General features: G+C 47.1%; 98 protein-coding genes and 2 tRNA genes (1 of these 100 running past the window's edge). 50 read left to right on the top strand and 50 right to left on the bottom strand.

What is annotated here, in order from left to right:
• The 7 genes from priA to LMJ53_RS13615 all read left to right on the top strand — a co-directional run.
• Nucleotides 1–665: the final stretch of a primosomal protein N' gene (priA, locus tag LMJ53_RS13645; protein WP_229587500.1), read on the top strand. Its footprint begins 1,510 nt before the window's first position; only the last 665 of its 2,175 coding nucleotides appear in the window; the start codon falls outside the window, past its left edge; it ends in the stop codon at nt 663–665.
• 91 nt (nt 666–756) lie between these two features.
• Nucleotides 757–1,326, top strand: coding sequence for an SPOR domain-containing protein (locus LMJ53_RS13640; protein ID WP_229587491.1), 570 nt, complete (start codon nt 757–759; stop codon nt 1,324–1,326).
• A gap of 57 nt (nt 1,327–1,383) precedes the next feature.
• Nucleotides 1,384–1,902 carry an ATP-dependent protease subunit HslV gene (hslV, locus tag LMJ53_RS13635; RefSeq protein ID WP_229587489.1) on the top strand — a complete coding sequence of 173 codons (519 nt, stop codon included), beginning with the start codon at nt 1,384–1,386 and terminating at the stop codon, nt 1,900–1,902.
• A gap of 11 nt (nt 1,903–1,913) precedes the next feature.
• On the top strand, nt 1,914–3,242 hold the full coding sequence (gene hslU / locus LMJ53_RS13630) for an HslU--HslV peptidase ATPase subunit (protein WP_229587487.1): 1,329 nt from the start codon (nt 1,914–1,916) through the stop codon (nt 3,240–3,242).
• Nucleotides 3,242–3,613 carry a gamma-butyrobetaine hydroxylase-like domain-containing protein gene (locus tag LMJ53_RS13625; protein ID WP_229587478.1) on the top strand — a complete coding sequence of 124 codons (372 nt, stop codon included), beginning with the start codon at nt 3,242–3,244 and terminating at the stop codon, nt 3,611–3,613. Before hslU ends, LMJ53_RS13625 begins: the two co-directional genes overlap by 1 nt.
• A 166-nt stretch (nt 3,614–3,779) precedes the next feature.
• A complete protein-coding gene (gene rraA / locus LMJ53_RS13620) occupies nt 3,780–4,265 on the top strand; it encodes a ribonuclease E activity regulator RraA (RefSeq protein WP_229587476.1) in 486 nt (161 codons plus the stop codon).
• A gap of 3 nt (nt 4,266–4,268) precedes the next feature.
• Nucleotides 4,269–5,336 (top strand): formimidoylglutamase, encoded by a 1,068-nt coding sequence (locus LMJ53_RS13615; RefSeq protein ID WP_229587467.1) that lies wholly within the window; start codon nt 4,269–4,271, stop codon nt 5,334–5,336.
• 11 nt (nt 5,337–5,347) lie between these two features.
• Here the strand turns inward: LMJ53_RS13615 and hutI are convergent, their stop codons facing one another.
• Entirely contained in the window at nt 5,348–6,580 is a 1,233-nt protein-coding gene (hutI, locus tag LMJ53_RS13610) for an imidazolonepropionase (RefSeq protein ID WP_229587465.1), read from the bottom strand.
• A gap of 181 nt (nt 6,581–6,761) precedes the next feature.
• Between hutI and hutC the strand changes: the two genes are divergently transcribed.
• The 4 genes from hutC to LMJ53_RS13590 all read left to right on the top strand — a co-directional run bounded on the left by hutC (nt 6,762) and on the right by LMJ53_RS13590 (nt 13,042).
• Nucleotides 6,762–7,469 (top strand): histidine utilization repressor, encoded by a 708-nt coding sequence (gene hutC, locus LMJ53_RS13605; RefSeq protein WP_226751039.1) that lies wholly within the window; start codon nt 6,762–6,764, stop codon nt 7,467–7,469.
• Between the two features lie 11 nt (nt 7,470–7,480).
• Nucleotides 7,481–9,157, top strand: a complete 1,677-nt coding sequence (gene hutU / locus LMJ53_RS13600; protein ID WP_229587463.1) for a urocanate hydratase — start codon at nt 7,481–7,483, stop codon at nt 9,155–9,157.
• Between the two features lie 2 nt (nt 9,158–9,159).
• Entirely contained in the window at nt 9,160–10,695 is a 1,536-nt protein-coding gene (gene hutH / locus LMJ53_RS13595) for a histidine ammonia-lyase (RefSeq protein WP_229587461.1), read from the top strand.
• A 325-nt stretch (nt 10,696–11,020) separates the two neighbouring features.
• Entirely contained in the window at nt 11,021–13,042 is a 2,022-nt protein-coding gene (locus LMJ53_RS13590) for a methyl-accepting chemotaxis protein (RefSeq protein ID WP_229587459.1), read from the top strand.
• Between the two features lie 10 nt (nt 13,043–13,052).
• Here the strand turns inward: LMJ53_RS13590 and LMJ53_RS13585 are convergent, their stop codons facing one another.
• The 5 genes from LMJ53_RS13585 to LMJ53_RS13565 form a co-directional block, all read right to left on the bottom strand.
• Complete coding sequence (locus LMJ53_RS13585) at nt 13,053–13,889, bottom strand: hypothetical protein (RefSeq protein ID WP_229587457.1); 837 nt, start codon at nt 13,887–13,889, stop codon at nt 13,053–13,055.
• The gene (locus LMJ53_RS13580; RefSeq protein WP_229587456.1) at nt 13,858–14,787 is read right to left on the bottom strand and encodes a bifunctional GNAT family N-acetyltransferase/thioesterase; all 930 of its coding nucleotides are present in this window, start codon (nt 14,785–14,787) and stop codon (nt 13,858–13,860) included. The genes LMJ53_RS13585 and LMJ53_RS13580 overlap by 32 nt, the downstream gene beginning before the upstream one ends.
• 4 nt (nt 14,788–14,791) lie before the next feature.
• Entirely contained in the window at nt 14,792–15,232 is a 441-nt protein-coding gene (dtd, locus tag LMJ53_RS13575; RefSeq protein WP_229587454.1) for a D-aminoacyl-tRNA deacylase, read from the bottom strand.
• On the bottom strand, nt 15,229–16,143 hold the full coding sequence (locus LMJ53_RS13570) for a virulence factor BrkB family protein (protein ID WP_229587452.1): 915 nt from the start codon (nt 16,141–16,143) through the stop codon (nt 15,229–15,231). Before LMJ53_RS13570 ends, dtd begins: the two co-directional genes overlap by 4 nt.
• 143 nt (nt 16,144–16,286) lie before the next feature.
• Nucleotides 16,287–17,144: a DMT family transporter gene (locus LMJ53_RS13565; RefSeq protein WP_229587450.1), complete on the bottom strand. Its 858-nt coding sequence runs from the start codon at nt 17,142–17,144 to the stop codon at nt 16,287–16,289.
• 130 nt (nt 17,145–17,274) lie between these two features.
• Here LMJ53_RS13565 and LMJ53_RS13560 point away from each other — a divergent pair, with 130 nt between their 5' ends.
• Complete coding sequence (locus tag LMJ53_RS13560) at nt 17,275–17,970, top strand: pirin family protein (RefSeq protein ID WP_229587448.1); 696 nt, start codon at nt 17,275–17,277, stop codon at nt 17,968–17,970.
• 18 nt (nt 17,971–17,988) lie between these two features.
• Nucleotides 17,989–18,723 (top strand): sulfite exporter TauE/SafE family protein, encoded by a 735-nt coding sequence (locus LMJ53_RS13555; protein ID WP_229587446.1) that lies wholly within the window; start codon nt 17,989–17,991, stop codon nt 18,721–18,723.
• A gap of 68 nt (nt 18,724–18,791) precedes the next feature.
• Here LMJ53_RS13555 and LMJ53_RS13550 read toward each other — a convergent pair whose 3' ends face one another.
• The 6 genes from LMJ53_RS13550 to LMJ53_RS13525 all read right to left on the bottom strand — a co-directional run bounded on the left by LMJ53_RS13550 (nt 18,792) and on the right by LMJ53_RS13525 (nt 24,878).
• The gene (locus tag LMJ53_RS13550; RefSeq protein ID WP_229587444.1) at nt 18,792–20,162 is read right to left on the bottom strand and encodes a GAF domain-containing sensor histidine kinase; all 1,371 of its coding nucleotides are present in this window, start codon (nt 20,160–20,162) and stop codon (nt 18,792–18,794) included.
• Nucleotides 20,163–20,249: 87 nt separating this feature from the next.
• Complete coding sequence (locus LMJ53_RS13545) at nt 20,250–20,669, bottom strand: hypothetical protein (protein ID WP_229587442.1); 420 nt, start codon at nt 20,667–20,669, stop codon at nt 20,250–20,252.
• The gene (locus LMJ53_RS13540) at nt 20,666–23,164 is read right to left on the bottom strand and encodes a tetratricopeptide repeat protein (RefSeq protein WP_229587435.1); all 2,499 of its coding nucleotides are present in this window, start codon (nt 23,162–23,164) and stop codon (nt 20,666–20,668) included. The genes LMJ53_RS13545 and LMJ53_RS13540 overlap by 4 nt, the downstream gene beginning before the upstream one ends.
• Before the next feature lie 76 nt (nt 23,165–23,240).
• The gene (locus LMJ53_RS13535) at nt 23,241–23,459 is read right to left on the bottom strand and encodes a TIGR02450 family Trp-rich protein (RefSeq protein WP_229587433.1); all 219 of its coding nucleotides are present in this window, start codon (nt 23,457–23,459) and stop codon (nt 23,241–23,243) included.
• Between the two features lie 41 nt (nt 23,460–23,500).
• Nucleotides 23,501–23,824, bottom strand: coding sequence for a hypothetical protein (locus LMJ53_RS13530; protein ID WP_229587431.1), 324 nt, complete (start codon nt 23,822–23,824; stop codon nt 23,501–23,503).
• Between the two features lie 67 nt (nt 23,825–23,891).
• Nucleotides 23,892–24,878 (bottom strand): alpha/beta fold hydrolase, encoded by a 987-nt coding sequence (locus LMJ53_RS13525; protein WP_229587422.1) that lies wholly within the window; start codon nt 24,876–24,878, stop codon nt 23,892–23,894.
• A gap of 269 nt (nt 24,879–25,147) precedes the next feature.
• Between LMJ53_RS13525 and LMJ53_RS13520 the strand changes: the two genes are divergently transcribed.
• From LMJ53_RS13520 to LMJ53_RS13510, 3 genes are all read left to right on the top strand, one after another.
• Nucleotides 25,148–25,396 (top strand): DUF3297 family protein, encoded by a 249-nt coding sequence (locus LMJ53_RS13520; protein ID WP_229587420.1) that lies wholly within the window; start codon nt 25,148–25,150, stop codon nt 25,394–25,396.
• Nucleotides 25,397–25,599: 203 nt separating this feature from the next.
• Nucleotides 25,600–26,382 carry a dihydromonapterin reductase gene (folM, locus tag LMJ53_RS13515; protein ID WP_229587418.1) on the top strand — a complete coding sequence of 261 codons (783 nt, stop codon included), beginning with the start codon at nt 25,600–25,602 and terminating at the stop codon, nt 26,380–26,382.
• A gap of 110 nt (nt 26,383–26,492) precedes the next feature.
• Nucleotides 26,493–27,128 (top strand): GNAT family N-acetyltransferase, encoded by a 636-nt coding sequence (locus LMJ53_RS13510; RefSeq protein WP_229587402.1) that lies wholly within the window; start codon nt 26,493–26,495, stop codon nt 27,126–27,128.
• Nucleotides 27,129–27,415: 287 nt separating this feature from the next.
• Here the strand turns inward: LMJ53_RS13510 and LMJ53_RS13505 are convergent, their stop codons facing one another.
• Nucleotides 27,416–28,570 (bottom strand): iron-containing alcohol dehydrogenase, encoded by a 1,155-nt coding sequence (locus LMJ53_RS13505; RefSeq protein ID WP_229587400.1) that lies wholly within the window; start codon nt 28,568–28,570, stop codon nt 27,416–27,418.
• A 52-nt stretch (nt 28,571–28,622) separates the two neighbouring features.
• A complete protein-coding gene (locus LMJ53_RS13500; RefSeq protein WP_229587398.1) occupies nt 28,623–29,462 on the bottom strand; it encodes a type 1 glutamine amidotransferase domain-containing protein in 840 nt (279 codons plus the stop codon).
• Between the two features lie 134 nt (nt 29,463–29,596).
• On the opposite strand from LMJ53_RS13500, the gene LMJ53_RS13495 reads away from it, so the two are divergent.
• The gene (locus tag LMJ53_RS13495) at nt 29,597–30,511 is read left to right on the top strand and encodes a LysR family transcriptional regulator (protein WP_229587396.1); all 915 of its coding nucleotides are present in this window, start codon (nt 29,597–29,599) and stop codon (nt 30,509–30,511) included.
• A gap of 46 nt (nt 30,512–30,557) precedes the next feature.
• On the opposite strand, the gene LMJ53_RS13490 is transcribed toward LMJ53_RS13495, so the two are convergent.
• Entirely contained in the window at nt 30,558–32,945 is a 2,388-nt protein-coding gene (locus LMJ53_RS13490) for a zinc-dependent metalloprotease (RefSeq protein WP_229587394.1), read from the bottom strand.
• 228 nt (nt 32,946–33,173) lie between these two features.
• Here LMJ53_RS13490 and LMJ53_RS13485 point away from each other — a divergent pair, with 228 nt between their 5' ends.
• On the top strand, nt 33,174–33,911 hold the full coding sequence (locus LMJ53_RS13485; RefSeq protein ID WP_229587392.1) for a substrate-binding periplasmic protein: 738 nt from the start codon (nt 33,174–33,176) through the stop codon (nt 33,909–33,911).
• A gap of 50 nt (nt 33,912–33,961) precedes the next feature.
• Here LMJ53_RS13485 and LMJ53_RS13480 read toward each other — a convergent pair whose 3' ends face one another.
• The 5 genes from LMJ53_RS13480 to LMJ53_RS13460 all read right to left on the bottom strand — a co-directional run bounded on the left by LMJ53_RS13480 (nt 33,962) and on the right by LMJ53_RS13460 (nt 38,091).
• On the bottom strand, nt 33,962–34,924 hold the full coding sequence (locus LMJ53_RS13480; RefSeq protein ID WP_229587390.1) for a GGDEF domain-containing protein: 963 nt from the start codon (nt 34,922–34,924) through the stop codon (nt 33,962–33,964).
• Nucleotides 34,925–35,066: 142 nt separating this feature from the next.
• Nucleotides 35,067–35,888: a hypothetical protein gene (locus LMJ53_RS13475; protein ID WP_229587389.1), complete on the bottom strand. Its 822-nt coding sequence runs from the start codon at nt 35,886–35,888 to the stop codon at nt 35,067–35,069.
• On the bottom strand, nt 35,870–36,463 hold the full coding sequence (locus tag LMJ53_RS13470) for an ATP-binding cassette domain-containing protein (protein ID WP_229587387.1): 594 nt from the start codon (nt 36,461–36,463) through the stop codon (nt 35,870–35,872). Before LMJ53_RS13470 ends, LMJ53_RS13475 begins: the two co-directional genes overlap by 19 nt.
• Nucleotides 36,464–36,628: 165 nt before the next feature.
• Entirely contained in the window at nt 36,629–37,006 is a 378-nt protein-coding gene (locus LMJ53_RS13465; RefSeq protein WP_229587378.1) for a hypothetical protein, read from the bottom strand.
• A gap of 86 nt (nt 37,007–37,092) precedes the next feature.
• Nucleotides 37,093–38,091, bottom strand: coding sequence for an SMP-30/gluconolactonase/LRE family protein (locus tag LMJ53_RS13460; RefSeq protein WP_229587376.1), 999 nt, complete (start codon nt 38,089–38,091; stop codon nt 37,093–37,095).
• Between the two features lie 331 nt (nt 38,092–38,422).
• Here LMJ53_RS13460 and LMJ53_RS13455 point away from each other — a divergent pair, with 331 nt between their 5' ends.
• Nucleotides 38,423–38,890, top strand: a complete 468-nt coding sequence (locus LMJ53_RS13455; RefSeq protein WP_229587525.1) for an Hsp20 family protein — start codon at nt 38,423–38,425, stop codon at nt 38,888–38,890.
• 117 nt (nt 38,891–39,007) lie between these two features.
• On the opposite strand, the gene LMJ53_RS13450 is transcribed toward LMJ53_RS13455, so the two are convergent.
• Nucleotides 39,008–39,094: transfer RNA gene (locus tag LMJ53_RS13450), tRNA-Leu, on the bottom strand.
• 446 nt (nt 39,095–39,540) lie between these two features.
• Between LMJ53_RS13450 and LMJ53_RS13445 the strand changes: the two genes are divergently transcribed.
• Nucleotides 39,541–40,044 carry an RDD family protein gene (locus LMJ53_RS13445; RefSeq protein ID WP_229587374.1) on the top strand — a complete coding sequence of 168 codons (504 nt, stop codon included), beginning with the start codon at nt 39,541–39,543 and terminating at the stop codon, nt 40,042–40,044.
• Here LMJ53_RS13445 and lptG read toward each other — a convergent pair.
• Together lptG and lptF are read right to left on the bottom strand one after the other, a co-directional pair.
• On the bottom strand, nt 40,041–41,108 hold the full coding sequence (lptG, locus tag LMJ53_RS13440; RefSeq protein ID WP_229587372.1) for an LPS export ABC transporter permease LptG: 1,068 nt from the start codon (nt 41,106–41,108) through the stop codon (nt 40,041–40,043). The genes LMJ53_RS13445 and lptG overlap by 4 nt on opposite strands.
• 1 nt (nt 41,109) lies before the next feature.
• Nucleotides 41,110–42,213, bottom strand: coding sequence for an LPS export ABC transporter permease LptF (lptF, locus tag LMJ53_RS13435; protein ID WP_229587370.1), 1,104 nt, complete (start codon nt 42,211–42,213; stop codon nt 41,110–41,112).
• Nucleotides 42,214–42,427: 214 nt separating this feature from the next.
• Here lptF and pepA point away from each other — a divergent pair, with 214 nt between their 5' ends.
• The 7 genes from pepA to LMJ53_RS13400 all read left to right on the top strand — a co-directional run bounded on the left by pepA (nt 42,428) and on the right by LMJ53_RS13400 (nt 52,156).
• Nucleotides 42,428–43,936 (top strand): leucyl aminopeptidase, encoded by a 1,509-nt coding sequence (pepA, locus tag LMJ53_RS13430; protein ID WP_226751765.1) that lies wholly within the window; start codon nt 42,428–42,430, stop codon nt 43,934–43,936.
• Entirely contained in the window at nt 43,936–44,400 is a 465-nt protein-coding gene (locus tag LMJ53_RS13425) for a DNA polymerase III subunit chi (RefSeq protein ID WP_229587369.1), read from the top strand. The genes pepA and LMJ53_RS13425 overlap by 1 nt, the downstream gene beginning before the upstream one ends.
• A gap of 17 nt (nt 44,401–44,417) precedes the next feature.
• Nucleotides 44,418–47,276 (top strand): valine--tRNA ligase, encoded by a 2,859-nt coding sequence (locus LMJ53_RS13420; protein ID WP_229587367.1) that lies wholly within the window; start codon nt 44,418–44,420, stop codon nt 47,274–47,276.
• 291 nt (nt 47,277–47,567) lie between these two features.
• Entirely contained in the window at nt 47,568–49,067 is a 1,500-nt protein-coding gene (locus tag LMJ53_RS13415) for a Na+/H+ antiporter NhaC family protein (protein ID WP_229587319.1), read from the top strand.
• 268 nt (nt 49,068–49,335) lie between these two features.
• Nucleotides 49,336–49,677 carry a PadR family transcriptional regulator gene (locus LMJ53_RS13410; RefSeq protein ID WP_226751761.1) on the top strand — a complete coding sequence of 114 codons (342 nt, stop codon included), beginning with the start codon at nt 49,336–49,338 and terminating at the stop codon, nt 49,675–49,677.
• Nucleotides 49,678–49,679: 2 nt separating this feature from the next.
• Nucleotides 49,680–50,627, top strand: a complete 948-nt coding sequence (locus LMJ53_RS13405; RefSeq protein WP_229587317.1) for an HAAS signaling domain-containing protein — start codon at nt 49,680–49,682, stop codon at nt 50,625–50,627.
• A 440-nt stretch (nt 50,628–51,067) separates the two neighbouring features.
• On the top strand, nt 51,068–52,156 hold the full coding sequence (locus LMJ53_RS13400; protein ID WP_229587315.1) for a DUF3083 family protein: 1,089 nt from the start codon (nt 51,068–51,070) through the stop codon (nt 52,154–52,156).
• Between the two features lie 195 nt (nt 52,157–52,351).
• On the opposite strand, the gene LMJ53_RS13395 is transcribed toward LMJ53_RS13400, so the two are convergent.
• Together LMJ53_RS13395 and LMJ53_RS13390 are read right to left on the bottom strand one after the other, a co-directional pair.
• Complete coding sequence (locus tag LMJ53_RS13395; protein WP_229587313.1) at nt 52,352–52,516, bottom strand: PEP-CTERM sorting domain-containing protein; 165 nt, start codon at nt 52,514–52,516, stop codon at nt 52,352–52,354.
• Between the two features lie 93 nt (nt 52,517–52,609).
• Nucleotides 52,610–54,973, bottom strand: a complete 2,364-nt coding sequence (locus tag LMJ53_RS13390) for a YfaP family protein (protein WP_229587304.1) — start codon at nt 54,971–54,973, stop codon at nt 52,610–52,612.
• A 288-nt stretch (nt 54,974–55,261) separates the two neighbouring features.
• Between LMJ53_RS13390 and LMJ53_RS13385 the strand changes: the two genes are divergently transcribed.
• Together LMJ53_RS13385 and LMJ53_RS13380 are read left to right on the top strand one after the other, a co-directional pair.
• Nucleotides 55,262–55,825: an ECF-type sigma factor gene (locus LMJ53_RS13385; RefSeq protein WP_229587295.1), complete on the top strand. Its 564-nt coding sequence runs from the start codon at nt 55,262–55,264 to the stop codon at nt 55,823–55,825.
• Entirely contained in the window at nt 55,818–58,625 is a 2,808-nt protein-coding gene (locus tag LMJ53_RS13380) for a serine/threonine protein kinase (protein WP_229587294.1), read from the top strand. Before LMJ53_RS13385 ends, LMJ53_RS13380 begins: the two co-directional genes overlap by 8 nt.
• A gap of 102 nt (nt 58,626–58,727) precedes the next feature.
• On the opposite strand, the gene LMJ53_RS13375 is transcribed toward LMJ53_RS13380, so the two are convergent.
• The 5 genes from LMJ53_RS13375 to LMJ53_RS13355 form a co-directional block, all read right to left on the bottom strand.
• Complete coding sequence (locus tag LMJ53_RS13375; RefSeq protein ID WP_229587292.1) at nt 58,728–62,525, bottom strand: efflux RND transporter permease subunit; 3,798 nt, start codon at nt 62,523–62,525, stop codon at nt 58,728–58,730.
• A 2-nt stretch (nt 62,526–62,527) separates the two neighbouring features.
• Nucleotides 62,528–64,414 carry an efflux RND transporter periplasmic adaptor subunit gene (locus LMJ53_RS13370; protein ID WP_229587290.1) on the bottom strand — a complete coding sequence of 629 codons (1,887 nt, stop codon included), beginning with the start codon at nt 64,412–64,414 and terminating at the stop codon, nt 62,528–62,530.
• A gap of 68 nt (nt 64,415–64,482) precedes the next feature.
• Nucleotides 64,483–64,896 (bottom strand): hypothetical protein, encoded by a 414-nt coding sequence (locus LMJ53_RS13365; RefSeq protein ID WP_229587288.1) that lies wholly within the window; start codon nt 64,894–64,896, stop codon nt 64,483–64,485.
• A gap of 74 nt (nt 64,897–64,970) precedes the next feature.
• A complete protein-coding gene (locus LMJ53_RS13360; protein WP_229587286.1) occupies nt 64,971–67,421 on the bottom strand; it encodes a heavy metal translocating P-type ATPase in 2,451 nt (816 codons plus the stop codon).
• A gap of 125 nt (nt 67,422–67,546) precedes the next feature.
• Entirely contained in the window at nt 67,547–69,121 is a 1,575-nt protein-coding gene (locus LMJ53_RS13355; RefSeq protein WP_229587279.1) for an amidase, read from the bottom strand.
• 198 nt (nt 69,122–69,319) lie between these two features.
• Here LMJ53_RS13355 and LMJ53_RS13350 point away from each other — a divergent pair, with 198 nt between their 5' ends.
• The 9 genes from LMJ53_RS13350 to LMJ53_RS13310 all read left to right on the top strand — a co-directional run bounded on the left by LMJ53_RS13350 (nt 69,320) and on the right by LMJ53_RS13310 (nt 78,857).
• The gene (locus LMJ53_RS13350; RefSeq protein WP_229587262.1) at nt 69,320–71,017 is read left to right on the top strand and encodes a TIGR03545 family protein; all 1,698 of its coding nucleotides are present in this window, start codon (nt 69,320–69,322) and stop codon (nt 71,015–71,017) included.
• A gap of 110 nt (nt 71,018–71,127) precedes the next feature.
• Nucleotides 71,128–72,762 carry a serine hydrolase domain-containing protein gene (locus tag LMJ53_RS13345; protein ID WP_229587260.1) on the top strand — a complete coding sequence of 545 codons (1,635 nt, stop codon included), beginning with the start codon at nt 71,128–71,130 and terminating at the stop codon, nt 72,760–72,762.
• Nucleotides 72,763–72,970: 208 nt separating this feature from the next.
• A complete protein-coding gene (locus tag LMJ53_RS13340) occupies nt 72,971–73,150 on the top strand; it encodes a hypothetical protein (RefSeq protein WP_229587258.1) in 180 nt (59 codons plus the stop codon).
• Nucleotides 73,151–73,276: 126 nt separating this feature from the next.
• Entirely contained in the window at nt 73,277–73,657 is a 381-nt protein-coding gene (locus LMJ53_RS13335; protein WP_229587250.1) for a VOC family protein, read from the top strand.
• Between the two features lie 415 nt (nt 73,658–74,072).
• A complete protein-coding gene (locus tag LMJ53_RS13330) occupies nt 74,073–74,543 on the top strand; it encodes a hypothetical protein (RefSeq protein WP_229587248.1) in 471 nt (156 codons plus the stop codon).
• A 47-nt stretch (nt 74,544–74,590) separates the two neighbouring features.
• A complete protein-coding gene (locus tag LMJ53_RS13325; RefSeq protein ID WP_229587246.1) occupies nt 74,591–75,277 on the top strand; it encodes an RDD family protein in 687 nt (228 codons plus the stop codon).
• Between the two features lie 28 nt (nt 75,278–75,305).
• Nucleotides 75,306–76,661, top strand: coding sequence for a M24 family metallopeptidase (locus LMJ53_RS13320; protein ID WP_229587245.1), 1,356 nt, complete (start codon nt 75,306–75,308; stop codon nt 76,659–76,661).
• A 61-nt stretch (nt 76,662–76,722) separates the two neighbouring features.
• Nucleotides 76,723–77,994 carry a DUF2254 domain-containing protein gene (locus LMJ53_RS13315; protein ID WP_229587221.1) on the top strand — a complete coding sequence of 424 codons (1,272 nt, stop codon included), beginning with the start codon at nt 76,723–76,725 and terminating at the stop codon, nt 77,992–77,994.
• 329 nt (nt 77,995–78,323) lie between these two features.
• The gene (locus tag LMJ53_RS13310; RefSeq protein ID WP_229587219.1) at nt 78,324–78,857 is read left to right on the top strand and encodes a hypothetical protein; all 534 of its coding nucleotides are present in this window, start codon (nt 78,324–78,326) and stop codon (nt 78,855–78,857) included.
• A 59-nt stretch (nt 78,858–78,916) separates the two neighbouring features.
• On the opposite strand, the gene rraB is transcribed toward LMJ53_RS13310, so the two are convergent.
• The 9 genes from rraB to LMJ53_RS13265 are packed head-to-tail and all read right to left on the bottom strand — an operon-like array spanning nt 78,917 to nt 88,123.
• The gene (gene rraB, locus LMJ53_RS13305) at nt 78,917–79,300 is read right to left on the bottom strand and encodes a ribonuclease E inhibitor RraB (protein ID WP_229587217.1); all 384 of its coding nucleotides are present in this window, start codon (nt 79,298–79,300) and stop codon (nt 78,917–78,919) included.
• Nucleotides 79,301–79,313: 13 nt separating this feature from the next.
• On the bottom strand, nt 79,314–80,048 hold the full coding sequence (locus tag LMJ53_RS13300; RefSeq protein WP_229587215.1) for a 1-acylglycerol-3-phosphate O-acyltransferase: 735 nt from the start codon (nt 80,046–80,048) through the stop codon (nt 79,314–79,316).
• A 52-nt stretch (nt 80,049–80,100) separates the two neighbouring features.
• Nucleotides 80,101–82,380, bottom strand: coding sequence for a DNA topoisomerase IV subunit A (parC, locus tag LMJ53_RS13295; protein WP_229587206.1), 2,280 nt, complete (start codon nt 82,378–82,380; stop codon nt 80,101–80,103).
• Complete coding sequence (locus tag LMJ53_RS13290; RefSeq protein WP_229587197.1) at nt 82,377–83,780, bottom strand: hypothetical protein; 1,404 nt, start codon at nt 83,778–83,780, stop codon at nt 82,377–82,379. Before LMJ53_RS13290 ends, parC begins: the two co-directional genes overlap by 4 nt.
• 34 nt (nt 83,781–83,814) lie before the next feature.
• Nucleotides 83,815–85,707, bottom strand: a complete 1,893-nt coding sequence (parE, locus tag LMJ53_RS13285) for a DNA topoisomerase IV subunit B (protein WP_229587189.1) — start codon at nt 85,705–85,707, stop codon at nt 83,815–83,817.
• A complete protein-coding gene (locus LMJ53_RS13280) occupies nt 85,704–86,294 on the bottom strand; it encodes a YqiA/YcfP family alpha/beta fold hydrolase (RefSeq protein ID WP_229587181.1) in 591 nt (196 codons plus the stop codon). The genes parE and LMJ53_RS13280 overlap by 4 nt, the downstream gene beginning before the upstream one ends.
• Nucleotides 86,294–87,052 (bottom strand): metallophosphoesterase family protein, encoded by a 759-nt coding sequence (locus LMJ53_RS13275; protein ID WP_229587179.1) that lies wholly within the window; start codon nt 87,050–87,052, stop codon nt 86,294–86,296. Before LMJ53_RS13275 ends, LMJ53_RS13280 begins: the two co-directional genes overlap by 1 nt.
• Entirely contained in the window at nt 87,052–87,486 is a 435-nt protein-coding gene (locus LMJ53_RS13270) for a DUF1249 domain-containing protein (RefSeq protein WP_229587177.1), read from the bottom strand. The genes LMJ53_RS13275 and LMJ53_RS13270 overlap by 1 nt, the downstream gene beginning before the upstream one ends.
• The gene (locus tag LMJ53_RS13265; RefSeq protein WP_229587147.1) at nt 87,479–88,123 is read right to left on the bottom strand and encodes an NUDIX domain-containing protein; all 645 of its coding nucleotides are present in this window, start codon (nt 88,121–88,123) and stop codon (nt 87,479–87,481) included. Before LMJ53_RS13265 ends, LMJ53_RS13270 begins: the two co-directional genes overlap by 8 nt.
• Before the next feature lie 116 nt (nt 88,124–88,239).
• Here LMJ53_RS13265 and tolC point away from each other — a divergent pair, with 116 nt between their 5' ends.
• From tolC to LMJ53_RS13250, 3 genes are all read left to right on the top strand, one after another.
• Entirely contained in the window at nt 88,240–89,535 is a 1,296-nt protein-coding gene (gene tolC / locus LMJ53_RS13260; RefSeq protein WP_229587145.1) for an outer membrane channel protein TolC, read from the top strand.
• A 123-nt stretch (nt 89,536–89,658) separates the two neighbouring features.
• The gene (lpxL, locus tag LMJ53_RS13255) at nt 89,659–90,585 is read left to right on the top strand and encodes an LpxL/LpxP family Kdo(2)-lipid IV(A) lauroyl/palmitoleoyl acyltransferase (protein WP_229587135.1); all 927 of its coding nucleotides are present in this window, start codon (nt 89,659–89,661) and stop codon (nt 90,583–90,585) included.
• 13 nt (nt 90,586–90,598) lie between these two features.
• Entirely contained in the window at nt 90,599–91,183 is a 585-nt protein-coding gene (locus LMJ53_RS13250; RefSeq protein ID WP_229587125.1) for a TcpQ domain-containing protein, read from the top strand.
• Here LMJ53_RS13250 and glnE read toward each other — a convergent pair.
• Both glnE and LMJ53_RS13240 read right to left on the bottom strand, forming a co-directional pair.
• A complete protein-coding gene (gene glnE / locus LMJ53_RS13245; protein WP_229587123.1) occupies nt 91,180–93,996 on the bottom strand; it encodes a bifunctional [glutamate--ammonia ligase]-adenylyl-L-tyrosine phosphorylase/[glutamate--ammonia-ligase] adenylyltransferase in 2,817 nt (938 codons plus the stop codon). The genes LMJ53_RS13250 and glnE overlap by 4 nt on opposite strands.
• A gap of 15 nt (nt 93,997–94,011) precedes the next feature.
• Complete coding sequence (locus LMJ53_RS13240; protein ID WP_229587121.1) at nt 94,012–94,926, bottom strand: inorganic triphosphatase; 915 nt, start codon at nt 94,924–94,926, stop codon at nt 94,012–94,014.
• Between the two features lie 121 nt (nt 94,927–95,047).
• Here LMJ53_RS13240 and LMJ53_RS13235 point away from each other — a divergent pair, with 121 nt between their 5' ends.
• The gene (locus LMJ53_RS13235; RefSeq protein WP_229587119.1) at nt 95,048–95,647 is read left to right on the top strand and encodes a TIGR04211 family SH3 domain-containing protein; all 600 of its coding nucleotides are present in this window, start codon (nt 95,048–95,050) and stop codon (nt 95,645–95,647) included.
• A 13-nt stretch (nt 95,648–95,660) separates the two neighbouring features.
• On the opposite strand, the gene LMJ53_RS13230 is transcribed toward LMJ53_RS13235, so the two are convergent.
• Nucleotides 95,661–96,170, bottom strand: coding sequence for an Lrp/AsnC ligand binding domain-containing protein (locus LMJ53_RS13230; protein ID WP_226751731.1), 510 nt, complete (start codon nt 96,168–96,170; stop codon nt 95,661–95,663).
• Between the two features lie 183 nt (nt 96,171–96,353).
• On the opposite strand from LMJ53_RS13230, the gene putA reads away from it, so the two are divergent.
• Both putA and LMJ53_RS13220 read left to right on the top strand, forming a co-directional pair.
• On the top strand, nt 96,354–100,130 hold the full coding sequence (gene putA / locus LMJ53_RS13225) for a bifunctional proline dehydrogenase/L-glutamate gamma-semialdehyde dehydrogenase PutA (protein WP_229587113.1): 3,777 nt from the start codon (nt 96,354–96,356) through the stop codon (nt 100,128–100,130).
• 118 nt (nt 100,131–100,248) lie between these two features.
• Nucleotides 100,249–101,373 carry an HD-GYP domain-containing protein gene (locus LMJ53_RS13220; RefSeq protein WP_229587111.1) on the top strand — a complete coding sequence of 375 codons (1,125 nt, stop codon included), beginning with the start codon at nt 100,249–100,251 and terminating at the stop codon, nt 101,371–101,373.
• A 1-nt stretch (nt 101,374) separates the two neighbouring features.
• On the opposite strand, the gene LMJ53_RS13215 is transcribed toward LMJ53_RS13220, so the two are convergent.
• Complete coding sequence (locus LMJ53_RS13215; protein WP_229587108.1) at nt 101,375–102,085, bottom strand: general secretion pathway protein GspB; 711 nt, start codon at nt 102,083–102,085, stop codon at nt 101,375–101,377.
• 5 nt (nt 102,086–102,090) lie between these two features.
• Nucleotides 102,091–103,020: an ExeA family protein gene (locus LMJ53_RS13210; protein ID WP_229587096.1), complete on the bottom strand. Its 930-nt coding sequence runs from the start codon at nt 103,018–103,020 to the stop codon at nt 102,091–102,093.
• A gap of 71 nt (nt 103,021–103,091) precedes the next feature.
• Between LMJ53_RS13210 and LMJ53_RS13205 the strand changes: the two genes are divergently transcribed.
• Nucleotides 103,092–104,324: a multifunctional CCA addition/repair protein gene (locus LMJ53_RS13205; RefSeq protein WP_229587094.1), complete on the top strand. Its 1,233-nt coding sequence runs from the start codon at nt 103,092–103,094 to the stop codon at nt 104,322–104,324.
• Here LMJ53_RS13205 and LMJ53_RS13200 read toward each other — a convergent pair.
• Genes LMJ53_RS13200 through folB form a run of 3 tightly spaced genes read right to left on the bottom strand, consistent with a single transcriptional unit; the run spans nt 104,321 to nt 105,983 of the window.
• On the bottom strand, nt 104,321–105,127 hold the full coding sequence (locus LMJ53_RS13200) for an undecaprenyl-diphosphate phosphatase (RefSeq protein WP_229587071.1): 807 nt from the start codon (nt 105,125–105,127) through the stop codon (nt 104,321–104,323). The genes LMJ53_RS13205 and LMJ53_RS13200 overlap by 4 nt on opposite strands.
• Nucleotides 105,124–105,618, bottom strand: coding sequence for a 2-amino-4-hydroxy-6-hydroxymethyldihydropteridine diphosphokinase (gene folK / locus LMJ53_RS13195; RefSeq protein WP_226751725.1), 495 nt, complete (start codon nt 105,616–105,618; stop codon nt 105,124–105,126). The genes LMJ53_RS13200 and folK overlap by 4 nt, the downstream gene beginning before the upstream one ends.
• A complete protein-coding gene (gene folB, locus LMJ53_RS13190) occupies nt 105,618–105,983 on the bottom strand; it encodes a dihydroneopterin aldolase (protein WP_226751724.1) in 366 nt (121 codons plus the stop codon). Before folB ends, folK begins: the two co-directional genes overlap by 1 nt.
• Nucleotides 105,984–106,120: 137 nt before the next feature.
• Here folB and plsY point away from each other — a divergent pair, with 137 nt between their 5' ends.
• Nucleotides 106,121–106,726, top strand: coding sequence for a glycerol-3-phosphate 1-O-acyltransferase PlsY (gene plsY, locus LMJ53_RS13185; RefSeq protein ID WP_229587069.1), 606 nt, complete (start codon nt 106,121–106,123; stop codon nt 106,724–106,726).
• A 13-nt stretch (nt 106,727–106,739) separates the two neighbouring features.
• On the opposite strand, the gene tsaD is transcribed toward plsY, so the two are convergent.
• Nucleotides 106,740–107,753, bottom strand: a complete 1,014-nt coding sequence (gene tsaD / locus LMJ53_RS13180; protein WP_229587026.1) for a tRNA (adenosine(37)-N6)-threonylcarbamoyltransferase complex transferase subunit TsaD — start codon at nt 107,751–107,753, stop codon at nt 106,740–106,742.
• A gap of 18 nt (nt 107,754–107,771) precedes the next feature.
• A complete protein-coding gene (locus LMJ53_RS13175; protein WP_229587024.1) occupies nt 107,772–107,981 on the bottom strand; it encodes a hypothetical protein in 210 nt (69 codons plus the stop codon).
• Between the two features lie 27 nt (nt 107,982–108,008).
• Here LMJ53_RS13175 and rpsU point away from each other — a divergent pair, with 27 nt between their 5' ends.
• From rpsU to LMJ53_RS13155, 4 genes are all read left to right on the top strand, one after another.
• The gene (gene rpsU / locus LMJ53_RS13170) at nt 108,009–108,224 is read left to right on the top strand and encodes a 30S ribosomal protein S21 (RefSeq protein WP_189430033.1); all 216 of its coding nucleotides are present in this window, start codon (nt 108,009–108,011) and stop codon (nt 108,222–108,224) included.
• Nucleotides 108,225–108,371: 147 nt separating this feature from the next.
• Nucleotides 108,372–110,132 (top strand): DNA primase, encoded by a 1,761-nt coding sequence (dnaG, locus tag LMJ53_RS13165; protein WP_229587016.1) that lies wholly within the window; start codon nt 108,372–108,374, stop codon nt 110,130–110,132.
• An 85-nt stretch (nt 110,133–110,217) separates the two neighbouring features.
• Complete coding sequence (gene rpoD / locus LMJ53_RS13160) at nt 110,218–112,068, top strand: RNA polymerase sigma factor RpoD (RefSeq protein WP_226751719.1); 1,851 nt, start codon at nt 110,218–110,220, stop codon at nt 112,066–112,068.
• Between the two features lie 459 nt (nt 112,069–112,527).
• Nucleotides 112,528–112,604 (top strand) — tRNA-Ile (locus tag LMJ53_RS13155).
• 481 nt (nt 112,605–113,085) lie between these two features.
• On the opposite strand, the gene LMJ53_RS13150 is transcribed toward LMJ53_RS13155, so the two are convergent.
• A partial coding sequence (locus LMJ53_RS13150) for a hypothetical protein (RefSeq protein ID WP_229587014.1) occupies nt 113,086–115,343 on the bottom strand: 2,258 nt, incomplete at its 5' end.

Genomic DNA, 115,343 nt, shown 5'->3' with positions numbered 1-115,343 from the left:
GTTTAGACCGCGATAGTACAAGGCGAAAAGGTGCTTTAGGGGAGTTGCTTAAGGATATTAATCAAGCTGGGCCACGCCTGATTTTAGGTACGCAAATGCTGGCGAAAGGCCATCACTTTCCTTTTGTGACCTTGGTGGTAATTGTTGATGTCGATGGCGCCTTATACAGTGCAGACTTTCGCGCGCCAGAACAATTAGCTCAACTGCTGACACAGGTCGCTGGCCGCGCAGGTCGAGGCAATGACAAAGGTAAGGTATTACTGCAAACACAGCATCCTGAACATGCTCTGCTGCAAGATATTATTCAAAACGGTTATGCGGCTTTTGCGCGCAGCGCCCTGCTCGAACGCCAACAAACCACCTTACCGCCCTATCAGCACTTGGCATTATTTCGTGCCGAAGCCCTACAAAGTGACTTATGCCAGCAGTGGTTACAACAGGTCGCAGAGCTTTGCCAAGCCTATAACGGTTTACAGCGGCTAGGGCCGTTATTATCGCCTTTAGAGCGCAAAGCGGGTAAGTATCGCTGGCAATTGCATTTGTACAGCCATAATAGACCGCTATTGCATCATGCCTTAGGGCACATCTTGCCAGAAATCACACGTTGGCCGCTGAGCCGTAAAGTAAAATGGCAGCTCGATGTGGATGCTCTTGATCTGAGCTAAACGTAAAGCCAGAGTGATAGCTCTATTTCATTTTTTACTATTCAAGGTAGAATAGCCGTTGTTGTAATGAGTAGGTAACCAAACAGTCACTATGCCACAAAAAGATTATGTGCGCGCCAGTCGCCCGAAACCGGCCAGCAAGAGCAAAGGCAAAGCCCGCCCAGCACGCGGCGCCAAAGCGCAAGCTGCCTCACAAAAACCTTGGATATTAATCGGCTTGGTGCTCTGTGTCTTATTGGCTTTTGTTTACGGTTTGTGGTTTTTACGCCAACAAGCTCCGGTGGTAACGCCGCCTGCAGCGCCCGCTACGGCTGTTACCGTGAAAAAAGATGAGTTGCCTCCCAAGCCCGTAGCTGAGCCTTATCAATATATTGAAGAGCTTAAAAATAAAGAAGTGACCGTCGAAGTGACGGAGCAGCGCCGCAGTGGTCCGGCGCAACTGCAATGTGGCTCTTTTAGACAGCAAACCCAAGCCGAAGCCATGAAGGCGCAAATCGCCTTTGCGGGCATTACTGCCGATGTGCGCCGCACCGAAGGGACCAACGGCGTGTGGTTTCGGGTTGTGCTGGGCCCTTATGAGTCTCGTCGTGCTGCCACGGTTGATATGAATCGGTTACGGCAAATGGGTATTAATACCTGTCAGGTGCGTAACTGGGCTTGAAAAGCTAACGCCTAAACCCTATCTATGCCCTAAGTTAATTCGCCATAGGGCATATTCATGACAACTATCGTATCTGTTCGACGCAATGGTCACGTCGCCATCGGCGGTGATGGCCAGGTGTCACTGGGCAACACCGTAATGAAAGGTAACGCCCGTAAAGTTCGCCGTCTTTACCATAATAAAGTCTTGGCAGGTTTTGCCGGCGGTACCGCTGACGCCTTCACCTTATTTGAACGCTTTGAAGCCAAACTTGACATGCACCAAGGCCATTTAATGCGCGCGGCCGTTGAGTTAGCAAAAGATTGGCGTACCGATCGCATGCTGCGCAAACTCGAAGCGTTACTGGCCGTAGCCGATGCCAACACCTCTTTAATCATTACGGGTAACGGCGACGTGATCCAGCCAGAACACGATCTCATCGCCATTGGCAGTGGCGGCCCTTTTGCGCAAGCGGCGGCGACAGCGCTGCTACAAAATTCTGAGTTAGGCGCGCGTGACATCGTTGAAAAAAGCCTAAAAATTGCCGGTGATATTTGTGTCTATACCAATCACCATCACACCATTGAAGAATTATAAGCGGAACAATTATGTCTGACATGACGCCTAGAGAAATCGTCCACGAGTTGGATCGACACATTATCGGTCAAAATAAAGCCAAACGTGCCGTTGCTATTGCCTTACGTAACCGTTGGCGCCGTATGCAGCTTGATGAAAGCTTGCGCCAAGAAGTCACCCCCAAAAATATTCTGATGATTGGCCCAACTGGTGTAGGTAAAACTGAAATTGCTCGTCGCTTAGCCAAATTGGCTAACGCGCCCTTTATTAAAGTTGAAGCCACCAAATTCACCGAAGTGGGTTATGTCGGTAAAGAAGTAGAAAGCATCATCCGTGATCTGGCAGACAGTGCCGTCAAAATGTTGCGTGAACAAGCGATTGCCAAAAATCGTTTTAGAGCAGAAGAAGCCGCAGAAGAGCGGATCCTCGATGCTTTACTGCCACCCGCCAAAGACGCTTGGGGTGAAACAGAAAAAAGTAGCGAATCGAATACACGGCAAATTTTCCGTAAAAAGCTGCGTGAAGGCCAATTAGACGATAAAGAAATCGAATTGGAATTGTCACAAGGCCCCATTGGCGTCGAAATTATGGCGCCACCGGGCATGGAAGAAATGACGTCGCAATTGCAAAGCATGTTTCAAAGCTTGGGCAATGACAAAAAGAAAAAACGTAAGCTGAAAATCAAAGAGGCTTTAAAGCAATTAATTGAAGAAGAAGCGGCACGTTTGGTTAATCCTGAAGAGCTTAAGCTAGAAGCCCTAGAAGCGGTTGAACAAAATGGCATCGTGTTTTTAGATGAAATCGATAAAATTTGTAAACGCGGCGAAACCAGCGGCCCCGATGTTTCACGCGAAGGCGTGCAACGTGACTTACTGCCGCTGATTGAAGGCTGCACCGTGAACACCAAGCACGGTATGGTAAAAACCGACCATATTTTGTTTATTGCGTCTGGCGCCTTTCAAATGAGTAAACCCTCCGATCTTGTGCCTGAATTACAAGGTCGCTTGCCGATCCGGGTTGAACTGGAAGCGTTAACCGCCGCTGATTTTGAACGCATCTTAACCGAACCTAAAGCGTCACTGACCGAACAAGCGCAAGCGATGCTCGCCACTGAAGGGGTGAACATCAGCTTTACCGCTGACGGCATTAAGCATATCGCGGCCGCGGCCTTTCAAGTGAATGAAACCACAGAAAACATCGGTGCTCGTCGTTTGTACACGGTAATGGAGCGTTTATTAGAGGAAATCTCTTATGATGCCGCCGATCATGCGGGGCAACAAATCAGTATCGATGCGGAGTATGTCGAAAAACATCTGGGCAACTTAGTCCAAAACGAAGATCTCAGTCGGTTTATTTTGTAATGACCAAAAAATTGGTTGGTCTTCATTACCATCAACGTCGCCGTTTGCTCGACTTACAGTTTAGCGACGGCAGCCTCAGCAGTTTGAGTGCCGAGTTTTTACGCGTGCACTCCCCCTCTGCTGAGGTGCGTGGTCATGGCCAACCTAAGTTGGTCAGCCATAAACGTGATGTTGCCATCAAGCAGATCCAAGCGGTGGGTCATTACGCAGTGAAACTGGTTTTTGATGATGGTCATGCCACCGGCTTGTACAGTTTTGCTTATCTTTGCCAGTTGGCTCAAGATGAAACAACCTTGTGGCAAGACTATTTGGCCAAGTTAAAACACGCTAATGCCAGCCGTGAACCGCTGATCAGTATTAAAACGCTGTAAGGGCCAGTGCACTCCCGTTAAGCATCCGCCTGTTACCACTTCCCTCTCAAGTAGAAAACCGCATTGCGTAAGCGACTTTGCCTGATTGTGCTCGAAGTTGTGCTTGAGCTTAGGTGGTAGCAGGTTATACTGTCTGCATACCTTTCTTGCAGTTTGGAGCCACCTTATGGAATATAACACCTCAGAGCTTTGCGATCTGTACGCGGATCAAGTTGATGTCGTTGAGCCAATTTTTGCTAACTATGGTGGTCGCCGTTCTTTTGGCGGAAAAATCCACACCGTAAAATGTTTTGAAGACAACGGTTTGGTGCGTCAAATGCTGACTGACAACGGCATTGGTAAGGTGTTACTGATTGACGGTGGTGGCTCAGCTCGTCGTGCTTTAATTGATGCGGATCTGGCCTCTTTAGCGGCAAGCAACGGCTGGGAAGGCATTGTCTGCTACGGTAGCGTGCGCGATCTTGATGCATTAGAAGATTTCGATATCGGTATTCAAGCCGTTAATGCGATCCCGATTGGCGCTGACGATGCAGGCTTTGGTGAAACCGAAGTGCCCGTTAATTTTGCCGGCGTAACCTTCCTACCTGGTGATCATCTGTATGCTGACAGTACCGGCATCATTTTATCGCCTGATGCACTCGACATCGAGTAACGCATGAACGCCCTGCACTATTTGACTCAAGCGCAACTTGCGCGTTGCTGTCAGCAGCGCAGCGGCGAGCAACGCTTATCTGCCCAGTTACGCTTTCCTGAAGCCACTTTATCGTTAGCAGAGAACCTTGCCTTACATGCCACTCACGGTGGCAAGTTTGTCATACTGGGGATCCCAGAAGATCTGGGCCCTAGAGCGAACGGTGGCTTTGCTGGGGCACAATTAGGCTTTCAAGCGTTTTTAAACAAATTTCTTAATCTGCAAGCTAATGCATTACTCGCCGGTGAATCTATTTTGATCCTCGGTGAGGTAGCCTGTGCCGATTTACAAGCACAAAGTACAGCATTAGATCATCAACAACCCGAGCATTTAAACCAATTACGCGCCCTTTGTGCGCAACTTGACGAACGAGTATTCAGTGCCGTTCAACCTATTTTTGCGCAGGGCTTAACGCCGATAGTGATTGGCGGTGGTCATAACAATGCCTTGCCACTGTTGCGGGCGTTAAGTGATTGTCAGCAGCAACAGGTTAATTGTATTAATTTGGATCCGCATGCCGATTTTCGTGCTTTAGAAGGGCGACATAGCGGCAATGCGTTTAGTTATGCGCAAGCTGAAGCGTTATTACAGCACTATTTTGTGCTGGGGCTACATGTGCAAAAAAATAATGCCGCCAGTTTGACGGCCTTACAGCAAGCGAATTTTGAATATCTCAGCTATCAACAGATCTTTGTAGAAGGCCAGTACAACTGGAGCCAAGCCATCGAACTGAGTTTGCAAAGAGTGTTATCCGCTAACACCAAGTTAGCACTTGAAGTGGATACCGACTGCATTACCAGCATGCCGGCCAGCGCGCTTAACTACAGTGGTATTAGCGTAGCTGAAGCAGAGCAAGCCGTGTTTCAATTCGCCAAATTACCGCAAACCGCTTATTTACACTTAGCCGAAGCCGCGCCTGCGCAACATCCAAGTGGTGAAGCTGCAGGGCTGAATCAATGCGGCCAAGTGTTAAGCCAACTGGTACAAGCCTTTTTAGCGGGTAAGCAACAACAGCCGCCAAGCATTGATTAAGGGGTGATCAGCTACACATTTTTGGCTAAGCGGCATAAGGTGCCACCAATGACCACTTGTTTAAGCGCACTGACGCCAAATTGATAACATAATTCTGCCGGTTGGCTAATCGCATAACAGGCAAAATCGGCACGCATTCCCACAGCCAAACTTCCCCGGTCAGTCAATCCCAGCGCCTTGGCAGCATGACGCGTCATGCCTAATAACGCTTCTTCTGGCGTTAAACGAAACAAGGTGCAGGCCATATTCAACATTAACAATAATGAACAAAATGGCGAGGTCCCCGGATTAAGATCGGTGGCAATCGCCATTGGCACCTGGTAGCGACGTAACAGCGCTATCGGTGGTAATTGGGTTTCCCGTAAAAAGTAATAGGCCCCCGGTAATAACACCGCAACGGTACCGGCTTTTGCCATAAGGGCAATCGCTGCCTCATCCAAATATTCCAGATGATCCGCGGATAACCCCGAAAACTCTGCCACTAAGGCGCTGCCGCCTAAGTTAGATAATTGTTCCGCATGCGCTTTAACCGGTAAGCCTAATGCCTTGGCCGTGTTAAATACTTGCCGACACTGCTCAACACTAAAGCCAATACCTTCACAAAACACATCAACCGCGTCCACCAACTGTTGCTCAGCAAGCAGCGGTAACATACGACACACTTCGTTGATATAACCCGCCGCATCCTCTTTAAATTCTGCTGGCAGTGCATGCGCACCTAAAAAGGTTTTTACAATATTCAGCGGATGATGCTCAGCTAACAACGCGGCGACTTCAAGCAGCTTTTGCTCATTGGCTAAATCGAGACCATAGCCTGATTTAATTTCTACAGTCGTCACGCCTTCGTGCAGTAAGCTATTGAGCCGATCTTTACCTAATACAAACAATTGTTCATGGCTGGCTGCCCGAGTGGCTTTTACGGTACTGGCAATACCACCACCTGCTGCCGCGATAGCTTGATAACTGGCCCCTTGTTGGCGCAGCTCAAATTCATTGGCGCGACTACCAGCAAACAGCAAATGGTTATGACAATCAATTAAACCGGGCAGGATCCATTGGCCTTTTGCATCGTACAGCGGCGTACTTAATGCATCAAATTGCGGCAAATCGGCTTGTGGCCCAACATAAGCAATCAAACCGTCTTTGATGGCCAATGCGCCGTGCGCGATAGCACCATAAGGCTGGCCATTTTCCGTCATGCTGGCGATCTGAGCATTCACCCACACGGCATCAAATTCTGTCACTGTTCCTCCTGAGCACGATTCTGCTAACACTTAATCGCGCAACGACCTCTAGAGCTAAAGCCCAAACTATTAAAAATAGTCTATACGAAAAACTTGTATATACAACTAAGATCCGCTATTTTTATTTGCAGCTAATTAGCGGATCCGTTCTGACCTGCTATCTGACTAACACGAGAATAACATGGCAAAATTTGCAGAAATAAAAGAGTTTATGCTGCGGCAAATTGAAAGCGGTGCCTGGCCTGAGCACAGCCGTGTGCCATCCGAAAATGAATTGGCCGAGCAATTCTCTGTTAGCCGCATGACCGCTCGCCGCGCTTTGCAAGAGCTAACCGAGCAAGGTATTTTGTATCGAACGCAAGGTGTTGGCAGCTTTGTTGCGGCACTTAAATCACAGTCGTCTTTATTGCAAATACATAATATCGCTGATGAAATTGCCGGCCGTGGCCATACCTATAGCGCAACCTTAGTACAGCTAACCGAATTACCTTGCCCCACCATTGTGGCAACAGCACTGGGGTTAAAACGCAATGACCCTGTGTTTTTTTCACTGATTGTGCACTTATCTGCCGGGCAACCACTGCAACTCGAAGCGCGCTATGTCAATCCGCTGCAAGTGCCACTGTATATCCAGCAAGATTTTCAAGAGCAAACACCGCATCACTATCTGAGTATGATTGCGCCACTTACCGAAGCTGAACATATCGTTGAAGCGATCTGGCCAGATAACTTTACTTGCCAGCATCTACAACTGAAAAAACCTGAACCCTGCCTGCGCTTGACCCGTCGCACCTTTAGCCGTGATGGTGCCGTCAGCCTGGCTTATCTCACCTCGCCTGGTAGCCGCTATCGGCTGGGCGGACACCTTAATTTTGCGTTACCCCGTTAACAGAGGTTGCTATGAACACGAACCGTATTGATAACAGCAGAGTGATCCGCGCCACGCGCGGCAAGCAGATCACCGCCAAAAGTTGGCAAACTGAAGCCGCTAAGCGCATGCTAATGAACAACCTGGATCCTGAGGTGGCTGAGCATCCGCAAGCCCTGGTGGTGTATGGTGGTATTGGCCGCGCTGCTCGTAACTGGGCTTGTTTTGATAAGATTGTCGAGGTGTTAGACCGGTTAGAGGATAACCAAACACTGTTAGTGCAAAGCGGTAAACCCGTTGGTGTTTTTCCAACCCACCCTGATGCACCGCGGGTGTTAATCGCCAACTCTAATTTGGTACCGGCGTGGGCGAACTGGCAGCATTTTAATGAATTAGATCGACAAGGGTTAATGATGTACGGCCAAATGACCGCTGGCTCATGGATCTATATCGGCACGCAAGGCATCGTACAAGGCACCTATGAAACCTTTGTGGCGATTGCTAAGCAGCATTTTGACGGTAACGCCGCCAATAAATGGATCTTAACCGGTGGTCTCGGTGGCATGGGCGGTGCACAGCCATTGGCCGCAACCATGGCCGGTTTTCATATGATCGCCTGTGAAGTGGATGAAAGTCGCATCGATTTTCGGTTAAAAACCGGCTACATCGACCAAAAAGCCTATGCTTTAGATGAAGCGTTGCAATTACTTGAGCAAGCAAAAGCGTCAGGCAAACCCACCTCTATTGGTTTATTGGCGAATGCCGCCGATGTGTTCAGCGAATTAGTTAAACGAAACATTACGCCCGATGTGGTGACCGATCAAACCTCCGCACATGATCCTTTAAACGGCTATTTACCCCAAAACTGGACCCTGCAAATTGCAGCAGAAATGCGCCAGCAAGACGAGGCCAAAGTGGTTAAGGCCGCGAAACATTCTATGGCCGTTCAAGTGCAAGCAATTTTAACTTTACAGCAACGCGGCGCAGTCGCTACCGACTATGGCAATAATATTCGGCAAATGGCCAAAGACGAAGGCATAGACAATGCTTTTGATTTCCCCGGGTTTGTTCCTGCCTATATTCGGCCACTGTTTTGCCAAGGCATTGGGCCATTTCGCTGGGTGGCCCTGTCTGGCGATCCTGAAGACATTTACAAAACCGATGCGAAAGTCAAAGAGCTGATCCCGGATGATACCCATTTGCATCATTGGTTGGATATGGCACGCGAGCGCATTCAGTTTCAAGGTTTACCGGCCCGTATCTGTTGGATTGGTTTAAAAGATCGCGCCCGTATCGCTTTAGCATTTAATGAGATGGTAAAAAATGGCGAACTCAGTGCCCCCGTTGTTATTGGTCGTGATCATCTTGATTCTGGCTCGGTTGCCAGCCCTAATCGTGAAACCGAAGCCATGCTAGACGGCTCAGATGCCGTTTCCGATTGGCCATTACTGAACGCCTTACTAAATACCGCTGGCGGCGCTACGTGGGTGTCGTTACATCATGGCGGTGGCGTGGGTATGGGTTACAGCCAACACAGTGGCGTGGTGATTGTCGCGGATGGCACGGAGCAAGCGGCAGCACGTTTAGGTCGAGTGCTGTGGAATGATCCGGGTACAGGGGTAATGCGTCATGCCGATGCAGGTTACGACATTGCCAAAAAATGTGCCCATGAACAGGGCCTAGATCTACCGATGATGACGGGAGAATAACCATGACCTTCGCCTTAAACTTGATCCCTGGCCAGCTTAGTTTGGCACAATTACGTGCTTTGCAACAAGGCGCAGTAACGCTCAGCCTAGATGCCAGTGCGCTCCCTGCTATTGCTAAATCAGCCGCTTGTGTCGCCGATATTATTAAACAAAATAAAGTGGTGTATGGCATCAATACCGGCTTTGGCTTACTGGCTAGCACACGGATTAAAAACGATGAATTAGAATTGTTACAACGGTCTATCGTGTTATCGCATGCCGCGGGCTTTGGCCAGTTTATGGCAGATAGCACCGTACGCTTAATGATGGTGCTAAAAATCAATTCGCTCAGCCGTGGCTTTTCGGGTATTCGCTTAAGCGTGATTGAAATGCTGATTGCTATGGTCAATGCCGAGTTATATCCCTGCATTCCAGAAAAAGGCTCGGTGGGCGCGTCTGGCGATTTGGCGCCTCTTGCTCATATGGTATTACCGTTAATCGGTGAAGGTGAGATTTGCTACAAAGGGCAAATTTATGATGCTAAAGAAGCACTCGAATTAGTCGGTTTAGCGCCGATTACTCTTGCCGCGAAAGAAGGCCTGGCCTTACTGAATGGCACACAAGCATCTACCGCCCTAGCCTTACAAGGCTTGTTTCATGCCGAAGATTTGTACGCTGCGGGTTGCGTTATTGGTGCAATGAGCGTGGAAGCGGCACTTGGCAGTCGCGCGCCATTTGATCCACGCATCCATCAAGCGCGTGGCCAAAAAGGCCAAATTGATACTGCCAGCATTTATCGGCACTTGCTGCAAACCGGCTCTGAAGTAGGCCATTCCCATGAAAACTGTGAAAAAGTACAAGATCCCTACTCGTTACGCTGCCAACCTCAGGTGATGGGTGCCTGTTTAACGCAAATCCGTCATGCGGCAGAAGTGCTGCAAGTTGAAGCCAATGGCGTTACAGATAACCCCTTAGTATTTGCTGATGATGGCGATATTTTATCCGGTGGTAACTTCCATGCCGAACCGGTTGCTATGGCCGCCGATAACTTGGCCTTAGCCATAGCCGAAATTGGCGCACTGTCGGAACGCCGTATGGCGTTATTAATTGATGCTAGTTTGAGTAAGTTACCGGCTTTCTTGGTGCCAAACGGTGGGGTCAACAGTGGTTTTATGATTGCACAGGTGACCGCTGCTGCGCTGGCCTCAGAAAATAAATCGTTAGCACATCCTGCTTCGGTCGACAGTTTACCGACTTCAGCCAATCAGGAAGATCATGTTTCCATGGCGACCTTTGCCGCTCGGCGCTTGGCTGATATGGCCGAGAACACTACCGGCGTGTTGGCGGTGGAATATCTTGCTGCGGCACAAGGCTTGGATTTTCGGGCGCCACTGAAAAGCACCCCGGTGTTAGAGCAAGCAAAAGCTGCTTTGCGCGACGAAGTCAGCTTTTATCAGCAAGATCGTTACTTTGGTCCCGATATAGAAAAAAGTGCCGCCTTGGTACGATCGGGTGTATTTAACCCCATGTTACCCAGCGGTATGTTATGTAGCTTTTAAACTCACACTACTAAACTCACACTCCCCATAATGCCAGTCGGTTAAGCATGACCTGTTTGCTCTAAATCAACCGTTGAAGGCCATGGATGGCCGGAATCGAGCCTCAGGGATGATTCATGGCGTGTTGATGTGAGCAAACCGCGTCATGCTAAACACTAAACTAATCGTTATTAACACTACCCAGTGCTTTCTCGTGCACTGGGTTTACCTTTTGCACAAGGTTAGGTCTAGCCAGACTGCGCTGCTGGCTAGACCAGTGTGCTAAAAACTGCTAAGTTGAAACGATAAGAAAGATAATAAGTTTCTTCAAGCAGAGTATCTCAGCATGAAATTAAAAGTTGCACATAAAGTGAGTATTGGTTTTGCCTTTATCACCTTGTTATTACTGTTTGCTAGCATCTCAGCGCTGGGCATTTTTCGTAGCATCACCAGTGCCAATACTCAGGTCAATGAACAAGCGTTGCCCGCACAACAACAAAGCAATTTAGCGCAAATTCAATTATTAAAACTGGCCCGCTTATCCGCTGCAGGGTTTAATGCGGAACAACAAAATGCCATTGAACGCCAACAGCAGCAGTTCCTACAAGCACAACGTGCTTTTGCTGAGCTAACAGAAGGCTTTACCCAGCTTAATGTAGACAGTGCGCTGCAACAAAACCTGCAACAAGCCACCGAGTTTGCCAAAGGTTACACGGATGCCGCCGCAAAAATGTTTCAAGCGCGTTTAAGTAGCCTGAGCTACCAGCAGCAACTCAACAGTGAATTAGCTGAGTTAGAAATCCTGTTAGATGAAGCCGGCGCTAGCTTAATTGAATTATCTGAATTAGAGCTGCCTCGCGATAAACAACTGGCCGCCATCGTTGCCGGCACGGCTGCGCGTTTAGACGGGCAACTGGTAGGGTTAATTAACACGCTGCGCGAAACCGCGGGTTACAGTGACTACGCACAATTTGCACCGAACGAGCAAAATATTGAATTTGCGGTCAGTGATATGCAGGTCAATGTCGATTATTTAGCGCAATTAGTACAAGGCATCAACAGCCAAGGTTTATGGCAGCAATTTGCTGAAAATTGGCAAAACTTAAATGCGGCCTTCGACAAAGAAACGAATTTAAGCCAACTGAAAAAACAGCATGTCACGGCCTTACAGCAGGCACGTTTACAACTGAATCAAGCAGAGCAACAAATTGAGCAAGCGCTGAATAGCTTAGATCAAGTGGTACAAGCCGCAGATCAGCAATTTACTGAGCTTCAACAGCAAGTTTCCAGCCAATTAAACTCTGGCAGCCAGCGCACCACTATTATTTTGGTCATTTTAGTCGTGCTGGCTTTTACTATCGCCTATTTCACTATTAATGCCATGATCAAACCGCTTAAAGGTATCAACCATATACTGGGCTATATCGCACAAGGCGATCTCACCCGGCAACTGATGATTAAACAACAAGATGAATTTGGCAGCCTCTCTGCTAAGGTTAACAGCCTCATCAGTGCCCTTAGCGGCTTAATTAATAATATCCAGCACAATGCCCGTGCGCTGAATAACACTGCCAGTCGCTCTACCCGTGCCGTCAGTGATATTAACCAATCGTTACAGCAACAACAGCAGCAAATTGGTGCGGTGAACAGTATTACCGAACAATTAGCCGATAATACGCAAGCGGTCGCAGAGCATGCGGCAGAAACTGGCCAAGCCATGCAATTGGCGCTGCAACAAAGCCAACAAATTAATACGCTGGCAGATGAAAACAGCGAACGTATCAGCAAATTGGCTGGGCAATTGGTGAATACCAGCAGCTTAATTAACAAAGTCAGTTCGGAGTCGACCAACATTGGGGGCATCTTAACCACCATTAGCAGCATTGCCGAACAGACCAACTTATTAGCGTTAAACGCCGCCATCGAAGCGGCCAGAGCCGGCGAACAAGGTCGCGGCTTTGCCGTAGTGGCCGATGAAGTTCGCTCTTTAGCAAGCCGCACGCAGCAAGCGACCAGTGAAATACGCCAGATGATTGAACATTTGCAGCAACAAACTAAACAAGCCGTAACGGCCGTCACCGCGGGAACAACCGATGCGGAAAACTGTGTGCAAACCATGGCTGAATTAGTCAACGCCTTGCAGCAAGTGGCAGCAGCGATCCATGAAACTTTGAAAATAAGCGAAGCGGTTACAAGCGCCAGTGCCAGTCAATTAGCCTTAGGGCAGTCGATTAACGATAATATGCATGAAATGGTCGGGCTGGCGCAAACCAGTGCCGCACAAGCTGAAGAAACCCTTAACCACAGTGCCGAAGTGGCAGCGTTGGCCGAACAGTTACAGCTTGCTGCTGCGAAGTTTAAAATTTGAGACAGGCTTACTAACAATCGGCCAGCGCATCACGCGCATCACGATAGCGATAACGAAAAGGCGTATCTCGCTCTATTGCTAGGCTCTCAACTTTGCGCCATGGCGCTGCCGTTTCAGTATCAAAAGCACTGTCTGGCAGCCCAAGAGCAGCTGTTGCCGCATGATAAAATGCCTGCTTGCTCACCAGAGCGGGCGAGCTTAAGTTATAACAAGGCTGGCTTAAAGGCCAAACGGGCAGCAGAGCTAAAACAGCCTGCACCACCTCAGCACTGTGCAGCATATTCACCGGTTGCTGCGCATCAGCAAGCCGTTTACCTTGGGTAAAACGTGCCGGATGACGCCCTGGCCCCATTAGGCCGCCTAAACGCAACGTCAGCCAATTACCTTGCTGTTGTAAAGCCTGTTCCCCCTCGGCCAGCAACACCGCTCGAGGCTGAGTTTCAGACAGCGTGGTCTGTTCATTAAGATGACCATCGACTCCCTGATACACACCTGTAGAACTAAAGTGGATGCCCCCTCTAAAACCGGCTTGTTGGCAAAGCATGGCTAGCTGCTGCAGCGCACTGACATAGCCCGAAGGCGAGGCTCGACCCGGTGCAATACTGCAAATCACCCACGCATCCGCCAGCATTGCCAATAACCTGTCGCTCTCAAGTAGTGGTTGATTTAAAGCCAGCGTGAAACCTTGGATAGGCTCAGGTAATGCTGCCGCACTGGCACTCGATTGACGACTACCGAATACTTGATAACCGGCATGCACTAAAGGCCTCGCCAATTGCTGCCCTAGCCAACCACAACCAATAATGACGACCTTGTTAGTCATCGCTTTGCGATGGTAATACGGCATATAAACCTACAAACTGCGCACAATGCTGCTCATCGGCGAAAATATCTACGGTGATCTGCTGGCGTACTCTGCGACCACTGGCTAAGGTACTGAGATCGCCCCGCACATCGACTAAATGACAACGCGCAGTGGGGGTCGAACGCACCGGTTGTAAATAACGAATATTGCCTTCGGCTAACACCTGCGCGCCGGCTAAGCCTAAACTTTGCAACTGAAGATACAACATGCCCCAGCCGGTTAAGGTTGCTAAGGTATAAATACTGCCAGCAAACATGGTCTGATGCAGATTAATATTCGGTGCCAATGGCGCCTGACATTGCAAACTAAAACCATCAAAAGAGGTGATCTGCAATTGCATAAACTGGCTTAACGGAATAGTGCTGTGCCATGTCTGTTGCAAATCTGCACACCACTGGCGGAACTCGCTGTCAGTGCCGGCTAGCGTCAGCGTTTTACTCATGCGTTGATGTACAATGCCAAACATGCTGGGGGCCGAGCCCAACACCTGATATTGCTGGCGTAAGTAAAAAGGTAAGGCGCTATCGCGAGCGTTTAGCAGCAGCTTTTTATACCCTTGGCTTATCGCATAATGCTCCAAGCCTTGTAACACTGTGGCACCTGCGCCCTGGCCTTGCCATTCAGAAGCCACCGCCATATAACGCACTTGTGCCGTTTCGGCATCGACTTGATGTAACCGCCCCACCGCAATTAACTCGCCGGCTGCGTTAGTGAGCATCAGATGGTAAGCGTCTTGCTCTAATTCGTCGCGCTCACTACCTAAAGCTTGTAACCATGGCGCCCGTAAAATTTGCCAACGTAATTGGTAATAGGCTTGCCAGTCGGCGGCGCTCTCTGGGCTGCGCAATTGCCAGCGCTGATTCAGTAAATTCGCGTTCATCGATTTAACGACTCTCCAATAAAAAAGTTACCGGCCCATCATTGACCAAGCTCACCTGCATATTCGCGCCAAAACGCCCTGTCGCCACCTTAAGGCCAAGCGTTTGGCAAGCCTGGCAAAAAGCCTGATAATGCTGCTCTGCCAGTTGCGGGCTGCCTGCTGGGGTAAAACTCGGTCTTAAACCCGAACGTGTATCCGCCGCTAGCGTAAATTGCGAAACAACCAGCAAGGCTCCGCCGGCCTGTTGCACGTTCAAATTCATTTTGCCTTGATCATCGCTAAACACTCGATAACGACAGACTTTTTCGGCCAACTTTTGCACATCAGCAGCACTATCTGTCGCCTCTACGCCAAGCAGCACCAATAAACCTTGCTCAATAGCACCCACTGTTGTGTGTTCAATCTCAACCTTGGCCGAACTCACGCGTTGAATTAATGCCTTCATGTTAAGCGCTCGGTATCAATAGTGGTGGGAGGTGCTTCATCCTGATCGGGGACCGCACAATCATCGCCTTCTTCACACACCCCCTCTTCACGTTGTTGCAATAACGCCGTTAATTCTGCACCAAGCAATACCACCATCCACGATAAATGCACCCAAACGAACAAAATAGGTAATAAGGCTAAAGCACCATAAATCGTTTGATAGGTTGGAAAGTGCGTCACATAAATAGCAAAGCCGCGCTTCGATAATTCAAATAATACGGTGGCCAATAACGCCCCGAGTAGGGCATGTTTAAGCCGCACTTTGATATTCGGCACCACCAAATACAAGATAAAGAAGGCGATTAACGACATGGCGTAAGGCACTAAGCCAAGGACGATGGTCGAAAAACCAGGTGTGTAATCATCGGCAAAACTGCTCAGTCGGACCACGTAGGAGGTCATACCGATCGACAAGCCGACTAAAATGGGGCCTAGCGTTAAAATCATCCAATAAATAGAAAACGAAATGATTAATCGTGGCCGTTTCGTCACGCGCCAAATTTTATTCAGGGTTTTATCGATGTTGTGGATCAACAATAACGCCACACAGACTAAAGCCAAAATACCGATAGCGGTCATACTGCCGGTGTTGCCAATAAATTTCGTGAGATAGGTTTGAATTTCTTCGCCGCGAGAAGGGATCACATTCGCGTAAATAAACTGCTCTAAGTTCGTGCGAAACTGCGCAAACATCGGAAAGGCGCTGAGCATAGAAAACATCACGGTGACCATGGGCACCAAAGACAATAATGAGATATAAGCCAAATAGCCGCCCATCACAGACAACTGATCCTGCTTACAACGCTGGGCATAGGCTCGAACAAAATCTATCGTTTGCCGCCAACCATTTTGCCAATTTACAGATCGCATATCGATTCCTTTTTTGCTGGCATGGCAACTACTTAGCTTGGCCAATACCCTGTTACAGCATACCGTAAATCCAGCAAGCTCACCAGTTTGCCCGAGCAAGCTTTACACGCGAACGTGCCGCAAAAGGCGGTTACTTTAGCGGATTAAGCGCGATTTTTACTCAATAAGACCAAGCCTAAACCACAGAGTACGACAGCCGCAGCGGACACTAAACGTAGCGTTAATGGCTCATTTAACAACACTATACCCAGTATGGCAGCCAAAACAGGGACTGCCAATTGTACCGATGCAGCTTGTAACGCTGATAAGGCTGGCAATACCCGATACCAAATGTAGTAACCTAAACCAGAAGTAATAGCGCCACTGATCAGCGCCAGCAGCACACCATAGGGATCCCATTGCAGGTTCGGCCAAAATAGCACACTCAGCACCAATGCCAGTGGACTCGCCCTTAGAAAATTGCCCGCAGTGTTTGCCGCAGCATCACCCGCGCGCTGGCCCAGTAAAGAATACAATCCCCATGCGGCACCCGCACATAACATGAAGAAGGCTGACAGGGGTTCTGGCGCACTGGCGCCTGGCAGCAATAACCAGATAATCCCTGCCAGGGCCAAGCCTGCGCCAGCCCATTGCCAACCGCTAACCTGAGTTAATTGTTTTACACCCAACGCTAGCATGGTTAATTGCACGGCGCCAAATAACAATAACGCCCCGGTGGCGGTATCCAACTGTACATAAGCAAAAGAAAATAACGCCGCATAGGCAAATAAGTAGCCCGCACCGAGCCAACTGCCCGCAGGCTGCCGTACCGGTCGACGCACTCTTAACAACACGTATAACAGCAGTGCCGCAGATAGGATCCGCACTAAGGTAAAACTCGTCGCATCAATACTAGTATGACTAAATGCAGCTCGATTCAATAAGCTATTCCCCGCAAAAGCCAGCAACGCTAAAACCGTTAACCACAACACCCGCAAAGTAAGCATATTCGCTGTTACCATCTAATTAACCGTAAGATTCATCATATTTATTACAATTTATTTGTTTAAGGCCGCCGCTTAAACTAGCAACATAACGATGTAAGGCCAACGTAAACCACAGGGCCCTGCAACCTGATTAGCGGAGATTAACATGTTAGAGATTATTCGTTCAGCAGAGCGCGGACAAGCACAATTTGGCTGGCTAACCAGCAAACATAGCTTTTCATTTGGTCATTACTATAACCCTAAACAAATGGGGTTTTCAGCCTTACGCGTGATCAACGATGACAGGGTGATCGCAGGGGCAGGCTTTAGTACGCATGGTCATCGCAATATGGAAATCATCAGCTATGTGCTCGACGGTCATATCGCGCATAAAGATTCTGCGGGTAATGAAAAAATTTTACCGGCCGGCGAGTTCCAACTGATGAGTGCGGGCAAAGGCATTCAACACAGCGAATATAATGCCAGTAAAACCGCGCCATTAACGTTTTTGCAGATTTGGATTGAACCCAACCAACAAGAGGGTGAACCACGCTATCAACAAAAAGACTTTGGCCAAGCACTTGGTTTAACATGGGTGATTACGCCAGATGGCCGCAATGGTACTTTGCAAATACGACAAGACGCCCAGGTGGCACAGCTTCGTTTAACCGAACGTGACGCATTTGAGTTGCCAGTTGTTGCTGGCAGAGCGTATTATCTGCACCTGATCAGTGGCACAGTGTCGCTGGCAGAGCAAACGCTTGCCGCCGGTGATGGTATCAAGCTTGCCGCGATCGCGTCACTTCAAGGCAACGTGTTACAAGGACCTGTCAATGCCATTTGGTTTGATCTACCGGCTTAAGCTCGGTATCGCAACGCTATGCTAATCGAACAATGGGCAGTGTTGATCATTGCCGTGTTACTGATTGGCATCTCCAAAGCCGCCTTTGCAGGTAGCCTTGGCTTACTGGCTTTACCGCTGCTATTACTGAGCTTTGAAGCCCCAACAGCACTCTCTCTACTCTTACCGTTATTAATTGCCGCTGACGCCTTAACCTTGCATCAATACTGGCGGCAATGGAGTCTGGTTGACTTAAAACGGCTGTTACCGGCTGCGCTAGGCGGTATCTTGGTCGGCGCCTTGTTACTTGGCAAATTGAATACGGCTTTTCTACAAGGCTTAGTGGGGGCCGCCAGTGTGCTATTTGCGCTAAATTACTTTTTACAACGGGGTAAAACGGCAACCTGGTTAGCCAATAGCTTAGGAGGGGGTATTTTAGGCTTTATCGCCGGGCTGAGCTCAACGTTATTGCATGCCGGTGGACCGCCAATAAAAATTTACTTACTGGCGCGACAGCTGCCTTACACAACATACCTGGGCACGGCAGCGGTATTTTTTGCCTTAACCAATTGGCTAAAAGTACCGGCGTATATTTGGCAAGGTCAATTAACCCTGCAACACCTCTATCAAGTGTTACCGCTGTTACCTTTGAGCTTTATCGCAATAAAACTGGGGGTTTATTTAAAAAAACGCCTGCCTGAACGCATTATTATTCCGCTGATCTACAGCTTGCTATTCTTGGCAGGCGCGCGCTTATTGTGGACTTTGCCTTAAACGCAACTGCAAGCCGCTTTCACAGCTCTTTAGCCAGAACATTGCGGCGTGGGGTGGCCAACCGCACTTTAATGCAAATTAGGAATGGTCAGGCTAAAACGACAGCCTTGAGCAGGCTCAGAGTGCAGGCTTAACTCACCTTTTAAGTGCTGTTTAACAATATTATAGACAATCGATAAACCTAAACCCGTGCCACCTCGTCCACGCTTAGTGGTAAAAAAAGGGTCAAAGATTTTTTGTTGATGGCTGCGCGGAATGCCGCAACCATTATCACTGACCACTATGCACAGCTGTTGATCAGCAGATACCCGACTACTAATGTTAACTAACGCGGGCTGCGTCGCTTGTTCGAACGCATGTAAGCAAGCATTCGTGACTAAATTGGTGATGACTTGCGCTAAGGCACCCGGAAAAGTGTTTAAAGACAAGCCGCTACTCAGCTGTAACTGTAACTCAACCTGATGTTGGTGACAAAATGGTTGCAATGTACTACTCAGCGCAGAGATATAATCGTCAATGTCGATCGCGTGCAATTCAAAATGCGCTTGATCTAAGGCCGTTTGTTTAAATTGTTGAATCAGCCCAGCTGCACGCTCTAAGTTGCGCTCTACGATATTGCACGATTGCAATAAATCGGTCACGGCACTTTTTAAAGATTGCTTGGTGATGCCACCGGTTTCAACGGTACGCTGTACTTTTTCCAACACATACTGGCTATGGCTATTCGCCGTAAGCCCAACGCCAATCGGTGTATTAATTTCGTGCGCTACGCCCACCACCAAACTACCCAATGATGCCATTTTCTCTGATTCAATCAGATGATGCTGAGTTTGTTTTAACTGATCTAATGCCGCTTGTAAGTGCTGTGTGCGCTCTTGCACTTGGCTTTCTAAACGGGCATTCGTTTTTTCTAGTTGAACCTGATAACGATGACGCTGGGCCGCGGCGACAATACGGCCATACAAGTCTGACAAGGCCCCCACAAAGGCCGCATCGCTATCCGACCACAAACGTGGCTGCTGTGTTTGTTCACAACAAATAATGCCAATCACCTCGCCTTTGTAGCGTAGCGGCACATCTAACAGCGAATAGATGTTGCAAGGCTCAAGATAAACCAAGTTAAATTCACAGGTAGCCGGATCGCTGCGCGCATGTGGCGCAGTGATCACGCGCTTTTTATCAAGTTCGGCAAAATAACTGGGGTAGTCTATGCGGTTTAATGTGGGCAGATCGTGAGTGCTTATGCCGTGTTGCGTGCACAACAACTTACACGCTATGGCACTGTTCTCATCGTTATACAGCCAAATACTGGCCCGCGATACCTTGATACCCTGCAAACACGTTTGCAACAACAAGCTTTCGGCTTGCGAGCGATGATCGCTATCTAACAGCGGATCCATCGACAGCGCTAATAACAATCCTTCAAGTGCATTGTTCAATATCGCCTCCCAGAATATGACATTAGGCAATAGTACAATTTGCTGCAGCAACGCGGCTGCAGCATAAATCACTATAATGAAAACAGCTTACTTAATAATGATCCTAGGGTCAAAGTCTTCACAGCCTGCGACTTTGACACCGTAATCGTAATGCTGCACAGCGTCATTTTTGATGCGACATTTTAATTTACCCTGAGTATTCGACTCTAATTTACAATTTGGTTTAAAGGGGGAATCTTCATAAAAATAAATTTGATAGTCTTTTATGTCGGCACTTTGCCATTCAATTTGCTTATCAGGTTTAATGCAAACACAGTTGGCGATACCTTCACATTGACCACGCTGACCATTATTTTCTTTACAATTATCTTCACCGACAGGTTCAATGCCGACAATACAGTAACCGCCTGCAACTGGCGTCGCTTCAATTTGTAACACCTGATCTTTATCCGCCGCAAACAACGAGTAGCTGCCGGTTAAAATCATGAACATCAGTAAGGTTTTCATCTATATATTCCTTCATGTTGATTAATCGATACTGCATTTCCAGAACGGCGAGAGGAGATCTCATGGGGAATTTTTGGATCAGCTGCCACCAAAGAGGCCGGATAACCGAAGTCGATAGCTTGCTGTAAATACGTTATGCCTTGTAAAGCACGCTGGCAGGTAAAGTTGGCGATGGCTAAATCATAAAACACGTAAAAGTCAGTCAGGTTATTCGCTAGTAATTGCTGTTCAGTATCAAGGGCTTGCTCACATTGCTGTAGCTCTGCTTGTAATCGGCTAATTTGCGATAATAGCGGCTGAGCTTGAGCATTGATCACCAAATTACCCTGCGCTAAGCTAAGCGCCCGCTGATACAGATCCAACGCTTCTTGTTGCCGTTCCGCCTGCACATCAAGCACATCGGCTAGATTAGTCCAAATGGTGTAATCCGCTGGGCTCACGGCTAACGCTTGTCGATAGAGCTGCTCGGCTTGCAGATAATCGCCCGCAAAATATAACGCCGTGCCAAGGTTAGAAAACGATAACGAGACAGGCGATAACTCCACCACTTGCTGCCAAACTGTTATCGCCTGCTGAAACTGCCCGCTTAAAAACCATGCCGCCGCAAGGCTATTTAGCACATCGGTACTGCCTGGTTTTAAGCGCGACGCTTGCTCAAAACGACGCGCAGCGGCAGCAAAATTGGCATTGTCATATAAGAACCGGCCGTAATGCATATAGTTTTGCCAATATCCGGGCTCTAATTCGATGGCTTGATTAAACAGCAACTCCGCTTCTTGTGACTGCTCTTTAGCACTTAACACTCTGGCCTTACCGGTAATAGCATCAACCCAGCGGCTATTAACGGCAAGTGCTTGCTCATATTGCGCGATAGCTTCTGGGTATTGACCACGCAACCGGTACAGCTCGCCTAAAGCAGAATACACTTCTGCTTGGTTCACCGCTAAACCCGCGGCATGTTGGCAAGCGGTATTGGCTAAATCGAATTCTTCGATATGTCGAGTCAGGGCATATTTATCTAAATGCACCTTACACAAACTGGCTGAAGCCAATGCAAAATCAGCATCTTCCTTTAAGGCCTGTAATAACAGCTGTTCAGCCGTATCTAAACTGGCCAAATCATCATATTTTTTCAGCTGTTGCTGAGCTTGCATGTAGGCATCAAACGCTTTGAAGTTATTGGTTATTTGATAATCACGCCCGGTTAAACTCACGGACACTTGCGGCATCACTAATACCAACGCATTTTGCACCTGTCGATGTAAATCGCGTTGTAATGTCGGTAAGGCTTGCTCTGGCTGAGCTAAACGTGTCGACCAGCGCTGCATACCAGTGGCGGTTTCAACCAACGAAATCGCCAGCTGAAACTGTTCATCCACAATGTGCATACGCCCCTCTAGCACATACTCCACCCGCAATTGTTCCGCTAGTTGTTGATAGCTCAGATCCGTACTGATATTTTGCATTGCCCGATCGGCCAGTACCGGAAATTGATTCAGCTGCGTTAAGGAATACACTAACTCATCACGGATCCCCGACAGCAGATAATCGGCTAATTTGCTGCCATGCTGCAGCTGAAACGGCAAAATGGCTAAGGAGTTTGCGATAGGCGCCAGAGCCACGGTTTGCTGCACAATAGCCGGGGCTTGCTGCACATCATCATCAATGGCCAACTTTATTGAGCGACCTAACAACCACACCGCCGTAAACGACAGCAACAAAAAACCTAAATCGACGGCTAATTGCCGCCGCCAAAACTGCCGTTGCTGTGGATTATTCGACAAAGCCATCCGTCTTTTGCGCTCGCGTAAGTCACCTACCCAGGTAATCAACAACACCACCGGAAAACCTACCAGCAAGACCAGTAAAGTCAGCTTCATGCCTGTCGCCGAGATATTCATAAGCGGAAAGGTGATGGCCATAACCTGAATAAATAACCAAACACTGACTAGAAACGCCACGCTTACACTAAACAGCCGACTGCCGCGAAATAGTGACATCAACCACGACCAATGCCGATTCACCACGACGGTTTGGCTTCGCCGCTCTATCAGTGGTGGCGCATTGGCTGCGCTGGGAGTAGGATGAGATTGCAGTGGCGTAAGCAAGCGATACCCACGCCGAGGTAGGGTTTGAATAAACACCGGGCATTCTTTATGATCCCCTAATACATGCCGGATCTCACTAATCGCATGGGTTAAATTTGCCTTAGGTGCATCGGCATCAGCCCAAACTGCTAACAATATTTGTTGTTGCGGTACGATTTCTTCAGCATGCAGCGCTAACTGTAACAACACTTCAAATGCTTTAGCGGATAAATGTCGGTACTCGCCATTGACCACCACAAACCCTTTCTCGGGCAGAACGGTGATATCACTTAAACAAAAACCCGCCTGTAACGTCTGAGCGGTAAGCTCGACATCGGGCGGGTTAGTTGTTATAAATAATTTATCCTGATTATCCACTACCATCACTGTTAACTGAATAAACGACAACTCATGGTCGCTTATTATTTAAACAAGTATGGCAAAGGTTGGCTTAATTACCAGCATGGTCAGCAAATGAAGGCGGCTACTTCCAGTCTTGTTGCCAAATCCGAATGTCTTTTAACTCCTGCCATTGAATAGGCATTGAACGCTTCGACATCACCGCTTCTATCGTGCAAGCAAGCACATTCCCCTCTTCATCAAACTCGACTTCATTAACCATAAAATGCTTTTCTTTGTTTATCGGTTTTATTGCTGTCCATTTGCTCTTAAGTAATTTATTCGGATTAATTTGATTCATCATTCACACCTTAAAGCCGGCTTATTTCAGCCAATGTTGTATTTTTATTTTGCCGATAAGACAGATTGACTTCTGAGTACTTTTGCTAAAAATAGCTCAAACGGTATCCATAGCAGCAAAGCAAAGCCTATTTGAATCAATAATGCTAAAGGATGATCAATAAAAAAGACTGGTTGATACAGCAAGATAATCAAGAGCAATAACGCCAAGTAAATAGCGAGACAGATGCTGGTCAACAACCACGGAAAAGGCTTATAAACTAAGCCGCTTTTACAGTGCGGATAGGCTATCCGTGTAGGGAATGCCGCTTTCATAATGGCTAAAACGCCAATATCCTTGTTGCAAATGGGACAATGTTTACCGTTCAAAAGCAGCGCTCCTTTTGCATATCATCTGGTTTTAATTGCTAAGACTTTAATTAACCATCAAAAAAGCTCAATCGACCTTGTCAGATAGTCGTGTTGCGGTCTGGTTTGCATCAGCCAAAAACTGCTTAAAAACAGTTACCGTACTGCTGGGATCTTCTTCCTGTGGCACATGACCCAACCTATTAAAACGCACCAATTGACTCCCAACAATATCCTGATGAAAGCGATCAGCCATAGCAGGTGGAATAAGACGATCACGGCCTCCCCAAATAATCAGTGTTGGCAACTTCAGATCCTTAATTCGGTTCACTAACGACTCGGTTTGTGTTTGCCGCAAACGCTGACTTAAAGCCTGACGATTACCCGCTCGGGTAGTAAGCTCGAAATAACGATCAATCAGTTCAGCCGTGACTAAGGCAGGATCACCATAAACATTCTTCACGCTACTTTCTATAACGCTACGCGGTAAAACCTGCTCCATCAGTTTGTTTAATAGAGGAATACGGGCAATCGTAAAGCCAATAGGTACAGATTGCGCTTGATTTGGATAACCACTGGCATCAACCAGCACCAGTTTTTTTATACGTTGTGGATACAGCACCGCCGTCGCCCAGGCCACATTACCCCCTAAAGAGTTGCCCACGATCACCACTTGCTCTAGTTGCAACTCATCGAGTAGGGCTATAACAATTCGTGCATAGTTTTCAATACTATAGTTGTTATCAGCTGAAGGGCCAGTTAAACCAAAACCAGGTAAATCAAATCGAATGACACGACGCTGGTCTTTTAACGCATTCACCCAGCCATCCCAAGTGTGCAGCGAAGAACTGGTTCCATGTATCAGTACAATAGGGGTGGGATCGTCGCGAGGGCCCTCATCCCGCAGATGCAGCTGCATGCCAGCCACATCAACAAATTGAGAAGGTGCTTGCGCCCAGCGCACTCGAAGTTGTTCGACGGAACGATCAGGTACACGATGTAATGCCATGTATATCACGATACCGATAACCAGTATCAGACACAAAGCCCCCACTAACCTCATTAAAAGCCGCATACTTATCATCCACCATCAGGCCTTTGCTTAAATCACTATGACAGATTCTTTCATTTACTCGACTTTAATACGAAAAGGATGTTTTTGTAGGCGTCAGTCATGCCGTCAATCATTTAACATCCGTTGTCACAACCATAACACAAACTTTGCGTCCTCTATTTGTATTCCCCACTTTTGGTAATGTGTAAGCTGTTTCTTACCAACACACTTGAGCGAGATCGCCGCTTTGCATACAATGGCGCCCACTTAATTTCAGACAGAGCACTGCTATGAACGATACGACCGCACGCCCAGACTTACCGGACCACCTTTCTGTTAATCCTCGCAGCCGTTTCTATGTTGAAGCTATTTTTGAACACAACATCGGTATTCGATTAAATGGCAAAGAGCGCTTTGATGTGGAAGAATATTGTATCAGCGAAGGTTGGGTAAAAGTGGCGGCTGGCAAGGCATTAGACCGTCGTGGCCAACCCCTATTAATGACCCTAAAAGGCACAGTTGAAGCCTTCTATCGTTAATGATTCACCATCAACTCAGCCGTGCAGCACAAGGTATTTTTTAGGCGGCTTAGATTGATGAAACCGTAGCAGGCGCTTCGCTGCTACGGTTATTCAGCTCACTTCTTCGCACTTCGTCAATTTCGCGGTTTGTTTTAACAGCAAAACCCAACAACACTTTATCGCGTATAAGGCTTTTTTAGCGTTTTCATAGGGTTTTTTATATGCAAAGCAGCACCGTTTCTCAGGCTTCCTCAGATAAAGGCATCATTGTCATTACCGGTGCCGGCCAACGTGTCGGGTTATATTGTGCCAAGGCATTGCTTGAACATGGCTATCAACTGGTGGTGACTTACCGCAAAATGACAACGGGCATCCGTGAGCTGCAACAAGCGGGCGCGCAGTGTATTGCTACCGATTTAAATGACTTAACCAGTATGGCTGCGTTTATTGCAGCACTGGCGCCCTATCCTGCGATCCGAGCGGTGATTCATAATGCTTCGAGCTGGCAAGCAGATCGCCCGCAAGCCGCAACAGCTCAGCCGCAAGATATACTGAGCCAGTTACAGCAGGATGCAGAGGTTTTTGATGCGATGCAGCATATCCATGCGCGTGCCGCCTATTTGTTAAATCGAGCCCTGTTGCCCCAATTACTCGCCAGTACTGATCCTGCCGATATTATTCATTTAACCGACTTTGTTGCCAGTGTCGGTAGCAGCAAACATCAAGCCTATGCTGCCTCTAAGGCCGCATTGGAAAACTTAACGCTATCACTGTCACGTAAGTTAGCGCCTAAGGTGAAAGTGAATTCGATTGCCCCAGCGCTATTGATGTTTAACGAGCACGATGATGCGGCTTATCGCGAAAAAGCACTGAAAAAATCCTTAATGGGCATTGCCCCTGGCCCAGATGAAGTATTACAAAGCGTGTTGTACTTGCTAAATAGCCGCTATATTACCGGTCGTTGCTTAGCGCTGGATGGCGGCCGTCATTTGCAATTACCATAACTTTCGCGGCATAAATACTGCCACACCTCGTATTAAGGCATTGCCACATTTACCTGCTCAGTTAGCTTTGCTAGCATAAGGCACACTTTATTCACTGAAATAATGGTCTTATGTCTAGCAAACTTATCACCACTTGGTATTTACAGTATCAAGGCCCCACCCTGTCACTACCCGACTGGCCAACCGACTGTTTGCTGATGGAAGCCCGTCGACCGAGCCCAGAGCTCAGCCAATTTTTATTTCACGCTGTAGGTACGCCTTGGCACTGGTTTAGCCGCTTAAGCTGGGATTATCAGCAATGGCTGGATCATGTTGCAAATGAAGATGTTCGCACCTGGGTGCTGTATCAAGATGGCAGTATTGCCGGTTTTGTCGAGCTGAACTTACACCCAAGTACACCCAGTGCGGTGGCTGGCTCAACAGAGGCCAAGCAATGCAGTGTCGAATTAAAGTTTTTTGGTTTATTACCCGCATTCACCGGCCAAGGCCTAGGCCCTAAATTAAGCCAAGCCGCTATTGCCTTAGCGCAGCAGTGGTTACAAGCGCAGCAAAATGCAGAAACGCCGAATATCTGGGTGCATACCTGCTCGGACGATCATCCTGCAGCCTTAGCGACTTATCAGCGAGCAGGCTTTGTTGAATATCATCGCGAACAAGAAGCGGCAACGATCCCTGTGGATTATGCAGAAGCGGCGTTATGTCGCCCTTATGTCCACTCGCGCTTGGCGCGATTTCAACAGCCTTAGCGCTTATCAGAAAAAAAGCTACCCGCAAATCGTTGAAAAATTAACCTTTCGTGAGGTAAGCGAGATACTTATAAATAAAAAAACAGCGGCTTAAAAAGCTAATACAAGTCAGTTAAGCATGACCTGTTTGCTCTAAATCAACCGTTGAAGGCCATGGATGGCCGGAATCGAGCCTCAGGGATGATTCATGGCGTGTTGATGTGAGCAAACCGCGTCATGCTAAACACTAAACTGATCGATATTAGGCTTAAACCGCTGTTTTTATTGGGTAAGTTAACTTAGCCGTATCAAAGCGCCAGCGTAAGGATCTGCCGTGCTTTAGCTAAATCGATATCGCCATGCTCGCCTAACGCCGTCATGCCATTACGCTCGAGGTTAGCAACTAATTTATCAATATCCGCTTCGGCTAAGTTGTAATCGCTTAAACGTGTTTTAACACCCATGTTTTCAAAGAAGTCTTGCGTCGCTTTGATGGTTAAATCAATCACTTCATCTTCTGAGCTAGTGTTGATGTTAAATACGCGCCGACCAAACTGCAGCAGCTTTTGACGTTTCTTCTCGCGCTGCACATACATCAGTGTGGGCAACACTACCGCCAAGGTTTGTGCATGATCCAGCCCGAATAACGCCGTTAATTCGTGACCAATCATATGCGTTGCCCAATCTTGCGGCACGCCTTTACCAATTAAACCGTTTAATGCCATAGTCGCCGACCACATCACGTTAGCACGCACATCGTAATCATCGGGTGTGGCTAAGGCTTTTGGCCCTTCGCTAATTAAGGTTTGTAAAATACCCTCGGCAAAACGATCTTGCAGCGGCGCATTTACTGGATAAGTAAGATACTGTTCAATTACATGCACAAAGGCATCCACCACACCATTACTCACCTGCTTGACCGGTAACGACAGCGTATACACCGGATCTAACACTGCAAAGGTTGGCTGCACGAGATCAGAGGCAAAGGCACGTTTTTGCGCAGTGGCTTTGTTGGTAACAACCGAGTTACCGTTACTCTCAGAGCCCGTCGCGGGTAAGGTTAATACGGCACCAATGGGTAAGGCATGTGCAAAGGCCGCGCCTTTGGCCAGAATATCCCACGGCTCACCCTTGAAATGGGCTGCTGCTGCAATAAACTTAGCACCGTCAATCACACTGCCGCCGCCGACAGCTAAAATAAAGTTAATGTTTTTGGCTCGCACTAACTCGACAGCTTGCATTAAGGTTTCTAGGGTCGGGTTGGGTTCAACCCCTGCAAATTCATGAAAATTTACGCCATCTAGTAACGCTATCACGTCATCATAAACGCCGTTGCGTTTAATCGAGCCACCACCATATAAAAACAGCACCTTGGCATCTTGTGGTAAACGACTTTTCGCTTCTTTAATTTGACCTTTACCAAATAAGATTTCTGTTTGATTTTTAAAATTAAAATTTAACATCATTACTCCAAAATAAGGGGAATACTGCTGGCTCGCTGGCCAGCAGTTAACATTACTTAGCGGCTAATTGCTTTAATACTTCGGCAGCAAGGGCTTTATCCGAAAAAGGGTTTTGCCCAGTAATCAGCTCGCGGTCTACCACCACATTCGATGTCCAATCAGCAGCATACTGCATATTGCCACCGGCCTGCTGCATGGCCTGGCCTGGGTAATACTGCAGCTTTTTGCCGTCAAGTGAGCCTTCAAATACCGCTTCTTCACTGTTCGAGAAAATGGTCATCTTGTAGCCGGCATAAATCCAGTCACTGGCTTTAGGGTTAGTTTGCTCAATTAAACCTTGCTGAAAAGCCATTGGGTTTTGTTGGGGTGACAATAACGCTATCGGCCCATGACAAATGGCCGCAGTAGGCTTAGCGTTAGCATTAAAATGCGTGAGTATTTTGCCGACTTCAGGGTTGTTAGCTAAATCAATTAAAGGCGCATGACCACCTGGAATAAACACCGCTTTATACTGCGCTAAACCGCCGTCTAAAATTTCACGCAGCGACAAGGTATCGTCGATGCCAGGGATCGCGGCAATAACCTCTTTGATACGCTGCATTTCAGCAGCACTGCCACCAAAATAGTCGGTGGTGACTGATTTTTGATCGACCACCGGCGCATTACCTTTTGGCGTAGCTAGCACCAACTCATAGCCGGCTTGAATAAAAGCATCAGCCGGTACGCCAAACTCATTTAAGTAATAGCCGGTGCTAATAGTTTTACCCTCTTGCAACTGCATTTCGCTCTCGCTTGATAACAACACCAAGATCTGACCTTTACTGTCTGATGCCATAACGCCTTGGCTAAATACGCTAACGAGTGCTACGGCAACGAAGCTTTGCTTGAACATATTGACTCCTTTGGTTTCACAGGCCGACGTGACCGCCGCTGTGTTTTTAGTGAGTAAAGCTTAAAGGGTTTTACTTGAGGTTAGAACTCAGCTCTTTTACTATCAGCCATCATATTTCTGATGGCTGATAGTAAATGTCGTATTTTGTGCAGTTACGCACCTTTGTTGAAGTGTATCGCTGCGGCACCATTACCAAGGCCGCCGCTAATTTAGGCTTATCACAACCGGCAGCCACTGCGCATATTCAAAGTATCGAATCTTGGGTGGGCTTTGCGTTGTTTGAGCGTAAAGCTCGCGGTGTCGAACCCACGGTAGCGGCCCATGATTTAGCACTGCAAGTGGCACGACACTTTGATGCCGTCGAGCAAAAGCTAGCGTCAGTGCGTAATCGTAATAGTGCCGTTTATGGCACCTTGAACATTGCCGGGCCGGCTGAATATATTAGCTATATTGCCGGTGCACAGTTTGCTAATTTACTGCAAGCGGGTGAAGTGAATTTAGTGGTACATGTGGGTAATAAAGATCGTATTTATCAGTTATTGGCTGAAGGTACCGCGGAATTGGCGATCACCGCTTCTACTCCCGATCCTGCCTTGTATGATTATCAAATTATTGATAGCGAGCGTTTAATTTTAGTGACCAACCGCTTTAATGGCCAGCAATTAGCCCAGCAAACCTTAAGTAGCGAACAGTTAAAACTGTATCCCGTGGTCAGTTACGACGAGACACTGCCATTGATCCGGCCGTATTTTAAAACCGTGTTTAATGACAGCTGTTTGTCACCGATCGCCGCCATTTGCCCCGATATTCGTGCCATAGCTGGCATTATAAAAGCCGGTATTGGTTATAGCGTTTTACCCGATTATTTGTGTAAAGAGGCGATAACAGCAGGGGAGTTGATGCAATTAGGGCCAGAAGGGCCTGAGAATTTTATCTATTTAGTTTGGCGCAAGGGCGCACTAAAACACCCGCGGATCAGCTACGCCAAAGATATCTTGATGGCGTTCGCCAACATTAATAAATATGCCCATCAAAAAGCCAGCAGTTAAGCTAACCGCCGACAATCTGACGATTGCCGGCTTGCTGTTATAACCGTTAAATTGGCGAACCTGGTGGCGCTTGTAAGGTTTTCACCTTATTGAGATCCGCTGCCGCATTACTCACTTGCCCCGCCATTTTCAATAATAACAAATGGTGCGCATCATTACCCAAAGCGAACTTTTCGCTGAGCTCTTGCAGATGAAACAATAACTCTGCGCGCAGTTCTGGCGCTAATTCTGTTGACTTAGCCAGCGCTAATAACTGCTGCAAGTAACTGATTTGCATGCGTCGACTAAGCAAAGGTTGGGTTGCAACCGGTTGCTGAATTTGTTGCCAGGTGGCCGCTAAAACCGCACTGACACTGGGCACCTTGTTATCAAACTGTTGTTGCCACTGCAGCCGAGCTAAACGCTGCTCATCCAATAAAATGGCTAAGCTTTGATTGGCGGCCGCTTCGGCTAAAGATAGCGGGTCAAAAATCAACCCCGTATAACCTTGTGGGCTCTCGCGACTACTGCGATAACCATAGGCTTTAGGGGGAATTAATGCCTGGATCTGCGCACTTAACGCCAATTGTGCTGGCTCTAAGGTTTTCAATAATGCCGCTAAGGCGCGTTGCTGTTCAGCACCCGACAACGGTTGATAATCTGGCGCCACATTCGCCGTTTTAACTTGATAACTATATTGATAACCGCCAAGCCATTTCCCGACGGCTTCAGTTTGGTAGCGATGCGAAAAATACAGCGGCACTAGAATTTCCGCTAAATCAGAATAAGGACGCTCAAACGCCAGGGTCGCGGGGCTAAAATTTGCCAAGCCCTGTTGGCGTACCGCTAAAATACGCTCTAACTCGGTAACTGCATCGGCGCCACCGTCCCATAAACTCGAAAATGCATGTGCTTTGCTAATGCCATTACTGTCGGCATCAGACATAAACACAAAACCGGCATTATTAGACTCTGCAATAAAGGCTAAGCGAGCCGCGTCATCCGCAAAATCACCATAACCGTATTGCACAACCCGTTTATCCCAAGCCCCAATACCCGTGGCATAAGCATCGTTTAAGTTGATGCTTTGCTCAGGCGTTAAAGTAAATTTCGGATGCGGGTAATCCATCACCGAGGCACGGTCTTGGTTACTGGCAGCAAAGTTATGCGCAATGCCTAGCGTGTGGCCAATTTCGTGTGCCGATAATTGCCGAATACGCGCTAACGCCATCTCGGTTAGTTCAGACGCCACGATGTCGGGCTCCGTAAACGGTGACGTCATACCTTGCGCCAACAAATAATCTTGCCGCACCCGCAGCGAACCTAAAGTGACATGCCCTTTAATAATCTCGCCGGTACGTGGATCAATCACACTGCTGCCATAAGACCAACCGCGCGTCGCCCGATGCACCCATTGGATCATGTTATAACGCACATCCATAGCATCAGCGCCTTCAGGCATCATTTTTACCACAAACGCATCTTTGTATCCGGCCGCGGTAAAAGCATCATTCCACCAACGCGCACCATCTAATAGCGCCGAGCGAATCGGCTCTGGTGTACCTGCATCCAAATAATACACAATCGGCTCAACAGCTTCGCTCAGCTTGGCCGTGGGATCTTTTTTCGCTAAACGGTGGCGTGGGATCACACGCTGGGTAATAGGTTGATCAATAGGGGCAGCGTAATCTTCATAGTCGAAAGACCAAAAGCCGCTTTGTGGATGAAAGGTGCGCGGGACAAAACCGGGTTCAGGCAGCGCAACAAAACTGTGATGCACGCGCACACTAATTTGGTAAGGATCAGGCGCCACTTGGCGCACAAAATTACCCGGATTATCGCCAGTAAAGGTTAAGGTCGCTTCAAGCTCAGTATTTCTTGCAAAGCTTTTCGTCCGAGGCCAATACAACGCCGAATGGCTCGGTGTTAGCGTAAAATCGCCTTGCCCGCGCGCCTTCAAAATACGTGCGACGCCATGGCTATCGCTGACCACAAAATCGGTCGCATCGATCAGCACGCTTGTGGCATCACGCACCACTACGCTAAAACTGCCAATAACGGCACTGGCAAAAGCCTCATCGACTGAGCGCTGCTCTAAAGGATTGTTCGATTCGGCACGAAATTGCGTATTGTGCTGGCGTAATAACATTTTGTCGCCAGCATCTTCAAAACTGACCAAGCGTGCGCCTAACTCCATCAATTGCCCGCGATCTAAACCGATATCATTTGAACCTAACCCCTGTGGCAAGCTGGAGTAATAAAGATATTGCTGATCACTCGCCGGCACCTGCAAATAGACCTTACCCGCCTCATTATCACGATAAAGCGTAAACAAACCCGGTTCAGCATCAAGCCGCTGACTATAATCGGCTAAACTCTGCTGCTCAGTGGCTGGCTGACAACCACTGAGCAATAATAAAAAGACCAGCCCACAAGCTGCAAAAAACTTTTCCATCAACGCCATCCTTTCAATCATTCAAGCCTCTACCATAAAGGTTTTTACGCTGTCTTGTATATGATTAAAAAGGAAAATTAGGAACATAATTGGTGAGATTACTGACTGAGGTCATGCAACTGCCGCAATCTACCACGCAGCAAGGAGCACCGTTTTATGCCGTTCTCTGCTGGTATAACACTATTTATCCACTACACTCCAATGCAGAAAAATAATAAGATGGTGTAAATGACCATCCGTAACATAGCGGTACACAATATGCGCATTGTCCTGATCTGCTTTTTACTGTTAGCTTGGCCCTGCTTTTCGGCTCAGAAAACACTGAAAGTGGCCGTCAATATTGGCCCGCCATGGGCCTTTCAGCCTGCAGGGCAAGAGGTCACCGGCATTGATGTTGAGATATTACGGCATGTATTCCAGCAAATGGGCTACGCCACAGAATTTCACTTATTAGGTTATAGCCGGCTGATTAAAGACTTTAATGAAGGTAAATTTGATGTGGCCAGCCCAGCCGCTTTTGAATCGAATAGCGGTTTTCAAACGCAGCCTTATTTACCTTTTCAAGATGTAGTCGTTTCTCTTCAATCAGAGCAGCAAAAAATCAAACATACCGATGATTTAAAAGGAAAAAGAATTGTTACTTACCAATTCGCTCATGCGGTGCTGGCTGATCAGTTAAGTCATGTTATTCAAGACACAAATTATTTAGAGGTCGCTGATCGGGAATTACAATTAAGATTACTGGTAAATAACCGCACAGATGTGGTGATTGGCGAGCGCCGTTTATTAACACACATTTTCAAGCAATATTACCCGCAAGAGCAATTCTCGATCCATCCTATCTTTGTAGCAAAATCGTATGGTGCGATTATTAAAGACAAACAGTTACAGCTGCAATTTGATCAAGAGCTTACCAAACTGATGGCGTCTGACAAGTATCAACAACTGCTGAAACAGTGGCCTTAAAAACATCCATCGCGGCATAACACCTTCTGCGATGCTAACCCTAAGGCTGCTTAACTAAAACAAACTTGATCTCGACCATTTGTTTTAGCTTGGTACATCATGTCGTCAGCGCGTTGTAATAAACTTTGCGGCGTATCCGTGATTTGGCAGTAAGTAACACCAATGCTAACAGTACAATTAGGCAAAGCCTGTTTAGTCGATTGCTGATTAAGTGCCAACCGGATCCGTTCAGCCAGTTCAACCGCAGGGTCAATGGCGGTATCAGGCAAAATAATCAAAAACTCCTCGCCACCAATTCGGCCAATAAAATCTATTTTTCTAATCTGCTGTTTAAAGCATTCAGCCGCGAATTTAAGTGTTTGATCACCCGTTTGATGGCCATGATCATCATTAATAGCTTTAAAATGATCAAGATCGAGCATCATGATACATAGTGATGACTTTTGCCGCAGGCAACGTAATAACTCAATATCAAGGATGCGCATGATTTCTCGACGATTCGCTAACTCGGTTAGCTCATCCGTGGTAGCCAGCTTTTCTAATTGCGCGGTACGCTTTGCTACTTCTGACTCTAAATGCTGATTGGCTTGTGCTAATTTTTTTTCAGCAAGGGTTAAGGCGACAATTTTTTCTTCGAGATTGCGCTTACTCGGCATCGCTATCGCATAAGGCAATAAATGCCACAGCATAATGGCCGTTGCGATAGAAACTATTCCCGTGAGCGATTTCATGATGCCGTGAATATAGTAGTAACCATGCCAAACATTAACGACGCCCAAAAAATGGGTTGCACCGCAAAAAAATATAAAACAAGCAAACATCAACACGATCCAACTAAACTTTAAGTCATCACGCATTTTAACTAACCGAAGCAATGCCAAAGGGATCAGCATATAAGCCACAAAGGTCATCAAGTCGCCGCCGACATGCAAAATCAGTAAATCTGTACGCCAGAGCAAACAATGACCGTGCGGCATAAAGCTACCGTTAAACAAGTCGTTGATAAATGTCATGTTGAACTCCACTGCCTCACTACGTTATTCAGTTTAGCTAACAATCAACGTTTATGGGGGAGTAATCCTTACACTAACGAGTACGTTCAATATGAACAACTGCCATGCAGCAACTATTAATGCTAGCTATGGCTTAAATTTCTTAACCCAAAAAGAATAATGCCGGCAACAAAAAGCTCAGCCACACTAGGCTTATCGTGGTTATAAAAATGAATTTTTGATGCTGATAGTACTGTATAGACACACTTTGAAAAAACAGGGTATAAACCTTAAATTCGTGCCAGATGAAATGTGTGCAAGCTATGATTAATGGCACAAGCATTATATAACCAATCACCAGAGCACCCATATCAAACAGCAAATTTTGACTGCCTAGTAATAACATGGTCATAGTTAAGCTTACACAGCAACAAACAGTCAGCCGCAACGCAATTCGAGTTAAAGACAAATAAACAAATTTTAAATCGATGGGTAACTGCAATATTACAATGCTAAAGTTAGTTTTGCCCTGTAAATGCCTAACGCTTAGTAAAACTATAAATGTGCTCAAAAGCACCAGTAACAACACGCACCGCAGCACAGTATTAGTTGAGAAGGGAGCATGCACAAACCCGGACACCAACAAAATAAACACAGGAGTGCAGAATTTAAGCTGGCTTTTACAGTATAAATGTTGAAACTGCCAAACGCCGAAGGTATCCATTGCCCAGCAAAAATAACGCTGGTGCACCACAGCAGCATGCAGTTTAAGAAGTCCAAGTACCAGCACAATGAACAAAACCAATGCCAATACAAAGCGGCTATCCAGAATGGGTAATGACAAGGCCCAATAACCAGGTAAAGGAATAAGTAAAAGTACGACTGGCGATATTAGTGCGCCGAGGCCAATTAATACACGATAAAAAACGCTATTATTCGCTCTATGCTCACTAAAAAGACCACGCTCTATCTCGTTAAACTGCATAACCCAGACTCAATACGTAACTCATCTTGTATATGAACTGTAAAACGCTGCTCATGATCAACGATCAGCATAGGCCTGTTATCTTCAAACAAGGCTTGTATCACAAGATCAGCCGTTTCATCATCTAAGCCATTTAGAGGCTCATCTAACAACAACATGTCATGAGTAGAGCTTAAGGCAACTGCAACACGGAGTTTTTGCCTTGTACCAGTGGATAACTTACCAGCTTGAGTTTTTTGGTAGGGCTGTAAAGACAACACTTTCATATAGTGTTCAAACACGTCAGCCTGAATGACTGATTCTTGTAAATATAAATGACTGATTTGTTCTAGGGTTAACATCTCTGGATAATAAATGCAGTCTGACAAAAGACCGATTCGATTTACACCATGAGGATAAAGAATGACGCCTTGATCTGGCTTTTCAAACCTAGCAAGTAACTTAAGAAAAGTGGTTTTACCTGAACCATTTTTACCAGCTAGCCGGATCTTGTGTAATGGTATTTCAACAGAAAGATTAGTTAGCACTGTTTGGTTTCCAAACCGTTTTGAAATATTTTCTACCTGAATCGCCACTAAAACAGCCTCTTACCTAGCTATGACTAAAATTGTTTAATATCCATTGTTTCAGAGTTGAAGTTCAAATATAAATCATCATCATTAATAACCAACAGCAAAAATAATAAATAACCAAAATAATAATTACCTAAGTGTTAACAAAGGCAGTTCAGGCCTCAACTATTAATGCTCTGCTTGCCTTTTATGGCCTAGTACCAACACAATCGCCGAAGAGTTAAATGAAAGCACAAAGACCTTACTCATTAAAATACCTAAGTGATTAAGGCCAGTGATATTAATCAGTGATGCCAGACCGACTAATAACAACACAATAATAAACAATGCAATAAACCGATAACCGCTGATGGCCTGCAGCTTAATTAGTGCTTTCGTAAATATAAAATACGCCAGCAGCACCCCTAGAATGGAAGACGCTATACAGCGTGAAAAAGACAGTATGCCAAAGGGCTGATCGTCGATAAAAAACTCAACAACATAAAACGTCAGCGGCACCACCACCAGCAAGATCCAAAGCCACTGTTTAGTTGAAAGGTTATTCATTTAAAGTTCCAAGGGTTATCACAATGCGACTCTTTAATGGCTGAACTTTTAAAGGTTAGCCAAAATCGATTTTTTTTGTGTTCCGTCTACTGCGGTTTTAGTGCAATACGTAGTAAATAATGGGTGGCAGTAATATATAACCAGCGGTTATCGGCACTTAATGCCACATTAGCAGAGGCGACACCGGTTTGAATAGTACCTAAATGTGCGCCATCAGGTGAAATCACCCAAACACCACCCGGCCCCGTGGCCAATAACACACCTGATGGTAATACTTTCAAACCATCGGGTAAGCCGCGCTGTTGCTGCGCCTGTGCGGTGGCATCCAGGAATAGCTCACCTTCAGCCACACTGCCATCGGCTTGTAATAGATAACGCCACCACTGTGCGGCAGCGCGATCAGAGTTGGCTACGTACAACCATTTACCATCTGCGGAAAACGCTAAGCCATTCGGCCGAGTTAATTGCGTAACCAATAACGTCACTGTGCCATCGGGTGCCAACCGATAAACACCATTTACAGGTTGCTGTTTGTCTGGCGAAGCGTCACCACCGGCTAAACCGTATGGCGGGTCAGTAAAATAGTAGGCTCCGCTACTGTGTTGTACGACATCATTCGGGCTGCTAAATAACTTATCGTTGTAACGCATCGCCAGTGTTTGATATTGCGGCACGCCCTCTTGCATCCCAGTAAATAGCGCTAAACGACGATCGCCATGCTGCGCGATAACAAGCTGCTTATCCGCATTAAAAATCAGGCCATTAGCCCCCTGCTGCCGGTTATTCTCGGGATGTAAACCGGTGTAACCCGATGGCTGCAAAAACAATGTTAAGCCGGCGTGTTCATTCCAACGGTACACTTTATTTTCAGGCACATCAGAAAACACAATATCGCCACTACCCGGCTCTGCAATTGGCCCTTCTGACCAGCTAAAGCCTTCGGCCAATATTTCTAAAGTGGCATCTTCAGCAATAATCTCAGCCAATTGTGGTTGTAGCATCAACACAGGCCTTTGGGGCAGTGGTGTCGTTTGTGCCAAAACCGCCGGCGTTAACAAGGCTAAAAGTAGCATTCGAAGCAGCATGGTAGATCCTCAAGATTAAACAGCTTGGTTAAGGCTAGCAGCAGTTTCACTAAACCCCTAGCTAAGAAATAACTTTAAACGGCATTTTACCCTGCAACTTAATCATTCGGCTTTAATACTACAGCAGCACGTTACGAAACCGCTTTCATAAGCACCGCCAACAAAAAATGTTTAACTCTAAGCTTGAAAAAACCAACCGTGACCTTATTTATTTAACAAGGTGGCCGGATACGGCACCTTGAATGAAACCGACAGCCGCTGTGCTGTTAACCCTAACGCCCGTTCAATTGAAGGGCAAAAAAACTACCTGTTTGCTGAAGAGGAATTGGTTATGACAAACATCGACTTAGCACCATTTTACCGTTCATTTATTGGCTTTGATCACTTAGCGAATTTAATGGATGCCGCAGCGCGTAATGAAAAACAACCTGCCTACCCACCTTACAATATTGAAATTACCGGCGAAGATCAGTACCGCATTACTATGGCGGTAGCAGGCTTCGACGAGCAAGAAATGAGTATTGAGACCGAACATAATACGTTACTGGTTAAAGGGCAAAAAGCCGGTAAAGAAGAAGGCCGTCGCTTTGTGCACCAAGGCATCGCCGAGCGTAACTTTGAACGTAAATTTCAATTATCCGATTACATTAAGGTAACCGGCGCCCACATGGCGCATGGCCTGCTGCATATCGAGCTAGTACGCGAAGTACCCGAAGCGTTAAAGCCGCGTAAAATCAGCATTGGCAACAGCACTAGCCAAGTGCAAAACGAGCTATTAAAAGCCCAAAACGTGGCTTGAACTAACTAAAGAACAGAAAAAGCCCTGACTTATCAGGGCTTTTTGCTTTCTGTAAAAAAGATTTAAAGCGAAGCGCTTAAAACAAAAAACCGCCGATAAAGGCGGTTTCTTTAAATTTGGTGCCTAGGGTCGGACTCGAACCGACACGGAGTTTCCCCCGGCGGATTTTGAATCCGCTGCGTCTACCGATTTCGCCACCCAGGCATTGAGAGGACTTGCAAACAGTATGCAGCTTGGCAACTGTTTTCAAAACTTTTGAACTGTAGACGTTTCAAAAGCTGAAAGACCTAATTTTAAAGCCTAACGGTAAAGTTAACTAACCTGTACAAGGCTTTAAATTAAAGTTCTCGCATTATACGATGCGCGGCTGACTGTGCAAGTGCTTTATGCGGTTTATTGTATAAGCCTGATGCATTTGCTTATTTTTACAGCAAGATTGTAACCGAGTGACTAAGCATCCTAAAGATTGCACGCCAACATACACTTAAGTGCCACTGGCGGCTGATGCAATCTTGTCAGCACAAGGCTCGGTAAAAAGCCGTTCATCTGTGCACACTCGCTAAAAAGCGACCGACTAAATAAACGCTCGTCTTTAGCTTGCTTTCAGTGTCATGCTAAACTTGCGAATTCAGTTTAAAAGGAAACCCGATATGTACGCTAATGCGCCAAGAGCGGGCTTTGCCCGTCGTCTCTCTGCGATTATTTATGATGTTTTAATCTTATGCGCGTTGGTGATGCTGGCAGCAGGGGTCGCCATGTTATTGGTGCAACTGCTGGTATGGGGTGCCGTTGTGTCGATTGAAGGCTATGCTGACATTGCCGATTATTTAAATAGTAGTTGGCGTCGCTGGGTCTACCTTGGCTATTTTGTTGCCATCATATTAGGCTTTTATGTGTACTTTTGGTCTAAAGCGGGGCAAACCTTAGGCATGCGCGCTTGGCGCATGCTATTGGTAACAGATGCTGGCGAACCTTTATCGCTGCTACAAGCGTTAAGTCGTGCCTTGTTATCGCTAGGCGGCTTAGGAAATATTTGGTTATGGTTGCGTTGGGGTAAAGGTTTGGCTCTGCAAGATCAGTTTACGGGCACACAAATGATCGTATTAACCAAAGAGCAAAGCAAAGCGCTGAATCTACACGACACAGCGCGTTAAACTTTTTGGCGCATAAAGTACAGCGAGATCCCGATAAACAATAAACTGGGTATCGCTGCACCGGCTAAGGGCGGTAGTTGATAGACGAGCGCTAAAGGCCCGAACACTTCATTACTCATGTAAAAGCCAAAGCCCGTTAAGATCCCCAATAACACCCGCGCGGCCATGGTAACGCTACGTAGCGGACCAAATATAAACGATAATGCCAATAACAGCATAGCCCCCACCGTAACCGGCTGCAGTACCTTACGCCAATAGGCTAATTGGTAACGGCTGGCGTCTTGGCCATTTTGTTGCAAATAATCGACATACTCCATTAAACCTTGCAGCGATAGCATTTCAGGCTTAACCGTTACCACGCCGAGTTTTTCAGGGGTAAGGGTGGAACGCCAACGTTGGCTTTCTGCTTCAACGCGAATAATTTGCTCAGGCGTAAAATTTAACGCGGTAACCTGCTGTAAACGCCAAGCATCCTCGATGTATACCGCACTGATTGCCGTGATTTTTTGCTGCAAAGCCAGGTTTTCGTCAAATTGGTAAATGGTTAATTCTTGTAAGTTACCAACATCATCGACTTCTTTGATATTAACAAAACTATCGCCATCTTTCGCCCAAACGCCTTGGCGGGCCGCAAATAAGTTACCGTCAGAAATCGCTTTTATGCGCAGCTCTCGTGCCGCACGATCACTGACCGGCGCGCCCCATTCTGCAATAGCCATCATCACTAACACCATCAATACCGCTGACTTCATCACCGAACTGATAATATTTAAACGCGATAAACCCGCCGCCTGCATCACCACTAATTCGCTGTTACTGGCCAACATGCCCAGGCCAATTAACCCGCCAATCAGTGCTGCCATTGGAAAGAAAATCACCACATCACCCGGTACGCTGTACAAGGTAAACAAGGCGGCATGCACCATATCGTAATAACCGCGACCAATAGAGCGCATTTGATCGATAAAACGAAACATGGATGACAGACCAATTAACACAGTAAGCGTAAGCACACTGGTCATTAAAATAGTGCGGCCAATATAGAGATCGAGAATTTTCAGCATCTTAACGTCCTGCTAGCCATGCTCGAACCCGCTGAGCACTGGAGCGATTTCGTAAAATTAACACGGTACCCACTGTCAGCCCAAGTAGATGTAACCACCACATACCCCACTCTGCGGGTATCTTGCCATCTTCAATTGCCGAGCGCGCAATAATCATCAAGGCGTAATAGCCTAAATAAAGTAATAAGGCTGGCAGTAAACGACCAAACTTGCCTTGGCGTGGATTAACTCGAGCTAAGGGCACAGCAATGAGCGTAAGGATCGGAATAGACAATGGGATAGCAATGCGCCAATGCCATTCGGCAGCCGCTTCGGCGTTATTTTCTTGTAATAACGCTGGGGTGCTAAGACTGCCTAATTTACGGCGGCGCTGTTCTACTTCTTGTTCACGAATTTGCATCAGGTAACTGCCAAACTCGGTGATCTCGTAGGCCGCAGTTTGGCTATCACCGGCATAGCGGCGGCCTTGTTGCAACTGCAACATCTGCGCGCCGGTTTGCGGATCTTCTTTTACTGCACCGCTTTGTGCATAAACAATAGCATGGCCAGGGTTCGCCGGATTATCACTGCTTTGCGCCACAAACACCTTAGATAGCTCATTACCCGAACGACTGACATCTTGCACAAAAATCACGGCTTTTTCATTTGAGGTATGCTGAAAACGCCCCGGTACCAACGAAAAAAGCCCCGCATCCGATTCAGCACGTTCCAGTAAGGTATATTCTTGCTCTGTAGCCCATGGGCTCAGATACAGCGTTACCGCACCGGCTAACAGCGCCATCACGAGCGATAACAATAAAGTGAGACGAGTGATATACCATTCACTAACGCCGGTAGCATGCAACACCGTCATTTCACTATCGGCATAAATGCGGCCATAAGCGACTAAAATGCCTAAAAAGGCACTCAACGGCAGGATAATCACCGCTAATTGCGGCAATTTCAGCGCAACAATACTCATGACCAATTGGCCCGGTATTTCACCTTCAGAGGCATCAGCCAAAATCTTTACAAAACGTTGGCTAATGATGATGGTGGTCAAAATCAGAAAGACAGCTAACTGAGAGCGAAAAACTTCACCAATCAGATAACGAAAAATAATCAAAATGCCCCCTAAAAACCTGTCTTTTCACTGGAAAGCTGGTCATTTTTCAGTAAACTTGGTATTTATAGCAATTATTATCGGGCAAAGCGGCTTAAAATCCGAGCTTTTTTATTTATTCTCGGTAAAATTCATTATCACTTTGTAGTCTGCTACTGCCCGCAGTACTTTAATTAGCGACTTATAGTAGCATAGTCTCTTAGAATCAGGAGTAAACATGGAGTTCAGCGTAAAAAGCGGAAGTCCCGAAAAACAACGTAGTGCTTGCATCGTTGTTGGTGTCTATGAACCGCGTCGCCTCTCTGCAGTAGCAGAGCAATTAGATAAAATCAGCGAAGGCTATATCAGCAATTTGCTTCGCCGTGGTGATTTAGAAGGCAAACCAGGGCAGATGCTGTTACTGCACCATGTTCCGAATGTACTAAGCGAGCGAGTGCTATTAGTGGGCTGTGGTAAAGAGCGTGAGCTAGACGAGCGCCAGTACCGGCAAATTATCGCCAAAACCATTAGCACCTTGAACGAAACCGGCTCAATGGAAGCCGTTTGCTTTTTATCTGAATTGCATGTGAAAGGTCGTGATACCTACTGGAAAGTGCGTCATGCCGTTGAAACCACACAAGATTGCCTCTATGTGTTTGATCGTTTAAAAAGCAAAAAAGATGAAACACGCCGCCCGCTACGTAAAATTGTGTTTAACGTACCCACCCGTCGCGATCTGACCATTGGTGAACGTGCGGTAGACCATGGTTTAGCCATTGCTGCCGGTATCAAACAATGTAAAGACGTGGGCAACATGCCTCCGAATATCTGCACACCGGTTTACCTTGCGGAACAGGCCTCTGCCTTACAAAGCCTGTCTGACAAAGTCAGTGTTGAAGTACTGGGTGTAGAGGAAATGAGCGCCCTTGGGATGAACTCTTACTTAGCGGTTGGCCGAGGTTCGGTTAACCAGCCACGTATGTCTGTGATTAAATACAATGGTGCCGGTAACGACAGCGCGCCTGTGGTATTAATTGGTAAAGGTTTAACCTTCGACTCGGGTGGTATTAGCTTAAAACCGGGCGATGGCATGGACGAAATGAAGTTTGATATGTGCGGCGCCGCCTCGGTGTTTGGTACCATGCACGCCGTGATCAACTTACAATTGCCGATTAATATCGTGGCGGTGTTAGCCGCCGCTGAAAACATGCCGGATGCCAATGCTTATCGGCCGGGTGATATTCTTACTACGATGTCTGGGCAAACGGTTGAAGTATTAAATACCGACGCCGAAGGCCGTTTAGTATTGTGTGATGCACTCACTTACGTTGAACGCTTCGACCCAGAGCTGGTGATTGATGTGGCCACTTTAACCGGTGCTTGTGTGATTGCACTGGGCAAACACGCTTCTGGCTTACTGAGTAACCACAACCCGCTTGCCCATGAAATCCTCAATGCTTCAGAGCAAAGCGGTGACCGTGCTTGGCGTTTACCGCTGTGGGATGAATATCAAGATCAACTGGAAAGCCCTTTTGCCGACTTCAGCAACTTAGGGGGGCGTGCAGCCGGTACTATTACCGCAGCCTGCTTCCTGTCTCGCTTTACCCGCAAATATAACTGGGCACACCTTGATATTGCCGGAACGGCCTGGCGCAGTGGTGGTAAAGATAAAGGCTCTACCGGTCGTCCGGTCGCGTTGTTAACGCAGTTTCTGATTAACCGTACGGGCAACAATCAGGATCATTAATGACTGTTACGTTTTATGTGCTGGCTGAGCCTGATGGCTCAGCTGAACACACCGCAATCTCAAATGAGCTGTCGCCTGCGCCAGCTCATTTTGCTTTTGCTTGTCAGCTTTGTGCAGATTTGTACCGCGCCAATCAACGCGTTTTTGTATATACTGCCGATCAACAGATGGCCGAACAGTTAGATGAATTACTCTGGCAGTTTGATGCGGAACGTTTTGTGCCGCATAACCTCAGTGGTGAAGGCCCCGCGCGTGGCGCACCCATTGAGATTGGCTGGCAAGCACCACGACAAAGTCGTCAGGTGTTAATCAATTTAACCGACAACATGCCGGAATTTGCCCGGCGTTTTGCGCGTGTAATCGAATTTGTTCCGGCAGAGGCGTCGTTAAAAGCGCAAGCCCGGGAACGTTACAAACAATATCGTCAAGCTGGCATCACGCCTGAAACCGTGCAAGCCGACTGAATTTACAGGTATCTCTGATGGAAAAAACCTTCAACCCAAGCGAAATAGAACAGGCCATGTATCAGGCCTGGGAAAGCAAAGGCTATTTTAAACCGAACGGTGATGACCGTGCAGGTAATAACTATTGCATCATGATCCCGCCACCAAACGTGACTGGCAGCCTGCATATGGGGCATGCCTTCCAGCAAACCATTATGGATGCGCTAACACGTTACCAACGCATGCAAGGTAAAAATACCTTGTGGCAGGTGGGCAGTGATCACGCCGGTATCGCCACGCAAATGGTGGTTGAACGCAAGTTAGCCGCAGAAGGTTTGCCAGGCCGCCATGAGCTTGGCCGTGACAAATTTATTGAAAAAATCTGGGAGTGGAAAGCCGAATCAGGTGGCACCATCACCTCGCAAATGCGCCGTTTAGGCAACTCGGTAGACTGGGATCGTGAACGTTTTACCATGGATGCCGGTTTATCCAATGCCGTGCAAGAAGTGTTTGTGCGTTTATACGAAGATGATCTGATCTACCGTGGTAAGCGCTTAGTGAACTGGGATCCGAAACTGCACACGGCTATCTCTGATTTAGAAGTTGAAAACAAAGATCAGAAAGGCCAAATGTGGCACTTGCGCTATCCGTTAGCCGACGGCGCCATGACCGCTGAAGGCAAAACTTACCTAGTGGTCGCCACCACACGCCCAGAAACCATGTTGGGTGATACCGGTGTTGCAGTAAACCCAGACGATCCACGTTATCAAGCGCTGATCGGCAAAGAGATCCTGTTGCCTTTAGTTAATCGCCGCATCCCAATTGTCGCCGACGACCATGCCGATATGGAAAAAGGCACGGGTTGCGTCAAAATCACCCCAGCACATGACTTCAACGATTATGAAGTGGGTAAACGTCATCAATTGCCGATGATCAACATTCTGACTCTCGATGCCATGATCCGCAGCGAAGGCGAATGTTTTTTCACTAATGGTGAAGTTAACCCAGCGCTCAGCGCGCCTATTCCTGCCGAGTTTCAACAGCTAGAACGTTATGCCGCACGTAAAGCCATTGTTGCGGCTTTTGATGCCGCGGGTTTGCTGGAAAAGGTGGAAGATCATAACAATACCCTGCCCTACGGCGATCGTAGCGGCGTGGTGATTGAGCCGATGCTGACCGATCAATGGTATGTGCGCGCTGCACCCCTGGCGAAAACCGCAGTAGAAGCGGTAGAAAGCGGTCAAATTCAGTTTGTACCAAAACAATACGAAAATATGTATTACAGCTGGATGCGCGATATTCAAGATTGGTGTATCTCGCGTCAACTCTGGTGGGGCCATCGTATTCCCGCTTGGTACGACGCCGACGGTAAAGTCTATGTTGGCCGTAACGAAGCCGAAGTTCGCGCTAAATATCAACTGGCTGACAGCATAACACTACAACAAGATAACGATGTATTAGATACCTGGTTTAGCTCCGCGTTGTGGACCTTCTCTACGCTTGGCTGGCCAGAGCAAACCGACGATTTAAAAACCTTTCATCCGACCGATGTGTTGGTAACTGGTTTTGACATTATTTTCTTCTGGGTAGCACGCATGATCATGATGACCATGCACTTTATCAAAGATGAACAAGGCCAACCGCAAGTACCGTTTAAAACGGTCTATGTTACCGGCCTGATCCGCGATGAAAGCGGCGATAAAATGTCGAAATCCAAAGGCAACGTTATCGATCCATTAGACATGATTGACGGTATTAGCCTGGAAGATTTATTAGCCAAGCGCACCAGTAATATGATGCAGCCGCAATTAGCGAAGAAAATTGCTGATCGCACCACGAAACAATTCCCTGAAGGCATCCCCAGCAGCGGCACTGACGCTGTGCGCTTTACTTTAGCCACGTTAGCCTCAACCGGTCGTGATATTAACTGGGATATGAAGCGCTTAGAAGGTTACCGTAACTTCTGCAATAAATTGTGGAACGCTAGCCGCTATGTGCTGATGAATACCGAAGAGCAAGATTGCGGTTTTGGCACTGCAGAGAAAACCCTGTCGCTGGCCGACAAATGGATCTTGGCGCAGTATCAACAAACGGTGAAACAAGTGCGGCATTACTTTGATACCTACCGCTTTGACTTAGCCGCTACGGCCTTGTATGAATTTACTTGGAATCAGTTCTGTGACTGGTATTTAGAACTGACTAAGCCGATTTTATTTAAAGGTAATGAAGCGGAACAACGTGGTACGCGCCACACCTTGATCACGGTGCTCGAAAGTTTACTGCGTTTAATGCACCCGATCATGCCGTTCATCACCGAAAGCATCTGGCAATCGGTTAAACCGTTGGCCAATATTCAAAGCGACAGCATTATGCTGGCCGCTTACCCTGAGTATCAGGTTGACTTAGTCGATGAAACAGCACAAGCCGATCTAGAATGGCTAAAAGCCGTGATCACCGCTATCCGTAACGTGCGTGGTGAAATGAACATTTCGCCGAATAAGCCCTTAACGGTTTTATTACGTAACATTTCTCCCGAAGAACAGCGCCGTATTGATCAGAACCGTAACTTCCTATTAGTAATGGCAAAACTGGAAAGCTTGGAGTTGTTAGCGCCTGAGCAAAAAGCGCCTGCCAGCGCCGCACAGTTAATTGGCAATATGGATCTGCTGATCCCGATGGCCGGTTTAATTGATAAAGAAGCCGAATTAGGCCGAATTGCTAAGCAGCTGGAAAAAACCGAGCAAGAGCTGTCTCGTGTTGCCGGTAAGCTAAACAACGAAGGCTTTGTTGCCAAAGCACCAGAGGCGGTTTTAGCAAAAGAGCGCGCCAAACAAGCTGAGCTAGAGCAAGCCGTTGCCAAGTTAAAGCTGCAACAAGCCGAGATCGCTGCGATTTAAGCAACACAGTTAACATGTTAAGTAATACCCACGGCCAGTAACTGGCCGTGGGTATTTTTTTGTTAGCGCCGGTAATTGTACAAGCGCGAGTTTTTGTTATCATGCACAGGTTTGTTTGTATCCTGAACAAACACAATTAGCGTGCTCAGGTAAGAAAGCTTTTACGGTAAGTTTTTCAAGCCACAGCTAATGCTCGCACTGTGACTATCGCTCCGTTGAGTTGTCCATTCTGCTGCAACGGTTCAATACCTTTTTTGCCGGTAAGCCGGACTTTTATACGAGAATAAAAATATGTCAGCAGAAGATACCTTAGGGAGTTTGGCCGAGCCTGTTGCAGCGGCGGTCGAAGCGGCCGCCATTGCGCCAAGTGCGATAAGTTTAATCCCACCTCTTGTTGTTCTAGCCTTTGCCATCTGGTTAAAGCGCCCCATTTTGGCGCTGGTGCTAGGTGCTGCGTCAGGTCTATTATTAATTGGCTCACCACTCGACGCGCTATTTAATTTAGGCGAAACATCTGTTCGCGTGATGCAAGATGAAACCATCGGTTGGCTCATTTTAGTTTGCGGTGGCTTTGGTGCGTTAATTGCGCTGTTGGTGCATACCGGTGGGGCCTTTGCCTTTGGCCGCATGGCGCAGCAATATGCTAAAGGCCGTAAACCGTCCCTGTTCATGACCTACCTATTAGGTTTAATTATTTTTATTGATGATTACCTAAATGCCCTGACTGTCGGTGAAACCATGAAACGGTTAACCGATAAATATAAAGTGTCACGCGAAATGCTGGCCTATGTGGTCGATTCCACCGCAGCCCCCATGTGTGTGTTAGTACCGATCTCAACCTGGGCTATTTTCTTCGGGGGCTTATTAGTTGCCAACGATATTGCGCCGGCTAGCGATCCGAATGGTATTAAAACCTATATCGCGGCCATTCCTTACATGATCTATGCCTGGTTAGCGCTGTTGTTAGTGCCGTTGGTTATTTTAGGCATAGTGCCCTTAGTTGGCCCAATGAAAAAAGCCGAGTTAGCCGCGATGCAAGCAGTGAATGCCCCGGTGGACAGCGTGGTCAGTGCCAAAGCACTCGCCAGCAGTGAAGCTAATCACGCCACGGCTACCGGTCAACCACATACGGGTTTTGCCGTAGCATCGTTAGAAGAAGAATTTGATCATGCCGATAAGAACGACGGCAAGTTGATGAACTTCTTATTACCGATGTTGATGCTGATTGGTTTTACCATTTGGTTTGAAGCGGAAATTTGGCCTGCGCTCATTCTAACGTTTATTATCACCATTCCGATGTACATGGCGCAGCGTTTAATGCCGTTTGTGGATATGATGGAGCTAATGATGCATGGTTTTAAAACCATGCTACCGGCTATTTGTACCGTTATCGCCGCCTTTACCTTTAAAGATGTTTGCGATCAACTCGGCTTACCGCTGTATGTGATTGAGAATTTAGCCCCCTACATGACAGCACAAATGCTCCCTGCCTTAGTGTTCGTCGCGATGGCAGTATTAGCTTTTGTCACGGGTTCAAGCTGGGGCATCTTCGCGGTATCAATCCCTATCGTTATGCCATTAGCGATGACTGTCGAGGCGAATATCCCACTGGTGATCGGCGCTCTGCTCTCAGCCAGCTCGTTTGGTAGCCAAGCCTGTTTCTACAGTGACTCTACCGTACTGGCCGCACAAGGCTCAGGCTGTAATTTGATGAGCCACGCGCTAACGCAGTTCCCTTATGCGCTAATGGCCGCCATTGCTGCGTTCTTTGGGTTTATCTTACTGGCGTAGGTTTTGACCCAGGCAAAAAACCATAAGGGCGCGTAAAGCGCCTTTATTGTTTTATATTATGTCTATTTCAGTCGCCAGCAAACTCGCAAATACCCTTACACAAACCCAATAATGGCCGATTATAGCGTCACGCAATGGCTGCGCTTATTAAGCAAAGTATAAAAATAAAATCACTTGCAATCTTACTGTGCGCCACCTAGTATATTAACTGTGTACCGCACAGTATGTGCCGTACAGTATCGCCGACATCAACAGAAGGAGTAAGCAGATGACCTTGGCACAACGCGATAAAATGCGCCTAGAGTTACGCCGTGGCGTGCTGGTGTTGGCAGTATTAGCTTCACTAAAACAGGCGCACTATGGCTATTCACTGCGGCAACAGTTACAGCAAGGCGGCATCGACATTGATGAAGGCACCTTATATCCGTTGATCCGGCGGCTAGCTGAGCAAGGTCTACTAGAAAGCGAATGGCAGCAAGCAGAGGGGCGTGAGCGACGTTATTACAAGTTGTCTGCCTTGGGTGCGACCTTGTTACAACAGCTAACGCAAGAGTGGCAAAACCTCAATGGCGCACTGGCTAACTTATTGGTTACTGAGAAGGAGAAATAGTCATGGACTTAGTCACTCGATATATTGCTGCGGTGCAGCGCGAGCTACCGGCGGCGAAACGCGAAGAAATTGCGAGAGAGTTGCAGGCCAATATTATGGATGAACTGGATGCGATAACGGCAGCGCAAGGTGCCTTAAGCGACGCAGATATCAGCCAACTGTTAAAGCAAATGGGCCATCCGCGACAAGTTGCCAGACAGTTTGTACCTGAGCAGCCATTCATTAACGCCAGTTATATGCCCATTTATCGCTATACCTTAACGCTAGTACTCGGGATCTTGTTTTTGATCCAAGTGGTCAAGAGCACTTTTGGCTGGTTATCCTACGCTGATGTCGGTTTGATTAGCTTAGTGTTCAGTATCGCGGCAGGGTGGATTGATGATGCTTGCTTTGCTTTTACTGCCATTACCCTAGGTTATTTTGTCATTTCCAAACAAACCCCTGAACCAGAGCAGCACTGCTGGCAAAACTGGCAGCCGGAAAATTTACCTAGCGCGGGCTTTAGCTGGCAGACGATAGCACTACAAGATATTTTTACTGATTTGGCGAGTTATTTATTTTTACTGGTGGTCATATTTTACCCACTGTGGCAAGTTGTGGCGCTAGCAGAAACCCCTAGCGTATTGCTCAGCAACGAGGTAAAAACATTGCTACTGTGGTGTACACCTTTGTTGCTCGCGGGTATCTGCAATAGCCTATGGCAATTAAAGCAGCGTATTTGGCAGAAAGCGCTATTGCAGGCGAATATTATCATCAACGCTTTGTTTACCTTGGTAATTCTGTATTTGGCAATGATGTCGCCTTTTTTGCAAATCACCGAGCAGCCTTTGCTTGGCACGCTTAGCTCGGCGCAACTTGAACGTACAATAACGATAAGCTTAGTCGTGCTAGCGTTATTTCCGGCATGGGAAGTGCTACGTGATAGTTGGCGCTGGCGTCAGTTAAGCTAAAGTGATGCTTAACAAAAACAGTGCGCTCCTGTCATGCTGATCAACGGACGCTAGCCAAATTAAAGGTGTAAACCATTTAGGTTCTAGTTTAGGGGTGCAGCAAAACCTGCTCACTTCATGCAGATGAGCTTTCAACCGCTGAAAAGCTCATCTGCGGTTTGCCACATCACATAAGCTTTTACTTGCTGTAAAGAATAAATACAAAACCATTTCGCAGATATTGATATTAGTGCAAATCTCAATGGAAACACGCACCGCTAAACAAGGCAAAATACGGCCAAGATAGATGGATATCGAGTAAATTGCGGAGCCTTCATGGATACTTTAAATTAAGCTGAATTTAACCTTAATAAGCTTAAAATAATTACATTAAACATTTCTATATTAACATTGTATTTCTGGTAAAATTGCCGCTAATTTATACACCTGAGGAAACACCTATGCCTGTAAGCTCGCAACACAAAGTTTATTTACCAGCTGAAGCCCGAGATAACCAATATCTCTTAGCTGAATTTGCGTTAACAGACGAACTACTCGCGGCCTTTCCTGCTAGCAACCCAGCAAAACCGTTTGAACAGCTTTATCAGCAATTGTCACAGCAGTTTTTTGAACTGGCGGATGCGGCACAGCTACACAATGTACACCTGATTGCTAATGGTAAAACCCCAGTGGTGCGCTTTCACCAGGAAGCTTACGTATTACAAACCACTGAACAAATTTTATTTTTCTATAACCCAAGCTATCACGAAGCACAGCATAGCTTTTATGATGCCAGCATCCGAGCACGAAAAATTTCTTTATTATTTTTAGCCACCGACCAGCCATTACGCGCCAACGCTGCAACGTTCCACCAAAAAGTCACGACAGTACTACAACAACTGCTGGCTAAGTTAAAAATGACTGAGACAAAAGTAAAAGTGCGTGACCATCAGCATCTTACTTATGATTTGTTTGCCAAGGCCAAAGGCCAGAAAGAAAGTTACGGCTACAAATTACGTTCAATTGGTGCGCGCTATAAAGCACGGCAATGTGAACTGCCCGCGCATAATGCGCTTACCTATGTCATCGTCAACTTACCGTTAAGCCGGCGCTTAAAAGAGCAAGTCGCATTGAATTTACAGAGTGATGCGCCCTACCTGCCGCTTTATCAAAAAGTCAGTGATAGCTTTGTCAGCGCCTGTCAGCCCGAGCAATTCAAACATTTAGCCGTGCTGGCTAATGGTTTGTTACCCTTGGTGCGAAATAGTCAATTTGATAAAAGCAGCCATGGCACAGAGTTGCAGATGATTGGTTTTGATCCGAGCGCGCAAGCAGGTCAACTGATCAGCGATTTGCAAGGCGATAAGCTAGTAGAAATGATGCAATTGGTGATTTTTGCCACCCCAGCCGATCAAACCGATATGGGTTATGGCCGCTTTATGAATCAGGTAGAAGCGGTATTACATCGCTTTGCCAAAAGCTTAGCACTGCAACCCGAGCGTGATGATCTGACCGTGCGTTTTCATCAGCATATTAGTTATCATCTATAAAGATCTTAAGCTCATAGTGGAAATAAAAGCATAATGGTGCTTAGTTCACCATTATGCTTTTAATTTATATTTTCAAAGAAACTAGAAACAAAAATCTAAAGACTCAACTGCATTTATCTAGAACAAACTTTTATAAGTTTTCATATTTTCCAACTAAATTATCTAAGAAGATACTTTTTGTCGCTTTTAAAAAACCTATTGGCGATTTTGAAATTGCCTTAAAGCTAAAAGTGATAAACCAAATAGAGCAAATGTTGATGGAGCGGGCACTTGTGTACTCCCCTCTCCCGTATCGACTATCAGTGCAGCATTAGCAGAGCCACATACTAAAGATAATATTACTATTATTAAATTTTTCATTAATATACCCTTATAACAACAATCACTAAAGTACTGACTATAATAATCATTCAGCGCAAGCGTCTATTCTTGCGCTGAACCTTCACATAGCTCTTACTCGATATATTGTTTTATCGGCAATTCACTTGGCGTAGATGATGGAGTTACATCAGTTACATCGTTGTCATTGACACGTACGTAACGATTAACAGGAATTATTTGTACATCACCTTCATCATTTACTTCAACTTCAAATACTAACCAGGCATTGAGTGAGCTTCTTGTGTCTTGATCCTCAGAAGGTGAGAACACAAAACGTTCACCATTGATGACCACTTCGACTCGCGTGGGAGATTGGAAAATAGACCCTGTGCCAGAATAATGGTGTACGGAATACATGTAGCGACCTGGTAATGGGAAGCGCGGCACCGTTAAAATTTCAGGACCGAAACCGTTCGTATCATCCACATCAAGAAAAATCGTCTCGTTTTCAACAGTGACAATTCTGTCGGCGAAAAAAACATGAAAACGTTCAGTTAAGCTATTAGCGACTGTCGGCCCTTTGAAATGCGTATCAAGATCTCTTGGATTTTGGCCCCATGACAAGTTAACGGTCATTGCGCCTTTGTTTGAAGTAATACAGTTTTCTAAATCTAGGTCTGTGTTTGCGACCAAGAGCTGAGTGGTATTGCTTTGACCATTGCTATCACGGATGGATAGCAAAACTTGGCTATTGGGTCTGACCGTAATGGTAAATTCACCCGCCGCATTGGTATAAGCTACTGAACGACCGATATAATTCATACCATCAGCAACCATCTTAACTTCAGACATAGGAAGCTGTGAGATATTGTCGATAGCGCAACCCGTAATATTCACTGACTCAAACAAATAATCGGCATTCCAAGTAGAAAAATGATTCACTTCACCTGAATAATAACGGCGGCTCTGTTCATCAAAACTTAAAACAACTTCATCTTCAACAGTCCAAATCCCAGTTTTTTCATTAAAATGGATTAGCGGAATACTTTGTGGTGGATTCACGGCTCGTGATGCCAAAGGAATACGGATTTGAGCACTTTTATTATCAGCAAGTTGTAAAACTTCGCCGTTTTCTGCTTTAAACGCTGCATTTAGTGCACCAAACGATTCAAAAGACGTTTCTTCACCAGAAGCGGGATCAATAGCCAAATAATAACCCGGCATAATAGCGGGATCGGATGAAGCATCGATATTGGTTACAGATGCAGTAACGTCACCGCTATAAATTTGTCCTTGAGTGTCCACAAAGGCACTTGCAGGTAAAGAAATTCGTAATGCTGACACTGGGTCAATCAGTTCTTTAGCTGCCGTGGCTGGAAAGGTCTCTGTGAAACCCACATCCAATAAAGCGACATTTAATCTGGGATTAGGGTTATTTTCTGATGTTCTGAACACATCAGAGCGAGTGACATAATTATCAGCGGAAGCACGAATAACGATCCTTTCCGAGTAACCTAGACCTAAAAGCGCGTAATTACCACGTTCATCAGAGGTCAGTTCTTGTATCAATTCAGGTGTATTATCCTCTCCTGGGACATACACCTCTAGCTTCGCACCTTCAATAGGTAAACCGCTACTATAAACCGTGACCTGACCGCTAACTTCGCCAAATGTTTCACAACTCACTTCGAGTTCAGAAAAATTCGTTTCAAGCGTTAAAGAAGTCGGTAACACTGTGCACTGATGGCCAAGGTAATCAGGTACAGAAAATTGTAACGCGGCGCCCGGCAAAAAAGCCGTGGGTAACGTAAAATTACCCACTTCATTAATTGTAAAATGATAAGTTTGTTCTTGATAGACATATTGTAACGAAGCCGGTCTTGCTAACCCTGCCGCACTGCCACTTACCGTAAGAAGAGGTTGGCATGAAACCTCTACCTCATCAAAATCAGATTGAATAGTAATCGTTGAAGGCGAAATCTCGCACTGTAATGCCGCGTCAGTCGATACAGAGAAACTAAGCGCATTGTTATAGGTAAAATCTGAGCCGATAGTAAAGTTACCCTCTGCGGTTAACTCAAATTGGCCCTCACGACCGCCTTCCACACTATAGTTCAATGTAACAGGTCCAGTTACTCCTGTGGCATTACCACCTACAGTATAGAGCGTGTTAGCACAGCTAATATTGATATTAGAAATATTAGCATTACTAAAGGTACGACTGGCTGCTCCTTCAATAGCACATGTTTGTCCTACGGGCTGACCGGAAACAGTTAAAGTAACGCCATCACCCGCTTTGAAACCAGAGCCTAATGCTGCGGCTCCGTTGACACTAATCGATACTGGGTTGTTATTAACGTTAATTACTACGGTACCATTTAATCCTGCGACATTTCCCGCAAGAGTATATTCGGGGTCAGGACTATCACTGCCACCGCATGCAGAAAGCAAAGCAGCAGATAAAGTGGTTGCTAATATTTTAGATAAATTTTTCAAGACAAACTCCTTTTACAATGAACTCAACTCTTTTACCGCCATCACTGCACGCTAAAGCAGCATTTAACTTTTACTTTTTGAAGTTCAAAGCACAAGGCAACGTATTTTTAAAAAATAACCGTAAAATAAATTCAACCTTAATTCACACCAAACCTAATTTAGCGCTTGCTAACGGCTTATTTTAACGTTAAAAATAAAGGTGTTAGCTTGTGGCACTTCGAAGGCGCTTCAGTGGTTAACATGCAATCACATAATGTTTTAGCTTAAACAAGGATGTTAAGTAGCTATATGGATATCACTTATTTATTACAAGGCTGGCAATACGGTGACAAACAAAAGGAATCACAGCTTTACACTTACTGTTACCAGCAATTTAAAGCCATCGCGCAAAAAGTAAAAACCCAGCACAAACGCAATAAAAGTACGGAATATCAACTTTCTATTGAAGCTTCCTGCAATACCACGCTGTTGGTGAATGAAGCTTACATTCGTTTGGCCACCTCAAAAAAAATAGACGGCTCAACAAAAACTGTTTTTTTTAAAACTTTTGCCCAAGTTATTTATACGATCCTAATCGATCACACCAGAAAACAGCGAGCGCTGAAAAGAGACTTTGTACAAGTTGCAGCAACGACGACAGACGAACAACTACTTTTAGATAAGTTGATTGATATGCAATCACATTTAGAAGATTTAAAGGGCTCTTTCGATCGTCAAGTAGCCGTGTTTCTGTTGAAGTATGCTTGCAAAGTTCCTAATGCCGAAATTGCTGAGATGATGTCGATAAGCCTATCCTCCGTTGAAAAAGATTTACTATTTGTAAAACAACATTTGGCACTCACTTTTGCTTGATACGCTGCAAAACCAACAACTGATACAACATTATCATGCCATAAGCTCACTGTCTGAAGCAGACAGAGAAGCATACATATCAAAGCATATCGATGATAGCTGTCTTGCTGAACACTTACGTCGCTTATTGGCAATAACTGCGCTTGATGTAACAGCCATCTTTAATATGGGTTTTAGCGTATCTGCAGAAGCTATTCCTGCCACTGATTTTATTGGTAAACAGCTTGGCGTTTTTAAACTCACCTCACTGATTGGCGCTGGGGGAATGAGTTCAGTTTTTGCAGGTGTTCGAACCGATGGTGAGTTTGAACAAGATGTTGCAGTAAAAATATTTTCACAATACTTAGCTACTGATGGTGCAAGGCTTAACTTTGAAGCACAGGCTCTTGCATCGTTGTCGCACGATAATATTGTCTCCGTCTATGATGCTGGTAGAACAGAAGATGGTTACATGTACTTAGTGATGCAACGCGTACAAGGACAAACCTTAAACCACTATTTGTTACAGCACTCGCTGAACAAAAAAGCTAAGTTAAAACTATTGTTACAAATATTTTATGCGCTGCTCCATGCGCACTCTAGGCAACTATTACATGCAGACTTAAAACCGCAGAATGTGATGATAGATGACTCAGGCAAACCTTACTTGTTAGATTTTGGTGTTGCTAGGTTATTAGGTGCCACTTCCGTTGCAAAGATGCAAGCTTATATCAGAGGATTATCGCTAGACTATGCAAGCCCTGAGCAAATTAGTGGGGAACATTTAACCACGGCCAGTGATGTTTATAGCGCGGGGAAATTACTCGGCTTCGTATTGGGCCAAGATAGTAATAGTGTGCTTTCTGCTGTCATAGATAAAGCCTGTGCCAAGAATCCGACTGAGCGTTATCGCAGCATGTCTGACATGATAAAAGACCTCGAGTTATATCTTGCTTTTAGCCCTGTGTCTGTGGTTAACAGAAAGCGTTATCATCTAAGATTATTTTTATACCGGCATAGGTTAGCTGTTGGCTTTGCTATTGTTACAATAATACTTTCGTTAACTGCATTTGCTATAGCTTGGCAGTCACATCAAGAGTTGCAAATACAAAAATTGCAGGCTGCCGCCAACCTAGAAGTCGCGCAAAACTTACTCAGCCAAGTTCGGATTGTGACAGGGAATGAATTAGATCGACAGCGGCAGATTATCAGCGCCATCACAAAACTTGACCTTACACGCTTACCAGAACGGCAAGCTGCAAAACTGTTACTGGCATTGGCAGAAGCACAACTTGTACTTGGTGACTACTACACCATGGCGTCTTATGCTCAAAAATTGTTTGATCTAACCCAAAATAAAGCATCATTGCTGCCTTACCATTTAGTTGCACAAAAGATGCTAGTCGAAATGCATGTCCATCAAATTCGTTATGAAGACACAATCTCAGGATTAAATTACATAATTGATGGGCTGAAATCACAAGTGGATTTATCCGAACCCACTTATCAAAAGCTATTGGAATGGGAAATCTACGTAGCGGATGCCATGCTAACGCCTTTCAAATTAAGAATAAGGGACTTATTAGCATCTGCAGGTGGCTTAGATAACTTAAGCTTAGATGCTGAAGTGCATTTAAAGCTGTTAGCCGTGCGTGAATCGACTTATAAACAAAGTGGTGTAAACATTAAAGCACTTCTTAATGAAGCATGGGCCTTAGCAAAACAACCCAACACCTCGATTGTTTTAAAGCTCACCGTACTTGCCAGTAAGGCACAAATTGAAAATGATCTTTATGAATATGGTTCAATAGAATGGGAAAACTCCGAAAAGGACTTTAAAGAACTCGTCGCGACAATATCAGGACATCACCCTTTTAAAGACTACGCTAAAATTTTTTATGATAACCAAATTAGACTAATTGACAGTGAAAGAATTGAACGTGAACGCCTAACACCACTGATTCAATTTTATAGTTACTTAGACCTTTTGCACTCGAGCGAATTTAAAGAGGCCAAGCGTTATCCTAAGTTGCTAGAAAAAATGAGCGAATTAGTGGATCCCCGCTTTGGTGAGCTTTCTTATGATTTACTATCAACTATATTAAAAATTTATGGGCAAATGGGTGAAGCATTTAACTTTTCTAGAATCAACATTAACAATGCTATTTTTAATAGTGGCCAACGCATTAAAGGATTTTATGTTTTTGACCAATGCCACAATTACCAAATTGCAGGACTGCCATCACTAGAAACGTGTCAATTTGCACTAAAATTCCAACAAAAAAATGGCAAGCCTCTGTATTCTAGATATTTTACAACTAAGATGGCTATGCTACCCAGCCTAATTCAATCAAAATCAGAATCAGTATTTGATGTTTTAACACAGCTACTCAACGAGCTAGAACAACTGCCTGAAACGCATTTACATGACACTTACATTGAAAGAACTAAACGCTATCAGATCCAAGCCTTGATTGAGTTCGATCGCTTAAAGGAAGCGCAGCAGCAGCTTACTGAATATCATCAAAAAGGCTATTCACCCAATCATATTAAAGGCAAATTAAACCTTATTTTACTAACGTCTGAACTATATTTTCAGCAAGGAAAAACAGATGAGGCCAAAGCCTTATTAGTAGAAAACAACGGGAAATTTTGCGAATCACTCACGCACAATTACCCATATATGCATAAACTTCGCACGTTGAGAGCTCTGTTTGGAATGGTACCGATTGATAGTTGTACTGATGCTATGAAATTTGAACAAATAGATCCCGAAGGAAAAATAGAAAAAATATTAACGAAACTAATTAATGCGCAGTAGGATAATTTACCATCAGTTATTCGTTAGGCATCTAAAGTCATTAAATAGATTCTTGTTTACTATAAAAGGGCCCTAACTGCGCCCTTTTCCAATTATCACTCACTACTTCATGGCCAAGCGCCACTCCTCGCGTGCTGCATACAGTACCGGAATTAAAAAGATACTCAGTAGCACAAAAAACATGCCGCCGACGGTGGGCACGGCCATTGGGATCATCAGATCGGCGCCGCGGCCACTGGCACTGAGCACCGGTAATAAGGCTAAGATGGTTGTGGCGGATGTCATTAAGCAAGGGCCAATGCGCTTGGCCGCCGCGGCTAATACCAACTCGCGTACCGCCGCTTGCGAGCGGGGTTGATGTTCGGCAAATTGCTGCTTTAAATAGGTCGCCATTACGATGCCGTCATCGACCGCGATACCAAATAACGCTAAAAAGCCGACCCACACTGCGATACTCAAGTTATACGCTTGCAGGTTAAACAGCTCACGTAAATTGGCACCAAACCAGCTAAAGTTGAGAAAATCGGGCTGGGCAAAGGCATCTAAGGCAATAAAGCCGCCGGCCCAAGCAATGGCAATGCTGCTAAAAATCATCAAGGCCGTACTAACTTGCTGGAACTGCAGATACAGCAACATAAAGATCAAAATTAAAGCTAACGGCACCAGCCACATTAACGTGGCTGCCGCGCTTTGTTGCTGCTGATAACTGCCAGCAAACTGGTAGCTAACACCGGCCGGCAACGTTAATTCGCCCTCGTTTAGCAATTGCAACAAGTGCGCTTCTACCTTGGCTACGGCGTCTACTTCAGCTAAACCAGGGTGGGCGCCAAAGGTGATATAGGCCGTGAGAAAGCTGTTCTCAGAGCGGATCATTTGTGGGCCGCGCTCATAACGCAGTTCGGCCAGTTGACTGAGTGGCACCTGATAGCCCGCTGGCGTGCTAATCAGCACCTCGTTAATCGCTTCAACGGTATCACGTTGCTCGCGTTGATAACGCACGCGGATCGGGTAACGTTCGCGCCCTTCTACCGTGCGCCCCGCTTCCATGCCACCCAGCGCCGTGCTGATACTTTGCTGCACCTGTTGCATCGACAAGCCATGTCTGGCAATCGCTTGCCGATCAGGCACAATACTTAAATAAGGCTGGCCTACTACCCGCTCGGCATTCACCGTTAACGGCGCGATACCCGGCGCTTGGCGCAGTATGGCCTCAAATTGCAACGCCATTTGCTCTAACGTAGCCAGAGCAGGCGCTTGCAATTTAATGCCCATTGCCGCCCGCATGCCGGTTTGTAACATCAGTAAGCGCGTTTCAATCGGCTGCAGTTTTGGCGCAGAAGTGACGCCAGGCAACTGCGCCGCTTGCACAATTTCTTGCCAAATATCCTCTGGTGTCGTTATATGCTCACGCCATTGCCGATAAGGTCGCCCGCGCGGATCAACAATCAACTCGCCATTAGCATCACGGGCAAATTGTTGGCTGCTCTGGTCAAAGCGGAAAAATTGCCGCCGCCCTTGGCCATCAGTGCGATATTCACTGTGATACTGGATCTGTGTTTCAATCATACCCAGTGGGGCGGGATCTAAAGCGGTATCCGCTCGACCTATTTTGCCCACTACCGATTTAACTTCAGGAATGGCCGCAATGGCTTTGTCTTGCTGTTGCAGCACGGCTAAGGCTTCACTAATTGAGGTGTGCGGCATTAACGAGGGCATAAACAAAAAAGCCCCTTCATCCAGTGCCGGCATAAACTCACGCCCCAAGCCCGGAAAACGCTTGGCTAACGCGCTGTCGGCTTGTACACCCGGGATCACGCGATCCGCCCCCAGCCAGACACTTAACCCCGTTAACACCACCAACAGTGGTATAACGATAAACAGTGCTTTAAAACGTAAACACAGCGCTAATAACGGCAAGTAGGCGCGCTGAAACAACCAAAAGCCGCCTAAAATCAGCAGCAACAGCGTACTGACCAACAGCAAGTTATGCCAAAAACCGGCGGCAGGGCCTAACGGTAACCACAATTGCGACAGTAACACCAAGGAGGTAATGAGCAGGATGATCACCAGCACATGCTTTAACCGCGGTAGTAAAGCGCTGGGCAAAAAAGCCGTCCATGCCATAAGGGGCGCCGGTAAGCGCTTTGCTAAACCATGCAAGGTAGTATGTAAACCTTTTGTATTGGGCGCGAACAACAAATACAGCAGCACCGGTAATAAGGTAACGGCAAGTAACACGGCACAAATTAACACAAAGGTTTTGGTGTAGGCTAAAGGACCAAACAATTTGCCTTCAGCTCCCGTCATGGCAAACACGGGTAAAAAGCTGATGATGGTGGTGCTAATAGCAGTAAGGATAGCGGGGCCCACTTCTTGACCTGCTTGCATGATGGCGTGTTGCAAAGACAAAACAGGTTGATCTTGCCGTTGCCTAAGCACGTTCTCCGTAAAAATGATGCCTAAATCCACAATAGTGCCGATAGCGATGGCGATACCGGCCAACGCCACGATATTGGCTTCTACCTGAAACAGCCGCATCAGCAAAAAGGTACAGAGTACCGTGGCCGGCAGTAATAAACTGATCGCTAAGGCGGCTCGCACTTGCCACAGCAGCGCCAGCACCACAATGGTGGTTAATAATAATTGTAAACTGAGGGCGCTTTCTAAGGTGCCGACGGTTTCATCAATTAATAACGAACGATCATAAAACGGCACTATGCTCACCTGACTTAGCGTTAGCCAAGTGGGCCAATCGGCTTGCGGTTGCGCGCGTAGCCAGTCGCGCCAGGCGTTAGGCTGCTGTTGATAATCTGGCAGTGCTTGGCCGCTGGCAAAGCGTTCAACTTCAACCTGACTAATCTTTGCCCAGTCAATCACCGCTTTGGCCGGCATGCCTGGCGCTAACTCTTGCATGCGCTGGCGTAAGTTAGTAATCGCTTGCCGTGGGTTATAGCCTTCACGCACCGTCACGACGGCGCCTACCGCTTCGGCACCGGCCACATCTAATGCGCCGCGCCGGGCGGCAGGGCCAACATTCACGCTGGCCACATCTTGCACCCGAATGGGCGTATTATTCGGCCCTAATCGCACCACCGCTTGTTCAAGATCGGCGAGATTTTTAATAAAGCCCTGACCGCGGATCAGGTACTCAACACCATTAATTTCGCGACTACCCGCACTTACGTCCAGATTCGATGCCATCACCGCCGCCGTGACTTGCTCTAAACTGACTTGATACAAACGCAGTAAATTGGCATCGACTTCTATTTGATATTCGCGCTGATAACCACCAATGGCCGCGACTTCGCTGATACCTTCAGCGGTTAACAAGCCGCTGCGTAAATACCAATCCTGCACTGAGCGTAGCTCAGCCAAGGTCCAACCACCGGTGGTGTTGCCTTGCGGGTCTTGTCCTTCTAAGGTGTACCAAAATACCTGCCCTAGCCCAGTGGCATCAGGGCCTAAGGCGGGCTGCACACCACTGGGTAACGTATCTTCAGGTAGGCTAGCCAGCTTTTCTAAAATACGCGAACGTGCCCAGTAAAACTCGATATCTTCGTCAAAAATCAGCGCAATACTGCTAAAGCCGAACATCGACAGTGAGCGCACATCCTTTACCCCTGGTACGCCCATTAAGGCAGCACTAAGCGGGTAAGTAAGCTGATCTTCAACATCTTGTGGTGAGCGGCCGGGCCAGTCGGCAAACACAATTTGCTGGTTTTCGCCCAAATTAGGGATGGCATCCACCGTAATGGGTTTAAGTGGTATACCGTGTTGCCAGGCAAATGGCGCCACACCAATACCCGCCACTAACAACAGCGATGCCAGCAGCATCACCACTAATTTTTGCCGCATCAGCACGGCCAGCACACGGCCAAAGCCATTATTTACCTCAGACATCCTTATGCCCCCTCAGTAAACTGGCGCAGTACATCACCACACTTCAGCATCATCGGGCCAAAGTACGGGTTTTGTAACTGCTCAGTCGGCTGCAACCAGCTGGCACCCTCACCATCGCGCGCCATTGGGCAATAGGCCTCATACCAGCCTTGGGCGAATACCCCTAGCTCGGCAAAACGTAATAAACCGATATTATGCCGATAAAACAAAGCGCGAGCGCTCTCTAGATCCGTGACTTGCTCAAGTTCGCCCTCACCGGTCTTAAGCGCCATTAATAGCCCCGGAAAACGATCCGGCCATGCAATGCCCGCGACCGCTTGTTGCATTGCCAGCGTGCCTTGGCGCCATGCGTTCAGATCATCGCTAATTAAACCTTGATACAGCTTTTGATAAGCGGCCAATAACGGGGCTTGTTGCTCATCACTTAATACAAAAGCTGAGCTGGGTTTTACCAGTGTTACCGCTGCGGCGCTATCAGGGCGCTCCATCATGCTATGATCGGCATGGCTGACACTATTACTTGCACTGGTGCTTGAAGTGCTGCTCGAACCGTGTTGGTGTAACATCGGGGCACCCCCGGTGGCGGTGGGGTTTAGCATGCTGGCTAAACCGCGAATTTGCAGCTCACTGTCTAAACGAAAAGCGCCTTGGGTTACCACTAACTCGCCTTCATTAAGCCCCGCTAATACCTGATATTGCTCACCAACGCGCTGGCCTAAAGTTATTTGTCGCGGAGTAAAATGCGGTTGCTCGGCAGCAGTTTGCACATACACCAAGGATTGCTTACCTGTAAAAAGCACGGCACTGGCGGGTATTAATAAGGTTTCTGCAAGGGGTATGGTTACGCTGGCCTGCGCTAACATCCCCGGTTGTAACCGGCCACCGGGATTAGGCAGCAGTGCGCGCACTCGGGCGGTGCGGCTGCTGGTATTTAACAAGGGTTCAATCAGCTCAATACTGGCGCTAAAGGTTTCACCAGCAAACGCAGGCAAACTGACCCTTAAGGCTAAACCTGGCTGCAACAAAGCCAGTTGTTGTTCAAACACCTCTAACTCAAGCCATAACTGATCTAAAGCCATTACAGTAAATAACGGTTGGCCAGTACTGACGTAGGCACCTTGATTCACCCATTTTTCGGTAATAATGCCACTGACTGGTGCGCTGATGGTAACGGTATCTTGTAACTGTTCACGATTAAGGATCTGTTCAATTTGCGTGGCAGGTACCCCTAACAAACGTAAACGACGGCGTGCGCTATCTAGTGTTGTACCGGCCGGCAAGCTGCCGCGGTTAGCACTCAGCTGCTTGGCTTGCAACAATTCTTGCTGGATGACGATAAGATCAGGGCTGAAAATTTCCAGCATCGGCTCGCCAGCACGCACCGTTTGCGCAGTGCGATTCACATAGGCTTGTTCAATACGGCCACTACTCCAGGCACTAATCGTTTGAATGCGACTTTCATCGGCGGCCAAGGTACCCGGCAGCTGCAATTCGACTTGCGCTGTGGCACGGCGCACCGGTTGCACTTGTGTTTGCAGTAAGGCGGCGGCACGAGGGCTTAAACGCAGCACTGCCGCAGTAGCAGTTTCATCTTTTGCCTTATCTTCTTGCGGTACCGGGATCAACGCCATACCACAAATTGGGCAACGCGCATTAGCATCAGTTAAACGAATTTGCGGATGCATCGAGCAGGTGTATACCTGACTGTCTGGCTGTAAAGCCGCTAAAGGATCGGCAACCGCCGACTGCATTTGACTGTGCGCATGCCCGGCATGCGGATCGCTTTGTTGAAGCGCCAGTACCGGCAAGGCCCCTACATAACAAAGTATCCCCCACAGCAACCAAGTAACCGATAAACTACCACGCGTTTTAGAAGAAAATAGCAACATCTTTATACCCTTACTGAACATAGCTGGATCCGCTTAGCAAAGCGGTACAAAAGCAATGCAGCCTGGGTTTAGATCCGTAATTGATTAACCGATAAGAAGAGGGGTAACCGCGGTTTGGGTGGCGGTGTGGCTAGCTGACTTACTGGAATAGACAAGCTTGGATAAAGCTGTTTTGGCAGTGTTTGCCAAGAAATAAAGATTGCACTTAGCGCTAGCTGCAACGGCTCTGCTGATGCGGCTTGCTGATCACAACCGCTACAATGCTCAACATTATGCACTGCGGGTGCGGGTGCCGTCTCATCTAGCTGTTCAGCGGAAAAATGAGTTGGCTGACTATGGCAAGGAGGCAGTGAGTGTGCCTCTGTCGTAGCACTGGCCGCTTGCGCCACATTTTGACACAGCATTAAGCACCAAGAAAAGGCCAAGCTGACCAGCAGCGGCACAGTCCAGAGTTTTTGGCGTTGAACCAAGGTGCTTAACATGATACTTCCTGTTGAAATTATTTGGCGTAAAAACGCCTGTTAAAGATACTCTCTCTACCATCCACTGTCAAAAACTAGCGAAATCGCCGCAAGCGCAGGGCGTTGCTAAGCACAAATACGCTAGACATCGCCATGGCGGCTGCGGCTAAACCGGGCGCCAATAAGATACCGGCGACGGGGTACAATACACCCGCTGCAACCGGGATCAGTACGATGTTATACGCAAAGGCCCAAAATAAGTTTTGTTTAATATTGCGCATGACTGCGCGGCTTAAACCTAACGCCCGATACACCGCCTTAACTTCACTGCGTTGTAACACCACATCGGCAGCGTCAATCGCAATATCGGTGCCGCTACCGATGGCAATGCCGACATCGGCTGCGGCTAGCGCGGGGGCATCGTTAATGCCATCGCCCACAAACGCGACCTTACCGAACTCACGTTGCAACGCTTGCACTACCGCTTGTTTATCGGCCGGTAGCACTTGCGCTCGCACATCGGTAATACCTAGCTCTGCGGCCACCGCATTGGCGGTGTGCTGATTATCACCACTGACCATCACCACCCGCAACCCTGCTTGTTGTAGTTGCCGAACGGCATCTTTACTGTCTGCGCGCAATTGATCGGCGATGGCCAGTAACGCGAATAATTGGCCATTATAGGCCAGATAAATCACCGTTTTGCCGGCAGCACGACAAGCAGTGGCTTGCTGCTCAAAGCGGCTAACGCTGATCTGTTGTTTATCCAACAAGGCGGCACTGCCAAGTAATACCGGCTGTGCCTCGATTTGCGCACTGACGCCAAACCCCGTTAACGCCTTAAACTCGGTTGCGGCAAGCGGCTGTACTTTCGCGTGCTTAGCGGCCGCTAATAAGGCCTGTGCCAGCGGATGTTCCGCATGTTGCTCCACGCCTGCTACCAAAGCCAACACGTGTTCTTTAGTAACGCCATCGGCGCAGTATACGTCTGTTAATTGCATTTTACCGGCGGTTAAGGTGCCGGTTTTATCAAAGGCCACCAGCTTAATTTGTTGTAATTGCTGCAGCGCATCACCTTGCCGAAATAAAATGCCAAGCTCCGCCGCGCGCCCGGTACCCACCATAATGGAGACTGGCGTGGCCAACCCCATGGCACAGGGGCAGGCAATAATCAGCACCGCCACCGCATTTACCAAGGCAAAACTGACGACCTGCTCGCTACCCAACCAGAGCCAGAGCAGCGCTGTTAATAAAGCAATGGCTAAGACCACGGGCACAAACACGGCCGTTACCTTATCCACCAAAGCTTGAATAGGTAACCGACTGCTTTGCGCCTGTTGTACTAAGCGCACAATTTGCGCCAATACCGTTTGCTCACCTACGGCGGTAGCGCGGCAGAGTAAACTGCCTTGTTCACCATTAACGGTACCGGCAGTCACCTTGGCACCAGCTGCTTTGGCAACAGGCATAGGTTCACCACTTAACATGGCTTCGTCAACCCAAGATTCCCCTGATACTACCTCGGCATCAGCCGCAATCCGCTCTCCCGGCCGCACCAGAAATTGCATCTCGGTTTGCAATTCATTAATAGGTAGATCCTGTAAGTCATCATCCCTTTTTATCCGTACGGTTTTGACTTGTAGTCCAAGTAAACGCTGGATAGCTGCCCCAGTCTGCCCACGTGCACGCCCTTCTAACCAGCGACCCAGCAAAATTAACGTTACGATGACCACCGCAGATTCAAAGTACAGATGCTGACTGCCAACAGGCAGCAGTGCGGGCAGGAATAACACGACACTAGAATAGCTCCACGCCGCTAAGGTACCGAGCGCGACTAACGAGTTCATATCTGGCGACAGTCGCCATAAATTGGGGATCCCCGTAGTAAAGAAGTGCCGCCCCGCGCCTATTAGCACCACGCTGGTTAACAAAAATTGCAGCAGGCCGTTATAAGGGGCGGGTAAAAGGTGTTGCAGCCACTGGGCTAACCCGGGCAACAGGTGGCTGCCCATTTCTAACACGAACACCGGTAAACTTAGCAGCAGCGCCAACCAGAATTGTCGGCTTAAGCGTTGTTGTGCTTGTTGCTGCTCTTGCGCGAGATCGGTGTTTTCTGCACTTTGCACCTTGCCTTGATAACCCGCAGCAGCAATCGCCTTAAGTAATGCGCGATCGCCCGCCAGCCCAGCAATACGCGTCAGCTGTAGCGTGTTGGCGGCGAGATTGACCGTGGCCTTAAGCACACCGGGCAGCGCTAACACACTTTTTTCAATTTTACTGACACAAGAAGCGCAGTGCATGTTAGCAATCTGCAGTTCGATTTGTTCCTGCCGGGTAGGATAACCGGCTTGTTGCAAAGCGCTGGTCACTGTCGGTAATAGCGTGTTATCGCTGAGGTTAAACTCCGCACTAGCCGTGGCTAAATTAACGCTCACTTCACTGACCCCAGCAACGCTGGTAATAGCCGCAGTGGCGCGGCGCACACAACCGGCACAAGTCAGGCCGGTGATCGGAATCTGTATGCGCTGCAAAGCAGAAGTTGACATCGTTGGAGCTCCTTACCGTGAAGAATGGCTTGGGTGAAACAGCAAGACTGCGTATAGCCTAAGCCACTACTTAGCAAGCTGCAAACTTCGCCGCCTTAATTGCACGGTAAGTTAAACGCTAAAGGTTACTCTGATTTTGCTGCAGGCTCAGCACTGCTGGGTAAACTTGCTACAAAACCCGGACGCCGATAAGCTGATAACTGTTGCTCTAACAATGCCGCTACGCGCAATAGCTCGGGCTCAGACCAGGGTAAACCGACCACGCTTAAGCCCAGTGGTAACACACCATCATAACCCCCCGGTAAGGTAATCGATGGATAGCCTGCAACCGCGGCAGCGGTAGAAGTGCCAAAATTAAAACTGTCGCCATTCACATGATCAATCGGCCAAGCTGGGCCATAAGAAGGCATAATTATCGCGCTGTAGCCGTCATTTAAATACGTATTTAATGCGGCTTCTGCCAGTGCACGGCTACGAGTTAACGCCTGCTGATAGGCTTCGGCTTGGGCGGTTAAGTCGGTGGCAGCGGCTTGCTCAAGGTATTCTTGACCATAAAATGCCAAGGCGGCTTCACCCTGCGCGTTATTGAAATCGACAATTTTTTGTACCGTATTAACGGCCTCAGGCGCGGCGTAATCGGTCAACCACTGTTGTAAATCACGGCGAAATTCATACACCAGAACCGCTAACTCTGCTTGATATAATTCCCCCGGTAATTGCCACTGATCGGTAGTGACCACTTCAATACCCGCCGCCGTTAGCACTGCCGCCGTTTTATCTAAAATAGCCAGTAACGTCGGGTTACGACTGTCATAAGCGCGCACTAACAACACCTTACCACCCGTCGCTGGTTGCAACGCCGCCGCAGTTAAAGAGGCAGGCAATTTCGCCCGCCCTTCAGAAGTCAGCATCGCTTCAAGTAATAACGCCGCATCATAAACTTTGCGCGCCATCGGCCCGGCAATATCCTGCGCAGCGGCGATCGGAATAATGCCTTCACCCGATACCGCGCCACGGGTCGGTTTAATACCCACAATGCCGTTGATAGAAGAAGGGCACATAATAGAACCGTCAGTTTCGGTGCCCACGGCCAGCAAGCTCAGATCAGCGGCCACCGCCACACCTGAGCCTGAGCTCGAACCACAAGGGGTATGGGTTAATACATGTGGATTACGGGTTTGCCCGCCTAACGCTGACCAACCGCTGGACGAGTCTTCACCACGAAAGTTCGCCCATTCTGATAAGTTACTTTTGGCAAGGATCACCGCACCGGCTGCTCGCAGTTGCTTCACCAGCTCGGCATCTTTGGCTGTGAGGTGATCTTTTAATGCTAAAGCGCCAGCAGTAGTCGGTAATTGGTCGGCGGTAGCAATATTGGCTTTTAACACTACCGGCAAGCCGTGCAACGGTGAGCGCGTTTTGCCTTGCGCCCGCTCTTCATCCAATAATTTTGCTTGCGCCAGAGCCTCAGCATTCACATCGACGATAGCGCGCAGCTCATGGCCTTGCAGATTGTGCGCCGCAATTTGTTCCAGATAATGTTGCACTAATTGTTCACTGGTAAAGGTGCCCGCGGCCAAACCTTGCTGAGCGGCACGGGCATCGGTCCACGCCGGCGAACTTAAGGTCACCGGCTGCTCTTTTACCACCGGTTGACAGCCTAACAACACCATACTTAACGACAGACATAATATGCGCATAACAGATCGATCCTACAAATACTGACTCATGCTTTAGCATAAACGCTGAGGCGCTTTGGAACAGCCTGCTTTATCGCAACCAGCTGTTACCTGTCGCAAGGCTAAACCCGGTTATTTTGCAAAAAGATGAAGCAAACAGCGTTTTACCTTACACTGTAGGGGTGAACTCGCCTCTTTGTTGCAGATAAGGATTTCCTGATGAAAAAACTACTTTGGCTTATTCCAGTCAGTCTGATCACCCTTCTGGTGATTGGCTGGTTACTGGCTAACACCATTATTAAAAGCGTACTGATTGACCAACTTGAAGAAGCCACCGGCGCTGAAGCTAATGTCGACAGCGTGTCTCTTCGCCTCATGCCGGTATCATTACAAATCAATGGTGTACAACTCACCGATCCCGCTAAACCGGCTTATAACAGTATCAGCTTTCGCCAAGCCTTTGCCCGCATTGATCCCTGGCCTGCCTTAAAAGGTTTTTACGTGGTAGAAGAGTTAGAAGTGAACGAGTTAGCCTATGGCAGTGCGCGTCAGCAACCCGGCAAAGTGTATCGAGTTCCGCCACCGAACGACAATGCGCTGGATTTAGCGTCGTTGTTGCAAGTGGAAGTGCCTACTGCTGAGTCGATTTTAGCGCGCGCCAATTTACAAACGTTGCAACAAGGGCAGCAACTCAAAGAGTTAATCAGCGGCCAACGCCAAAAGTTTACCGAGTTACGGCAGCAACTGCCTACCCAGCAACAGTTAGAAGAGTTTCAAACCAAAATTAAAGCGCTAACCGACAGCAAGATCAGTGATGCCGCAGATTTAGCGGCGAAAACCCAACAACTGACTAGCCTTCAGCAACAATTAAAGGCCGAGCGCGAAAAACTGCGCACCCTACAGCAAAGTTTTGGCCAAAGCCGTGACCAGCTGAGCGATGCAGTAAAAGCGGTGCGCAGTGCGGCTGAGCAAGATTGGCAGCAACTAAAACAACTGGCGAATATTCAAGATGGCGGTTTAGCACCGATCTTCCAAATCTTGCTGGGTGATGTGTGGGCCCGTGAGATGCAAAAACTGGAAGCTTTGTATCAACTGGCCAAACCTTATTTACAACAAGAAGGCGATGCAACGCCAGCCAAACCTTTGGATCTGAATCAGCCCTATCCGGATTTTTGGGTAAAACAAGCTAAGCTGCATTTATTACTGGCCGGCACCGAAACCACCATTAATATGCAAGACATTACCACTCAGCATCAACTCATTAATAATGTGGCTACTCGCTTTAAACTCGATGTATCGGGTTTGCCAAAACTGAACAGCCTGAAGCTCAATGGCGACTTTGCGATTCTGGAGCAGATGATCACCAACCTTAGCTGGCAGCTTGATGATATGGCCTTAGAGAATCTGACGCTAGGTAACGATAAAACCGCTATGACCATCTTGGCCGGGTTATTTAGTGCCACCGGCTCGCTGAAACTGGTCGATGACCAACTGAAACAACAAGCCAAAGTGCTATTGAAAAACGCTAACTTTGATAAAACCGGCAACCGCTATTTAGATCAGCTGGTGTCGCTGTTAAACCAGCAAGGTCAGATCCCACTGGATGTGTTAGCCGAAGGCTTAATTTCTAAACCTGACGTGACTATTCGCTCGTCATTAGATCGGATGTTAGGTGATGCCTTGCTGGGTGAAGCTAAGCAAAAAGTCGCGGCTCTGCAAACGAAACTGCGCAGTGATTTAGATAGCCGCTTACAACAACAATTAGCCGGGCAACAAGAATGGCTCAGTTTATTGCAACAGCAAGAAGGCGATACTAAAGCGCTGGAAGGCAAGTTAGAAGAGCTGTTAAATGCCAAGATGGGTTCCATACAAGATAAACTGCGTAACCGCTTACTGGATAAATTAGGCGGCGGCTAAACCAGCAATAAAGGCTCCCCGATCTGCTGAACACAAAGGCAGCTCGGGGCTTTTACAAAATCCTCTCCCATTGCCTATACTGTTGACTCTTTGTACAAGGAAGACAACAGATGAAACCTTCATTAATGTTTATTGGCAGTTTACTGCTCAGTATTAGCACGCAAGCAGCCGATCTTAGCGGACATTGGCGCGGTGTGTTGCCAACCGCTCCAAACAGCGGCATCACCTTAGCGTTTGAGTTACAAGCAAGTGGCGATAGCTATCAATTATTACTAAAAAGCCCTAATCAAAGCCCAAACACGATCCCGGTGAGTAGTATGCGCTTGCAGGGCAATACCTTAGACTTTACCGTCGATGCCTTAAAAGCGGCTTTCACTGGCACATTTGACGGTGAAACCCTCAGCGGGACCTTTACTCAAGGTCGGCCAATGCCACTGACCTTAAGCCGTTTGACGAAAAGCGACGAAGCACGGTTGGCGCATGAACAACAGCTGTTCGGTGAGTTGCAAATCAATGCCAACGCCAGTTTGCCTTTAGTGTTAAATATCGCGGTAATTACCAACGGTTATCATGTCACCCTCGACAGCCCTAAACAGCAAAGTTATGGTATTCCAGTTGATCAATTCAGTATTAGTGAGCAGCAATTGCGCTTTGGGTCATCCATGATTAATGCCAGCTATCAGGGCACTTGGCAAGATGGCGCGTGGCAAGGCAGCTTTGTACAAGGCCAAGCTATACCGCTTATCCTAAAAAAAAAGCCGGTAACTCAGCCGCTAACACCGACGCTAAGTAAGATGAGTGAATGGCTGAGTGCTGAGTTTGGTCAGCACGGCGTGGCCATCGCTTGGGTGGATGGCCAAGCCGTGCGCTATCAGCTGCATGGGCAAGCCAATGTGGCAAAGCAGCAAGCGGTGAGTCAAAACACAATGTTTGAGATCGGCTCTATTACCAAACCGTTGACAGCATTGGCTATTATCAAACAACTGCAACAAGGCAAGTGGCAGCTAGACACCCCGCTGGCTCAGCAAAGCCCCCTACCCGAGCTCGCCACACATCGCTATAGCCTGGCAGAATTACTGACCCATCGCAGTGGTTTGCCCCGGTTACCCGCTAATTTGCCGCTGGATGATTTGAGCAACCCTTATGCCAGTTATGATGAAGCGGCTCTGAAAGCCGCGCTCGCAAAAACCGAGTTTGCTGAAAAAGCCTTTGGCTATTCCAATTTCGGTTATGGCTTACTGGGCTACTTAGCAGGGCAGCAAGCAAAGATGCCTTATGCCAGCGTGATGCTACAGCAAGTATTGCAGCCATTAGGCATGAAAACGGCGGGGGTGCAAACCGGCAAGCAAAGCTATAAAGACCTTGCTAGCGGCTATGCGATCAGTGCCGACACCGTGCCCAATTGGCAATTCGACAGCTTAGCCGGCGCTGGCGCGGTAGTCGCTTCCATTGAAGATATGGCCACTATGCTGCGCCATATTTTTCAACACCACGCCAAAGATAAGGCACTGCAACAATGGCTAACCGCACTGCCCACCGCCGAGCAACCTGCCATGACGCCAGGCTGGATGCTGACCGAGCAACAGTGGCTTTGGCATAACGGCCAAACAGCCGGTTTCTTCAGCTTAGTGATTTTTGACCTAAAAACCGAAAAAGGCTTGGTTCTACTGACCAATATCGCCATCCCCGTCACCGAACAGGGCTTCGCGCTATTTAACGAATGGCTGGCTCAAGACGCCAAATAACCCTAGCGTTTAACCTAACTCATCCGACCGCACTCAGACACTGGTCAGACCGCACTCAGAGACTGGTTGTACCACACTTAGACACTGGTCTGGCCACGAACAGCGAAGGATTAAGCCACACTGACAGACTGCGGATATCTTAATTAGCCAGTTAGCCGAGCTTTATATGCGCTAGCTAAGTGCAAACTAAACATGTGTAGGAGCAACGATGTTTAATGAATTACCCGGCAAGACAGTGAAGGTATTTTTAAATTGTACCCAGTGGAACGAGTATGCGGTGTCTGGCGTGGTGACTAAATTTGATGATTACTGGCTGTATTTAAAAACTAAAAAAACTGATGAGCGGATCGCGATTGCTGAAATCAAACGCATTTCAATCCAGCGTTAACAAAACCTAGCCCAAGGTTAAATTCTTTGGCCAGACCATACTCAGACACGGCTTTAACCAGACTTTGCGACAGGTCTGACCTTACTCAGAGACAGATCGGACCACACTCAGAGACCGGAGTTAATAATGCAGCATGAAAAGTTACACTATGTTGAATTGCCCGCCGTTGATTTAGCGGCGACAAAGCTGTTTTTTCAGCAGGTTTTTAATTGGAGCTTTGTCGATTATGGGCCCCAGTACACTGCTTTTAGCGATCAGGGATTAGATGGGGGCTTTTTTCAAGCCGACCTCTGTTCGAACACACAGCATGGCGCGGCCTTGCTCATCTTTTATAGTGAACAGCTTGAGCAAACCCTAAAAAAGATTAGCGCAGCCGGTGGCAGTATAGTTAAACCTATTTTTAGCTTTCCTGGTGGCCACCGCTTTCATTTCACTGAGCCTAGCGGCAATGAATTTGCTGTTTGGTCAGATAAATATCAGGAATCATCCTGCCAAGCCATCGCGTAACATCATCGATGTCAAAAGCAGTTTAACTGCGTCTTGTTGCCGCGATATCATGGTCATGCTGAGTTAGCCGTGCGCTCAAACCAAAATCGAAAGTCATGCAGCCAAGCCATCGCCTAATATCATCGATGTCATAAGCGGTTTAACTGCGTCTTGTTGCGGTTATGACATGGTCATGTTGAGTTAGCCGTGCGCTCAGAGCAAAATCTATAGTAATCCAGCAAGATCAGCATCAAAAATCATCTGTGACATTAGCGCTTTAACATCGATGTGTGGTCACTATGCCAAGGTAATCAGGTGTTGTGCTTTGTAAAAGATTAAACTAACTTATGCTACATAATTATTAGCAAAACCAACGCTATTTTTCGGCTCAGCTAAAGCGCATCCCAAAAACCGCTCTGAAAATAAGGATTTATTAATGTATCAAAACAGGCAAGCACTCGCAGTAGGTTCATTGATTATGCTTTTGTTGATTAGCGTGGCCGTTGTTGTTATGTCGTTTTGGGCCTGGCCTAAATACAACTTATATCGCATGGAGATGCAAGGTCGTGCTGCGTTAAAAGAAGCCGAATGGTCAAAACAAATCTTAATTGAAGAAGCTCGAGCGCGAGAAACGGCCGCCTTAATGCAAGCCAATGCCCGAGTAACGCTGGCAGAAGCCGAAGGTAAAGCGGCGGTGGTGAGAGCCAAAGCCGAGGGCCTAGCCGATATTGAACGAGCCAAAGCCGCTGCAGAGTCCAACCGTATTATTGGTGAGTCGCTAAAAGGCAATACAGAATATTTGCGGTATATCTGGATCAAAGGCTTACAGGATGGCAAAGGCGAAAGAATTTATATTCCTACTGAAGCCGGCTTACCGATCCTTGAAGCAGGTAACTTGGCTAAATAAGCTGAAGGCAGCAAAACGAGTCAAAACGTAAACAGGATTTATCGCAAATGGAATTCAATCCCGATTTTAGCCGCTATTCTTATGACGAATTGCTCGAGGTCAAAAAATATATCGACCAAGAGCAATTTCCCGATCGCTATGCCACCGTTTTACATTTACTCGAGCAACATCAGCATAAAGCCATGGCATCGTTAGCCTCAGTACCAATCGAACCTTTGCCAAGTAAAGCGGTGTCTAAATATGCCACTTTTTGGCCGCGCTTTGGTGCAGCGATTATCGATGGTTTGCTGTTTACGTTAATCCTCTATATCGAGAGCCTGTTATTTGGGATTGAATACAGTAACCAAAATACGTTACTGCATGCCTTTAACGGTCTGCAGTTATCAATTTATACCCTAGTGATGCATGGCTATTTTGGTCAAACGCTGGGCAAAATGATCACCAAAGTAAAAGTGCTGGATCATGCCTCTGAGTCGGCCATCTCGTTAAAGCAAGCGCTGCGTCGCGAATCAGTAAACTTGGTGCTCAACATTATCTATATCAGCTTGCTGCTTACGGTTGCGCTATCAATCGTAACCAGTGGCACGATTAGCTCAACCTTAACCGTCGCAATTATGAGTTTTGCTGTTTTCGCTGTAGTGTGGAGTATTTCAGAGTTCGTCACCATGCTCTTTAATCACAAACGTCGCGCGTTACATGACTTTATCGGCAAAACAGTGGTTGTGCGCTGTTAAGCGTTTAGACCAAAAAGGATAACCTCGAATGAAATCAACCCGCGCACTAGTGCCGCTAATCGTGCTTAACTTGGCGTTTATTGCTTTTCATAGCCCTGCCGAACCGCCCGTCGTAACACCACAGGCGGCTCAATCCCTAACGCAGCCAGCGTTTAGCGGGCCCTCTCCTTGGCCTGATATTCTGCAACAACGTATCGCAACCTTATTGCCCAAAGCCATGGATCACACAGGCGTAACACATTGGTTCATTGTTTGCCGTGAAAATGACAACGATCCACTCGCCAAACACGTTGGCTGTGAAAACGCTGGCGGTACTGCGGTGGTGCTGTTCAGTCGCACTCCAACAGGGGTGATGTCGCGTATTTTTTCACCCAGCAGTGAAGCGACCGCCTTAAAAGAGCTACAACGCTTTAATGAAGTGATTGAAGTAGCAAAACAACAAGATGCCATTGCCGCAGCAGCAGCGTGGTTAAAAATACAAAACATTCGTGGAGAATTGGCGGTAAATAGTTTTAGTCAAAACCCACAAGCTGATGGTTTAAGCCACTCACAATATTTAGCGCTTACAGCAGCACTGCAAGGCAGTGAGTTAACTCTCGTTGCCGCAGAGCCTCTCATTTATTACTGGCTTGCTCGTAAATTACCGGCGGAAGTGGCCATAATGGCACAAGCAGCTCGCCTGACATCAGACTGGCAATATGAAGCTTATCAGCAAGTTATCCCCGGGGTTACCACAGATCTAGATATTGCGAATTATTTAAAACAAAAAATGGCAGAGGCCGGTGTGCAAGATGCTTGGGCATCAGATCAAAACCCTGCGGTTAACTCAGGCCCAGACCGTGGTCACTCTCATGCCACTCCTCGCGTGATCCAACCAGGCGATGTTATTCAAATCGATTTTGGTATTCGTGTGTTCGATCATTGGGTGACGGATATTCAGCGCTTTGCTTATGTGCTCAAACCCGGCGAAAATAAAGCGCCAGCAGCCATTCAACATGCTTGGGATAGCGCCTTAGCAGGCGGTAGAGCAGCATTTGCGGCAATGAAGCCGGGGGTTACAGGAAACAGCGTGCATCAAGCGCAACTCGAAGTGATGGCCAAAGCAGGCTCACTGCCCGTCATGTGGAGCACGGGCCATCCGGTAGGCTATGTCGCACATGATACTGGCCCGAATCTGGGCGTGCGCATTGCTTCCGAGCGGCAACTCGACGCTGGCATGACCTTTTCCTATGACGGCTTTTACAGTTGGTATTATCCAGGGAGCGCCCAACAGCAAACAAAAACGATTTCTGTAGAAGAAATGGTGGTGATTACCGATGCAGGCGCACAATTCTTAACAGCGCCACAGCAAGATTTAATCTTAATTGCTGCACCGACAAACTAAAGCCGCAATAGTCGAGGTTTAGCTGCACGCTAGCCCCCTTTAGCCGAAAAGAGGAAAAAACATGGCCGCTTTAGTATCGATTGACCGTTTACGCTTTTTACTTAATCAGTTACACGAGCGGCTATGGGTGCGACCTTTAGCGGTGTGTTTATTGTCGATTGCGGCGGTTTTTATCGCCAAACTGGCCGATGGCACAGCATTGATTAAATGGGTGCCCCATATCAGCATCGACTCGGTGGAGAGCTTATTGTCGATTATGGCCTCTAGTATGTTAGTGATTGCAACGTTTTCGGTCACCTCGATGCTATCCGCCTACAACTCCGCCAGTAACTCGGCTACGCCTCGTGCATTTCGTTTAATGGTCGCCGACGATGTTTCACAAAATGCATTATCAACTTTTGTTGGCGCTTTTATTTTTAGTGTGGTGGCCATCGCGGCGCTAAAAAATAGCTTTTTTGACAAAGCAGGCTTATTTATTTTGTTTGCTCTGACCGTATTCGTATTTGGTTTGGTGATCACTGTCTTTGTCCGCTGGGTTGATCGGATTGCCCGACTGGGGCGGCTGGGCTCTACTATCGAAAAAGTGGAATTGGCCGCCGCCGCGGCTTTAGAGCGCCGCCGCATCTTCCCAACATTGTGTGGTATCCCCACTTCAGTTGACGCCAGCCAAGGCCACCCCGTTTTTGCGAACGAGATTGGCTATGTGCAACATATTGATATGTCTGCCATTCAAGAGTGGGCAGACAAAATGAATGTCCATGTTGAAGTAGCCGCACTACCGGGTACCTTTGCCGCACCGAATCGCGTACTTGCTTATGTGCATCAATTATCTGCAAAGGCCCAAGAACAAGACCACTGCATTGCCAAGGCGTTTCAAATTGGCCGTGAGCGCCTATTTGTCGATGATCCTCGCTTTGGTTTAGTCGTGTTATCGGAGATTGCTGGGCGAGCTCTGTCACCGGGAATTAATGACCCCGGTACAGCCATCAATATCATTGGTGCCTTAGTGCGATTAATCGCCTTGTGGAATAAGCCACTCACCGACGCTGAGCAGCAACAAGCTAAGATTATTTTTCCGCGTGTCGCCGTGCCAGAGCTGACGATGCGCGATCTGTATGATGATGCCTTTACCGCTATCGCGCGCGATGGTGCCGGCACCCTCGAGGTGTCAATTCGCCTACAAAAGGGCTTACAATCATTGTCATTACTGGGCTCAGCGGCAAACCGTGAGGCGGCCGTTTATCATAGCCAGCGTGCGTTCACTCGCGCTGAGCAAGCTTTACTGCACGCTGACGACGTGCAGATCATTAAAGACAGCATCAAGCCAACTTAAAATAAATGAGCCACTCAAGCGCTCTTAATGCACAGCCTGACAATAGCGAATGTTTGTAGCGTAGGGTCAGCCCTTCTTCGCTCATCGGTTACTCACAAAAATATTATTTAACGCCCAACGCAGCATTATTCTTGAGAATAGCTCATAATAACAGTAAGGCATAACAGCATATTTTAGTGAGGCAAAGGTTTCTGAACACTGCACACCAAACCTAGCGTACGGATACAGCTTAGCCAGATAATGGCGCCCCCATTGGCAGTGCAATAAAACTAAAGATAGCTTGTAAAACGGTATGACAGTATGAATAAAAAATTTAAGAGGTTGATGTTATGAAGACTATCGCAACAATGATTTTACTGACGGGTTTAGTGAGTCTGACTGGTTGTGCCACGAAGGCGCCCACTTTTGGCGAACGGATTTTAGCCGAAGGTGAATCGCAAATTGCTATCTCAAAAATGTGGGAACAAGGCAAAAAAGACACGCGTGAAGGTGAAGACTTGCTTAAAGAAGGCAAAAAGTTAGTTGCAAAGGGCAAAGACTATAGCCGTAAGGGCGAGAAGTTATTCGCCAATGGCAACACAGATTTACAAGTAAACCGCCAAGCATTCAAAACGCTCGCGCTCAGTGCAAACAACCTTAACACTAGCAAAGCCGCCAGTGACATGGTTAGTAGACTAGAAAAATTGGCTGAGGCTTGGGAAGAAGCGGAAGAAGAGATTGAAGAAGGTAACGAGCTGATCAAACGCGGTAAAAGCGCTCAAGAAGAAGGTGAGTCGGCCATCAAAAAAGGGCAGCAGTTAATTACCGATGGTAAAAATAAAATTGTAGAAGCAGAAGAACGTTACAAACAAAATAGTAAATAAACACGGTTTGCTAACCGCTTCGCTGTGCACAACAGCGAAGCTGGCAAGCCCAAGCTAAATTAAGCTTCGTCGTCTTCGTCAAACTCTTCATCGAACGCTTCGTCATCGTCACCTTCAAAGTAGGTGCCCCAGCCGTCATATTCAACCTGATGTTTTTTCGCTAAGGCTTCCAATTTAATGGCATCTGCCGTGATCGCGGCTTCATCTAAAGCTTGCTCACAGATGGCATCGAAGACCCAAGCATTGGCGCCATCTTCAAACTCAACTTCTTCGGCATCGGTCACTTCATAACCTAGCTTAAATAGCTCAACCGCCAGTTTTTCAAGTTTATTAAAGTCTTTATCATAAAAATGATGTTCCACGGTATACAGTGCATCCGGATCGCTACCATCTTCTAATAAGGCACTGATGGTTTCTGCGGTAAATTCTTGCCAGTTTTCCATAAAGATTACTCAGTTATTTTTTCTGTTGCGCAGTGTAGTCGTTAGCCAGCTCGGCATCAAGCGCGCTAATTTGATCTGCCATTTGCTGGCGAACATTTCGGGCAAACTGGCGTAAATTATCATCTTTAGTCAGCACCACCGGCGCATTCATTTGGATAATCACTTTACCGTTGCGCCAGCGGTTTAATTTAAACTGGTTATGCGTAGAGCTCATACATACCGGCACTAAAGGTACATTCGCTTCTAAAGCTATGTGAAAAGCGCCCATCTTAAACGGCAGCAGCCCCCGACCATAACTGCGGGTGCCTTCGGGAAACATCCATACCGAGATTTTTTGATTGGCGATACGCTCTGCGGCAAACAACATGGTGTTGAGCGCTTTAGCTTTGTTATCACGGTCAATTAAGAAGTTACCGCTAAGCCAATATAATTGGCCAAAGAATGGAATAAATTTCAGGCTTTTCTTACCAATGGTTACGGTGCGCGGTAGCACTGAACCACTGATAGTAAATAAATCGAGGTTATTTTGGTGATTAGCAATAAACACGTATGGCTCGCCTGGTACAATCGCCGGATCGTAACGGATCTCTACGTCAATGCCGAGGATCCACGATACCTTGCCGTACCATTTGCTAAACAATGCCACATTGTTAGGATGAAAAGGGCGGAATAAACAAACCAGTAATCCCGCCAAGGTGCTGCCAATAAAAAACAGCACTAATAACACTATACGCAATACAGCAACCACATCAGGCCCCTTGCCAACTCACACCACAATCAGATCAGGGCCTAGTATAACGTTATTCGCTCGGGCTGCTGGTTTGATCACTAAGGCCATTGACAATTATTTCATCAATGCGCTGTAAACCGCGTGGCAGCTTATTACCACGTCGACCGCGTTCACCATGATAGTGCTGTAAGTCATCAACTTTCAGGCTAAGTTTACGCTTACCGGCCACTAAGGTGACACTGCCATCAGCCGGTACTACGGCTAACAAACTGACAAACTCTTCTCGACTGGCTGAACGTGCCGACGGGATCGACATCAGCTTATTACCTTTACCTTTACTGAGCTTCGGTAACTCGGCCACAGGGAACACCAGCATACGGCCTTCGTTTGAAATACACAGCAGTAAATCGGTATCGGGGTTGCCAACCGGTAACGGTGGCAATACTTTTGCCGCCGTCGGTAAACTGAGCAGCGCTTTACCGGCTTTATTGCGACTGAGTAAGTCATTAAATTCCGCCACAAAACCATAGCCCGCATCAGAAGCGAGCAGTAATGTTTGTTTTTCATCAGCAATTAACACGTGCTCAACGGTTTCGCCGGCAACAATGCCGAAACGGCCGCTTAATGGCTCACCTTGGCCACGAGCCGAGGGTAATTCATGTGCTTCGGTGGCAAAACTGCGCCCCGAAGAATCTAAAAACACCGCTTGTTGATTCGAGCGGCCTTTCGCCAAGGCTTTAAATGCATCACCGGCTTTATAACTGAGGGCGTTGCCATCCACATCATGCCCCTTGGCACAGCGCACCCAGCCTTTTTCAGATAACACCACGGTAACCGCTTCGCTTGGCAATAATTCTTTTTCGCTTAAGGCTTTAGCTTCTTCACGCTGCACGATAGGGCTGCGGCGATCATCACCGTATTTTTGTGCATCGGCCATCAGCTCATCGCGCACGAGCTTAGTCAGCTTTTTCTCAGAGCCTAAAATAGCCTGCAGCTTATCGCGCTCTTTGCTCAGCTCATCCTGCTCGCCCCGGATCTTCATTTCTTCTAGCTTGGCAAGGTGGCGCAATTTCAGCTCTAAAATCGCTTCAGCTTGGCGCTCTGTTACCCCAAAAAAGGCGATCAACTCAGGCTTAGGTTCGTCATACGTTCGAATAATGCGGATCACATCGTCGATGTTTAAAAAGGCAATTAACAAACCTTCTAATACATGCAAACGGTCTAACACTTTATCTAAGCGGAACTGCAAACGCCGACGCACGGTGTCACGGCGAAAGCTCAGCCACTCGGTTAAGATTTCCAGTAAATTGCGCACCCGTGGCCGGTGATCTAAACCTAAAATATTCAGGTTAACCCGATAGCTACGCTCTAAGTCAGTGGTGGCAAACAAGTGCTGCATTAACTGCTCCACATCAATACGATTAGAGCGTGGCACAATCACAATGCGGGTGGGGTTTTCGTGATCCGATTCATCACGTAAATCTGACACCATTGGCAGCTTTTTTGCCTGCATTTGCGCCGCAATTTGCTCCAGTACCTTCGAGCCCGACGTTTGATGCGGCAGCGCCGTTATCACAATATCGCCCTCTTCTTGCAGATACACCGCACGCATTTTAATGCTACCGCGGCCTGTCGCGTATACCGCAGCAATATCTTCGATAGAAGAGATAATTTCGGCATCGGTTGGATAATCTGGGCCTTTCACATGTTGTAATAAATCGGCTAATTCAGCTTTCGGATTATCCAAGATCTCAGCACACGCATTGGCAATTTCACGCACGTTATGCGGTGGAATATCCGTGGCCATGCCTACTGCAATACCGGTGATACCATTAAGTAAAATATGCGGTAAACGAGCCGGTAACACCTTGGGCTCTTCGAGGGTGCCGTCAAAATTTGGGATCCAATCGGCGGTACCTGAGCCTAACTCAGATAACAAGACTTCGCTAAAGCGCGATAATTTGGCTTCGGTATAACGCATTGCCGCGAAAGACTTTGGATCGTCCGGCGCACCCCAGTTTCCTTGGCCGTCAACCAACGGATAACGATATGAAAAGGGTTGGGCCATCAATACCATGGCTTCATAACACGCGGAATCACCGTGCGGATGAAACTTACCTAACACATCACCGACAGTACGCGCCGATTTTTTATATTTCGCCAGATGCGACAGGCCTAATTCGGACATGGCATAGACGATGCGACGTTGCACCGGTTTTAACCCATCACCGATATGCGGTAAGGCCCGGTCCATAATCACGTACATGGAGTAATTTAAATAGGCTTCTTCGGTAAAGCGGCGCAGTGGCAGCTGTTCGGTGCCATCGGCGGAAAGTACGGTTTCTGTCATGCCTGATCCTGTCGTGTTGGCGAGCTGGGTGTGGCCTTCGCTGAACGGGTGCGGCGCAGTAATAACACCACCACCAGTATGAATAGCCCTAGGGTCGCGGCCATGCCCAGCCATAACCATTGCATTACTCTATTACGTTCAACTTCTGCTAAGCGTAACGCGTTTAATTGGTATTCTTGCTCTAACATATTTTGCTGAACTTGCTCGCGCTCGGCTTCAAAACTCAAGCGCATTTTTGCAATTTCTAACTCGTTTTCTTTATCTCGGAATTGCTGAAAACCACGAACAAAAAGCCGCATAGTTTGAAAAGCACGTTCATATTGCCCTTGATCCGCTAACAATTCCGCTTTGAGTAATTGAAACGATAACAGCATATTACCCGAACCACTGTTCTCTGCCGTTTGCATATATTGCTCGGCCAGCAATAATTGCTGCATGGCTTGGGTGTTTTGCTGCAAGTTTTGATAAATCAGGGCTTTTTCATAATGATGACTGGCTAAATAATAGTCGGAATGAATAACCGCCAAATACTCTTCGGCTTTTTCCATATAATTTAACGCCACTTGCGGTTTGTCCATTTCATTACTGGTTATCGCCAAACCGTTGTAAGCGTAATACAAATTCAGTACATCTTGCTCTTTTAAGGCCGATTGCAACATCCGCTCGAAGCTTTGTAGCGCTAACTCAAAGTCTTCTAAATAGCTGTAATTGCGAGCCAAATTATACAGTACCGTCACGCGGTTTTTATGCCAGCCTAACTCTTCATACAACACTAAGGCTTGCTCTAGGAACTCTTGCGCGTCTTGCTCATACGACAAGTTAGAGTACAACAAGCCCAGCTGTGCATTTACTTCGGCTAAGAGCTCTTTATCTTTTAATTGCGTCGCTCGCGCATAGGTATCTTGTAAGTTTTGTAACGCTTGATGCGTACGATTTTGTAACGAATCAACCGCCGAAATATTAATCAGCCCACGTAAACGCAGCCTTTCATTTTCGACAGCCATTGCCGTCGCCACGCCTTTTTGATACCACTTCATCGCATCGGCTAAGGCTAATTTCATTTCAAAAGCAAAGCCCAGCTCATAACTGAGCTCGGCATATAAACTGCTCGGGTTATCTTTGAGTAGCGCAATACCCTGCTCTGCCACCGCTTGCTGCTCTTGAAAACGACCTAAATGACTTAAAATGGTGGCTTGATGATTTAACCAATAAGCCTGAGCCACTGCGCTTAAGTGAGCAAACTGCGCCTGATTAGCCGTTAAAATCTCGAGCATTTGTTCTGGCGCACGATTTTTTTCTGCAGCAACTTGCTGCAGCCACTCAGGCACATCATCAGGTAACGACTCAGCATCGCCGAAACTAACCCAACACCACAGAAGAATGACCAGCAGTTTTTTCACAGGTAACTCCATAAATGCTTTAGCCGTGCCTAGATTAAGCGATGATGGCTCTATCACCTTTTAATTCCAGCCAATCACGCCGATCGGTAGCACGTTTTTTCGCCAACAGCATATCCATCAATTCCATCGTTTGCGCCGCGTCGTCTATAGTCAGTTGTACTAGACGCCGGGTGTTCGGATCCATTGTCGTTTCACGCAGTTGCAGCGGGTTCATTTCACCTAAGCCTTTAAAACGTTGCACATTAACTTTGCCGCGTTTCTTTTCCGCTTCGATACGATCGAGAATACCATTTTTCTCTTCTTCATCAAGCGCATAGTACACATCTTTGCCAATGTCTATTCGATACAATGGCGGCATGGCAACATAAACATGGCCCTGCTCAACTAGATGGCGGAAATGCCGCATAAACAAAGCACACAGCAAGGTGGCAATGTGCAGACCATCCGAGTCGGCATCTGCTAGGATACATACCTTGCCATAACGCAAACTGGATAAGTCTAACGAATCAGGATCGATACCAATGGCCACGGAGATATCATGAACTTCTTGTGAAGCCAAGATTTGCCCAGATTCTACTTCCCAGGTATTTAAAATTTTACCGCGCAGTGGCATTACGGCTTGAAACTCCCGATCTCGCGCTTGTTTAGCCGAGCCACCCGCCGAGTCACCCTCGACTAAAAAGAGTTCGGTGCGGGCTAAGTCTTGTGCCGAGCAATCGGCTAACTTACCGGGTAAAGCGGGCCCTGACGTCACTTTTTTACGAATGACTTTTTTCGCAGCCCGTAGCCGCTTTTGGGCATTGTTAATACAAAAATCGGCTAAGGCTAAAGCCACATCGGTTTGCTCGTTTAACCACAAGCTAAAGGCATCTTTGACAATACCACTGACAAAAGCCGCCGATTGCCGTGACGATAAACGCTCTTTTGTTTGGCCAGCAAACTGCGGATCTTGCATTTTCAATGACATCACGTAAGCGCAGCGATCCCAGACATCTTCCGCTGATAGCTTTATGCCTCGTGGCAACAAATTGCGGTATTCGCAGAAGTCTCGCATGGCTTCTAACAACCCCTGGCGCAAGCCATTAACGTGCGTACCGCCCATCGCCGTTGGAATTAAATTCACATAGCTTTCGGTGGTTAGCTCCCCCCCTTCCGGCAGCCATAATAACGCCCACTCTACCGCTTCGGTACTGGCGGTAAATTGCCCGACAAACGGCTGCTCAGGTAAGGCAATAAAATGCTGTACGGCTTCGGCGAGATAGTCGCGAATACCGGCTTCATAACACCATTGATATTGTTGCTGGTTAACTTTGTCATCAAACTTTACGGTTAAACCAGGGCACAATACGGCCTTGGCTTTTAATACATGTAACAAACGACTCACTGAAAACTTGGGCGAATCAAAATAAGAGGCGGTGGGCCAAAACCGAACGCGTGTACCGGTATTGCGCTTACCTACGGTGCCACTAACGGCTAACTCTGCCACCTTGTTACCATGTTCAAAGGCGATATCGTAAACCTGACCATCGCGGCGAATACTCACATCCACTCGGCTCGATAAGGCGTTAACAACAGAAATACCAACACCGTGTAAACCACCGGAGAATTGGTAGTTTTTGTTAGAGAATTTGCCACCCGCATGCAGCCGGCACATAATCAATTCTACGCCCGACACCCCTTCTTCAGGGTGAATATCCACCGGCATGCCTCGACCATTATCGATAACTTCAATCGATTGATCATCATGCAAAATCACCTGCACTAAATCGGCGTGGCCGGCTAACGCCTCATCCACGCTGTTATCAATCACTTCTTGCGCTAAATGATTTGGCCGAGTGGTGTCGGTATACATACCTGGACGGCGCTGCACCGGCTCTAAACCGGTGAGAACCTCAATCGATTCGGCATTATAAAGTTGTTCAGTCATACTGTAATTTGGCTTCCCGTTTCCTGAGGTTGCAGACAAAAATCGGCAATGTGTGGCAGATAATCTTGATAACCAACAAAGCTATGATCACCACCTGTAACTAGCTGAACCTGTGCGCCCTGATAATAATCCACGGCCAAACGATAATCTAACACCTCATCACCGCTTTGCAAAAGGACTAAATAGCGACTGGGCTGTTGCAACTGCATCGGCATCAAGGCTTCGAGCTGTTGCATATGCTGCGCTTGTACCTGATAACGCTGTTGTAACACCGGGTGTTCGTACTCACCCAAAAATTGGTTTAATACCCGATGCGGTGCCACAGCCGGGTTGATCACGCAGGCGCGACAGCCGATACGCTCGGCCAGTACCGTGGCTAAAAACCCACCCAGCGAGCTGCCAATAATGGCTGTTGGCGGTTGCACTATGGCTTGCTCTAATACCTGCATCGCCGCATCGGGCGTGTAAGGTAAATCTAGCGCTTGAAAATGCACATTCGGTAATGCCGCAAAGTAAGCTTGGGTTTGCACCGCCTTGGTCGAAAGACTGGAACTGGCAAAACCGTGTAAATATAAAATTCGTTGCATTAAAGCCTCTTAAACTGCCAACTGACCTGACCTGCCGCAGCAAAATACCATTCGCACCATTGTGGTCCGGCATTAACGGTTTGCCAGTCATCGCTTGCTAAAAACTGCACCGAACTGGCTGGGCAACCCACAATATCAATGCCCTGCGCCACCTTGTGGTAGGCCAGATGCGCATGACCATGCGCCAGCCCTTTAATTTTGGGTTCGCGCAGTAACCAGGGCCAAAAGGTCTGTTGATCGCGCAAACCATGTTTATCGATAAAACAGCCCAATGGCTGAGGGTGGTGATGACAAAACAACCAAAACTGTTTGGCCTGACTTTTTGCAAACTGCTGGGCTAAAGCGCTTTGCCGATCCTCGGCAAACTCACCGGCAGGTGTCGCGCCCTTGGTATTTAACAAAAACAGCTGCCACTCGCCTAAGCTTAAACTTTCTGCCCTTTGAAACGGTGGCTGTTGTTGCAGCTGAGCTAACATAGCCAAATCATCATGATTACCGGGTAATACGAACACAGGGCAGCTTAGCTCTTGGCAAAGTTGTGCCAATAATTGATAACTGCCCAAGGTGTGATCTTGGGTGAGATCGCCGGTTAAAATGAGTGCGTCGGGTGGCGACAGTTGTAATTGCGCTAAAATCGCTTGTAAGTGCACCGCCGGTTGGCAATCACGATATATGCCATCGTGTTCTGCCAATAAATGACAATCGGTAATTTGCACTAAACGATAGGCCGCTTTTGCTGGGAAGACATAGTTGAGCATTAACCTGACACCGCCGAATGCTGCCGAGTACCGCGCCGCGCACATAAGTTTAACCAATCGCGCAGTAACATATTAATTTGTCGTTTTTCATCAGGCTGCGACATGGTGGCATTCGGATAAGGATACACACCAATAAAACGCCATTGCTGCTGCGCTCGCACCACTTCGGCTAACCGCGCATCATGGTACAGCTGCACATCAAAACTGGGTTGAAAATAAACATGATCGGCACTGCTCAACTCTATTTTCACCCGCGTGGTAAAGCGCGCAACCTCAAGTACCGTTATGCAATAAATATCCTGCTCACCCAGCGCGATAAATAATTGCTCGCCAAGTTGCGGCGTTTCGGGCAATAACGGCAGCAGTGCGGCATAGTTGCGTTCACACAAACTTAAAAAGTCGGGTAACTGCGGTACATAAACCGATTTATGCAAGGCGTTCACCCCAGCGTTGCTGCACATCGCTTAAATGCAGCGCTAACCATTGTAAGCCAATCACTGTCGCAGCATTGTTAATGTGCCCTGTCGCTAATAATTGCATGGCCGTTTGCCGTGGCATAACGTGCATTTTAATGTCCTCATGTTCAGCATCGAGCCCAAATAAACCGCCAGTAACGGGTTGTGTTAACCGGGCTAAATACAAATGGATTTTCTCTGTGGTGCCACCGGGGCTCGAAAAATAATTTAACATTGGCCAAAGCTCGCTTAAGGTTAAGCCCGCTTCTTCTTTCGCTTCACGAATAGCGGTTTGCTCTGCCGTTTGGCCGTCGTCAATCATTCCAGCAATAGATTCCAGTAACCACGGGCTTTGACCTTGATCGACCACGCCCACGCGGAACTGCTCAACCAACACCACTTCATCGGTTTGTGGATTATAAGGTAAGACTATCACAGCCTGTCCGCGCTCGAAAACTTCTCTAGTCATGGGCTGGCTCCAACCGCCTGCAAACAGCTTATGTCGCAGTTGCCAACGCTCAATCCGAAAAAAGCCCTGAAAAACCGTGGTTTTGTCGAGAATTTCCAGATCTTCTGCTTGAAAAGAAGGATACTGTTCTATCTTGAATTGCGACATGGTTGCCCTCACATTTTGTTACACTCTACCGGGTAACTTTACGGTTTAAACGTTACCTAGTTTACTTTAACAGGTTATCATTTGGGCAGTTTCCTTATTCAGCCAGGATTTATTACATGAAAAAGACGTTATTAAGCACTCTAGTGCTGTCATCGCTGAGTTTTTTTAGCCTACAACTACAGGCTGATGACTTAAAAGCGGTGTATCAGCTTGCTACCCAAAAGGATCCGGTTGTGCAACGTGCTGCCGCTAACCGCGATGCCGCTACCGCGCGTATTGATATCTCTAAAGCCCGTTTACTGCCTAGCGTTAGCTTTGGCGCTGAAATTGGTCGTTCTTCTAACGATGATTTACGCTTCGGTGGCAGTAACAGCATCGGTGCCAGCGTTACCGCGCGGCAAAGCCTGTTTGATTGGTTTGATTGGCAAAGTTTGCCACGCGCAGAAAAAGTGGCGCTGCAAAGCCAAACCATTTACAACGCTGAAGTGCAAGGCCTGATCTTACGCGTAACGTCAGCTTATTTTGACGTGTTAAAAGCCAAAGATAACTTAACGTTCGTGGCTGCAGAAAAACGCTCTGTAGAACGCCAGTTAGAGCAAACCAAACAACGTTTTGCGGTAGGCTTAACGGCGATCACCGATGTGCATGAAGCTCAAGCTCAATATGACAGCGTGGTTGCGCGTGAAATCAGCAGTGAAAACAACCTAGAAAATGCCCGTGAAGCCCTGCGCGAAATCACGGGTCAGTATCATGCTGAAGTAGCCATGTTAAATACCGACAAATTTTCTACCTCACGGCCGCAGCCTGCTGCAGCCAATGAGTGGGTTGGCATTGCTGAGCAAAACAACTTGGTCTTACAAGCCCAGCGCATTTCGTTAGATGTGGCTGAAATTGATATTGATTTAGCGAAAGCGGGTCATTTACCCACCGTTGATGCGATTGCCAATTTAGGTGTATCTAAAACATCAGGCTTTGATCGCTTTGACAACAGCTCAATCAGCATTAGCCTTTCTGTACCGATTTACAGCGGCGGTGCTATTGATGCAAACGTGCGTGTGGCACAAGCTAGCTATGTTGAAGTCAGCCAAGCTTTAGAACAAAGCTATCGCTCTGTGGTTCGACAAGTGCGTAGCTCATTTAACGATGTCAATTCGCAAATGTCTGTGATCCGTGCTTTAGAACAAGCGGTTATTTCAGCACAAAGCGCCTTACAAGCAACCGAAGCCGGTTTTGAAGTGGGTACCCGAACTATCGTTGATGTCTTACTCAGCACCCGTAACTTGTTTGATGCACAACGTAACCTATCAGGTGCGCGTTATGATTACATCCTAGCGCAGTTACAGCTCAAACAAGCTGCCGGTAACTTAACAGAAGAAGACCTGTTAGCCATTAACAACGCACTGACGATGTAAATCTGTTGAGGTATACCGCGCGTCGGTATACCTCGTCTTTTCGTATGCTCCTACCAGTTTCACCTTTCCTGCTGCGATTTTTTCGATACAATACCGACAGTTTGTTTTTTTCGGATATCAATTTTGGTTAAGTCTCCTCAGTTTAGTTGGCGTTTTTTATTGCCGCGTTATTGGCTGTTATGGATCGGTGTCGGCTTAATGTACCTTATCAGCTGGTTACCCTACCGTGTGCTGATGACCCTAGGCGCAGCCTTAGGAAAGTTATTATTTAAAGCCTTAAAATCCCGTCAAAAAATTGCTAGACGAAATCTCGAGCTTTGTTTTCCAGAGAAAAGCGCGGCTGAGCGTGAAGCCTTGTTATGGCGCAATGCCGAAGAAAGCGGCAAAGCCATGTTTGAAACAGTAATTGGCTGGTGGTGGCCGGATTGGCGGGTTCGTCGCTTAGCACATATTACCGGTTACGAGCATATCCAGCAGGCGGTCGCCAGCGGCAAGGGTATTTTATTGCTGGCGGGGCATTTTCTACACTTAGAGGCGGCTGGGCGAGTGATTGGCTTAACCCACCCCAGTATTGGTTTTTATCGTCCGAACAATAATCCGCTAATGGATTATCTGCAGTACCACGGTCGCATCCGCAGCAATAAATATATGATTGGCAAGCGGGATGTCAAAGGCTTGATCCAAGCGCTAAATCAGCAAGAAGTGTGTTTTTATCTTCCTGATCAAGATTACGGCCGCAGTCGGGCTGAGTTTGTTCCTTTTTTTGCGGTGGCAGATACCGCCACCACCACCGGCACCTTACTTTTTGCCAATGCGGCAAACTGCGTGGTGATCCCGATCTATACTTATCGTTTACCTGATTATCGCGGCTATCAAATTGATATACTGCCGGCGTTTGATCATTTTCCCAGTGGCGATGATCGCGCCGATGTAACCCGCGTTAATCAGTGGGTTGAGCAAGCCGTATTAAAAAACCCCGAACAGTATATGTGGCTGCATCGGCGGTTTAAAACCCGACCGGATGCTGAAGCACCGTCATTATATGACTAGGACGTTATAACCCATGAAGATTTTATTACAGCTGCTAGTGGGGATCTTGGTCATTGGCCTAGTGTTTTTGCTCGTCACTAAACCTGAGCTATTGTTTGATCCAACTAAAAAGAATGCCGCCGCCGAGGGCTTTAGCCGTTTTTATTCGGATTATCGCACCAGCCTGCAAAAAACCCGCGATGCCAGCGATTTTATTATTACCATTCCGGATACGAGCGATGAATTGGTCTTGCGTTTACGTCGACGCGAATTGCAAGTAGCCGCACCGGCGGCCGCAACCTGGCGTGGCCAACAGATCCGTCGGCGTTTTGAAGCCGGAAAAACCATTAAGCAGGTGTTGCAAGATTATGCTGATCAAGAGCAAATGCAGCTATTTTGGGCGTTACCGCGCGACTACGTTGTCAAAGAGTACTTTGTCACAAACGGCAGCTTAGTCGAAGCATTACAGGAAATGACGGTGACCATCAGCCCGGATTTTAAGCAGCCTATTTTTGGCTTTTTTTGTCCTAATGCCCGGGCTTTAGTGGTGACCTATTTAACCGATCCGTTTTTCCAACAAAACTGTGTAGCGACCGGCCCTAACCCTTACCAGCTTTAAGCTGTTGGCGCATTGGCAAACCAATGCTGCCAACTTTGCTGTACCTGCGCGCGATGCTGCGCCAAGCCGCTATCTACATTCACCGTAGCAGGCGCAAGTGTATGCCGATGCCCTGCGCCACGTAATACCTGATACGCCTCGGCTAAAGCCGTGGCTTCCGCTTCTGGCAGTAAACCACTGGCCGCCGCGGCCGCTAAGATACGAATATTATCGGTGAATTCAAACAGCGCCGGATAGTCTTTACTATAAGCTAACACCAAATACTGGCTGAGAAATTCCAGATCAACAATACCGCCAACACTGTGTTTTACATCATTCGTCGCGACACCATGATGCTCACGCAACTTAGCACGCATCTGCAGCACATCTTGGGTTAATTGCGCAGGATCGCGCGCTAAAGTTAAAATGTGTTGCCGGATCTGGCTGAATTGGGATCGCAGATCCGCCGAGCCTAAGATCATCCGCGCCCGGACTAAAGCTTGGTGCTCCCACGTCCAGGCATCCTGCTGTAAATACTGCTGATAGGTGTCGATATGAATAGCTAACAAGCCAGAATTACCGGAAGGCCTTAAGCGCGTATCAATCTCGTACAGCACGCCACTGTTGGTGCGCGTGGTACTTAAATGTAGAATGCGCTGCACAAGTTTTAAGTAAAATTGCAACGAATCGATGCTACGATCGCCGGAGGTGCCTTCTTGGCTGCGGCATTGATGCAAGAATACCAGATCAAGATCCGAGCCATAACCCAGCTCTAAACCGCCGAGCTTACCATAGCCAATCACCGCAAAACCTTTATCCTGATCGCTGGCTCCCGCCGGTAAACCATAACGAGCCACCATTTGTTGCCACGCTAAATTCACCAGCTGTTCAACAATCACTTCGGCTAACCAGGTTAAGTGATCGCTCACTTTCATCAAGGGCAAAGCCCCCGAAATATCAGCTGCGGCAATACGTAGCTGCTGTGCCTGTTTAAATTGTCGCAAGGTTTCCATTAATAACTCTAAGTCATCTTCCGGCACCCGCAATAAATATAAGCGTAAGCGATCACGATAGTCATCAATGGTGGCCACCTGATACAACTGGCTCGGATCAATCAATTCGTCCAGCAGCATCGGATAACGGGCCAGTTGCTCGGCCAGCCAACCGCTTTGCGAGCAAAGCAGCACCAACTGCTGCATCGCAGGCGGATTTTCAAAAAGTAATTCTAAATAGGCGGTGCGGGTGACGATTTTACTAAATACACCAAGGATCCGACTTAAAATGGTATTAGAAGCCTGTTGATGCTGTAACCAATGCAACAGTTGTGGCATCAGCTTGGCTAAATATTCACGGCCACGCGGGCCCACTGAGCGGCGTTGACAATCTAATTTAAACTGCTGTAATTGTTCGAGCAGTGCGGTTGCCTCAGCCATATCTAACCAATCAACTTGCTCGGCTAAGTCCGGGCCCACACTGTCACTGTCCCACAATAAGCGCCCAAGGCTTAACTCTTGCGATTCCAAGTTTTCTTCTGGCTCAATCACCAATTTAAAATACTGATGAATACGCTGCATAGCCGCTTCAATGTCTGCCTGCAAACTGGCCCAATCGGTTCGCCCTAAACACGCTAATAACTGCTGTTGACCCATCGCCTCGGCCGGTAAGGTTTGTGTTTGTTTATCGTCAATACCTTGCAGGCCTTGTTCTACTTGACGCAGCCACAGATAGTCTTGCTGCAAAACGGCAGCATGCTCGGCACTCAGCAACTCGTGCTCTTGCAGTAAAGGCAACACCTTTAACAGCGATTGTTGCTGTAATTGTGGAATACGCCCACCACGAATTAACTGCAAGGTTTGCACAATAAATTCCACTTCGCGGATCCCGCCTGCGCCAAGCTTAATGTTATCGCGCCGATTGCGCCGACGATTCTCTTGTTCAATTAACTGTTTCATCCGCCGCAGCGATTCAATCGCGGAGAAGTCGATATAACGCCGATAAATAAAGGGTTTTAATAAGGCTTGTAACTCAGGCGCGTAACGCTTATCGGGGTTAAGTACGCGCGCTTTTAACATGGCGTAACGTTCCCATTCACGCCCTTGTTCTTGATAGTAATCTTCCAGCGCTGCAAAACTGAGTACCAGCGGCCCGCTATCGCCAAAAGGCCGCAAACGCATATCCACACGATAGCAAAACCCATCAGCCGTCACCTGATGTAAGGCGGCAATCAGCTTTTGCCCGACCTTAGTGAAAAACTGTTGATGCTCTAACGGCCGACGGCCGCCCACCGTTTCGCCGTTACTGGGATAAGTAAATATCAAATCGATATCAGATGAAAAGTTCAGCTCACCACCACCCAACTTACCCATGCCTAAGATCAGTAACGGCATGGGCTCGCCCTGTTCATCTAAAGGCTGACCACTACTGAGGCTTTGCTGCTGATAAGCCCATTGATAGGCGCTGTTAATCAAGGTATTCGCTAATTGCGATACCGACGTCAGGCTGGCGGCAATCGGTTGTAATTCAAAAATATCCGCCGCCATAATCAAGCATAAACTGGCATTTCGATAACGACGTAACGCAGAAAATACGTCGCTTTCAGCCGTTGAAGTGATGGCAGTTAAGGGATCATAAAAACCAGCGGCTAAATGCTGCTGTAAACGTTCATTATCACAACAGAGCGCCAGCAACTGCGGCTGTTGCCTGAGCGTGCGGCCAATAAAAGTACTAGACTGTAACAGACGAGTAAGCTTAGCCAACGTGGCCGCGTCCAATTGCGGTGATAAGGCTTCAAAATCGGCTTGCCAATAGCTACCCTGCGCCTGTGATGCGGTCATGTTGTACTCCTTTGCTTAAACGTCTTGTAACAGTAAAGCGGATACCTTTAATAACAGCAGATGATACGCCTGACTGTTAAAGACTAAAGCACCGCTTTCTGCCAACTCTCTGGCCGCAGTGCGGGCCTGACTGGACAAGAGTTGTTGCCCTTCATCGGTTAATTGATGTGCAAGTTGCTGTAACGCGTCTTCGACCTCGCTCAACAAATCAGGCGCTAACTCTTGCAAATAGCAGTTTTCTAATTGCTGTAAACGCTGCAAATACACCAGTAGCGGTTGTGCAGCTTGTTGGGCAGCTAACGGCTTGGGTCTGGCAGTGGTTTTGTTATGGAACAGTTGATAACCGCGGGCGGCTTTACTAAGCCAACCGGTGCGCAATGGCAAGGCTTTTAATAAGAATTCGGCCAGTTCAAACAAGGCTTGTGGCCGCCCTGAAAGTAACTCCAGCTCCATTTCCGAAATCGCTTGGCGCCGCTCCCCGGCTCGCACTTCGCCATTATCGTAGACCACTTCAATTTCAGCATCCGGCAGTTGTACCACCCAGCTACTGCGCTGAAAGTCAGTACGAAATAGCTCAACCAGCTGTGTTTGCAGTGCGCTAATATCTGTGTCTGCGGGCCACACTTCAGCAGGAAACTGGTCAAGCTGCGGTATCACGCCGTGACAAGGTACATTGTATTCTGGGCGAATTTGCAAGGCGCCATGTTGTTGCCCCGCTAGCTTTAAGGTTTGCTCAAAACGCCCTAACTTTAAGCGCGAGCGCAATCCCATATCATGTTGCCGAAACCAATGCTCTGCCGTATCAAAGTAGGCATTTAACAGTGATTGCGGTTCAGTTGTACGTAAAATGGGATAAAGCTGTAACAGATCCGGCAGTAACGCGGCATCTGCAGCACTGATTAAATACTTAAGTTCAAGTTCCAGACTCATTACCACTCTCCGACAGCGAACTGGCCTTACGGCTATTAGTCCTTGTCAATTGCCACACAACTGCCTATCATCGCCGATATTGTTATATGACATCTGTTTTAAATTAAGTCTCAGGATACCTATGTTTAGATTATTTCGCAGCTCTGTTCGTTCGTTATTTTTACTCAGTCTTTTGCTATGCGGGTTACCGGCACAAAGCCAAACTGAGCAAAAACCGGCTTTTATCAGCGATGCCTTAGTGGTGTACTTGCACTCTGGGCCGGGTAATCAATATCGTATCGTCGGCACGTTAGCGGCCGGTAGCAGCGTGGTATTCCTGTCTGAAGACAATGATTATGCGCAAATTCAGTATGAAGAAGATAAAACCGCTTGGTTGCCAAAAGAGCATCTGACGTTTACGCCCGGTTTAAATGCCCAACTGAGTGAATTAACGGCCACTTTTCAAGAGCAAAGCTCGCGCTTAAATAGCCTTGAGCAAGGTGCCAGCCAACTGCAAGCCACTTTAGATCAAGTGACACTCGAGCGTGATTTAGCCGTACAAGAATTAGAACAACTACGACGTAATAACGAGCGTTTAACCACCGAACTGAATGCCACCCAAGCGAGCTTTTGGCAGCAGCCAATGACCATTGGTGGTGTGATTTTAACCTTCGGTTTAGTATTCGGTTTATTGTTACCCAAATTAATTCCAAGCCGTCGCAACAGCGACCGTTGGATGTAACACGCCAACGCCCCTATTGTGGGGGCGTACTGGCATCAGCATGCGTTTTCAAGGGTAAACCACGGTCGTTTTTCACTTGCTCAATCACCACATAGGTGTGGGTTTGCGCTACGCCGGGTAAATCGACTATCTTGGCAAGGATCTGCCGGTAAGCTTCCATCGTCGGTAATCGCAGTTTCAGTAAATAATCAAAGCCTCCAGCCACCATATGACACTCTGCCACTTCCGGGATCTGCACCACGGCATCGCGAAACTTATCAAACACATCACTGGTGGTTCTATCTAACGTTACTTGTATAAAAGCCGCGGTGCCATAACCTAACTTGCCACTATTCAGCCTTGCGCCATAACCTTCAATAAACCCCTCTTTTTCAAGACGTTTTACTCTATCAATACAAGGGCTAGCACTTAAATTGACTTTTTTGGCTAAGTCAACATTGGCAATTCGACCTTCTTTTTGCAACGTATCGAGAATACTGATGTCAATACGATCAAGTGCTTTCGCTTTGGGGTTCGAGTTCATAGCAGTATTTTCTTGGGTATTTGATATTGTTGACAGAATTATATACGGTTAAACCGCAAAAATAACCACCCTATGCTGTGGTCTTTTCTCTAAAATGCCGCTGATAACAATAAAGCCAAAGGCATGTTCGTGCGGGTCATTAATGACAACGCAAATTCACGTATCGACAATCAGGATAATTCTATGCTGTTTAATGGTTCTTTGGTCACCACAGACCCTATCCGCCAACTCATTCGCGATTATTACCGCGCCGATGAAGATGACGTTCTAGACTTTTTGTTGCCACTGGCAGAAGTGGATGCGAAAACACGCAGTCGGGCTTGGGAGCGTGCACGGCAACTGGTTTTATATATTCGCCAAGCGCAGGTGGGTAAAGGCGGAGTTGATGCCCTATTAAACGAGTTTTCACTGTCGACAGAGGAAGGCTTGGTGTTAATGTGCCTAGCCGAAGCCTTGCTGCGTGTGCCTGACAGCCTAACAGCCGATCGACTGATCCGCGATAAATTATCGCAAGGCGATTGGAGTGCTCACCTGGGCAACAGCAGCTCATTATTTGTTAACGTTTCAAGCTGGGGCTTATTGGTCACAGGTAAATTAGTTAATTATTCTGATGACGAGAAAAAACAACAATTTGGTTTGCTCAAGCGTACCTGTGGTCGCTTAGGCGAGCCAGTGATCCGCCAAGCCGTGCGCTATGCCATGCAAATTATGGGTACGCAATTTGTCTTGGGTACCACCATTGATAAGGCACTAGAACGTGCTAACGTCATGGAAGCCAAAGGGTTTAGTTATTCTTACGATATGCTGGGCGAAGGCGCCCGTACCATGGCCGATGCTGATCGCTATTTTGAGGCTTATTTAACGGCCATTGAAGCTATTGGTAAAGCAGCCAAAGGTCGTGGCCCCATTGTTAGCCCGGGTATCTCGGTAAAATTATCTGCTATTCACCCACGCTATGAATTTAGCCATTTAGATCGGGTGCATGCCGAATTAGTGCCGCGCTTAAAACAACTGGCGTTAGCCGCTAAAAAATACGATATCGGCTTTACCGTGGATGCGGAAGAAGCTGACCGCTTAGACATGTCGTTAGATGTGATTGCCAAAGTGTTTAGCGACCCCGATCTGGATGGTTGGGAAGGCTTTGGTTTAGCCGTACAAGCCTATCAAAAACGCGGCTTTTATGTCATTGAATGGCTGCGCGAGCTAACGGTTAAAGTTGGCCGTAAAATGATGGTGCGCTTAGTAAAAGGTGCCTATTGGGATACTGAAATTAAGTTATCGCAAGTAGAAGGTTTAGCCGACTTCCCAGTATTTAGCCGCAAACCGGCTACCGATGTCTCTTATCAAGCTTGTGCCAAAAAGCTGCTCAGTTATCGTGACAGTATTTACCCGCAATTTGCCACGCACAATGCCTATACCGTCGCCACCATTATTGAAATGGCAGGTGATCTGACTGGCTTTGAATTCCAACGTCTGCACGGTATGGGTGATGCACTTTATGATTTGATTGTCGAAAATGAAAAGATCCCGTGCCGCATCTATGCCCCAGTTGGCGAACACTCTGACTTATTAGCCTATCTGGTGCGTCGTTTATTGGAAAACGGTGCCAACAGCTCTTTTGTTAACAACATTATTGATGATTCTATACCGGTTGAATCCTTACTGCATGACCCGGTAGAAATCGTCAAAGGTTGGCAAAGTAAACGTAACCCAGGCATTCCACTGCCCATCGCCTTATTTGGCCACAGCCGCAATAACTCGCGGGGTTTAGATCTCACCGACATCAACCAGCTGACGCCGCTAAAACAGAGTATGGAAGAGTGGGAAGACAAACTGCACGTCGTCAGCAGCGACGCGGATGACGTAGCGGTAGTAAACCCGGCCAACTTAAAAGAAGTGATTGGTTACCTGCAATATGCTACCCCTGAAGCCATGCAGCAAATGTTAAGCGATGCCGACGCCGCTTTTGCCAGTTGGGCCGATACGCCGGTTGCGGAGCGCGCCGCCTTGTTACGTCGCTTAGCCGATGCCATGGAAGCACATCAAGATGAATTACTGACCCTCTGCGTTAAAGAAGCCGGTAAAGTGCTGGCCGATGCCGTAGCGGAAGTACGAGAAGCAGTTGATTTTTGTCGTTATTACGCGCATCAAGCTGAGCTGTTGTTCGCTAAACCACAACAAGCCCGTGGCGTGTTCTTATGTATTAGCCCATGGAACTTCCCGCTAGCCATTTTTATCGGCCAAGTGGCCGCCGCTATTGTTGCCGGTAATACTGTTGTTGCCAAACCGGCAGAGCAAACCAGCTTAGTTGCCGTGCGTACGCTCGAGCTGTTAAGTGAATGCGGCATGCCTAAGCATGTGGTGCAGTTGGTCATTGCACCAGGGCGCCAAGTAGGTGAACACATTGTGCCGGATCTGCGTGTGCAAGGTGTGATGTTTACCGGCTCAACAGAAACCGGTTGTTGGATCGCCCGTAAATTAGCTGAGCGCGGCGGTGAACCTGTGCCGCTTATCGCGGAAACAGGCGGTCAAAACTGTATGATTGTCGACTCGACAGCCTTGCCTGAGCAAGTGGTCGATGATGTGATCTCTTCGGGTTTCCAAAGCGCGGGGCAGCGCTGCTCGGCCTTACGGGTGTTGTTCCTGCAAGAAGATGTTGCAGATAAAATTATCACCATGATCAAAGGCGCCATGGCAGAGCTACATGTAGGTGATCCGGCGTGGTTAAGCACCGATTTAGGCCCGGTTATCGATAGCAAAGCACATGAGCGTTTAACCAATCACGTACAGTATTTGCAAGATAAAGCGACGCTGCATTTTGCTTGTCCGATCCCAGCAGAAGGTGAGCATTTCTTCTTTGCACCACACTTATACGAAATTAGCGATCTCACCGTGTTAGAGCGTGAAGTGTTTGGCCCTGTGGTGCATATTATTCGCTTTAAAGCGGAAGAGATTGATAACGTGATCGCGCAAATCAATGCCACCGGCTATGGCCTAACCACCGGTGTGCACAGCCGTATTGATCAGTTAACGCAAAAAGTTCGCCGTGAAATTAAAGCCGGAAATATTTACGTAAACCGTAACATGATCGGTGCCGTGGTTGGTGTGCAACCCTTTGGTGGTCGTGGTTTATCGGGTACCGGCCCCAAAGCCGGTGGCCCACTGTATTTGCAGCGCTTAGTCAAAGATAACCTGAGTGTTGATTGCCCAGCGTTAGATGAGGGTAAAAAAGTGCGTTTGCTGGCAGAAACCACCAGCCGTGCCGTGGCTTATGCCATGCCAGCGGCGAATATTGCGCAGCATAAATGGGCAGCCTTACCCATTAACCAGCGTACATCGGTGTTACGGCAGTTTTTAGCCTCTTTGGCTTCTAACAAGGTTGTCAGTCGACAAGAGCCTGATTTAGAGCAAGTGTTAACCGTGGCCCGCAGCAAGTTACAACGTGTTGAACTGGAGCTGCAACGGCCGATTAATCTGCCGGGGCCGACAGGTGAAAGCAACACTTTAACGTTAGATCCACGCGGGATCTTAGCGTTACTGCGTGATGACACCAGCAGCTTTAGCCATTGGTTATTAAGCATTATTACTGCTTTAGCCGCAGGTAATGCCGTGATCACCGCGGTTGAAGAAGACGATGTTATCGAAGCGGAAGCCTGTATTAAAGCGTTAATTGCTGCCGGTATGCCACAACATCTGTTAGCGGTAGTTCGCTTAGATTGCTTAACGACGTTGTTAGCGCATACCGATCTGGCCGGTGCCGTGATTGAAGTCAGCAGTGCTTTAAAACCGCTGGCAGCAGAACTGATCGCCGCGCGTGAAGGTGCAATACTGCCGTTAATCACCGCGCCTGCCGATGAACGGATGTTACATCGCTTAGTCACTGAAAAAACCATTACCATCAACACCACAGCGGCTGGCGGTAATGCCTCGTTAATGACAATGGCTGAAAACGTCGGTTAACGCGGCAAAATAGAAGCTTGTGCTACTAAAAAAGCCCGCTTAAATGCGGGCTTTTTGCTATGCTAGGAATACGACCTAGTTGAGTCTCATCACTTTTCACGGATGCAAAGATCATTAGATGCCATATCAAAGAGTGTCGATAGCCCAATTACAGCCCGGCAGCTATATTGTCAAAGTGCTGGAGCAAACCGGACAACTGGCCATCAAACATGCTGGCTTTGTCCGCACACGTGAAAGCATCCGCAATTTAAAAAATCAGGGCGTGCTTGTGGTTGCCATTGACCCGAGCAAACAACTGACCCCACGCCCAGTCGAAACAAAACCGCCACCACCTGAAAAAGAGCCCGAAGCATTTCGCGCAGTATTTGCCGAAGAGCAACCTAAAGCCGAGCGCAGTTTAGAGCAAACCAAAAAAACACAGCAGCAGGTGCTAAAAGCCGCCGCCAACGAAGAGCCTATTGATTTGAGCCTGGTACATGAAGTCAGTGCCGGGTTATTTGATTCGGTTAGTCGCAATCCGGATGTTTTGCTGTATCTGACTCGTATCGCCGAAAAAAGCGATATGCTGCTACAACACTCGATTAACTGTGCCGTTTATATGGCCGCTTTCGCCCGTTTTTTAAATTTTCCCAAACACAAAGTCCAAAACCTGATCACGGCAGCCTTGTTACATGATGTGGGTAAAGCGCAACAGCCGATGCTGTTGCAACAACCCGATGCTAACGCCATTAGCACCAGTTTGATGGTGTTGCAGCAAAGCACGGCTTTGGCTGGCGAAGTGTCTTTTTGGATCAGCCAACATTGTGCCTTGTTAGATGGCAGTGGCTCACCGCCGCTCCAAGAGCAACAAATCAGTAATGGTAGCCGTATGCTAACCATCGTTAATATGTATGAGAAATTAAGTAATGTGCAAACCAGCTACGTAAATCCGCTTAATGTGATCCGGCAACTGATGGCGATGGCGCCAGCACAATTGGATAATAGTTTATTACAATTGTTCATTAAATGTATTGGCGTTTACCCGCCGGGTAGCGTGGTACGCTTAACGACTGGGCGGCTAGCCTTAGTACTGGAGAATAATCAGAAAAAGCCGACCTTGCCACGGGTAAAGGTGTTTTACCACAGTGTGCATCAGCATCATCTGCCGCCGCGAGTCATCGATTTATCGCGGCAGCAAGAAGAACAAATAGAAGGCTGTGTTGATTTAAGAAAATATGGTTTAGAAGTGCGTAACTATTTGTAACTCACCACTCGCTTAACGCCCGCATACTAAAAAGTTGTTGACCAAATTCGAGCAACACATATTGCGGTGTAATTTCCCGTAAGCGCACGTCAGCCGTGATCCATTGCCCTTCTTGTAATGATTTACCATTCACTTTCACCCAGCGCTGAGCGGGCTGGGTAGCAAAAACATGGGCTTCAAAACGTAACTTCGGTAATTGCCGCTGTAAAGTGAGATCCAGCATGGCGATATCTTGCGCCGGCGCACTGTGTGTTGTCAGATTATTCGAGGCAGAACGTGGATTACCTGCTGTTTCGGCCAGCGCACTGGCAAAACGCTCACGTAACTCAGCCGAGATTTCCGGATCGTTCACCGGCTCAGCTTGTGGCGTATTCGCTGTCACGGTTACCATCTGTGGCTCAGGCGCAAAACGCTCTGGCTCAGCGGCCGGTTCTGGCTCTGTTGTTGCAACCACCGGTGCTTCAACCGCTTTAGTCTCTAGGGTTTTTGCGATTAACGCTGGGCCTGCGGGTTGCGCCACCTCGGGGATCAGTGCGGCCGGTTGAGTCACATCGCTTGGCGATTGTTTGCTGGCTAACAGCATATAACCGGCTACAAAACCAAGGGTGGTGGCTAAAATTAAGGCAAGGCTAATTGCCACATTGCGCCAAAAGGTGGATGGCACCTGAGGTGCGGGTTGTTGCTGTTTTAACGCATCCATTAAAATGGACATAATCTTTACTCTCCGCGCAGTATCGGCACAATTTGTAGCGCCAATAAAAACCCGAACATTATACCTAATAGCGCTAACAGCGGCCATAACCAGTTAGGTAAAGCTTGTCGCTGATTTGTGGCTGGGTGACTAGGCAAAATTTCGGCTGCCGCCCGTTGCACATGTGTTAATTCAACTAACGCTTGCTGTTGACTATAAGCTGCTAATAACGCTCTGTCGGCGAGTAAATTCAATAACCGTGGAATACCGCCGCTTAATTCAAACAGTTTTTTTACCGCCTTGTCACTGAATACCGGTCGCTGACAACCCGCCACTTGCAGACGATAACGCATATATTGCTGCACTTCGGCTAAATTAAGCGGCAATAAATGATAACGCGCCGTAATGCGCTGAGCTAATTGCCGTAAATCGTTACGTTGCAACAGCTGCTGTAATTCTGGCTGGCCAATTAAAATCACCTGCAGTAATTTCTTGGTATTTGTTTCTAAATTGGTGAGCAAGCGTAACTGTTCCAATACAGCAGGCTGTAAATGCTGGGCTTCATCAATAATTAAAATGGTTTTCTTGCCGGCATCATGGTTTTTTTGCAACCGTTGGGTAATTTTGTCGCCTAATAGTTTTAGGCTCGCATCAGTTTTGCGGTAACGAATTTTCAACTCGTCACAAATGGCCGCCAATAATTCTAATTCCGATAACGTTGGGTTAAGAATAAACGCCACATCGGTGGTCTCGTCTAACTCTTGCAGCAAACTGCGTGAGACGGTCGTTTTACCGGTACCTACTTCGCCGGTCAGTAGCACAAAGCCGCCGGCATCCCCCAAGCCATAACGCAAATGGGCTAACGCTTCAGCATGACGTGGGCTGAGATACATAAAGTCGGGATTCGGCGCTATTGAAAATGGCGCACTGTTTAAACCAAAAAATCCGGTGTACATCACATTCCTTTAGCACTGCATTTCATCGCAAGGCAGGTATAATGGCAAAAAAACCAGCAGCAGGAAAGCTTGTGCAAATTTATCTTGTCGGCGGCGCAGTTCGCGATCAATTACTCGGTTACCCTTTTCACGAACGCGATTGGGTGGTTGTGGGGGCAACACCTGCAGAATTACTCAGCCAAGGCTACCAACAAGTCGGTAAAGACTTCCCGGTATTTCTGCACCCCAAAACGAAAGAGGAATATGCCTTAGCGCGCACAGAGCGCAAAGCGGGTTCAGGTTATACCGGTTTTACGGTATACGCCGCGGCAGATGTCACTTTGGAACAAGATTTAGCCAGACGCGATCTCACCATCAATGCCATCGCCCAAGATGCTGCAGGAAACTATATTGATCCTTTTCACGGCCAGCGTGATATAGAGCAAAAACAGCTACGCCATGTCTCTGACGCCTTTGTTGAAGATCCGCTACGCGTGCTTCGTGTCGCGCGCTTTTATGCGCGTTATGCTCATCTGGGTTTTACCGTAGCGCCTGAAACCTTAGCACTGATGACACAGCTTAGTCAGCACGGTGAATTAACCACACTCAGTGCCGAGCGCGTTTGGGTTGAAACCGCTAAAGCGTTAAATACCGAGCAGCCTGCTGCTTATTTTCAGTTATTACAGCAATGTGGTGCACTGTCGGTATTGATGCCCGAACTGGCCGCGCTTTGGGGCGTACCACAACCCGAGAAATGGCATCCAGAAATTGATAGCGGCATTCATAGCTTATTAGTGCTGCAACAAGCGGCCGCGTTAAGTCAACGCTTAGACATCCGCTTTGCTGCTTTGGTGCATGATGTAGGGAAAGGGGTGACGCCAATAGCCGCGTTGCCTGCCCATCATGGTCATGAACATCGTGGCTTAGCGCTCATTACAGCGTTATGTAAAAGACTACGCGTACCCAACGACTGTCGCGATCTGGCATTGTTGGTCTGTGAATACCATCAACTGATCCATCGTGCAGCAGAACTTAATGCTAAAACCGTATTAAAACTGTTTAACGCTATCGATTTGTGGCGAAAGCCTGAGCGTTTGAGCGATATTTTACTGTGCTGTACCGCTGATTTACGCGGTAGAACAGGCTTTGAACAGGCAGACTACCCGCCCGCAGTGCTGTTACCCAAGCTGGCCGAAGCAGCGATGGCGGTAAGTGCAAAAGCCCTGATCGCACAGGGCATCACCGGGCACGCCATTAAAGAGGCCTTGCAACAAGCACGCTTGCAAGCCATTAGCCACGCACAACAAACGCTAAATGGTAATTAGCTCGCAGACAGGCTTAAAAACGCCATCAAGCCGATACCTAGCAACATGCGGTAAATGACAAAGGGCAACATGCCCATGCGGCTGATAATTTTTAAAAAGAAGTGAATACAAATGGTGGCACTGATAAAGGATAACAATACCCCTAACAAGATGCCGCCCATATCATACTCGGCTGGCTCACTGAGCAGTTTGCTGGCCTGATAGCCACCGCTGAGTACGATGATCGGGATCGACAGTAAAAATGAAAAACGCGCAGCGCTAACTTTATCTAAACCAATTAACATAGCCGCCGTCATGGTGATCCCCGAACGCGACGTACCCGGGATTAAGGCAATGGCTTGGGCAAAACCAATAAACAAGGTTTGCTTTAAGGTTAATGCATTCATCGGAATATGCTGTTTTGCCGTGACATCAGCCCACCATAGCGCCAAACCAAAAACGATGGTGGTGATAGCAATCACCCACGGTGAACGTAAAAAGGTTTCAATTAAATCGGCCGCCAGTAAACCAGCCAAGGCTGCGGGGATCGTGGCTAAAATCACCCACCATGCCAACTTACTATCCGTGCTGTGGTTACCGCCTAGGCTTTTCACCCAACCCACAGTTAAATTGCCAATATCCTGTCGAAAATACAGCATCACTGCCAACAAGGTACCGACATGCACCGCGACATCAAAAGCAATACCCTGATCTTGCCAGCCCAAAACGGCAGAGGGCAAAATTAAATGGGCCGAAGAGGAAATAGGTAAAAACTCGGTTAATCCTTGGATTAAAGACAGGATAATAACTTCAATGGTACTCAAGTTGGCTCACTCCATGAAAATTCAACGGGCCATATTTTTTGGGATTGGTTGTAGCCCTGCCATAAAGCGGCATAGCTTAAACCGGTGGTAGGATGGATCTCATCTGCGGCAATTTCAGCCAAAGGCCACAGTACAAAAGCATTCTCGGTAATTTCTGCCCGAGGTAACACCACGGGTGAATCACAAATTTGCTGATCGTACGTCAACAAATCTAAATCCAGAGTACGACCAGAAAACTTTTCGGCACCACGCACGCGACCAAATTGATCTTCAATGCGCTTTAATAAACTAATGCAATCAACAATAGATAAATCGGTGTCTGCACCGAGCACCATATTAAAAAAGTCATCGCCAACAAAACCCACGGCTTCACTTTGATAAACAGAAGATAACGTTACCGCACTCAGTTCACTGACTAAGGCGCGTACACCATGGCGCACATGAAAATCACGATTAATGTTAGAACCTACACTAATATAAATACGTGGCATCAGTGATTAACCTCTGGCGCAAAGCGCGTGATCTGTACCCCGACCGTTTGCGCTTGAGGCACCGCACCGGGTTTACTGACCGTCACTTCCACTTGGCTGGTACTAAATTCTGTTAATAACAATTGCGCCACGCGCTCAGCCACTGTTTCAATTAATTCAATAGGTTCGGCAGTAATCAACTCAATCACGCGGGCACTAATCACCGCATAATCAAGTGTTAAGCGAATATCATCTGCTTGAGCGGCAGCCCGCTGATCGGCGGTTAGGCGAAGATCTAACAGCAAGCGCTGCTTGATAGTTTTTTCCCAGTCGTACACGCCAATCACGGTATCAACCTGTAGCTGCTTGATAAAAACGATGTCCATCCAGTTAATTCCGCATTGCGTTATTTTTCGTTTCAGGTAGGCTTGTCGGATAGAATATATACAGCAACGCCCGTATTTTGCTGTCCGACAAAGATGCCGCAATAGTATCGTAAAAAAGGGTGCTGAGGAACCATGGAATGACCCTGCTGATCTTGTTAATGATGCTTATTGCTTACCTGCTAGGTTCTATCTCTTCGGCTGTGCTGGTTTGCCAACTTTTTCGCTTACCTGACCCACGTTTTCACGGCTCGGGTAACCCTGGTACCACTAATGTGCTGCGCCTTGGCGGTAAATTCCCGGCCGTTTTGGTCCTAGTGTTCGATATTCTCAAAGGCACTATTCCGGTTTGGGGCTCTTATTTCTTAAAAATCGAACCGGTATGGTTAGGGGCTGTGGGTATTTGCGCCTGTATCGGTCACATTTATCCGATATTTTTTGGTTTTAAAGGCGGAAAAGCCGTTGCCACCGCGTTAGGGGCAATGATGCCGATTGGCTTAGATTTAGCGGGTTTATTAATTGGCTCTTGGCTAACAGTGGTATTAGTGACGGGTTACTCTTCACTGGGCGCAATAATGACCGTGGCTTTGGCACCGCTATTTACCTGGTGGATTAAACCTTTATATACCCTGCCGGTGTTTATGCTTAGCCTGCTGATTATTGCACGGCATCGTGAAAACATTTTGCGCCTCTACCGCGGCCAAGAAAGTAAAATTTGGGATAAATCAAAACGGGTGCGTGAATAAGCACCCGAGATTTTTATAGCGCAGGTAACTGCTCTAGCGGCCAACGTGGCGTTACACCTATGGTTAAATCTTGCTGTTGCCCAGCCTTTAAACGCTGATAACCCGCAAACGCAATCATCGCGCCATTGTCAGTACAAAACTCCTTGCGCGGATAATACACCTTACCCCCTAAACTACTGAGCAGCTCGGCTAATTGGTGTTGCAGCGATTCATTCGCGCTAACCCCACCGGCAATCACTAAACGCTTATAGCTGGTTTCTGCCAAGGCACGACGGCATTTAATCAAAAGGGTATCAACCACTGCTTGCTGAAATGAGGCGGCAATATCAGCTTGCACCTGTAAAGCATTGCCTTCTTTTTGAATCACCATAGAGGCAGCTGTTTTTAAACCGCTAAAGCTAAAATCTAAACCAGGACGGTCAGTCATCGGCCGCGGGAATGGGTATTTTTTAGCATCGCCCGTTTTCGCTAACTTAGCCAGTAACGGGCCGCCAGGGTAATCTAAACCCATTAACTTCGCTGTTTTATCAAAAGCTTCACCGGCAGCATCATCAATTGACTCGCCCAGTAAACGGTATTGACCAATGCCCTCTACCGCCACTAATTGCGTATGGCCGCCCGACACTAATAACGCTAAAAACGGAAAGGCCGGTACGTCTTCTTCAAGCATGGGCGCCAGTAAATGCCCTTCCATATGATGCACCGCCAGCGCCGGTTTCTGCCATGCAAAAGCTAAGCTGCGTCCCAAAGTGGCCCCCACCAACAAGGCGCCAGCCAAACCTGGCCCCGCCGTATAAGCAACACCATCAATATCTGCCGCCGTTAAACCGGCTTCTTTTAAAGCTTGTTTAATCAAGGGTAAGGTTTTGCGCACATGATCACGTGACGCTAACTCAGGCACCACGCCACCGTAATCAGCATGAATAGGGATTTGGCTGTATAACACATGGCTAAGCAGCCCTTTTTCACCATCATAAATGGCGATACCGGTTTCATCACAAGAGGTTTCGATACCTAATACACGCATTCTTGGAGCCTCAGCAGATTATTTGCGCCAAGCACGACGAAAAATGCAGAAAAACGCAAGCAGACGCTGCTTTTTTCCGTTATGATTGCCGCCCTGAAAACGCGCATTGTAACGGCTTGCAGCACCTATAGCCAGATGATCTGATTTAAGATCGCAGAAGCGCTTTACATCTGGGGCGCTTTTTGCGTAAAATACCGCACCATTTTTAATCGTATTGGTTAACGACAACCAGTTTTGGCCTGAGGTGAGAATTTAATGCCTGTAGTTAAAGTAAAAGAAAACGAACCCTTTGACGTAGCTTTACGTCGTTTCAAGCGCTCTTGTGAAAAAGCCGGCGTATTAGCAGACGTTCGTGCAAAAGAGTTCTATGAAAAACCAACTTGGATTCGTAAGCGTAAGAAAGCAGCAGCGGTAAAACGTCATGCTAAGAAGCTTTCTCGCGAAAACGCACGCCGTATCCGCCTGTACTAATCTACAGCTGCCGGTTATCGGTAGAAAGCGGAGCGCAGTGCTACTGCCAAGTTAATCACTTGCCGCTTTCGAAACATGCTTTATCTGCACACCGTGTTCTTGTAACACGGTTTGTCTTTTTCTGAAACAGCATTAAAAAGGACAAAAGTGGCAGGACAAATTCCCCGTCAATTTATCGATGATGTACTGGCTCGCACCGATATTGTTGAGCTGATCGATAAACGCGTACCGTTAAAAAAAGCAGGTAGTCGCAACTACACCGCTTGCTGCCCTTTTCATAACGAAAAAAGCCCCTCTTTTACCGTTAGCCCCGATAAGCAGTTTTATCATTGCTTTGGTTGTGGCGCGCACGGTAATGCCATCACCTTCATGATGGAGTTTGAGCAGCTAGAATTTGTTGAATCGATTGAAGAGCTTGCCAAAGATCTGCATATGGAAGTGCCGCGTGAGCAAGGCAATCAACCGCACAGGCCGGCACCGCAAGCCGATGATTATAGCTTGATGCAAAAAGCGGCTGATTTTTATCAGCAGCAGTTACAACAGCATAGTAAAGCAGCGGAAGTGCAAGCGTATTTAACTCGTCGTGGTTTAAGTGCCCAAACCGCTGCCGAATTTCAACTAGGCTATGCCCCAGAAAGCTGGGACGCGCTGCTGAAAGTACTCAGCGGCCAAGGTGGTAAAGCGATACGAGATCAGTTGTTGCAATTAAAACTGATCAGCCGGAATGAAAATGGCCGTGAGTTTGATTTTTTCCGTGACCGACTGATGTTTCCGATCCGCGATAAGCGCGGTCGAGTCATCGCTTTTGGTGGTCGAGTACTCGGTGATGGGCAACCCAAATACCTTAATTCACCCGAAACAACCTTATTTCATAAAGGTCGGGAGCTTTACGGTTTATATGAAGCACGCCAACAACCTGGTCATCTAAGCCGACTGTTAGTGGTTGAAGGCTACATGGACGTTGTGGCACTGGCGGAACATGACATTCGCTTTGCCGTAGCCTGTTTAGGTACCGCGACCACTTCAGATCATATTAATACGTTGTTCCGCTATGCTCCGCAGGTAATTTGTTGTTACGACGGTGATCGCGCCGGTCGCGATGCAGCATGGCGCGCCTTACAAAATGCCTTGCCGCAATTAAAAGACGGTGTAGAACTTAACTTTGTGTTCTTACCTGATGGCGAAGATCCAGATTCGTTGGTACAAAAAGAAGGTAAAGAGGCCTTTTTGGCTCGCTTAGAGCAAGCACAACCGCTGTCACAATATTTATTCGAGCATTTGTTGGTGATGCATGATGTGGCGACCGATGCGGGTAAATCGGCACTGGCCAATAAAGGCGCTGAATTAATTAAACAAGTCCCCGGCAGTTTTTACCGCGAGCAATTAACCGACAAACTGGATAACTTGTTAGGCCGTAAAACACAGCGTACTAAACCCAGCAACGCTAGGCCTGTAGCAGCGCGCCCAGCCAGTGCTAATCTAAAAATTACACCGATGCGTCGCGCCATGGCTTTGTTATTACAATATCCGTCTTTAGCAAAGGTTATGCCCTATGCTCCCGAGCTGGCAACAGCAAGCATCCCAGGCATGAGCTTGTTATTAAAAATACAAGAACTGTTATTAGAAAAACCCGAGTTAACCACGGCTCAATTGTTGGAATACTGGCGAGATTTGCCTGAGCATGCCATCCTGTTAAAGTTAGCTACATGGGAGCATCAGATCGAACCGGAACAATTAAGTCAGGACTTTCTCGACACGTTTCACTCGATCGAAGATATATATTTACAACAACGGCTAGAAGCGTTGGAACGAAAAGATAAATTAAAACAACTAACACAAGCAGAACAACATGAGTATGTTTTGCTGTTAAGAGCTTTAAAAAGCAAAAAACCGCGAACAGTTGGCTAACGCGGCTGGCTAGAAAAGCCCCGCTTTGTTATAATCGCTAGTTCGCATTTTTAGATTAATCAACTTTGGTGGAAGATAAGTCTCTATGGAGCAAAGTCCTCAGTCGCAGTTAAAACTCCTGATCCTGAAAGGTAAAGAGCAAGGGTATCTAACCTTTGCTGAAGTTAACGATCACCTTCCACAAGACATTATCGATTCAGATCAGATCGAAGATATTGTTCGTATGATCAACGATATGGGCATTCAAGTGTACGAAACTGCACCTGATGCTGATGATCTGATCATGTCCGATGCCGCCGCCGATGAAGACGCTGCGGAAGAAGCTGCTCAAGCGCTAGTTAGCGTAGATAAAGAATTAGGTCGCACCACGGACCCCGTACGTATGTACATGCGTGAAATGGGTACCGTTGAATTGTTGACGCGCGAAGGCGAGATCGTTATCGCTAAGCGCATCGAAGAAGGCATCAATCAGGTGCAAACTTCGGTTGCTGAATATCCTGAAGCCATTACTTACCTGTTAGAACAATGGGATAAGTTTGAAGCGGAAGAAATTCGCCTAAGCGACATTGTCTCTGCTTTTATTGATCCGAACGAAGTTGAAGAAGCACCTGTGATGGGTAGCAATATCGGCTCTGATTTACCTGAAGAACATCAGGATGACAGTAAAGATACCGACGACGACAGCGATGATGATAGCGACAGCGACGATAGCGATACAGATACGGGGCCTGATCCAGAAGTTGCTCGCGTTAAATTTGCTGAGTTGCGTACCCAATATGAAGTGACTCGTCACTCCATCGTACAAAACGGCCGCGAACACCCCACAACCAAAGAAGAAATTGAAAAACTGAGCGAAGTGTTCCGCTGTTTCCGCCTGGTGCCTAAGCAGTTCGATCGCTTAGTGAAAAACATGCGTGAAATGATGGACCGGGTACGCGTGCAAGAACGCTTAGTGATGAAACACTGCGTTGAATACGCCAAAATGCCGAAGAAAAACTTCGTGAAAGCCTTTACCGGTGCCGAAACTTCAACTGCTTGGTTATCAGCCGAGATCGCAGCCAATAAAGCCTACTCGCCGAAACTGCAAGAAATGCAGGAAGACTTAGTACGCAATATTGAAAAGCTGAAAAAAGTTGAAGAAGAAACTGGCCTAAGCATCTTTAAAATTAAAGATATCAACCGTCGTATGTCGATTGGTGAAGCAAAAGCTCGCCGCGCCAAAAAAGAAATGGTTGAAGCTAACTTACGTTTGGTTATCTCTATCGCCAAAAAATACACCAACCGTGGCTTACAATTCCTGGATTTAATTCAGGAAGGTAACATCGGCTTGATGAAGGCTGTAGATAAGTTCGAATACCGCCGTGGTTACAAGTTCTCAACCTACGCGACTTGGTGGATCCGTCAAGCGATCACCCGCTCTATTGCTGACCAAGCACGGACTATTCGTATTCCAGTGCACATGATTGAGACCATTAACAAACTTAATCGTATTTCACGGCAAATGCTGCAAGAAATGGGTCGCGAGCCATCACCTGAAGAATTATCAGAACGCATGCAAATGCCAGAAGATAAGATCCGCAAGGTGCTGAAAATTGCCAAAGAGCCTATTTCAATGGAAACGCCCATTGGTGATGATGAAGATTCGCATTTAGGCGACTTTATCGAAGACGGTGCGGGTGAATCACCACTCGATTCCGCCACCATGGAAAGCCTGAAAAACGCTACCAACGAAGTGTTAGCCGGCTTAACCGCCCGCGAAGCCAAAGTTCTACGGATGCGGTTTGGTATTGATATGAATACCGACCATACCTTAGAAGAAGTAGGCAAACAGTTTGACGTAACACGCGAGCGTATCCGTCAAATTGAAGCGAAAGCGTTACGTAAATTGCGCCACCCTTCACGTTCAGAAGTATTAAAAAGCTTCTTAGACGAGTAAGCACAACGCAAAAACAAAGGCGCCGATTGGCGCCTTTGTTATTTCTCGGCCATAAAGTCTAAAAAATCAGCAATTAACTTCACTTAGCCTAACAAGCCGGATGACAAAGCGCCGAAAAGTTTTTATACTGCCTGCGCTTTAAGTTACTTAGCATCAAGATGTTATAATGACCTTATAGCTTAGGTGAAAGGCGGCCACTATAAGTGGCGAGAAGTGATTTAACACATACATATAATGGCCCCATAGCTTAGGTGAAAGGCGGCCACTGTAAGTGGCGAGAAGTGATTTAACACATACATATAATGGCCCCATAGCTTAGGTGAAAGGCGGTCACTGCAAGTGACGAGAAGTGATTTAACATCACTTCGAGAGACTTGAACGCGAGGCCGTGGATGGCCGAGCTGAGTGCAGATCATCAGGGATGTGTGAACACTGCAATCGAAAAATACGCAACATAATGGCCCTATAGCTCAGTTGGTTAGAGCGCTCGACTCATAATCGATCGGTCGCTGGTTCGAGTCCAGCTGGGGCCACCATTCCTGCCCTGAAACCCTTTAAATTCGCGGGTTTAGGATTTTCAAAGCTTATTTTTACACCTTTTTTTACACCCTTCATAATACTTATTCTTAACTCCATGTCTAATTGTTTTTATTTTAACACCTTAATTTTGACACTTAGGGTTGTTAATCTAGATAAGAAATACTTATTTTTTTAATTTAAAAACTACTACTCTCAATTTACATTTTGAAACCGCCTAGCTTGTTAAAGCTATTTTACGCGTTAAAAAGCTCGCTAATTTGAAAATTAATATTACTACATCAACAAGCTCGCCAGAATTAACATTGATCAGCTTATTATTTTATATATTCTAAGGTAACTCCTTTTACTGCAAGAGCCTCAGAACGGCGTGCTTAAGCATAATGACCCGATAGCATGCTTTAAAGTGAAACGCAGTATCAGGCTTTTGAGCAAATATAAGACTAGCTAGTTTTTTTGTTATGTTGTTATGTTGAAGATTTATTCGGCAGTAGGCTGCTCATCCGAGCTGAAATGAGCCTCGAGATGGTCAATTGCAAGTTTATATTCAGGATGCTTATCTGAAATATACTTTAGCTTTTTATTTTTGAACATACGTTGGTTCCTGTCAGACAGGTCGTTATAAGCAAGTTCAACTGCTCCAACATATCTATTAAAAGCATTACTAGCTTCGCCTTCTCTCACGTTAATTTCTTTTAGTAATGAGTTATTTAAACCTCTAAGATCATGGAATATAAAAGCTCTCACCTCTCTTACTTCCTCGCGGACTGCATCATCACCATCAGATTGTTTTAAATCACTGATAATAGCCTCGCGAACCAAAGTTAGCTCCTTACCAAAGTTAGCCTTACATTTGGCAGTATTGGTTAATGATGGAAATAAGCATGGATTGCTGCTTTTAGTTCTTTTCATCCTATAAACAGTGAAAGCTTTAAACAAAGAAATTAACCCTGGTGGAAAATAGTAAAAGCCATTTTTGCCGTTTTTGTGTTTATGCCCTAGGATGCGAATAAAACATTCATCAAAGTTAATATCACTTTTGCATAACTCGATGGTATTTTGCATTCGAGTAAAGAGTGTTTCTTGGCATAACATGAACATGGCCAAATCAAATTGTTGTAGTTCAACGGCTTTAATAAAAAATCGTATATAAACACTCAACCTGATTATAGTTTTAGGTGTACCAAGATTTCTTTTAACAACTTCTAGTGGCATGAAGAATTCGAGTTTCTCAACATTTTGATGATTTTTTGCGAAGTTGTAGGCTGCTTTTATGCGTTTTAGTAACTCGTCGCGATCAGAAGGAGCTTCTCCATTGGCGGCTTTATCAATAAATAAAGCCATGAGCTCATCATTACTTGTATAACGAAGATCAACCTCTCCGTTTTTACCTAGAGAGTATTTTTTTATCATGCGCTCTAATTTCTGTTTCGTTCCAGGTTGTCTCCAATTGCCATTAATTAGATGAAACTCTAAAAGCTGTCTCATTGTTCTAATGCGCACTTTATTATCGTGTGGTTTCCAGTTTATTTGCTCGAACAACCGACCACTACGGTATTGCTCCAAGAAAAAATTATAAAGGTTCAGTATATTTTCAAATATCTGGTTATCTAAAGCGTCACTGTGTTTATATTTTTCTAAAATCCTACTATGGTTTAGAGGTTTATTTTTAACAACCAATAAAACAACCGTTACGCCTTTGCCTTTCCTAATTTTGATGTATTTTGCGTCTGGCACGGGATGAGTACCTAGCGGCAAAGACAAAATAAATCGTTTTAACGACTCCGCGTTTTTCATCACAGAACTGGATGTTTGAATGCAGCCTGTAGGCTCAATAAGCTTCTCAGGGCTTTCTATTCCATTACTGGATGGTTGAATGTGGACTTTAGGTTCTACAACCTCACTTCGCATTGCCAGTCCATTACTGGATGGTTGAATGTGGCCTTTAGGTTCTACAACCTCACTGCGCATTGCCAGTCCATTACTGGATGGTTGAATGTGGCTTTTAGGTTCTACAACCTCACTGCGCCTTGCCAGTCCATTACTGGATGGTTGAATGTGACCTTTAAGCTCTAAAACCTCACTGCGCCTTGCCAGTCCATTACTGGATGGTTGAATCTGGCTTTTAGGTTCTACAACCTCACTGCGCCTTGCCAGTCTATTACTGAATGGTTGAATCTGGCTTTTAGGTTCTACAACCTCACTGCGCCTTGCCAGTCCATTACTGGATGGTTGAATGTGGCTTTTACGTTCTAAAACCTCACCGCGCCTTGCCAGTCCATTATTAGATGGTTGAATGAGGACTTTAGGCTCAGCAACTACATGGTTGCTTTCCACTCTAATATCGGATTGCTGAATACTACCTTTAAGTTCAGCTATCTTATTGGGATTCAATATGTAATTGGATTTAGGGTTATTATTTTGCTGTCCAACAACTGGATTACGGCTTTCCAACTTATTTTCGTATTGCTGTTTTTTAACCTGGGATGTAACAAGAGTATTGCAGCTCTCAGTGTCATCTTGAGATTGTTGATGACTAACGTTGGGCTCAACAGTCTTAAATGTTTTAAGATTATGGGCTTTAGATGTCTCAAGGATAATACTATCTTTATCGGTGCGTATTTCGGGATGATCCGGCCAGCGATTTCGGCATGAGTCGGCCACCCATTTCGGTATCATCCGGCCACTGATTTCGGCCTCATCCGGCCACCTGTTTCGGTATCGTCCGGCCAGTTTGT

Source organism: Rheinheimera sp. UJ51, from assembly GCF_020819615.1.
GTDB classification, from domain to species: Bacteria; Pseudomonadota; Gammaproteobacteria; order Enterobacterales; family Alteromonadaceae; genus Alishewanella; species Alishewanella maricola.
The sequence above is the reverse complement of the archived record's forward strand: the minus strand, read 5'-3'. Positions and strand labels throughout refer to the sequence as shown.

Excerpts from the sequence above, each read along its gene's own strand:
- LMJ53_RS13640 (WP_229587491.1), top strand. The coding sequence starts at position 757 with ATGCCACAAAAAGATTATGTGCGCGCCAGTCGCCCGAAACCGGCCAGC.
- hslV (WP_229587489.1), top strand. The coding sequence starts at position 1,384 with ATGACAACTATCGTATCTGTTCGACGCAATGGTCACGTCGCCATCGGC.
- hslU (WP_229587487.1), top strand. The coding sequence starts at position 1,914 with ATGTCTGACATGACGCCTAGAGAAATCGTCCACGAGTTGGATCGACAC.
- LMJ53_RS13625 (WP_229587478.1), top strand. The coding sequence starts at position 3,242 with ATGACCAAAAAATTGGTTGGTCTTCATTACCATCAACGTCGCCGTTTG.
- rraA (WP_229587476.1), top strand. The coding sequence starts at position 3,780 with ATGGAATATAACACCTCAGAGCTTTGCGATCTGTACGCGGATCAAGTT.
- LMJ53_RS13615 (WP_229587467.1), top strand. The coding sequence starts at position 4,269 with ATGAACGCCCTGCACTATTTGACTCAAGCGCAACTTGCGCGTTGCTGT.
- hutC (WP_226751039.1), top strand. The coding sequence starts at position 6,762 with ATGGCAAAATTTGCAGAAATAAAAGAGTTTATGCTGCGGCAAATTGAA.
- hutU (WP_229587463.1), top strand. The coding sequence starts at position 7,481 with ATGAACACGAACCGTATTGATAACAGCAGAGTGATCCGCGCCACGCGC.
- hutH (WP_229587461.1), top strand. The coding sequence starts at position 9,160 with ATGACCTTCGCCTTAAACTTGATCCCTGGCCAGCTTAGTTTGGCACAA.
- LMJ53_RS13590 (WP_229587459.1), top strand. The coding sequence starts at position 11,021 with ATGAAATTAAAAGTTGCACATAAAGTGAGTATTGGTTTTGCCTTTATC.
- LMJ53_RS13585 (WP_229587457.1), bottom strand. The coding sequence starts at position 13,889 with ATGCCGTATTACCATCGCAAAGCGATGACTAACAAGGTCGTCATTATT.
- LMJ53_RS13580 (WP_229587456.1), bottom strand. The coding sequence starts at position 14,787 with ATGAACGCGAATTTACTGAATCAGCGCTGGCAATTGCGCAGCCCAGAG.
- dtd (WP_229587454.1), bottom strand. The coding sequence starts at position 15,232 with ATGAAGGCATTAATTCAACGCGTGAGTTCGGCCAAGGTTGAGATTGAA.
- LMJ53_RS13570 (WP_229587452.1), bottom strand. The coding sequence starts at position 16,143 with ATGCGATCTGTAAATTGGCAAAATGGTTGGCGGCAAACGATAGATTTT.
- LMJ53_RS13565 (WP_229587450.1), bottom strand. The coding sequence starts at position 17,144 with ATGGTAACAGCGAATATGCTTACTTTGCGGGTGTTGTGGTTAACGGTT.
- LMJ53_RS13560 (WP_229587448.1), top strand. The coding sequence starts at position 17,275 with ATGTTAGAGATTATTCGTTCAGCAGAGCGCGGACAAGCACAATTTGGC.
- LMJ53_RS13555 (WP_229587446.1), top strand. The coding sequence starts at position 17,989 with ATGCTAATCGAACAATGGGCAGTGTTGATCATTGCCGTGTTACTGATT.
- LMJ53_RS13545 (WP_229587442.1), bottom strand. The coding sequence starts at position 20,669 with ATGAAAACCTTACTGATGTTCATGATTTTAACCGGCAGCTACTCGTTG.
- LMJ53_RS13535 (WP_229587433.1), bottom strand. The coding sequence starts at position 23,459 with ATGATGAATCAAATTAATCCGAATAAATTACTTAAGAGCAAATGGACA.
- LMJ53_RS13525 (WP_229587422.1), bottom strand. The coding sequence starts at position 24,878 with ATGCGGCTTTTAATGAGGTTAGTGGGGGCTTTGTGTCTGATACTGGTT.
- LMJ53_RS13520 (WP_229587420.1), top strand. The coding sequence starts at position 25,148 with ATGAACGATACGACCGCACGCCCAGACTTACCGGACCACCTTTCTGTT.
- folM (WP_229587418.1), top strand. The coding sequence starts at position 25,600 with ATGCAAAGCAGCACCGTTTCTCAGGCTTCCTCAGATAAAGGCATCATT.
- LMJ53_RS13510 (WP_229587402.1), top strand. The coding sequence starts at position 26,493 with ATGTCTAGCAAACTTATCACCACTTGGTATTTACAGTATCAAGGCCCC.
- LMJ53_RS13505 (WP_229587400.1), bottom strand. The coding sequence starts at position 28,570 with ATGTTAAATTTTAATTTTAAAAATCAAACAGAAATCTTATTTGGTAAA.
- LMJ53_RS13500 (WP_229587398.1), bottom strand. The coding sequence starts at position 29,462 with ATGTTCAAGCAAAGCTTCGTTGCCGTAGCACTCGTTAGCGTATTTAGC.
- LMJ53_RS13495 (WP_229587396.1), top strand. The coding sequence starts at position 29,597 with ATGTCGTATTTTGTGCAGTTACGCACCTTTGTTGAAGTGTATCGCTGC.
- LMJ53_RS13490 (WP_229587394.1), bottom strand. The coding sequence starts at position 32,945 with ATGGAAAAGTTTTTTGCAGCTTGTGGGCTGGTCTTTTTATTATTGCTC.
- LMJ53_RS13485 (WP_229587392.1), top strand. The coding sequence starts at position 33,174 with ATGACCATCCGTAACATAGCGGTACACAATATGCGCATTGTCCTGATC.
- LMJ53_RS13480 (WP_229587390.1), bottom strand. The coding sequence starts at position 34,924 with ATGACATTTATCAACGACTTGTTTAACGGTAGCTTTATGCCGCACGGT.
- LMJ53_RS13475 (WP_229587389.1), bottom strand. The coding sequence starts at position 35,888 with ATGCAGTTTAACGAGATAGAGCGTGGTCTTTTTAGTGAGCATAGAGCG.
- LMJ53_RS13465 (WP_229587378.1), bottom strand. The coding sequence starts at position 37,006 with ATGAATAACCTTTCAACTAAACAGTGGCTTTGGATCTTGCTGGTGGTG.
- LMJ53_RS13460 (WP_229587376.1), bottom strand. The coding sequence starts at position 38,091 with ATGCTGCTTCGAATGCTACTTTTAGCCTTGTTAACGCCGGCGGTTTTG.
- LMJ53_RS13455 (WP_229587525.1), top strand. The coding sequence starts at position 38,423 with ATGACAAACATCGACTTAGCACCATTTTACCGTTCATTTATTGGCTTT.
- LMJ53_RS13445 (WP_229587374.1), top strand. The coding sequence starts at position 39,541 with ATGTACGCTAATGCGCCAAGAGCGGGCTTTGCCCGTCGTCTCTCTGCG.
- lptG (WP_229587372.1), bottom strand. The coding sequence starts at position 41,108 with ATGCTGAAAATTCTCGATCTCTATATTGGCCGCACTATTTTAATGACC.
- pepA (WP_226751765.1), top strand. The coding sequence starts at position 42,428 with ATGGAGTTCAGCGTAAAAAGCGGAAGTCCCGAAAAACAACGTAGTGCT.
- LMJ53_RS13425 (WP_229587369.1), top strand. The coding sequence starts at position 43,936 with ATGACTGTTACGTTTTATGTGCTGGCTGAGCCTGATGGCTCAGCTGAA.
- LMJ53_RS13420 (WP_229587367.1), top strand. The coding sequence starts at position 44,418 with ATGGAAAAAACCTTCAACCCAAGCGAAATAGAACAGGCCATGTATCAG.
- LMJ53_RS13415 (WP_229587319.1), top strand. The coding sequence starts at position 47,568 with ATGTCAGCAGAAGATACCTTAGGGAGTTTGGCCGAGCCTGTTGCAGCG.
- LMJ53_RS13410 (WP_226751761.1), top strand. The coding sequence starts at position 49,336 with ATGACCTTGGCACAACGCGATAAAATGCGCCTAGAGTTACGCCGTGGC.
- LMJ53_RS13405 (WP_229587317.1), top strand. The coding sequence starts at position 49,680 with ATGGACTTAGTCACTCGATATATTGCTGCGGTGCAGCGCGAGCTACCG.
- LMJ53_RS13400 (WP_229587315.1), top strand. The coding sequence starts at position 51,068 with ATGCCTGTAAGCTCGCAACACAAAGTTTATTTACCAGCTGAAGCCCGA.
- LMJ53_RS13395 (WP_229587313.1), bottom strand. The coding sequence starts at position 52,516 with ATGAAAAATTTAATAATAGTAATATTATCTTTAGTATGTGGCTCTGCT.
- LMJ53_RS13385 (WP_229587295.1), top strand. The coding sequence starts at position 55,262 with ATGGATATCACTTATTTATTACAAGGCTGGCAATACGGTGACAAACAA.
- LMJ53_RS13375 (WP_229587292.1), bottom strand. The coding sequence starts at position 62,525 with ATGTCTGAGGTAAATAATGGCTTTGGCCGTGTGCTGGCCGTGCTGATG.
- LMJ53_RS13370 (WP_229587290.1), bottom strand. The coding sequence starts at position 64,414 with ATGTTGCTATTTTCTTCTAAAACGCGTGGTAGTTTATCGGTTACTTGG.
- LMJ53_RS13365 (WP_229587288.1), bottom strand. The coding sequence starts at position 64,896 with ATGTTAAGCACCTTGGTTCAACGCCAAAAACTCTGGACTGTGCCGCTG.
- LMJ53_RS13360 (WP_229587286.1), bottom strand. The coding sequence starts at position 67,421 with ATGTCAACTTCTGCTTTGCAGCGCATACAGATTCCGATCACCGGCCTG.
- LMJ53_RS13355 (WP_229587279.1), bottom strand. The coding sequence starts at position 69,121 with ATGCGCATATTATGTCTGTCGTTAAGTATGGTGTTGTTAGGCTGTCAA.
- LMJ53_RS13350 (WP_229587262.1), top strand. The coding sequence starts at position 69,320 with ATGAAAAAACTACTTTGGCTTATTCCAGTCAGTCTGATCACCCTTCTG.
- LMJ53_RS13345 (WP_229587260.1), top strand. The coding sequence starts at position 71,128 with ATGAAACCTTCATTAATGTTTATTGGCAGTTTACTGCTCAGTATTAGC.
- LMJ53_RS13340 (WP_229587258.1), top strand. The coding sequence starts at position 72,971 with ATGTTTAATGAATTACCCGGCAAGACAGTGAAGGTATTTTTAAATTGT.
- LMJ53_RS13335 (WP_229587250.1), top strand. The coding sequence starts at position 73,277 with ATGCAGCATGAAAAGTTACACTATGTTGAATTGCCCGCCGTTGATTTA.
- LMJ53_RS13330 (WP_229587248.1), top strand. The coding sequence starts at position 74,073 with ATGTATCAAAACAGGCAAGCACTCGCAGTAGGTTCATTGATTATGCTT.
- LMJ53_RS13325 (WP_229587246.1), top strand. The coding sequence starts at position 74,591 with ATGGAATTCAATCCCGATTTTAGCCGCTATTCTTATGACGAATTGCTC.
- LMJ53_RS13320 (WP_229587245.1), top strand. The coding sequence starts at position 75,306 with ATGAAATCAACCCGCGCACTAGTGCCGCTAATCGTGCTTAACTTGGCG.
- LMJ53_RS13315 (WP_229587221.1), top strand. The coding sequence starts at position 76,723 with ATGGCCGCTTTAGTATCGATTGACCGTTTACGCTTTTTACTTAATCAG.
- LMJ53_RS13310 (WP_229587219.1), top strand. The coding sequence starts at position 78,324 with ATGAAGACTATCGCAACAATGATTTTACTGACGGGTTTAGTGAGTCTG.
- rraB (WP_229587217.1), bottom strand. The coding sequence starts at position 79,300 with ATGGAAAACTGGCAAGAATTTACCGCAGAAACCATCAGTGCCTTATTA.
- parC (WP_229587206.1), bottom strand. The coding sequence starts at position 82,380 with ATGACAGAAACCGTACTTTCCGCCGATGGCACCGAACAGCTGCCACTG.
- parE (WP_229587189.1), bottom strand. The coding sequence starts at position 85,707 with ATGACTGAACAACTTTATAATGCCGAATCGATTGAGGTTCTCACCGGT.
- LMJ53_RS13280 (WP_229587181.1), bottom strand. The coding sequence starts at position 86,294 with ATGCAACGAATTTTATATTTACACGGTTTTGCCAGTTCCAGTCTTTCG.
- LMJ53_RS13275 (WP_229587179.1), bottom strand. The coding sequence starts at position 87,052 with ATGCTCAACTATGTCTTCCCAGCAAAAGCGGCCTATCGTTTAGTGCAA.
- LMJ53_RS13265 (WP_229587147.1), bottom strand. The coding sequence starts at position 88,123 with ATGTCGCAATTCAAGATAGAACAGTATCCTTCTTTTCAAGCAGAAGAT.
- tolC (WP_229587145.1), top strand. The coding sequence starts at position 88,240 with ATGAAAAAGACGTTATTAAGCACTCTAGTGCTGTCATCGCTGAGTTTT.
- LMJ53_RS13250 (WP_229587125.1), top strand. The coding sequence starts at position 90,599 with ATGAAGATTTTATTACAGCTGCTAGTGGGGATCTTGGTCATTGGCCTA.
- glnE (WP_229587123.1), bottom strand. The coding sequence starts at position 93,996 with ATGACCGCATCACAGGCGCAGGGTAGCTATTGGCAAGCCGATTTTGAA.
- LMJ53_RS13240 (WP_229587121.1), bottom strand. The coding sequence starts at position 94,926 with ATGAGTCTGGAACTTGAACTTAAGTATTTAATCAGTGCTGCAGATGCC.
- LMJ53_RS13235 (WP_229587119.1), top strand. The coding sequence starts at position 95,048 with ATGTTTAGATTATTTCGCAGCTCTGTTCGTTCGTTATTTTTACTCAGT.
- LMJ53_RS13230 (WP_226751731.1), bottom strand. The coding sequence starts at position 96,170 with ATGAACTCGAACCCCAAAGCGAAAGCACTTGATCGTATTGACATCAGT.
- putA (WP_229587113.1), top strand. The coding sequence starts at position 96,354 with ATGCTGTTTAATGGTTCTTTGGTCACCACAGACCCTATCCGCCAACTC.
- LMJ53_RS13220 (WP_229587111.1), top strand. The coding sequence starts at position 100,249 with ATGCCATATCAAAGAGTGTCGATAGCCCAATTACAGCCCGGCAGCTAT.
- LMJ53_RS13215 (WP_229587108.1), bottom strand. The coding sequence starts at position 102,085 with ATGTCCATTTTAATGGATGCGTTAAAACAGCAACAACCCGCACCTCAG.
- LMJ53_RS13210 (WP_229587096.1), bottom strand. The coding sequence starts at position 103,020 with ATGTACACCGGATTTTTTGGTTTAAACAGTGCGCCATTTTCAATAGCG.
- folK (WP_226751725.1), bottom strand. The coding sequence starts at position 105,618 with ATGCCACGTATTTATATTAGTGTAGGTTCTAACATTAATCGTGATTTT.
- folB (WP_226751724.1), bottom strand. The coding sequence starts at position 105,983 with ATGGACATCGTTTTTATCAAGCAGCTACAGGTTGATACCGTGATTGGC.
- plsY (WP_229587069.1), top strand. The coding sequence starts at position 106,121 with ATGACCCTGCTGATCTTGTTAATGATGCTTATTGCTTACCTGCTAGGT.
- tsaD (WP_229587026.1), bottom strand. The coding sequence starts at position 107,753 with ATGCGTGTATTAGGTATCGAAACCTCTTGTGATGAAACCGGTATCGCC.
- rpsU (WP_189430033.1), top strand. The coding sequence starts at position 108,009 with ATGCCTGTAGTTAAAGTAAAAGAAAACGAACCCTTTGACGTAGCTTTA.
- rpoD (WP_226751719.1), top strand. The coding sequence starts at position 110,218 with ATGGAGCAAAGTCCTCAGTCGCAGTTAAAACTCCTGATCCTGAAAGGT.